Source organism: Stenotrophomonas sp. RIT-551, from assembly GCF_026241915.1.
In the GTDB taxonomy this organism is placed as follows: Bacteria; Pseudomonadota; Gammaproteobacteria; order Xanthomonadales; family Xanthomonadaceae; genus Stenotrophomonas; species Stenotrophomonas bentonitica_A.
Genome location: NZ_JAPJIU010000003.1, coordinates 1 through 114498, shown reverse-complemented (window position 1 = coordinate 114498; position 114498 = coordinate 1). Strand labels below are relative to the sequence as shown.

The window sequence follows — 114498 nt, the reverse complement described above, 5'->3', positions numbered from 1 at the left end:
GTGTACCGCAGCTATCTCACCCACGCGGCTCCGGGCGCCGAGGATCTGCGGCTGTGGCAGCAGGCCATCGAGGCGGCCATCGCCGGCAGCGCGCCGGACCAGGTGGCTGCGGTCGAGCAGATCGCCGCGTGGGTGCTGGCGCCGCCATCGCAGGAGGATGACCCGGTGCTGCATCGCCGCTGCCTGGCGCTGCGGCAGCGGGCCCAGCTGCTCAGCGCGCCGCTCAACGCCAAAGCAGTGGAGGACAGCAGCTTCTATCGGCATGCGCCGCTGTTGTCCCGCAACGAGGTGGGTAGCCATCCAACGGTACTGAGTGTGTCGGCACCGCGTTTCCATGGGTTCATGCGCGCCCGCCACGACCAGCACCCGCGCAGCCTGCTTGCCACGGCCACGCATGACCATAAACGCGGCGAAGACGCCCGGATGCGATTGGCGGTGGTGTCAGCGTGGCCCGAATGGTGGCTGCGCCAGGTGCGTCGCTTCGAACGGCTCGCAGCGTCCCTCGGTGCCGGTGCACTGCATGCGGCGGACCGCGAGATGCTGTGGCAGACACTGGTCTCGGTCTGGCCGGCCGAGGGTGGATCAGGCGCTGATCTCGCTGCGCGCGTGGTGCAGTGGCAGGCCAAGGCGCTGCGCGAGGGTGGCCAGCGCAGCAGTTGGGGCCATCCGGATGAGGCTTACGAGTCGTGCGCGGCGGCGGTGGTGGAAGCACTGATCGACAGCGATGCCGGGCAGGCGTTCCGCGCGGCCGTGCAGGACGTCGTGGCGCGCATCGCGCCGGCCGGGGCGCGTTTCAGCCTGAGCCAGACCGCGCTGCGGCTGAGCGTGCCGGGCGTGCCGGATCTGTACCAGGGCACAGAAGGCTGGGATCTGTCATTGGTGGACCCGGACAACCGGCGGCCGGTGGACTATGCGTTGCGTGCGCACTGGCGCCAGGATGGGCGTACGTGGCCAGTACTGCTGCAGGGGTGGCGTGATGGCGTGGCCAAGGCGCGCCTGGTGCAGACCCTGCTGCAGGCCCGGAGCAGCGCCCCGGAGCTGTTCGCGCTCGGCGGCTATGTGCCATTGCCGACCACGCTGCCCGATCGCGTGCTGGCCTTCGCGCGCGAACACGGCACGCAGCGGCTGATCGTGGTCGCCGCGATCGCCACCACCGTGCGTCCCGCGCAGGAAGTCACGGCGGCGTTGCCTGCCCGGTTCTGGGGCACGGGCCGCGTGACGATTCCGCAGGGGCGCTATCGCAATCTGCTCACCGGCACGTCGGTAGAAATCACCGACCCCGATATTTCCCTGCGGGCGCTGTCCGATGGCAGCCCCGTGACCCTGCTGATCAACGAGTGAAGCAAGCGCAATGGACGAAAACGAACGACGTGAACGCATCGGGGCCCTGGCCCGCCAGATCTGGGAAGCCGAAGGCCGTCCGGACGGACAGGACCAACGGCATTGGTTGATGGCCGAACGACTGTTCGATGCCGAGCTGCAGGCCGCGGGCCACACCGTCGAGACGCGCCGATGAGTGCCCGCCAGTTTGCCCAGTCCTCGCGCCTGCGGGGCGGACGCCCCTTCCCGTTGGGGGCCACCTGGGATGGCCTGGGCGTCAACTTCGCGCTGTACAGCCGGCATGCGACCAAGGTCGAGCTGTGCCTGTTCAACGAGCGTGGCCGTGAGGTCGAGCGCATCGTGCTGCCCGAGTACACCGATGAAATCTGGCACGGCTACCTGCCGGACGCACGGCCCGGCCAGCGCTACGGCTACCGGGTGCATGGTCCCTACGCACCGGAAGCCGGGCACCGGTTCAACCCCAACAAACTGCTGCTGGATCCGTATGCCAAGCAGATCGTCGGCCAGCTCAAGTGGGCGCCGGCGCTGTTCGGCTACACGATCGGGCACAAGGACAAGGACCTGAGCTTCGACAAACGCGACAGCGCGCCGTACATGCCGCGTTGCGCCGTGGTCGATCCGGCCTTCACCTGGGGCCGCGACACCGCACCGGCCACGCCGTGGGATGACACCGTCATCTACGAAGCCCACCTGCGCGGCCTGTCGATGCTGCACCCACAGGTGCCCGAGCAGGCACGTGGCTCCTTCTCCGCGCTGAAGCAGGACGCGCTGCTGGATCACCTCCGCCAGCTCGGCGTGACCGCGCTGGAACTGCTGCCGATCCATGCCCACGTGGACGACCAGCATCTGCTCGAGCGCGGCCTGCGCAACTACTGGGGCTACAACACGCTGGCCTTCTTCGCGCCCGAACCGCGCTTCATGTCCACCTCCACCATCGCCGAGTTCAAGCAGATGGTGGCCTGCGTGCATGACGCCGGGCTGGAAGTGATCCTGGATGTGGTCTACAACCACACCGCCGAAGGCAACGAGCTCGGCCCGACGCTGTCGTTCAAGGGCATCGACAATGCCAGCTACTACCGGCTTGCCGATGACCCGCGCTACTACATCAACGATACCGGCACCGGCAACACCTTCGACCTGACCAACGCCGGTGCGCTGCGGATGGTGATGGACTCGCTGCGCTACTGGGTGCAGGACATGCACGTGGATGGCTTCCGCTTCGACCTGGCCACCATCCTGGGCCGCGAACGCGCCGGCTTCGATCCGTCGGGCAGCTTCATGGATGCCGTGCGCCAGGACCCGGTGCTGAGCCAGGTCAAGCTGATCGCCGAGCCGTGGGACATCGGGCCGGGTGGCTACCAGCTGGGGCAGTTCGCACCGGGCTGGGCCGAATGGAACGACCGTTTCCGTGACAACGTGCGGGCACTGTGGCGCGGCGATGGCGGCCAGCTGGCCGAGTTCGCCACCCGCCTGATGGGCTCGGCCGATCTGTTCAACCACAAGGGACGGCGGCCGGCCGCGTCGGTGAATTTCGTCACCGCCCACGATGGCTTCACCCTTAATGACCTGGTCAGCTACAACGACAAGCACAACGAGGCCAACGGCGAAGACGGGCGCGACGGCAGCGACAACAACATCTCCTTCAACCACGGCGCCGAAGGCCCCACCGACGACGAGGGCATCAACACGATCCGGGCGCGGCAGATGCGCAACATGCTGGCCAGCCTGCTGCTCGCCCAGGGCACGCCGATGCTGCTGGCCGGCGACGAGTTCGCGCGCAGCCAGGGCGGCAACAACAATGCCTACTGCCAGGACAACCCGCTCACGTGGATCGATTGGCAGCAGGCCGCCAGCCCGGCAGGCCGCCAGCAGTCGCTGTTCGTACGCCGGCTGCTGTCGTTGCGCCGCCGCTACCCGCAGCTGCGCCGCGGCCGCTTCCTGGACGCCCGCGACGAACAGGGCGAAGGCTATGACGTGCGCTGGCTGCGCCCGGATGGCCAGCCCATGGAAGAGGGCGACTGGCACGATGGCGAGGCCCGCAGCCTGGCGCTGCACCTGGGGGCCGCCCGTCAGGAAGACACGCCGCGCGGCCCCGAGCATGCGCACCTGCTGTTGATGTTCAATGCCTCGCACGCGCCGCAGGCGTTCGTGCCGCCCTTGATCGACGATGAACACTGGCGCGTGTTGATCAGCACCATCGACGGTGCGCCGCTGCAGGCGGATGCGGAAGGCCACTGGCCACTGCCGGACCGCGCGATCGTGGTGCTCAGCAGTCGCCGCAACCGCCATTCCGATACGGAAGGCTGAGTTGTCCCAGTCCTCCCGGCACGACGCCGTGCCGGGAGGTCCCAGGTCAGCGCTCCTGGTCCAGCTCGCGCCGGACCACGCCGGCCACCCAGTCCATGAATGCCGCCACCCTTCGGGGTAGATGACGGCGTTGCGCGTAGAGCAGGGTCACCGGCATCGGCTCTGCTTTCACTTCCGCCAGGATCTCCACCAGGGTGCCCGCGGCCAGTGCCTGGCGCACGCCGAGCAGCGGGACCTGGATGATCCCCAGCCCGGCCAGGGCTGCGGCGGTATAGCCCTCGCCACTGTTGACCGTCACCGCACCGGCCATGGGCAGGCTCTGATAGGTCTGCCCGTCGTGATACTCGAATCCGGGCGAACGCTGACCGAGGGTGCTCACGTAATGCACCAGCGCGTGGCCGGCCAGGTCGGCCAGCGTGGTCGGCGTGCCCCGAGCCGCGAGATAGGCCGGGCTGGCGCAGTTGATGATCGGCAGCTGGCCCAGCGGGCGGGCCACCAGGGTGTTGTCGTCCAGTGGACCGACCCGGAGCACGCAGTCGAACCCTTCGCGGATCAGATCGACCCGGCGGTCGGTACCGCTCACTTCCATCTCCACGCCAGGGTGCTGGGCCAGGAAGGCAGGCAGCTGCGGTATCACCAGTTGCCGGGCCAGCCCGCTGGACATATCCACCCGCAGGCGCCCCTTCAGCTGCGCCGTATCGACCCGGAACATGCCCTGCAGGTCGTCCATGTCATGCAGCAGATCGTGTGCCCGCGCCTGGAATTGGGCACCGTCAGCGGTCAGCTGCACCCGGCGGGTGGTCCGATGCAGCAGTTGCACACCCACATCCGCTTCCAGCCGCTGCACGGCCAGCGACACACTTGCTTTGGGGAGACCGAGGCTGTCGGCGGCGCCGGTGAAGGAGCCGAGTTCGGCCACCCGGAGGAAGCAGCGCAGGTGATCGAGGCGATCCATGGATTGTTCGTGATTATTGGATAGTCAAATCAGCATCCGCCGATTTATCCGCGCACGCAACACCAATAGGCTGACAACCATTCCCACAACGCAGGTGTACTGACATGCGCAACGCAACCCGAGTCGTCCTGATCACCGGCGGCAGCCGCGGCCTGGGCCGCAATGCCGCCCTCGCACTGGCCGCCGACGGCGCCGATATCGTGCTCACCTATCGCAGCCAGGCCGGTGCCGCGCAGGAAGTGGTCGCGCAGATCGAAGCACTCGGCCGTCGCGCGGCCGCGCTTCCCTTGGACATGGCCGACAGCGCCGGTTTTGCCGCCTTCGCCAGCCAGGTCCGCAGCGTGCTCGACGGCTGGGGCGAGACCCAGCTGCAGGGCCTGCTCAACAACGCCGGCGAAGGCCTGCACGCGATGATCGCCGACACCACGGTCGATCAGTTCGACGCCCTGGTCGCGGTCCATCTGAAGGGACCGTACTTCCTGACCCAGGCGGTGCTGCCGCTGCTCGCCGATGGCGGCCGCATCCTCAACGTCTCCAGCGGGCTGGCACGCTTCTCGCTGCCGGGCAGCTCGGCCTACGCGATGATGAAGGGCGGCATCGAAGTGTTTACCCGTTACCTGGCCAAGGAACTGGGCGCCCGCGGGATCAGTGCCAACACGCTCGCCCCCGGCGCGATCGAAACCGACTTCGGTGGCGGCCGCGTGCGCGACGACGCGCAGGTCAATGCGATGGTGTCCTCGGTCACCGCGATGGGCCGCCCGGGCAAGCCCGACGACATCGGTCCGGTGGCGGTGGCGCTGCTGTCGCCGCAGACGGCGTGGATCAACGCGCAGCGGGTGGAAGCGTCGGGCGGCATGTTCGTCTGAGATCGCGGGCGGTCGAGGCCGCCATCGTGTGGCATGCGCGGTTGTCATTGCTGGCAGTGGATCGAGGGCCGGTCACAACCGTGGGTCGTGACGCGCTCGGTTGATCGAGTGAGAATGGTTCGCATCAAGCGCCGTCAATGGCTATGATGCGGGTCCTTCCGCCACGCTCGAGCCTGCCTTGAAGACTGCTTCGCCACTCAGCCCTATGGGCCGCGTCTTCGCCACGGTGGCCTTCGTAGAAGCCCTGACGTGGGCCGGCCTGTTGATCGGCATGTATTTCAAGTACCACGCAGCGGATCCAACGCCGGTCGGCGTCAAGGTGTTTGGACCGGTGCACGGCGTCGCCTTCATGGTCTACGTCGTGGTGTCGGTCCTGGCTGCAATCCGCTTGCGTTGGCCGTGGTGGGCCGCACTGCTGGCACTGGCCGCGGCGGTGCCGCCGCTGGTCACGCTGCCGCTGGAATGGTGGTTCAAGCGCCGGGGGCTGTTGTCCGCGCCGCTGCGTTGAAGCCCCCACGGTAAGCCCGCGCAATCGCGGGCCTACCGTCCAGGGCGTCACCCCGCGCCCAACACCGCCAGGATCTGCTTCGGCGTCTGGAACCCCGCCAGTCGGGCGGTTTCGTGACCGTCGCGCACCACCAGCAGCGTCGGTGTCTGGCGCAACCCCAGCTCGCGGAACAAGCCCTCACCCACGGTTTCCAGCTTCACCTTCAACACCGTCATCCCGGCGTCTGCGATGGCGCCGGAGACACTGGCCAACGACATCTCCAGCATCCGGCACCCGGGGCAATCGTCCTTGTGGAAGTCCACCAGCAGCGCAGGGTGTTCGCGCAGGGCGGCGTGGTAATCCTCAGCAGTCCGGGCGTGCAGGGTCAGCATGTCGTGGATGTCTCGGTAGTGGCCAACACGGCGTCGGTCCAGTGGTGGATGGCGTGGGTGTCGGCGGCGCCGTGCGGCATCTGCTCGATCTCCAGCACGGGGGACGGGGAGTGGAAGAAGCGCGCCAGGCGGTGCGCGGCGCCGCAGTAGTACTCGTCGCCCCATTGGGTCTCGCCGGTGCCGAACACCGCGGCCGGGAAGGGCAGTGGCAACCCGAAACGGTCCCGCAGCGCGGCCACGCAGTCCTTCATTTCCGCCGGGGTGCGCCCGGCGTTGTCGGTCCATGAGCCAAGCAGGCACAGGGCGGGGGGATCGGCGGGCAAGGCCCGGGCGATGTCGCCGGCATCGACGTCGAGCCAGTCCACGCGGTGGCCCAGCGCTTCGCATCGGGCCCGGACCAGTATGGCGACCTCGCGGGTATTGCCGCTCAGCGAGGCGAAGGCCAGCAGGATATGCATCGGCATGCGTCCTTACAGATCGTCGAAACCGTTGTCCGAATTGGTCTTCTTGTAGCTGGCGTTGCGCATCTCGAAGAAGTCGGTCTTGGTTTCGGTGAAGTTGTCGGCGTAGGCCTTGATCCACGGCATCACGTTGACGTTGGTCTCGCTGTACAGCTTCTCGATCCCGAGCATGCCGGCCATCTTGTTGGCGCGGTACTTCACGTAGCGGATCATCTCGTCCACGTCGATGCCGTCGATGCCGTCGAGCACTTCCCCGGTCCAACGCGTCTCCAGCTGGATGGCGTGCTCGAAGGCTTCGTGTACGTAGGCGGTCAGCTGCTCGCCCTGCAGGGCGGGGTTCTCACCGATGATGGCGCGGATCAGTTCGCTGATGAACTTGGTGTGGGCCAGCTCGTCGCGGTTGATGAAGCTGATGATCTTGCCCGTGCCGGTCATGCGGTTCTGGCGGACCAGGTTGTAGAAGAACGCGAAGCCCGAGTAGAAGTTGATGCCTTCCAGGATCGAGGACTGGATCAACGCGCGGATCAGCGTCTCGGCGGTTTTTTCGCGCATGAAGTCATCGTAGGACTGCATGATCGGCGCATTGCGGGCCAGGATGGTCGGGTGGGTACGCGCGATCTCGAACACCCGGTTCTGGTCGGCCAGGCCGGCGATCGAGGCCAGCACGTAGCTGTAGCTTTCGTTGTGGATCACTTCCTGCTGGCCGATGATCGCCGCGTTGGCGTGCGCGGCCGGGTCGGTGATGTACTCGGCGACGTTGTAGATGAAGCGCGTCTGCGGCGAGTCCAGCGTGGCCAGCAGGCCGATGATCGAGTCGTAGGCGTTCTTCTCGCGGGCATTGAGCTCACCGTACTGGCGCGCGTCACCCTTCATGTCGACTTCGTCGGGAATCCAGAAGTTGGTCGATAGCTCCTTGTACGCCCGGTAGAACGACGGGTAGGGGATGTCGTTCCAGTTGAGGATGCCACTGGTGCGGCCGTTGATGATGCCGGTGGAGCGGTTGGGGTGGCGCGGTTCGAGGATCTTGATGCGTTCGAGGGGGATGGCCATGAGGGTGTGTCCTGGAGCAGAGCCCCCTGAGTCAGGGGGCGACCGCGAAGCGGCGGGGGTCTGGGTGGTTGTAATGCGGGGCCCATGGTTTGCGCAGCGAACCATGGGAGCGTCAGCGCGAATGCGATGCGCCTACCCGCACCATTCGCACTCGCTTATGTCGATATCGTTGGAGCGCACGTAGTAGGTCGTCTTCAGCCCTTCGCGCCAGGCACTCATGTGCAGCGCGAGCAGAGTGCTGGCGCGGATGGTGCTGGGCACGTACAGGTTGAAGCTGATCGACTGGTCCACGTGGCGCTGGCGGCGGGCGTTCTGGCGGATGCTGGCGAACTGGTCGACCCGGTAGGCGCCTTTCTCGTAGTACGGATAGGTCTCCAGCGACAGGTCCGGCGCAGCCACCGGGCGGCGGAAGTCCTTCTTTTCCTCGTAGTAGAACGCGCCGTACACCGGGTCGATCGAGGCCGTGGAGCCGGCGATCTGGGCGGTGCTCATGTTCGGGGCCACCGCCATCAGCCAGCCATTGCGCAGGCCGTTGACGCCGACCTGCGCGGCCAGTTCGCGCCAGGCCGGGTTGTCATAGCCACGGGCGCGGAAGTACTCGCCGTTCTGCCACTCGCTGCCGACGAACGCGCTGTAGCGCCCCTTTTCCTTGGCCAGGGTCATGCTGGCCTGGATGGTGAGGTAGTTGATGCGCTCGTACAGGCTGTCCGCGTAGTCCTCGGCCTGGGGCGAGTTCCACTCGATCTGCTGCAGGGCCAGCAGGTGGTGCCAGCCGAAGGTGCCCAGCCCGATCGCGCGGTACTTGCGGTTGGTGATGGTCGCCTGCGGCACCGGCAGCTGGTTGAGGTCGATCACGTTGTCCAGCATCCGCACCTGGATCGGCACGAGGCGCTCGAGCACGTCGCTGGTCAGCAGGTCCGGTGCGGCCGTGACCGCACGGCCCAGGTTGATCGAGGACAGGTTGCACACCACGAAATCGCCGGCCTGTCTGGTCGTCACGATCTGGTCGCCGCTGATCATCTCCTGGATCATGCGGGTGGGGCTCATGTTCTGCAGGATCTCGGTGCACAGATTGCTGGAGTAGATGCTGCCGGCATGCTTGTTCGGGTTCTTCCGGTTCACTTCGTCCCGGTAGAACATGAAGGGATTGCCGGTCTCCAGCTGGCTCACCATGATCCGCTTGAACAGGTCGATGGCCTTGATCGTGCGCCGGCTGATCCGTTCGTCGGCCACGACCTCCTCGTACTTCTCGCGGAAGCTGCCCTGGCCGCGCTGCTCATCGTGGAAATCCTGCAGGTACCAGCCCTTGATCCGCTTCACCTCGTACGGATCGAACAGGTACCAGTCGCCACGGCGCTCCACCGCTTCCATGAACAGGTCGGGCAGGCACACCGAGGTGAACACGTCGTGCGCGCGCAGGCGCTGGTCGCCGTTGTTCAGGCGCAGATCGAGGAAGGCCTCGATATCGCGGTGCCAGATATCCAGGTACACCGCGATCGCGCCCTTGCGCTGGCCGAGCTGGTCCACGCTCACCGCAGTGTTGTTGAGCTGCTTGATCCACGGCACCACGCCGCCGGAGGAATTGGCCACGCCCCGGATCGATGAGCCCGCCGAGCGCACATAGCCCAGGTATGCACCCACCCCACCGCCGTGCTTGGAGACGCGCGCCACGTCGGTGTTGGAGTCGTAGATGCCCTGCAGGCTGTCGTCCACCGTGTCGATGAAGCACGAGGACAGCTGGCCGCCGACCTTGCCGGCATTGGCCAGGGTCGGCGTCGCCACCGTCATGTACAGGTTGGACAGCGCCCAATAGGCCTCGCGCACCAGCAGCATGCGCCGGCGGCGCGAGCGTTCGCCATGCTCGTGTTCGTGCTGCATCAGGTACAGCGCGATGGTCAGCCAGCGTTCCTGCGGAAGCTCGTACACGGCACGCGAGTGATCGGTGGCCAGGTAACGGGTCGCCAGCAGGTACAGCCCGTTGTAGGCGAACAGCGTGTCGCGCTCGGGCTCGATCATCTGCCCGGCTTCCTCCAGTTCATCCTTGGAATACGCCTTGAGGATGTCGATCGAGTAGACATTGCGGTCGGCCAGGCTTTCCTGCAGTCCCACGTACGAGCCGTACTTCAGCGTGGCATCGTAGAAGCGGTTCTTGCTGGCGCGCTTGTACAGCCGCCGCAGGTAGAGGCGGGCGGCGAAGTGCTCCCAGTCCGGCGCGGTCAGGTCGATGCGTGATTCGGCCTCGCGGATCAGCAGGTCCACCATCTCATCGGCGCTGAGCTGCTGCCGCCGGGCGATCTGCCCGAGCACGCTGCGTAGATAGTCGGCCACGTCCAGTTGCGGGAACTCGGCATGCACGCTGTGCACCGTGCGTTCCAGTCGCGCCTGGTCGAAGGGCATGCGTCGGTTGCCGCCCTCCTTGGTGATCCACAGTGTTTCACCGCCGGTGGCGGCATCCAGGGCGGTGTCGGTGGGTGGGGTGGCGGTCGAGGCGACGGTGTCGTCGGTGTTCATGCGTTCTCCATGCATGGCGCAGTGCCCAGCAGGCGGCGCGGCAGAGCCGTGCGGCAGCCGGACAGAAGGCGTGATTGGTGGGCAGGCCCTGCGTGTGCAGGAATACGTCGCCGCAGGCTCACATCGGTGGCAACGGGCCTTGCTTCCAGGCGCCGGTCAGGGGATACGACGGGGCGTTCTACTGCGACGCGGCGTCGTGACGGTGCACCGGGCCTGGCGGAAGCGGGGAGCCGATGGACACAACATAGTGGGGTCGTGGTGGATCGTCAACCGTAGATGTAGTGCTTTTTTGTCGCAGGGGGCGGCGGGCCCGGCGACATGAACATCCCGTACAGACTGCACTATCAAACGCAAATGCGAGCCGTTATCATTTGATGGATCACAGGGCGGTGATGCATTCGCAACCGGATGGCAGAACCGCGCGCGCCTCGGCGCACCGCGTGGTTCAACTTCTTATTGGCTGTGGTGTTCAATGTCTGCACGTCCTGTCGTATCCGGTTTGCCCGCCCTCGTTTCCGCCGCGCTGCTCGGCACCATGGCAATGATGGCGTTCGTGTCCGTGATCGGCCCGGTGGTGCGGGTGTTGGGCTTGGCCGAATGGCACGCCGGGCTGTCGGTCACCGCGGCCGGCGTGTTGTGGATGCTCGCCGCCCGCCGTTGGGGGGCGCTCAGCGATCGCATCGGCCGCAAGCGCGTGCTGTTGATCGCACTGGCCGCCTACGCAGTGATCTATCTGGGGCTGGCGGTCTTCGTGGATGTGGCGCTGACTTCACCGCCGGCCATCTGGGTGTCGGTGCTGGTGCTGGTCGGCACGCGTGCTCTGGTCGGCCTGTTCTACGCCGCCGTGCCACCGACCGCCGCAGCCATCGTTGCCGACCAGGCTGCGCCGGGGCAGCGCGGCAGCGTGATGGCCAAGCTCGGCACCGCCAATGCGCTGGGCATGGTGCTGGGTCCTGCCGCCGCCGGCTGGATCGCCTACAAGAACCTCTCCCTCACGCTGTATGTGGCCGCGCTGTTGCCGCTGCTGTCGTTGTTGATGATCTGGTGGCGCCTGCCGAACACCCCGCCGGTCGCGCCGACGCACAGCGGCCCCAAGCCAACGCTGGGGCTGGGCGATGCACGCCTGCGGCTGCCGTTGCTGGCCGTGTTCGCCGCGATGATCTCGGTGACCATCGCCCAGGTCACGGTCGGCTTCTTCGCCATCGACCGCCTTCAATTGTCGCCCGCAGATGGCGCACGCATGGCCGGGCTGGCGCTGACCGCGGTCGGCGTCGGCCTGATCTTCGCCCAGGGCCTGGTGATGAAGCTCAAGGACATCCGCCCCACGCGCTGGATCGTGGTCGGCGCGCTGATCTCCGGTCTCGGCTTTGCGTCGGTCGCGCTGGTCAGCGTGCCGTGGCAGCTGCTGGCCAGCTACGCGGTCGCAGCGTTCGGGATGGGCTTCGTGTTCCCCAATTTCCAGGCGCTGGCCGCCGATTCGGTGGAGGCGCACGAGCAGGGCGCCGCCGCCGGCACCGTGGCCTCGGTGCAGGGCATGGGCATGGTGGTCGGGCCGATGATCGGCACATTGCTGTACCGGTGGTCACCCAGCGCGCCGTATCTGCTGGTCGGCGCGGTGCTGCTGGTCCTGGCGGTCTCTGCCGCGATCCACCGCCAGCGGGGTGCCGCATGAACGAGATGCTGATCAACCAGGCAGCGGACGAGCTGACCCACGCGTCCGCCATCGACATGGCCGACACCCCGTACTTCCTGTTGCGCAGCCCGCAGCAGGCACTCGAAGCGCAGGGCGTGCGTGCGCGTTTGCCGTCGGGCCCCACCGCCTCGTTGGCCGAACGTGTAGACGCCTTCTTCGCCGCACCGCGCTCCGGCCCGCGGCTGCTGGTCGGCGCGGTGCCGTTCGATCCCGAGCAGGCCGATGCGCTGTACCAGCCGGATCACGTGTCCGGCCAACCCGCGGTGGTCCGCGTTGAGACCCCCACAGTGGTCGGTGACGTGCTGGCTGAACCGCCTGCGCAGGCCTATGCAGGCGCGGTCGCCACCGCCGTCACGGAACTGCAGCGCGCCGATAGTGCGCTGGAAAAGGTCGTGCTGGCCCGCAGCCTGCGGGTCACCACCGCGCAGCCACTGCACCCGCGGGTGCTGGCCGCGCGGCTGGGCAGGGATCCGAGCGTAGCCACTTACGTGGTGCCGGTGCCTTCAGAAGGCGGCCCCGGTCCTGCCTGGCTGGTCGGCGCCACTCCCGAGCTGCTGGTCTCCAAACGTGGCGAGCGCGTGCTGTCGCATCCGCTGGCGGGCTCGGCACGTCGTTCGGCCGATCCTGCCGAGGATGCCCGCGCCGCCGAGGCGCTGCTGGCCTCGGCCAAGGACCATGATGAGCACCGCCACGTGGTCGAGGCCATCGTTGAAGCGCTGACGCCGCTGTGCCATCGCGTCGAGGCGCAGCCCCAGCCCACGCTGCATGCCACCGCCACCATGTGGCACCTGGGCACGCGCATCCACGGCACCCTCAAGGACGCAACGGTTTCCTCGGCCGCGCTGGTGGCACTGCTGCATCCCACGCCGGCGGTGTGCGGGACACCACGCCACCCCGCACTGGCGCTGATCCGCCAGGCTGAACCGGTGGCGCGCGGTTTCTATGCCGGCGCTGTCGGCTGGACCGATGCCCAGGGCGATGGCGACTGGTACGTGGCGATCCGCTGCGCGCGCGTGCAGGGCACGCAGGTGCGCCTGTATGCCGGTGCCGGCATCGTCGCGGGCTCGCAACCCGATCTCGAAGTGGCCGAAACGGCTGCCAAGTTCATGGCCCTGCTGACCGCGCTCGGCGTCCATGACGTTCGTCCATTCTGATGTGCGGGAGTTGTCCATGAACGCATCCTTCTCTTCCTCCCGGGTGCCGTTGCGCCAGGTCTGGCCGCCGGCCCTGGTCGCGCGCTATCGTGCCGCCGGCCATTGGCGTGGCGAGACCTTCCCAGGCTTCCTGCGCGAGCGTGCCGAACGCTTTGCCGGGGATATCGCGGTGGTCGGGGGTGATGCCCGCCTGACATATGCCCAGCTGTGGCAGGAAGCCGGCCGCATCGGCGCCGGCCTGCTCGCGCAGGGCCTGGCCCCGGGCGACCGGGTCGTGGTCCAGCTTGGCAACGTGCCCGAGTTCATCACCGTGGTGTGCGGGTTGTTCCGTGCCGGGCTGATTCCGGTCTACGCATTGCCTGCGCACCGCATCACCGAAGTCGCGCATTTCGCCCGCAAGGCCGAGGCCAGTGCCTATGTCGCTGCAGCGAGCTACGACGGTTTCGACTACCGCACGCTGGCGCGCGATCTCCAGGCGCAGGTGCCGGCAGTGCAGCACGTCATCATCGTGGGCGAGGGCGGCGGGTTCACCGCGCTGGAGGCTCTGGCAGGCGATCTTGAGCAGCTGCCACCGGACCCGCATCCGCAGTCCGTGGCGTTCCTGCAGATCTCCGGCGGCAGCACCGGCCTGTCCAAGTTGATCCCGCGCACGCATGACGACTACCTGTATTCATTCCGCGCCAGCAATGCGATCTGCGGCATCACCCAGGACAGCGTCTATCTGGTCGCGCTGCCTGCCGCGCACAATTTCCCGATGAGCTCGCCCGGCTTCTTCGGCACGCTGTATGCCGGTGGCCGGGTGGTGCTCAGCCCGGGTGCCGGCCCGGAAACTGCGTTCGCCCTGATCGCACGCGAACGGGTCACCTGCGTCGGCCTGGTGCCGCCACTGGCCCTGCTGTGGGCGCAGGCGGCCGCGACGACCACACAGGACCTGTCCAGCCTGCAGGTAGTGCAGGTCGGTGGCGCCAAGCTGGTGCCGGAAGCGGCACGCCGCGTGATCGCCGGGCTGGGCTGCACGCTGCAGCAGGTGTTCGGCATGGCCGAGGGGCTGGTCAACTACACCCGCCTGCACGACAGCGAAGAGATCATCGTCTCCACGCAGGGCCGCCCGATCAGCGAGGACGATGAAGTGCTGGTGGTCGACGACCACGGGCATCCCGTCGCAGAAGGTGAGACCGGGCATCTGCTCACCCGCGGCCCGTACACCATCCGCTGCTACCACAACGACCCGGCGGCCAATGCCCGCGCCTTCACCGAGGACGGTTTCTACCGTACCGGCGACATGGTGCAGCGCCTGCCCGGCGGTTATCTGGTCGTGCAGGGCAGGGCCAGCGATCACATCAACCGGGCCGGCGAGAAGATTTCCGCCGAAGAAATCGAAGACCATCTGCTGGCGCACCCCAGCGTGTTCGATGCGGCCGTGGTCTCGATTCCCGACGCCTACCTGGGCGAGCGCAGCTGTGCCTTCATCATTGCCCAGGGTGAGCCGACCAAGGCCGCCAGCCTCAAAGCCTGGGTGCGCAGCCGCGGCCTGGCCGCGTTCAAGGTGCCGGACCAGATCGTGTTCGTCGATGCGTTCGGCACCACGGCGGTCGGCAAGATCAGCCGCCGCGAGCTGCGTGGCCAGCTGCGCGAACGTTTCATGCAACAGACGGGAGAAACGCGCTGATGGCGCTGCCGACGATCCAACCCTACCCCCTGCCGACCCAGGCCGAGCTGCCCACCCCGCGCGGCGCCTGGCAGCCGCAGAGCGAGCGCCTGGCGCTGCTGGTACATGACATGCAGCGGTACTTCCTGGCCGCGTTCGCGCCGGATGCCGCACCGCTGGCGCCGGCCGTGGCCAACATCGCGCGCCTGCTCGCGCATTGCCGTGCGCGTGGCATCCCGGTGTTCTATACCGCCCAGCGCGGCCGCCAGGACCGCCGCGATCGCGGCCTGCAGGCGGATCTGTGGGGCCCGGGCATGTCCGCAACCGACGAGCATGAAGCCATCATCGAAGCCGTGGCACCGCAGCCGGGCGACCATGTGCTGGTCAAGCACCGCTACAGCGCCTTCCAGCGCAGCAACCTGGAAACGATGATGCGCGCCCGTGGCCGCGACCAGTTGCTGGTCACCGGTGTCTATGCGCACATCGGCTGCACCGCCACCGTGGCCGAAGGCTTCCAGCGCGACATCGAGAGCTTCATCGCTGCCGATGCCGTCGCCGATTTCTCGCGCGCCGACCACGACCTGGCCCTGCATTGGATCGCCCGTACCTGCGGCATCCCGATGACCACCGATCACCTGCTGGAGACGCTCGCATGACCGCACTCACCCTGGAGCGCATGCGCGCCGATGTCGCCGAGATGATCGGCGAAGCGCCCGAGGACATCAGCAACGATGAGAACCTGATGGACCTGGGGCTCGATTCGATGCGGGTACTGGGGCTGGTACTGGCCTGGGGCAACACCGGTATCGCGCTGGAGTTCAGCCACCTGGCCGAGCACGCCACGCTGGGCGGCTGGTGGACGGTGGTGCAGCGCCTGCAGGCCCAGGCCGCGGCTGGCGCATGAACGCACGTGCGGTGCCGGGTCCGGACGCGCGCCTCGTTCGCGGGCTGAGCGAGGCCCAGGCCGGGTTGTGGTACGCCCAGCGCCTGGCGCCGGACAATCCCGCCTTCAATACCGCCCATGCGGTGTGGATCGAGGGCGGACTGGACGTGGCTGCATTCGTGCGCGCTGCGGATCAGGCCGCGCATGAATCCGACGCGCTGGCATTGCGTATCGTCGAAAACGCACAGGGCCTGCCCGAACAGTGGGTGGACCGGCAGCACACGCCCGCGCTGCAGGTGGTGGATCTGTCCGGCCATCCGGATCCGGCCGCCGCCGCCCGTGAGGCGATGCAGCGCGACCGGCTCAGCCCGGTCGATCCTGCCCGCGACCGGCTCAGCCAGCAGCGCCTGTTCCTGCTCGGCCCGGGCCGCAGCGTCTGGTACCTGCGCGTACATCACCTGGCGACCGATGGCTACGGCATGGGCCTGCTCTCCGAGCGGGTCTGCGCGCTGTACGCAGGCAACGCCGCACAGGGCGCGCTGGCGCCGCTGGCGCCGGTGCTCGATGAAGACGCGCAGTATCGTGACAGCGAGCGCCGCACGCGCGACGCCGCGTACTGGCGTGAGCTCATGGCCGATGCACCGGCGGCCGCGGGCCTTCAGGCTGGCCTCGGGGCCGCGGCGGCGGATGCACTGCGCCACGTGGCGCCCATCGATCCCACACTGCGGGCGCGCCTGCACACCGCAGCCGCCGCCATCGGCCAGCCCTGGCCGGATCTGCTCACCGCGCTTGGCGCCGAGTACTGCCGCCGCATCAGTGGTGAAACCGAAGCGGTGATCGGCGTCCCGTTCATGGGCCGCCTGGGCAGCGTCTCGGCCCGCGTCCCGGCGATGGTGATGAATGTGCTGCCCCTGCGGCTCAAGGCCAGCGAGGGCAGCGTGGACACCTTCGTACGCGACGTCGCCCTGCGGCTGATGCGCGGCCGTCGCCATGGACGTTACCGCGGTGAACAACTGCGTCGCGATCTCGGCTTGATCGGTGGCCAGCGTCGCCTGCATGGCCCGCTGGTCAATGTGCAGCCGTTCTATCGGCCGCTGCAGCTGGACGGCGTGCACGCGACGCTGGAGATTCTGTCCACCGGCCCGGTTGACGACGTGACGCTGGGCTTTCGTGGCGATGGCGCCGCCGTGCTCGATCTGGAGATCGAGGCCAACCCGGCGCTGTATACCCGCGCGCAGGTGCGGGCCCATGCCGCACGCCTGCTGCATTTCGTGTCGGCCGCACTGGACGTGCAGGCTGCCGGTGCCCCCATCGCCTCGGTGCCGTTGTGTACGCCGGAGGAGGCCCAGCGCTATCTCTACGAGGTCAACGCCACCGCACATCCGGTGCCCGAGGTCAGCCTCGCCGCGCTGATCACCGCTTGCATGGCGCGCACGCCCGACGCCGTGGCCGTGGTTTACGGGGCGCAGCAGCTGACCTTCGCCGAGCTGGAGCAACGCAGCCGGGCGCTGGCGCTGCACCTGCAGGCACAGGGCGCCGGCCGCGAGGCGAGGGTGGTCGTGGCACTGCCGCGCTCGCTTGAACTGGTCATCGCGCTGGTCGCCGTGCTGCGCGCGGGCGGGGCTTACCTGCCGGTGGACCTGGCCCACCCCGATGAGCGCCTGGCGCGGATCCTGCGCTCGGCCGGGCCGGTCTGCGTACTGGCGCTGGAGCAGGACTGCCACCGGTTCCCCGGGATGACGGTGCTCCCCCCGGCGCAGTGGCCGCACGCCAGCGACGGCCCGCTCGGCACCGTGCCGCAGCCGGACGATGCCGCCTACGTCATCTATACCTCCGGCTCCACGGGTGAGCCCAAGGGCGTACTGATCGAGCACCGCGCCATCGTCAATCGCCTGGAATGGATGCGCACGCATTACGGTGTCCAGCCGGACGATCGTATCCTGCAGAAAACCCCGGCCACCTTCGACGTCTCGGTCTGGGAGTTCTTCCTGCCCTTGATCAGCGGCGCCACCCTGGTGGTCGCACCGCCCGAGGCGCACCGCGATCCGCTCGCCCTGGCCGCGTTGATCCGCGAGCACTCGATCACCACGCTGCATTTCGTGCCGTCGATGCTGGCCGCGTTCCTGGCTGCGCCAGCGGCCCGTGGGCTGCAACTGCGCCGGGTCTTCACCAGTGGCGAAGCGCTGGATGCCGCCTTGCGCGATCGCTTCCATGCCACCGTCCAGGCCGAACTGCACAATCTGTATGGGCCGACCGAAGCCGCCGTGGATGTGAGCTGGTGGCCGGCCAACCGCAGCGACGCCTCCCAGCCCGTGCCGATCGGTTTCCCGGTCTGGAATACGCAGCTGTACGTGCTTGATGCGCGGATGCAGCCGCTGCCACCGGGTGTCGCAGGGGATCTGTACCTGGGCGGCGTGCAGCTGGCGCGCGGCTACCTCGGCCGCGACGACCTCACCGCCGAGCGCTTCCTGGCCGATCCCTTCGTGCCGGGCAACCGGCTGTATCGCACCGGCGATGTGGCACGCTGGCGTGAGGATGGGGCGGTGGAATACCTCGGTCGGAACGATCATCAGATCAAGCTGCGCGGCCTGCGCATCGAACTTGGCGAGATCGACGCCGCCCTGCGCACGGCACCCGGCGTCAGCCGGGCCGACGTCCTGCTGCGCGAAGATCGCCCCGGCGAGCCGCGGCTGGTGGCCTACCTCAATGCGGGCAGCCCGCAGGCGGATGAGCTGCGCGCCCACCTGGCCACCCGCCTGCCGGATTACATGGTGCCCAGCGCATTCGTTGCACTGGAGCACTGGCCGGTCACCGCCAATGGCAAGCTGGATCGTGCCGCGCTGCCGGCGCCGGCGCAGCGCGTGTCCGACGGTGTGGCGCCGCGCACCGGCACCGAACAGGCGCTGGCGCAGCTGTTCGCCGAGACCCTGGGGCTGCGCAGCACGGTTGGTGCCGACGCCGACTTTTTCGCCCTGAGCGGTGACTCGCTCAGCGCCGTGCACCTGCTGCTGGCGATCCAGCAGCGCTGGCGCTGCGATCTCGGCCTCGGCGCGGTGTTCGCCGCCCCCACGGTTGCGGCGCTGGCCGCCCGTATCGACGCACCGCCAGCGGCTACCGATCACGGGCTGGCGCCGATGATCCAGCTGGCCGCTGGTGACCCGGTGCTGGCGCCGCTGTTCGTGATCCACCCGGCCGGCGGTATCGCCTGGAATTATCGTGACCTGGCCCGGGCGCTCGCCCCGGCCCGCGAGGTGCAGGGCCTGCAGTCGCCCGTGCTTGATCCTGCCCAGCCACTGCCGGCCAGCATCGAGGCACTGGCGGCCAGCTATGCCGAGCGCATCCTCGCGCTGGGCCGGCCTGGCCCGGTGCATCTGCTTGGCTGGTCGGTCGGCGGCATCCTTGCCCAGGCGATGGCGGTGCACCTGCGCGCGCTCGGCCACGAGGTCGGCGTACTGGCGCTGCTGGATGCCTATCCCAGCGAGTGCTGGCGTGCCGAACCCGAGCCGGATCCGATCGCCGCGCTGCGCGCCCTGCTGGCCATCGCCGGCCATGACCCGGAGGCGCATCCCGAGCTGGACAGCCGTGAGCGGATCCTGGCGTTCCTGCGCCGGGGCGACAGCGCGCTGGGCAACCTCCCCGATGTGGTCCTCGATGGCGTGGTGCGTGCGGTCACCGGCACCAACCGGCTGATCCGCGCCCATCACCACACACGTTACGACGGTCCGCTGCTGCACGTCCGTGCCGGCCGCGACCACCTCGACCGCCCGCAGCTGCAATCGGCCCTGTGGCAGGCGCATTCCGCCAGCGTCGAAGCGGTCGAACTTCCTTTCCTGCACGCTGAACTCACCGGCCGCGATGCCGTGGCGCAGATCGCGCCGTGGCTCGATGCGCAGCTTCAGCGCTCTGAAACGATCAGGACACCCGCATGAAACTCACTGGATTCGACGGCACCATCGCCTTGGTCACCGGCGCGGGCGGCGGGATCGGCGCGGCACTGGCCGAGCACCTTCACGACAGCGGCTGCACCGTGATCGCCACGGATCTTGAGGCCCCCGTGTTCACCGCGCGGGCAGGGCAGCCGCGCATCCATGCCTGCGCGCTCGACGTGAGTGATCCGGTTGCGGTGGAGGCACTGGTTACCTGGATCGAGGCCAGGATCGGCGCGATCGGCTTTGCCATCAACGTGGCTGGTGTCCTGCAGACCGGCACGGTGGTGGAGACGGATGACGCGCAATGGCGCCGCGTCTTCGCGGTCAACACCGATGGCGTGTTCCACGTTTCGCGTGCCGTCGCACGGGTGATGTCGCCGCGGCGGAAAGGCGCCATCGTCACGGTCAGCTCCAATGCCGCGGGCGTACCCCGGCACGGCATGGCGGCCTATGCGGCATCCAAAGCGGCCGCGACCATGTTCACCCGTTGCCTCGGCCTGGAACTGGCGCCGCTCGGCATCCGCTGCAACATCGTGGCGCCCGGCTCAACGCTGACCCCGATGCAGACCGCGATGTGGGCCGGACCCGAGGGCGAGCAGCGCGTGATTGAAGGGAGTTTGGAGACATACAAGGTAGGCATTCCCCTACAGAAAATCGCCCGCCCGGATGACATTGTGTACGCGGTCATGTTTCTTCTCTCCGACCAGGCCGGCCATATCGCGATGAGCGATCTTTATGTCGACGGCGGCGCAACGCTGCGCGGTTGACGGGCGGCTGGAAAGGAACTACGCCGCAGATTCACGTTTATGCAACTTGATTCATAGTTTGGGGTGCAGCGCTTCGCCTAAGGTTCACCCGAAACAATCACAACGGCCTGCCGCGTTCCTGCCGGCAGGCCGTTGAGCGAGAGTTTCAGAACGCATTCGTCATCGCCCAGTGTGGCGAGGCCATGCGCCGTGCGCGTGTAACTTCACTTCACGGGCTCTTGCATGAAAAACATACTGATTGCGGACGATCATCCAGTGGTACGCGTGGGCCTCCAGTGCCTGCTCGCCCGGCACCCCGGGGTACGGGTCATCGGCGAAGCAGCGGATCCCGAGCAACTCGAAGCCCTGCTGGCGGAAAAGACGTGCGACCTGGTCATCACCGACCTGTCCATGCCGTGGGGTGGTCGCCCCGATGGCGTACGCATGCTGGAAAGCATCCGCCGTGATTACGGCCATGTGCGCTTGATCGTCGTCACCTCCTTCGCCAACCTGCAGGTGCTTCGAGCGGTGGTCCGGCTGGGCGTGGAGGGCATCCTGGAGAAAACCGGCGGCCTGTCCGACCTGCTGGCCGCAGTGGACTGCGTCCTCGGCGGCCGTACCTATTTCTCCGGTGATCTTGCCCAGCGCTTGCGCTCCGGCCGCAACCGCACCGGGCTCAGCTCGCGCGAGAGCGAAGTCATCCGGCTGCTCGCGCACGGCCTGAGTGTCAAGGAAATCGCCGATGTGCACCGGCGAACGATCAGCACCATCAGCCGCCAGAAAGGCGCGGCGATGCGTCGGCTGGGCCTGCGCTCGGACTATGAGCTGCTCGACTACGCAAAGTCCATTGGATTGTCTCCCGGCGGGCACTGAGCCGCCGTTGTGGGAGCAGCTGTGCATCCGGAATGCCGCTGATGAGAGCCGGCGACACCGTCGATCTGCGGGCGATCGGCGCGTGCGATTGCACCCATTTTTCCATTCGATCGTCAGATGCTGCACGCATTTCATTTTTGTCAAGTTGTTGCATGGTGCAACGCAGCTTGCATCTCTATCGTTGCGTCCTGTCCGCAGGCGCCGACATTCGGCTTCTCTTGCCTGCGGTCAGTCTCACTACTCATTACGCAAGGAAAGAACGCAATGACTCTGCTCAGGAAGCTGTCCCTGGCCGCCGCGCTGGCCACCGTCTCGTTGTCGGCCAACGCTGCCGAATCCCACATCAAGGTCTACACCAACGTCGACCTGTCGCTGGCCCTGCTGAAGGCTGATGGCAGCCCGATGCCGGACATGATGGTGATGACCCACATCCCGGGTGACGGCCTGCGCACCATCACCGAGCGCGTGCGCGTGTTCACCAACGATGAGAGCAAGGACATCGAAGTCAATGTGCTGCACGATCCCCTGTTGGTGCTCCGGGCCGGTACCGGTCCGTCCGTGCCGCTGACGGTCAGCCTCAACAAGACGCCGCTGACCGTGGCGCCGACGGACTTCCTGGCCTCGGAAATCTTCGACGGTGCAATGCCGGGTGCCTCGTTCATCATGGACCTGGACATCGCACAGACCACCAAGGCCCCGCTGACCGTCGCCGGTGAATACGACGGCATCGTCAGCATCGCCATGAAGCAGAAGACCGCTTCGCCGTAACACTCCGCGCCGGCCCGGCAACGGGCCGGCCGCCTCAGGCATGACACCCATGAAAGTTCCTGTACCGGCCGTCACTCGGCTGGCGGTCGCGCTCGCCTTGTCGTTGGCCATGCCCCTGGTCGCGGCACGCGGGGTTCCGCCCGGCTTCGAGGATCTGGTTGAAGGCCAGATCGAACAACTCGATGTGCGCCTGTTCGGTCGCTCGGCCGGGCTTTCGCCGGTGCGCGTGACCCTGGAACACGTGCAGCTGGAAGACCCCGCGCGCGTGCTGCATGCGCTGGATCTTTCCCCCGAGGCGCAGGCGGCGTTGCTGCCCGCGCTGTCGCAGCCGTTGCCGCGCAACAGCCATCTCGCCTGCCGCTATGGCGGGGGCAGTGCCGGCTGTGGCTATCTCGATCCCCCCGAGGACCCCAACACCGTGCGTGCCCTCTATGACGAAGGCGAGGGCGCGGTGCGCCTGTTCGTTGCCCGCCAGTGGATCGCGGCCGAGCCGGCCGCCGAGCGCTTCCATCAGGTCAGCAGCAACGCCGAGAACGCGTTCCTGCACCAGCAGACCCTCAATTTCAGCGGTGGCCGCGGCTACCAGGCACTGACCGCCCGAGGCGCAGGAGCGCTGGGCGTGCTGCAGCGTGGCCACCTCGCCGTGGACTGGAACTTCAACAGCCAGCAGTACAGGGGTGGCCGCCGGCACGATGAGTTCCAGTTCGACAACGCCTATTACCGCCATGACCTGGGCCAGCAGCATTATCTGCAGGCCGGGCGCATGGACCGCCGCAACCTGTCCAGCCCGCAGGGCGGCACCTTCAGTTTCAGTATGCTGCCGATGGATCGCTTCGCCGGCCTGCGCGTGGGCACCACCCAGGCCTACGTGGATGCCGATGCCGCCGTGCAGGCGCTGCCATTGACCGTGCTGCTGGCGCGCGATGCGCGGGTGGACGCCTTCGATGGCGAGCGCCTGCTGCAGACCTTCTACCTGCAGGCCGGCATCAACGAGCTCGACACCCGCCGGTTCCCGTTCGGCAACTACACTGTCACCCTGCGCATCTACGAAGACGGCCAGCTGGTACGCAGCGAGGACGCGCCGTTCGACAAGGGCGGCGACTGGACCAACAGCAGCGTGCAGTGGTTCCTGCAGGGCGGCCGCCGCAACGAGCGCCGCAGCGACCGCTTCGACGGCGAGATGGCCGCCATGGCCGGCCTGCGCGTGCCACTGGGCCGCACCACGGCGGTCACCGCCGGCGTCGCCGACCTCGGCGGCTTCAGCTATGGCGAGCTGCGTGTGGACCTGCGCCATGCCTTCGCCACCCAGGATATCCGCGCCACCTTCAGCGGCCTGCAGGGCAGCGACGGCAGCAGCGGCCAGCAGCACCAGCTCTCCTATCGCCGCCACGCCTCGTGGAATCTCTATCAGCAGCGGGTACGCGGCAAGGCCTGTGTGTTCGAGGATGATGCGCGCGACCGTCTCGGCTGCGCCGATTCGCTGAGCGCCTCTGTCGCGCTGCCGGTTGCCGGTGGCAGCGCCTACATGGCCTATACCCGCCGCCAGACCTGGAGCCGTGGCTCGCTGCTGCCGGGCGACATCGACGATCCGATGGCCGGGCTCGACCCGCTGCTGCCCCCGTGGCAGCAGCGCTACACGCGCGAGCCGCAGCTCAGCCGCACCTGGCAGGCCAGCTACAGCCGCGTGCAGCGCTGGCAGGAGTTCAGTGTCTCCACCCGTCTCGGCCTGTGGCAGCAGGACACGCGCAGCAGCCTGCGCGACGGCCGCGACCGCGGCATCTACCTCAACGTCAGCCTGACCCGCCTGCAACGCGGCGAGCGCGGCAGTTCGCAACGCCGCTATGGCATCGACTTCCGGCAGCCGCAGCACCTGCGGCCGGACGTCAACTACAGCGCCGGCCAGACCGTGCGCCAGGAAATGGATACGCAGTACCGCGAGGCCTCGCTGGACCTGCGCGGCAACAACAACGACCGCTACAGTGCCGCGCTCAGTGCCCAGCTGCAGAACAGCATCGGCCACACCGGCGTCACCCTGGCGCACTACCAGCAGCGCGGTGGCAATGAGATGGCCTACAGCGCCACGCACAGCTCCGGGCTGGCCCTGGGCCGCCGTGGCTTCTACTGGGGCGGCGGCCTGGGCGCCGACGCCGGCCTGGCCGTACAGGTGGATGACACCGACGACCTGGAACTGACCGGCGTGGCCGCCGAGCTGCAGGTGGGCGGGTTGCGCCGGCAGCGCCTGGCGCTGGGCGAACGCCGCCTGCTGCCGCTGCCGGCCTACCAGACCCACCGCGCCGAAGTGCAGGATGCCAGCGCGCTGACCAGCGATGCCGCCATCCGCGTGACCGGCGTCGGCGGCGCACGGCCGTTGTTCCTCTCTCCCGGCCGGCTGGTGCAGATGCCGGTACCGATCGAGGTGACCTACACCTTCATCGGCAGCGCCCGCGACATCGCCGGCGCGCCACTGCGCGGCGCCCGCATCCTCAACGCGCCGGTGCCCGGTACCGGCGCCAACGGTGGCTTCGTCGCCGATTTCCCGCGCCGCGAACGCACGCTGTACCTGCTGCAGGACGACACCCTGCTGCAGTGCCCGCTGGAGGTTCGCGAGCGCCGCAATGTCGTGATGCTGGTGGGCCAGGTGGAGTGCGCGCCGTTGAACGTCGCCCAGCTGCCCGCCGATATCCGCCAGCAGGCCCGGGTCACCCGCCTGCTTCAGGAACAGGCGCTGATCGCCGCCGTGCCGCAGACCGCCGCCACTGGAGGTACGCCATGAACCGGCGTGGCGTGTGGGCCGTGATGCTGGTGCTGGCGTCGCTGTTGGTGATGCCGAAGGCGTGGGGGCAGCGGCCGCCGGAAACCCACCCGGTGAGTGCCACGCAGAACATCGTAATGACGTGGGATCGCTCGGCGATGCCTGGGGACATGTCGATCTGGCTTCCGGAATTCGTTCTCGGTTACAGCGTGGATAGGTCACTGAAGTACGGACAACTTCATCTCACATGCGCGTCGTCCAGCGACTCCGCCACGGGTGCGTGCCCTACAAGCGGGATATCCGCCATTGGCGACGGCGCAGGGCTCATCTCCGTTCAAGCGCGGGAACGGCGCTCGGGCATGACCACGAACATAAGCGTGCGCGGGTGGATTAATCGCGCGATGGATACGCGTGTATGCGGAACGTACTGGCTTTCACCCATTCGTCCGCCTTGGATAGCAGTGGGAGATGCCTGCGGGGGCGACCCCACAGTTGGAACACGCGTTGGTTTGGTCTTGCCGGAGAACGAGCTTTCTCGGCTGGTGGCTGGTCACTGGGACGCCGTTTTAGTGATGACCTTGCATGACGAACCTGATGGGGGTTCAGTCGCGACCTATCGCTTTAACTTCGACTTCACCATCACTGATCGAAACGCCGTCTCGATCTACTTCCCCGCATTTCACAACGTTAGCCCGCTGGTACAGCTCAACGCTGCCTATGATCCCATCGGGCAGACCGTGGGTGGACGCACGGTGCTGGAGATGTGCCTGTACGACGGCCTCGGTTCACAGGCGCAGTATCTCGGCGTGACGGTCCGCGATCGTGGCGGGCATCCCCCCGGTCCCAGCGGCTACTCGCTCTGGCACACCGACGGCGGTACCGACGACACGCGGCGCCTGGACTACAGCGTCAGCCTCGCCCATAGCGGCGCGACGGTGCGGATGCCCAACGGCGTGGAGCAGCAGCTTCACGGCATCGACAGCGCCCAGCTGCGGCTGGTGATCCTGCCGGGCATGAGCCAGCCGGTGTTCTGCGTGCCCACGCCGATCACCTTCGATATTCCCCGCGTCCCCATTTCCACCCAGCAGGCCGGCACTTACTTCGGCGAGCTGCAGGTGGAGCTGCGTGTGCCCACCACCACCCCCTGATCCCACCAGGAAGCCGCATGAAACGACTCGCCGCCTGCCTCATCCCGTTGACGCTGCTGCTGGCATTGCCGGCCCAGGCCAATCTCACCGTGCACCCGATGCGCGCCTCGGTGGATGGCAAGCGCAGTACCCAGATGCGCATCTATTCACAGTCCACCCAACCGCAGTACATCCAGGCCTCGTTGCGGCGCATCGTAGATCCGGCCAGCGACCAGGAGCACGAGGTGGAGGTCGAGCCGGGTGAGGCGGCCATCGCCATTACACCCGGGAAATTCGCGCTGGCTGGCGGCGGCAACCGGTTGATCCGGCTGATTCCGCTGCAGCCGGTGGAGGCCGAGACAGCCTACCGCGTCTACTTCGAAGGGGTGCGTGGGCCCGAGGAAACCAGCATCGAGGGCGGTGACGGTGCGCAGGCCAGTATCGGTGTGAATCTGGTCTGGGGTGCGCTGGTCAATGTGCTGCCGGCCGAAGGCACCGTGCAGCCGCGGGTGCAGGGCGATGCGCTGTACAACGACGGCACCCTCCGCCTGGGTATCACCAGCATCGCCGATTGCGAGGGCAGCCGCTGCACCGCCCATGACGTATCGCACAGCCTGTATCCCGGCAGTTCCCTTGCGCTGCCCTTCACGGTGGTGCCCGGCCATACCGTGCAGCTGCGCTATCGGCTCACGCGCGATGGCTATCGCGAACACGTGACCACCCTCACACCCTGATTTTTCCACGCCCGCTACGGAGATTTCCGTGGCGGGTGCGTTGTTGACATCGCTGTAAAGGAGCGTTCGATGAACAAGATCTACCGTCGCCTATGGTCCACCGCACGGCAATGCTGGGTGGTGGCCAGTGAACTTACTTCGCCACGCGGTAAGCCGGCCTCATCGGTCGGAGCCGCCGTACTGATTGTGGCTGCCTCACTCGCACCCGGAGCGGGTGTTGGAACGGCTGAAGCGGCAATCTACGAGAGTTGCCAGTACCCGGAGCAGTTTATCCTCAATTGCGTCCCGTTCATGGCCCATGTGCCCGGCTCGACCGTCAATACGCTTGGTGCGAACACCAGTTCCTACATGATGCTGGGTGCTGGCAACCACATGCAGGGAAGGTACTCATCGTTGTTCGGGAACTGGTCAAGCTCGGTAGGTGACAACAATACCGTGTTCGGATTCGATGCCCACGCCGAGCGGGCGGGAAGCGCCGTATTTGGTGCGCGAGCGGTAGCCGACGGACCTGGCGCGGTGGCGGTCGGGACGTATGCGCATGCGTCTGGCGACTTCGGAATTGCCATGGGCTATGCGGCCAGAACGGAGGGTAATGGTGGCGGTATTTCCCGCATCGCCATCGGCAATGATTCCTACGCTGGTACACCGGGTTGGACGGGCGCCATCGCGTTCGGTGGTCGTGCTCGTGCGGAGTACGACAGTGTGGCGCTTGGCTACGAGGCGCAGGCGAAGGGCGTGGGCTCGGTGGCATTGGGGCGCGGTGCAGTAGCTACGGAGAGCTATGTGGTCTCCGTAGGCAACGCCGCTGCACCACGCAGGGTCGTCTATGTCGCCGACGGCAATGTCACGCAATACAGCATGGACGCCGTGAACGGGCGCCAGCTCCTGGGCGTGAAGGAGACGGCGGAGCGCGCGTTGGACAATAGCAAGCTGGTCACGCAGGCATCTGCCAGCGGGCAGATACGCGTTGGCGCTGAGAATTCCGGCACCGTCCTGGACGTGCGTAACCGGTCGAACGCCAACCGAAAGATCAGCGGCGTGGCCGACGCAGCGTTGAGCACCGCCAGCACCGAGGCTGTCACCGGCAAGCAGCTGCACGCCACCAACCAGAGCGTGAGCACCGCCACCAGCACCGCCAATGCCGCAAAAGCGTCGGCGGATGCAGCCGTAGGCCGTATCGGCGCTGCAGCTGTCGCCCTGGGTCAAGCGGCGGTGGCTGAAGGCAGTGGAAGCACGGCCAGCGCCGCACTGGGTTCGGCGGCCAAGGCGTACAACGGCAATGGTGTGGCGATGGGTGCAGACGCACGTGCCGGCGTGAATGACAAGGGCGAGAAAAGCACCGCCGCCACTGGCGCAGTCGCCATTGGCGCACTCAGCCGCAGTGGCAATGGCGCGGTCGCCACCGGCTTGCGTGCGAGCGCCATCGGCGATCGCGCAGTGGCGCTGGGCAACGATGCGAACGCAGCGGCCACCCACGCAACCGCAGCCGGCTACAAGGCTACCGCCAGCGCCAGCCAGGCGACCGCCATCGGCCGTGAAGCATCGGCATCCGGCACGTTCTCCACCGCGCTGGGCAATCTGGCCAGCGCCCGCGCGGAGAGCGCTGTGGCCCTGGGTGACCGCGCCGTAGCGGACCACACCGGCAGCGTGGCGCTGGGCAATGGCTCCCAGACCACCGCAGGGAACCAGATCTCGGTGGGCAACGGCACGCTGAAGCGGAAAATCGTCAACGTGGCCGATGGCGCGCTCAACACGAGCAGCGCCGAGGCCGTGACCGGCAAGCAGCTCAATGCGACCAATGTCGAGGTCGCCTCGGTCCGCACCACCGCCGCCAGCGCCCAGACGACAGCGGGCGCAGCAAAGACCGCTGCCGACGATGCGTTGGCCAAGGCCAATGCTCTGGGCGGGCTGGTCGGTCAGACCTCAGCGACCGGCAACGTACGCCTGGGCGGTGAAAACACCGGTACGGTGCTGGACGTGCGCAACAAGTCCAATGCCAGCCGCAAGCTGACGGGCGTGGCTGACGCAACGCTCAGCACCAGCAGCACCGAAGCGGTGAGCGGCAAGCAGCTCAATGCGACGAACGTGGAAGTGGCTTCGGTCCGCACCACGGCCACCAGCGCGCAGACGACGGCCAACACTGCCAAGACGACCGCCGATAATGCGCTGGCCAAAGCGGATGTGCTCGGTGGATTGGTCGGCCAGGTATCGGCCACGGGCAACGTACGCCTGGGCGGCGAAAACACCGGTACCGTGCTGGACGTGCGCAACAAGTCCAATGCCAGCCGCAAGCTGACGGGCGTGGCTGACGCAACGCTCAGCACCAGCAGCACCGAGGCGGTGAGCGGCAAGCAGCTAAATGCGACGAATGTAGAAGTGGCTTCGGTCCGCACCACGGCCACCAGCGCGCAGACGACGGCCAACGCTGCCAGGACGACCGCCGATAATGCGCTGGCGAAAGCGGATGTGCTCGGTGGATTGGTCGGCCAGGTATCGGCCACGGGCAACGTGCGCCTGGGTGGTGAAAACACCGGTACGATGCTGGACGTGCGCAACAAATCCAACGCCAATCGCAAGCTGATGGGCGTGGCTGACGCAACGCTCAGCGCCAGCAGCAACGAGGCGGTGAGCGGCAAGCAGCTGTTTGGCGTCGATCAGAAGGTCACTGCGAATCAGTCTCTTCTGGCCAGCCACGCCACCGAGCTGGCTGGACACGAGGCCCGTATCGCCGGCAACCGGCGGGATCTGGATGACCTGCGTACCGAGTTTGACAACTTCGATCCCGATCTGGACGGCGTGGTCCGTTACGCAGCCGACGGTTCGATCGATATGGACGGCGGCAAGGTGCGCGGCGTGGCAGCCGGCGATATCAGTTCGGCTGGGAGTACCGATGCTGTGAACGGTGGGCAGTTGTTCGCTACCAATCAGCGTCTGTCACAGGTTGAAGAGACGGCTAGGTACATAGCTATCGGGCACGATGACGAAAGTATTGACGCCAAGGCAGGAGAGTTCTCAGTAGCCATTGGTGATGGCGCTGAGGCTGGTGAAGGCACTGATGGAGCAACTGCTATAGGAGCTTTCTCTAGGGCTCGAGGAAAGGGATCGGTCGCCTTAGGGCGCGCGTCGTTCGTCGATAGCTCCGCGGAAAATGGGTTCGCTCTGGGTATCGGGTCATCGGTTCATAGCAATGAAGGCGTGGCGCTTGGCGGATTTGCAAGAATTGAGTCGGGTGCAGAGTATTCAGTTGCATTGGGCGCATCATCGACCGCGACCGAAGAGAATGTGGTTTCTGTTGGAAACCTGACTAGGAAACGACGAATCGTCAATCTGGCTCGAGGGCGGGGGCCTGAAGACGCCGTCACTGTGGGGCAGCTCGGTGATTCATTAACAGCACTGGGAGGGGGGGCGGCCATTGATCCGGGCGGAAACATTATCCTTCCAACCTACAGAATGCAGGGCGGAAGCCAGAACAACGTTGAAGACGCCCTTAATGTTCTCGATGGTGCGGTCGTAGCGGGAAAAAATCGCTCCGATCGGATTGAGAGCCAGCTCCGCGCTGCCTTCCAAGAAACCCCCGCGAGCCGCAGCGATGGCTTCAACCAGCTCAACCTCGCCGGCGCCAACGGCATGGTGCTCGGCAACGTGGCCAACGGCCTGATTGCACCGGGCAGCCGCGATGCGGTCAACGGTGGTCAGCTGCATGCCATGGAGCAGCGTCTGGACGGTCGCATCGATGGGATCGAGCAGCGCGTTGATGCCACGCCGGAGGGCAGGGCGCTGGCGTCGGCCAGTGCACCCACGCCGCCGGCCGCGCCGGAGGCCGAGGGCCCTGCCGGCGCACCGGGTGAACCGGCGGCGGCTTCCGCAGGCCGTGCCGGTGGCGGCATCGCCAGTGCTGATGGTGGTGGCTCGCCTGCGCCGGCCGACGCGCCGGCGCCGACTCCGCAGGTGAACACCGCCGATCTGGAGAAGATGCTGGCCCGCGCCAACGAGTACACCGATGGGGCGATCAGCAATTTCGAACGCCGCCTGGATAAGATGGACAAGCGCTTCAACCGCATGGCGGCGATGAGCAGTGCGCAGAGCGCGATGGCGATGAACACGGCGGGCCTGGCGACGTACAACCGCCTGGGCGCTGGCGTGGGCTACAGCGATGGCGAGTCGGCACTGGCGGTCGGCTATCAGCGGGTGCTCAACGAGCGTGGCTCGGCCACCTTCAGCCTCAACGGGGCGTTCACCAACAGCGGTGAGCAGAGCGTGGGCCTGGGTGTAGGCATCGGCTGGTAATCCTCCCGTCTCATTGCAGGGAAGCACCGGCGATCCCCGGTCCGTCATTGCGGACCGGGGAGTTTCTTTTTGTGTCGTGCCGTGCGGGCCCGGGCGGGCAGGTGCCACGCCGCCGTGGGCTCAGGTGCCTGGGTCCATCTGCGCCAGCAGGCGGTCGATCTCGTCCAGGTCTGCGGCGCCCGGGTCGCCGTTGATGGCATGGTGCTTCAAGCAGCCGTCGATCTGGTCCAACGTGACCAGCGTGGCCGCATCCCCGACCATCGAGGCCGCCCCGCGGATGCGGTGGCTCATCCCCAGCGCCCGCCGCCATTCGTGGGCCACGATGGCCTCGCGCAGTGCGGCAACATCCTGGGGGATCTGCGTGCGATACACCGCCAGCACATCCAACGGCGTCGCCGCCGCCGGCCGCAGGGCCCTGGCCGGATTCATGGCCGTGCAGTGCGTGGCCACATCGAACGCAGGCCAGTCGATGGGCTTGCACAACGTCGCCGCGATGCCCGCGGCCCGGTAGCGGGGGGGACGGGTGACGTCGGGTGACGCCGAGATCGAGACCACGCGGGCGCCCAGCCACGCGCGCGCCCGCTCCAGGGCGCGGATGGCCTCGATCGTTTCCAAGCCGCTGGCATCCGGCAGTGCGTCGTCCAGGGTGATCAGGTCGAAGGGGCCGGCCTGCGCCAGCTGCTGCAGTGCCTCATGGCGACTGGCGGCGCAGCGCACCTCGAACCCGCGCTCGCGCAGCCGGTGGCTGATGACGTCGGCGATCAGGGGCTGGTCTTCGATGACCAAGGCGCGCGCGGGCCGGTCGTTGTGGGCGGACAGGTGGCCGGGCAGGGCCGGCGCCGGCTCCGTGCGCAGCTGCGCGGGCAGGATGGCGGTGAAGGTAGACCCCACGCCTGGTTGGCTGCGCACGGTGATCTGCCCGCCCTGCGCCGTGGCGATGCGGCGGCATAGGGACAGCCCCAGCCCGGTCCCGCCGCGCTGCCGGCCGTCGCGGGTGGTGTTGAAGGCGCCGAAGATGTCGTTCAGATCTTCGGCGCTGATGCCTTCGCCGGTATCGCTCACACGCAGCACCATCCGGCCGCGCTCGCCCACGCCCGCCTCGAATCTCAGGCGCACCGACACGGTGCCGGCATCGCAGAACTTCACGGCGTTGGAAATCAGATTGCTGGCGATGTGGCGCAGGGCGCGGGTGTCGCAGCTCGCGTGCTCCAGCACCGGCTGGTCGAGATCGAACAACAGGGCGGTGCCCTTCGCCGCGGCCACCGGCCGGGAGGCGCTCAGGCAGCCGGCCAGTACGGTAGCCGCGCCGGGCTGCCACTCCACGGGTGCATGGCTGTGGCGATCCAGGAACATGAATTCCAGCGCATTGGCCAGGGTGTGGTGCAGCGAAGAGGTGGCCGCGCGGGCGGATGCGATCACGGGCGCGGCGGACGGGGTGGGGACGGTGGATTCAATCAGGTCGATGGCGGAAATGACCGAGGCCACGCCATTGCGCACTTCGTGATTGACCAGGGTCAACATGCGCGCCGTGCTGGCCTGCAGTGCCGCGGTCGCCCGCGCATTGCGGTAGGCCTGGATGATCACGAAGGCCGCACCAAGGATGGACAGCACCAGTACGATGATCGGCGTGCGATAGAAAGAGAGGACGGCATGGAGAGTGGGAGGCGAGCGATACAGGGCATCCATCCACCGGCCGACCAGATCCTGCTGGGTGTCCAGTGGCAACGCGCGGAACGCCTGATGGGCCCGTTCCATCTCGGCGGCACGCGCAGGATGGGAGGCGACCCGGATTCGCACGGAAGGGCCATCGCTGGCCGGATGCACCGCCAGCGTGGTGCTGTTGCCCCGGCGTGCCAGCGGAATCAGGATGGCGTCCATGCCCAGCGCCGCGTCCACGGTGCCGCTGTCCACCGCGGCCACCATGTCTGCCGCGGCAGGCAGAGGAAACACCTCGATCGCGGGGTGGTGAGCGGCCAGGTAGCCGTGGTACTCCCCGTTGCCGATCACGGTGACACGCTTGCCCTCCAGGGCGGACAGCGCCCGCACGGGAGAGCTGCTGCGGGTGAGCAGAACCGAATCGCCGGCATAGAAGACCGGTGAAATCACCGTGGCCGTGGGCAACAGTGCCGCGGTGCCCGGCAGCGCGAACGCCAGCCCGTCCACCTCCTGCTGCGCAAGCAGGCCGAGTGCGTCGCTGAAGGTGGTGGCGCCGGCCACCTGGATCTTGATGCCCGAGAGCGCCTCCACCGCCTCCACGTAGGCACGTGCACCGCCCAGCGAGGAAGGCCCGCCCAGCCCGTACGGGCCGCCCAACTGCGGGCCGGCGGCCAGCACGAAGGGCGGCTGCCGATCCGAATGGGCGGGGAACAGCGTAAGCAGCAGCGCCCCGGCAGCGAGGAGGATGGTCGCCAGCAGGCTGGCCTGCAACGCGACCCGACGTTTACCCGCGATGTTTTTCATGTAAGTACGCTCGCACCGATCCACGCACAAGAACGGCACCGGCAAGGCGCCGACGGTGCTGTGGAAGCTGGTGCGCGCAGCCACGAATCCAGCCTTGCACGACACCAGGAGGCGCTCAATGTGCGTTTCCGACGATGGGGTGTCGTATCCGGCACGAGGCGCTGGGTCTGCGCAGTGCGTCTCGCAGGCCTCCACGCGCCCTTCACGGCGATTGGCTCGATCGGCATGGCATTCGAAGGTCATCAACGTGCATCGCGCAGCGGGCGACGATGCGTCCGGTGAGCTGGCTGCATCACCTTGGACACTCGCACCGTCCTCACGATCGTTCCACGCGTTGCTGCGTGTGTGCCACCTAAGCTGGCATTCCCGTCGCGAAGTTTCTTTTCCCATGACCACAGCACTACATGATCTGGACGCCCTTGAACCCATCGATATCGATGCGCTCAAGGCACAGGGTGTGCCGCCGGTCGCCCAGTACCTGGTGGACCAGGAAAAATTCGTTCTGTTGGGCGGCAAGCGCGGCATCTACCGCTTGGCCGGCGCCGATACGGCGTGCTACTTCACCAGCCTGGACCAGATCCGGCTTCACCTGCTGGGGCAATCATTGACGCGGCTGACGGTGGAGCTGGCCTGAGCGCTCAGATCCCGCCCTGGCGAGGCAGCGGCGCAGGCACGTTCAGCTGGCCACCGGCGGCGACATAGGCCGCCAGTGCTTCGCCTTGACTGAGCAGATGGCGGTTCATCATCTGCTCGGCGGCTTCGGCATCGCGGTTGCGGATGCAGGCCATCAGGGCGCGATGCTCGGCCAGTGACTGGGCCATGCGGCCCGGTGTGAGCAACTGGCGGCCGCGATGCATCTTCAGGATGCGGTGCAGGTCGTGGGTGACGCGGATCAGCCACGGGTTGCCGGCATGGGTCTGCAGGCTTTCGTGGATCAGATAGTTGTTCCGGTAGTACTCGGCCAGATCGCCTGCGGCTGCAGCGGCTTCCATGGCATCGTGCAGCGCCTGCAGCTGGACCACGCCCGCTTCATCGATCCGCTTGACCGCTTCATGCACGCAGCGGCCTTCCAGCATGGCCATCACCGGGAACAGCTGGTTGAGGTCTTCCAGGGTCAGCCGGGTGACCCGGCTGCCGCGGCCCGCATCGAGCTGCACCAGGCCTTCAGCGGCCAGCAGTTTCAGGCTCTCGCGCAGCGGGGTGCGGCTGATGCCCAGTTCTTCGGCGAGCAGCGGCTCGTCGATCCATTCGCCCGGTGGCAGTTCGTAGTCGTAGATCTTCTGGCGCAGCCGCTCGGCCACTTCTTCATAAAGCGGCACGCGTTTCTTCGACAGGCGGGGACCAGGGGCCAGGGGCATGGCAGGGCTTCATGGACAGGTGTGCAGCATTCTACCGGGTCATGGCGGGCCTGCCGGTGCAGGCCCGCCGTGTGCTTACATCCAGCCCGGCACGACGAACAGCAGCCATGCCAGCAGCGGACCGAACGCCACCACCAGGCCGCTGTAGACCAGGAAGCGGCGGAACAGGGCTTCGCGCTCTTCCTTCGCCGCCGAGGCAACCACCAGCGCGCCATTGGTCGAGAACGGGCTGACGTCCACCACGGTGGAAGAGATCGCCAGCGCGCAGATCACACCGGCCGCGCTCAAATGCCCCTGCATCAGGAACGGCACCGCCAGCGGGATTGTTGCGCCCAGCACCGCCGCAGAAGAGGCGAACGCCGAGACGATGCCACCGACATAGCAGACCAGCAGCGCGCCCAGCAGCGGAATGCCGATCGCACCCACGCCATGGCCGATGTAGTCCACCGCGCCGGCCTGCTGCAGCACGGCCACGTAGGTCACCACGCCGCTGATCAGCAGCACGGTCGACCAGCTGATGCCATCCACCGCGCCCTTCTGCGAGTTCGGCGAGAGCAGGGCCAGCACCACCGCGACGGTGATCGAGACCAGGCCGACGTTGAGGTTGTAGACCAGGGCCGCGATGCCGAGCCCGAGCAGGCCGATCAGGGTGAACACGCGCTCGCGGTTGATGCGCACGTCATCCAGCGCATCGGGATCATTGGAGAGCGTGCCTCCGCCGGCCGAGACCAGGGCGCCGTGACCTTCGATCGCAAACTGGCGCGAGGAGGCCTGGCTGCCGGCGAGCAGCGGTTCGGTCGCCGTCGGCGCGCGACGCATCAGGGCCAACCCCCCAAAGGCGAAGAAGCAGATGATGCCCATCAGCAGGTTGAAGCCCAGGCTGGTCAGGAACACCGCCATTTCCGTGACTTCCAGGCCGGCCTTCTGCACCACCTGGTTGGTGATGCCGCCATACACGCTGATCGGCGAGAAGCCACCGGCCTGCGCGCCGTGGATCACCAGCAGGCCCATCATCAGCGGGTTGATCTTGTACTGCTTGGCAAAGCGCAGCGCGACCGGGCCTATGATGGCCACTGCGGCCGGGCCGAGCGCGCCGAAGGCGGTCAGCACGGCGGTGACCACGAACATCACCCACGGTATGGCGACGATGTGCCCACGCACCGCCTTGACCGCCCAGTGCACGAGCAGATCGATGGTGCCGTTCTTCTGCGCGATGGCGAACAGGTAGGTGATGCCGACCAGGGTCAGGAACAGGTCGCCCGGGAAGCCGGCCAACACTTCCTTGCCCTCCATCCCGACGAACAGGCCGCCGATGATGAAGGCCAGCGCGAATGCCACGGCACCCATGTTGATGGGCAGGGCCGTGGCCACGATGAACATGATCACCAAGCCGATGATCGTTGCGATTTGCGGACTCATGCGCCCTCCCGAGACACTTGATACGCGTGCAGCATGATGGCGACCCGCCACCCGGGGACTGCTGGTGTTACACCTTCGCGTGGCCCCTCATGCGCGTGCGCATGCGGCGTCCACCCATTCGCGCACGCCCTCCAGCGTGCGGAAATCCTCTACCGAGCGGGCCTGCAGCTGCGGATGCAGCTCGCGTACCCGCCGGCTCAGCGCCGAGCCGGGGCCCAGCTCCAGAAATACTTTTCCGCCGCGCTCCACCGCCTGCGCCAGCACCTGCTGCCACTGCACCGTCCGGGCGATCTGCGCGGCCAACGTGTGCACCACACGTGCGACATCGACGACGCTGCTCCCGTCGATGCCGGCCAGCAGGCGAAGCCGCGGCGGCTGCAGTGCGGTCTCACCCAGGGCCGCTTCGAATGCCTGCGCCGCGGGCGCGAGCAGCGGGGTATGTGCGGGAACATCCACCGGCAGTGACACCGTGCGTGCACCGTGCCCGACGGCCGCAGCGGCGGCGGCCTCCAGCGCGCTGCGCAGGCCGCCCAGCACCACGTGGTCCGGGCCGTTGACGATGGCGAGATGGACCGCGTGCTCGGCGCACAGCAGGGCGATCTCGTCGGCCGCCAGGCCGATCACCGCGATCAGGCCGGCATCGGCCGGCGAGGCGGCGTCCATCAGCGCGGCGCGGCGGGCAGCCAGGTGCAGGCATGCAGTGCTGTCGAAACTGCCGGCGATGGCATGGGCGGCCAACTCACCGGCGCTGTAGCCGGCCACCGCCGTTATGGTGGGCAATCGGTCGCGCAACGCGGCCCAGTGCGCCAGCGCCGCGGCGCAGACGAGCGGTTGGGCGAGGGCGTTGCGGAAGCGGTGTTCATCTGCGGCAAGTGCCTCCACCGGCGTGCCCAGCACCTCACTGGCCTGCGCGAGGATGGGCTGGGCACGGGCGTCGTCGCCAACGCGCGCGAACATCCCCGGGTGTTGGCCACCCTGGCCCGGGCAGAGTAGGACCAGGCTCATGCGTTCTCCTGCAGGTGCAGGAACCACGTGCAGGCCAGCAGATCGGCGCTGCCGCCGGGGCTGAGCCGCCGTTGCTCGAATGCGTCACCGATGGCGGCGATGCGTTCGCGCCAATCGGCCTGCTGGACACCGCCCGCCGCGAGGAAGCCGCGCGCCTGGTGCTGGGCGAAGGCCAGCCCGGCCTCACCCCCGCGGTGCAGGAGATTGAGATCGACCGTGTGGGCGATCAGCGTCATCAGGGTTTCCACCTGCGCCGCTTCGGCATCCTGGGTGGCATCCAGCGCGCGTTGCAGGGTTGGCAGGGCCAGCGCGTGCAGCAGCGGGTACCCTGCGGCCGCCTGTTCGCGGACACCGGGCACGGCGTGCCGCCGGCGGGCGCGTTGGCCGGGGCTGTGCGGATTCAACGGAGCCTCCAGCAGCGCCGACCGCCACTGCGCGACACCGCGACATACGGCCTCGCCCGACGGTGCGCCATCGCCGCTGGCGCGAAGGCGGGCGGACTGTGCGACCAGCAGCCCGAGGCTGAAGATCGCCCCGCGATGCGTATTGATACCGCCGGTGGCGCGCAGCATCGCGGCTTCGGCGGCGATGCCGAGCGTACGCAACGAGGCGAACGGCACTTCGCTGCGGCCCGCGTGCGCGATTGCGACGAAGTAACCGCGCAGCGCGAACAGGCTGCGCAGGAAGGTGCCCGCATCCATGTCGGTGTGACTGCCGCGACTGAACGGCGTGACCAGGCCGGGTTTGGGCGCGCAGGCAAGCTCGGCGTGCAGACTGCCGATGGCCAGGCGGCCGAGACGACGCGCATCGGCAGAGCGGGGCGCAGCGGTGGCCGGCAAGGGCAGCCGAACGGCGTTCATGCGGCGACCTGCCAAGCGGTGAGCGCCTCGCGCGGCACCAGCGAGCATGCATCGTTGCCTTTGACCATCAGGCGCGCGGCGCCGCTGGCGTACTCGCGCCAGTTGACCGCACGGTCACCCGGGAAGCGCAGTTCGCCGTCCAGCCGCGTGGGCGATCGCCGCTCGCAGTGCTGCAGCACGGCGACGATCGTCTCGGCCTGCCCGGTGCCGGTGACGTCCCAGAGCAGGTCAAGATCCGAGCCGTCATGCAGGTAGCCCAGGCCGGTCAGGTGCTGCCACGCCGCGCTGCCGAACACGCGCGGTGCTACCGGTAAGGTGGCCGTTTCGGTGGCAAGGCCGTGCAGCCGGTCGCGCCATCCCGCGCCGATATCCGTCGCGACCTCGGTCAGCAGCGGCGGTGGCGCGCTGCGCAGGACGGCGGACGGATCAACCCGCAGCGACAACCGCTGGCGGTGCTCGGCCAATGGCAGGGGAACGCCCAACCGCAGCTGGTGTTCGTCGCTGGTGGGGACGCGCCGCGCCACCACGAAGGGCAGTCGCGCCTGTGCCCATGCCCGCAGCCGCGTCTCGGCGCCCGCACTGAGAACCTGCCACGGTGCCTGCGGATCGAGCCAGACCAGGTCGTGACGGCGCATGGCTCAGGCCTCGCCTGCGGCCACGGCGGCAGCGACGTCGCGGGCGAGCAGGCGACCGCCACGCGCCGTTCCGCGTTCCCTGCGCTGATCGCCGGTGACCGGCGCCTGCAGCGCTTCGACCAGCGCCTGTGCAAGATCGCCCTCCCAGACGGCCTCCACCGCACCCATGCGCACGTAATTTTCCACGCCCGGCGCGAATACCGGCGAGCTCTGGCTCAGTGCCTGCAGTTTCTCAAGCGGCTGTTTGGTGACGCGCGCCATCGCGCGCAGATCCATCACGCGCACCTGCGCTTCGGGCAGGGCGTAGATGCGGTCGGCCATGAGCCCGAACGAGAGGAAGCCGCCGCTGACCGATTCGCCATAGACCAGACTCACCAGCGGCGCGCCACGGCGGCGGGCCAGATCCAGAGTGCCGGCCAGGTGTGCGAAGTAGCTGTTGATGCCGAGCATTTCATCGCGGCGTGCCAGGCGCTGGCCGGCGGTATCGACCAGCATCACGATCGGCCGCTGCGGATGCGCGCGGGTACTGGCGAGCACGGTGGCAGCCAACGCCAGTGCGTGATCGACCCCGACCTCCAGCTTGTTCGCGGTACCGATCACGGTGACCTCGCCCAGTGCCGTGGTCGCGGTGCCGCCCAGCACATCGTCGTTGCGGGTGACCGCGTGACCCCGCGGGAACAGTGCGTCGAGCAGGGGGGTCAGTTCCATGGCAGGCTCCGGTTCCTGGCCGCTTCCAGGAAGTCAGCGGTTTCCAGCAGCGGCAGTTGGTCGGCATCGACGATGCCCTGCAGGCGCCAGACCTCCAGGCCATCGCGGCAGCCCCCGTAGGCGTTGATGCGTGCATCTAGCCGCGTGTGTGCCTGCTCAAGGGCCTGCAACGGGTCGTCGGCCTCGGTGTGGGGGTCGATCAGTGACCGTGCCGCCTGGCCAAAGGCGTCGATGCGGTCCGGCACCAGCTGCACGGCATCACCGATCAGGTAGCGGTGCTTGCCGCCGGTGACGCGCCAGACCAGGGCGCGGTCGCGCGAGTCGAACTCCTCCACGCCACGCACGGTCTCGATCACTTCCGGGCCGGACAGCGAGAGCCGGCCTTCTTCGGACATCACCACCGCCGTGCAGCAGCGGGCAACGATGCCCATCCCACCGAAGGCGCCGTTGCCGCTGCCGATCAGTGCAAACACGGGAATCCCGGCGGCACGCGTGGCCAGCACCGCACGCATGATCTCGGAGATGGCGACCAGGCCGGCGTTGGCCTCATGCAGGCGCACGCCGCCACTGTCGAGCAGCAGCAGCACCGCGTCCGGACGTACCGCGACGGCACGTTCCAGCAGCCCGGTGAGCTTGGCGCCGTGTACTTCCCCGACGCCACCGCCCATGAACTGGCCCTGCTGCGCCGCGATCAGGACAGGACGACCGCTCAGGCTGCCCGCGCCGACCACGATGCCGTCATCGAATGCACCCGGCTGATCCAGCTGCGCCAGGTGCGGGCTGATGATGCGGCGGGCCGGGCCGACGAATTCGCTGAAGCTGCCTGCATCGAGCAGGCCGGCGACCCGCTCGCGGGCGTCTGCTTCGTAGAAACTGTGACTGCTCACGAAGCGTCTCCTTCCTGCAGGGTTTCCAGTGCCTGCTGCAGTCGCAGGCTGACCACCGCCGGCGTGGCACCGGCATCGTTGATCGACAGGCGCACGTTGCGCAGCGGATGCCGCGCGGCGAAATCGGCCAGCACCGCCTGCCAGATCGTGTCGAAGCCGGTGGCCGAGGTGATCACCTCGATCTCCATCGCGCCGTCCAGCGGGGTAGGTTCGATCAGCACTTCCAGATTGCCCGAGGCGACCACGCCGACCAGCGCGTGTTGGTCGCGCTCGGTGAGATCGTGCTGCCCGGTGAAGCGATAACGCAGGGTTTCCATGGCGTGCCCCTTACCAGTTGCGGAAGCGTTTGGGCGGGTTGTACAACCCGCCGGACCAACGCACGAGATCCTTGACCGAGCGCGCGGCGAGCAGGTCGCGGCTGGCATCGCGGGTGCGGATGCCCAGGTCTTCGGGGCGGCGGATGATGCCGCGGTCGCGCAGGTTCTCGACCATCACGCGGTCACGGCCCAGGCCGACCGCGGTGTAGCCGGCCACGCCGCGGATCGCCTGCTCGCGTTCCTCGGGGCTGCGGCACAGCAGCAGGTTGGCGATGCCTTCTTCGGTCAGTACGTGGGTGACGTCGTCGCCGTAGATCATCACCGGCGGCAGCGGCATCTTCGCGCGCTCGGCCAGCTCCCAGGCGTCCAGGCGCTCGACGAAGGCCGGCGCCATGTGTTCGCGGAAGGTTTCCACCATCTGCACGACCAGCTTGCGCCCGCGCGGCATCTGCCCCGGCAGGGCCGCTTCCTGGCCGGCCTTGAGCCAGGCCGGGCTGGCATGGCGGCGACCGCGTGCATCCGAGCCCATGTTGGGCGCGCCGCCGAAACCGGCGATGCGGTCGCGGGTGGCGGTGGAACTGTTGCCCTGCAGGTCGATCTGCAGCGTTGAGCCGATGAACATGTCGCAGGCATACAGGCCGGCGGTCTGCGAGAACGCGCGGTTGGAGCGCATGCTGCCGTCGCTGCCGGTGAAGAACACATCCGAACGCGCCTGGATATAGCGTTCCATGCCCAGCTCGGAGCCGAACGAATGCACGGACTGCACGAAACCGGACTCGATCGCCGGGATCAGTGCCGGATGCGGATTGAGCGCCCAGTGCGTGCCGATCATGCCCTTCAGGCCCAGTGACTCGGCGTAGGTGGGCAGCAGCAGTTCGATCGCGGCGGTATCAAAGCCGATGCCGTGGTTGAGTCGCTGCACGCCGTATTCGGCGTAGATGCCCTTGATGGCCATCATCGCCATCAGTACCTGGATTTCGGAGATCTGCGCCGGATCACGGGTGAACAGCGGCTCGATGTAGTTCGGGCGCGGCGCCTCGGTAACGAAGTTGACCCAATCGGCCGGGATGTCGACGCGGGGGAGGGTATCGACGATTTCGTTCACCTGGGCGATCACGATGCCGCCACGGAACGCGGTGGCCTCCACGATCACGGGGGTGTCTTCCGTGTTGGGGCCGGTATAGAGATTGCCGTGGCGGTCGGCGGCCTGCGCGGCGACCAGGGCGACCTGTGGGGTGAGATCGATGAAGTAGCGGCCGAACAGTTCCAGATAGGTGTGGATCGCCCCGATCTCGATCCGTCCCTCGGCAACCAGATTGGCCAGCCGGCCGCTCTGCGGGCCGGAGAAGGAGAAGTCCAGGCGCTGGGCGATGCCCCGCTCGAAGACATCCAGATGCGAGGGCAGGGACAGCACGGACTGGACCATGTGCAGGCCGTGCACCTGCGCCGGATCGAGCTGGGCCAGGCACTCGGCCAGGAAATCGGCCTGTTTCTGGTTGTTGCCCTCCAGGCAGACCCGGTCGCCCGGTTCGAGCACGGTGTGCAGCAGGCGGGGAACCTCGGCATGGGGCAGCAAGCGCCCGAGCCCGGCATCGGCGGCCCGCTGCAGCCTTGCCTGGCGGCGATCCGCTAGCGTGTTCCAGTCTCGAGCCATCTGCCGCCTCTTCATAATTACGCTGTAATTACAAAGCTATCACCCGAGTTTGGCCGGGGCAAGAGGCCTGAGGAGGCCAGTTCCGGGCCTGTCGTATTCAGTTAGAGCCGGCTCTCCTGGCCATCTTCAGCGTCCAATGCGCCGAGCATCGCGTTGTCGGTGCCGAGCGCGATGGCTGGCGAACGCGCAGGCATGTTTGTTCAAAGCGGGCAATACCTTGCTGGAGCGACCTCCGCTCAGCGTTGATCGGGGCAATGTCGTGCAGCCATCAAGGCGCGCAGATGGAACGCCTGGTCAGCCCGCTGCCTTTCCCGCACGCGGCCGCCGCGGCTTCGCCCCCCGCGGCGCCACTTTCGGCGTTGCCACGAGTACGCCCCACTGATGCAGATGCTCCATCCCGGATAGCGCATCCAGGTACGCCATGAAATGCGTCAGGTACCCGGGCGAGGTTTCTTTCATCAGCGTCAGGGCCCGATGGACCAGGACGCCGGAATTCAGAGGGCCGCCGTTGGTGGGCACCTGCGCCAGCGATTCCTTCAGCTGGCTGGCATTTCGAAGCGTGGCCCAGCCTGCACGAACGTCGGCCAGCACCGGCAGCTCGGGGTAGGCGGGGTTGTGCTGGCCGGTCAATTCCGTGACCAGCGCCTGCAGGCCGATGCGCCCGGGCGACGGGCCCTGCCCAGGCTGCGCCGCGGCGGGCGCCTCGGCAATCAGCTCGGCGTAGTTGGTCACCAAGGCATCCAGCTTCGCCTGCAGCAGTGCCCGCACCTCACCGTCGTGCGCCTGCGTGCGGGCATGCAACGCCTCGATCAGGGCATAGCGCGTGCGGTCGAGCTGGTCGAGCTTGTCCGCTCGCCAACGCTGGAGCATCTCAGCGGTTGCGACGGCGTTACGGGGCATCCGCGGCCTTGCTCGCCTTGGGTTTGGGGATCGGGGCAATTTCCACGCGACGGTTCTTGGCGCGGCCGTCTTCGTCGGCGTTGGAACTCACCGGCTGCTCGGAACCGAACGCCGCGGCAAACACCGCGTCCGACGGCACACCCTCGGCGATCAAGGTGCGGGTCACGGTCAACGCACGCTCGGCGGAGAGCTCCCAGTTGTCGGCGAAGCGCCAGTTGCCATCGCGCACCTGCTGGTCGTCGGTGAAGCCGCTGACCATCAGGATCTCCTCGCGCGCGGCCAGGTAGCCTTTCAGCGGACCGGCCAGGCTCTTGAGCACTTCCAGGCCCTCCGGCTGCAGCTGGTCGGAGTTCAACGCGAACAGTACGTTGCCGCGGATGCCGATGCGGCCGTCCACCAGCGTGACGCGCCCTGCGGCGAGCGGGCCGGCCAGTGCCTGCTCCAGCGTCTGGCGGCGCTGCACTTCGGCCTGGCGCTGCTTGACCTCTTCATCCAGGCGGTTGGTCAGCTCCAGCTGCAGCGCGACCACGCCGACCAGGATCAGCACGAACGCGCCGAGCAGCACCGACATCAGGTCGCCGAAGGCGGCCCAGATCGGGGCGCCTCCGTCGGCCTCGACTTCGATCTCATCGCTCATGCCGAGGCAGCCCCGGCCTTGCTGCCGCGGCGGCCGGCCAGCTGCTGCAGCTCATCGATGATCTGCTTCTGGGACAGCACGCTGAGGTCGATCACCTCACGCGCCTGGGCGACGTAGTAGGCCAGCTGCTCGTCACTGCGGGCCAGCGAACCATCCAGCGAAGCGGCGATCTGGGCCAGGCGCTCGTTGAGGCCGTCGCTGGCGGTGCCGAAGGACTGCACGGCGCTGCCGAGCGCGTCGGCCAGGCTCGCCACTTCCACGGCGCTGCCGGTGACCTGCGCAGCCACGTTGCCGAGCTTGCCGGTCTCCGCCTCGATGTGGTCGGTGAAACGGGTGCCAACGCGCTCGAGCAGTTCGGCCGAGGTGGAGACCAGTGCATCGACGGCGACGCGCTGTTCGTTGGCCGCGTGGTTGACCGCATCCAGCAGGGTCTCCACGGTGGCCAGCAGGCGGCTGCGTTCTTCCAGCGTGGCGGTGTCGCGGACCAGGCTGTCGGAGAGTTTGCCGCGCAGTTCGGCGACGACATCGGCCGCGGCCTTGGGCGCTTCCGAGGCGGCCTGGACCAGCCGCGAGATTTCGCTGATCGTCTCGCTGGCGTGCGCCTGGGCCTGCTGGGTGATGTCGTTGGCGGTGCGTGCCAGGGTGTCGCAGATCTCCTGCTGGCGGCTGGCCACGCTGGCGCCGGTCTGTTCCCAGCGCTCGCCGAGGCTGGCGCTCATGCCGGTGAAGGCATCGGTCCAGGCGCGCAGGCGCTGCTGATCGCGTGCCTCCAGGGCGTCCTGCAGCTGGGCATGCGAGTGCTGCATCGCCTCGCCAAGCGAGACCGCCTGCGTCTGCAGTGTGGCGGAAGCGGCATCCAGGGCCTGTTGATGCCGCTCGCTCAGCGCGGTCGCGGCGGCATCCTGGCGGGCCAGCGCCTGCTGCCAGGCCTCGGCGATCTGCGCGGTGGTGGCCTCCATGCGGCTGCCGACCGAATCGATCAGACCGGTGGCGCGGGCCTGGTGCGTTTCGGTGAAGCTGCCAAGCGCGCTGCGCAGGTCATCCGCAAGGGCGGCATGGGTCTGCTGCTGCGCGGCCTGTGCATCCTGCCAACGGGTGGCCGTCGCGTTGAGTTCGGCCGAGACCGCCTCAAGCAAGGCGCTGGAGCGCTCGCCATGCTGCTCGGCGAAGTGGGCCAGTGCACTGCGCAGCTCGGTCGCCATGGCGGTATTGATCTGCTGCTGCTCGGACTGGGCCGCCTGCCAACCGTCAGCCGTGCTGACCAGCTTCGTGGAGACCGCCTCGAGCAGGCCAAGCGCGCGTTGATCGTGCTGCGCGGCGAATCCGTCCAGCGCGGCGCGCAGGTCGGCGGTCAATGCAGCATTGGTCTGCTGCTGGCTGTCCAGCGCGGCCTGCCAGGACGCGGCGGTGGCGACACGGCTGGCGTCGAAGCCGTCGGTCAGGCCGGTCAGCTGGCGCTGCACCGCATCGGTCACCGTTTCGTGCATGGCAGCGTTGGCGCGGGCGATGCCGGCCAGGGTGGTGTCCATCACCGGCTGCAGGGCGGCACCGACGGCACGTGCGCTCTCGGCGACACTGTCCTTGAGTGACTCCTTGATCGCGGCGGTCAGGCGGGCGTACTCCTCGTCGGCCTTGGCATGGAAACGCTGCTGGTTGGCCAGCAGTTGCTCGCCCGAGGCGATGCTCTGCTGTTCGATCGCCGTGGTCATGGCCTGCAGCCGATCCACCAGCGCCGGCATCAGTTCGGCCTGCTGCTGCAGCAGCCGGAAGGCCTCATTGCGCTGCCAGGACTGCGAGTGCGTGTGCAGGGTGGTGGCGATCTCCACGTCCAGGCGCTGCACCGCTTCCAGCCGCTCACGCCGGCACAGCGCCGAGAGCAGGCCCAGCATCGCGGAGGTGGCGACACCGGCAATCGAGGTGCCGAAGGCGACCGCCAGGCCTTCCACCGGCGCGCCCAGCGAGCCGCGGATGGCCTGCAGATCGGTCGCGCTTTCCAGGGCCAGGCCGGTGCCACGCAGGGTGGCCATCATGCCGAGCAGGGTGCCGAGCATGCCCAGCAGCACCAGCAGCCCGACCAGATAGGGGGTCAGGACCGGGCCGGGCAGGGCGACGCGTTCGCCTTCCACGCGCAGGCGTACCGCATTGCGCAGGCTGGGGTGCAGCTGGCCGAGCCAGGTGGTCAGGCCGGAGCTGGCCGCGCCGGCACTGGCACTGGCCGCGGCGAGCGAGGCGGTCGCCTGCCGGTAGCGATACAGCTCGAGGCCACCGGCGAGGTAGCACACGGCGATCAGCGCGGCGACAGCGAAACCGACCGGATTGGTGCTGGCATAACCGGCCCCGATCCAGCACACCGCGACAAGGCCAAGCAGGAAAACAACGTAGTGAAGACTGGTTCTGAACATGACGTCCCGGTTAGTGGGTGCGAAGCGCTGCAAGCAGGCCTTCGATCGGTTGAAAACGAATATCCAGCTCGGCCAGCAGCAGGCTCTGCATGTCGCGGCGGAACACCTCCAGCCAGGCCGCGTCGCTGCCGGCGTCGCGCAGGCGCTCGAAATGCACCCCGAGCAGCACCGGCACCTTGGCCAACAGGGCGTGTTCGCGGGCGCTGAGGGTCTGCTCCATCAGCGCGTCCACCTCGGCCAGCCGCGCCAGCTCGGGTGAGCGGCGGGTCAGCATGTCGCGCAGCCGCCCGCGCAGGCGGCTGGTGGCGCCGAGCATGGAACGCTGCACGGTAACGTAGCGCTCGCGGTACACGGCGAATTCGATGGGCGCTTCGGGCGCTTCGGCCTCGACCGCGCGCCGAACCGGCCTGGAAGGCTCAGGTTCCTGAACAATGGTGGCTTCCAGCGCCGCGCGGATCCGTCGGCATTCCGCATCCTCGTCGGCATCGAAATCCGGCCCCTCCACCGCAGGCGGCAGCCGGCCATCGAGCGCCTTGGACAAGGTCACCGCCCGCGTCCAGTCCACCCATTCGCTGAGCCGCTCCGACAGGGCAGGGCCCGTCGAGGACAGGTTGCTTTCAGCCAGACGGGCCAGCAGCCGGATGAAGGCCGGGCCCGGGACAGGCGTCCGTTGCGCGGTTTTGGCCATTGTTCCGGTTAAAACGGCGAATTTTACACCGTAATGGCCGCGGGCCGCCGGCGCGCAGGGTTCAGCCACGGCGCCGAGCGCTCCCGGCGCTGCCAGCACTGCCAGCACTGCCAGCACTGCCAGCGCTGGCATGATCTTCGTCAGCGGCGGCTGTGCGCCAACTCAGTCGAACGGCAACGGCGCGTGCGGCGAGACCAGGCCCTGTTCGCGCAACGCGCTCCAGAACGCCGGCGGAATCGCGACCTTGGCCAACGCGAGATTCTCTGCAATGCGGCCGGGCTGGCTGGCACCGGGAATCACGCCCGCCACGGCCGGGTGCGCCAGCGGGAACTGCAGCGCCGCCGCACGGATGTCCACGCCGAACTGTGCGCCTACCTGCTGCAGGCGCCCGACCCGATGCAGCACGTCTGTACCGGCCTTCTGGTACTCGTAATGCGCGCCGCCAGCGAGAACGCCGGAGTTGTATGGACCACCGACCACGATGCGGGCGCCACGCGCTTCGGCGGCCGGCATCAGGCTGGCCAGTGCCTCATCATGATCCAGCAGGGTGTAGCGCCCGGCGAGCACGAAGCCATCCGGGTCGGCCTGCTGCAGCGCCATCACGCAGGGCTCGACCCGGTTGACGCCCAGGCCCCAACCCTTGATGACCCCCTCCTCACGCAGGCGGGTCAGCGCCGTCGCGGCGCCGGACATGGCCTGGTGGAACACGGCGCGCCAGTTCTCGCCATGGAAATCCTTGGCCGGGTCGTGGATCCAGACGATGTCCAGGCGGTCCGTCTTCAGGCGTTTCAAACTTTCTTCGATGGCGCGCAACGTGCCGTCGGCGCTGTAGTCATAGACGATCTTGTTGGGCAGGCCATGCTCGAACAGGCCGCCTTTCTCGCCGAGGTCGCGGCTGGCGGCGTCTTCGGTTTCATCCAGCAGACGGCGGCCGACCTTGGTGCTCAGCACATAAGCATCGCGCGGGTAGTGCTGCAGCGCTTCGCCGAGCCGCCGTTCGGCCAGGCCGGCGCCATACAGCGGGGCGGCGTCGAAGTAGCGGATGCCCTGGTCCCACGCGGCGTGAACGGTCGCCAGTGCCTCCTGTTCGGGAATGGCGCGGTACATGTTGCCGAGGGGCGCGGTGCCGAAGCCGATACGGCCGGGAAGGTGAATGCTCATGTGGGGGTGGGTATGAAGCGGAAGGCCGCCCAGTCTGCGCGGAGCGCTCTGGCTCAAACAGCCGTCGATGGGCGAAAGAGTGTTGCGCGGCGGGCAAGGATCAGCCTGGCTTGCGCATTGTGGCCTCGCCCGGATGCGCGCGTCGACAATGCGCTTGGCCTGCAGGAACGGGCGATACAGGAACAGGCGGCGTGGCAGATCCCGTGCGCTGCGTGTCGCTGTAGTTGGGCGCCATTGCGTGAGCGCGCCACATGGGCGGGAAGATCGGACTGCATAGTCCTGCAGCACGGGGGGGGGCAGGCGGCGCGAACGAATGCGGGTGCCGGCAGTGCAGTCAGGCGCGTCATGGAGGGTGAACCATCTGCGCTTGGGCAGATATCGGCTACGATTCCGCTCAATCAGGCGCGTTCAAGGATGGCGGGTGGATAAGTATTTGGATTCAGGCTGGATCGCTGTGTACATCGCGCTTACGTTGGGCTTGGTGCAGGTATATCAGTTTCTCAATCGCCGCAGGCCGGCGATTCGTTACGAGGTCAGTCCCGTAAATCACTTGGTTTCAATCAACGAGAACGCCTCCGCCGCGGTCGAGGTGTTCTTTCACGGCAAGAGAGTGCCCGATGTGGCCATGCTGTGGTTGACCGTCAAAAATGTTGGCAACTCGGCCATCCGGGCGGCTGAAATCACCACGCCGCTAGGGATCCGTTTTCCTGATGCCCAGGAAATCATCAGCTGTCATCTTGAGAAGGTCAGCCCTGAGTCGCTGCGCAACGAGGTCGCTGTCAGCGTAGTGGACGACCGCGTCCACATCTCACCGTGCATGCTCAATCCGGACGACATGATCTCTGTCGGTGTCGTCGTGGCGGGTTACAAGGGCCACCACGTGCATGGGCGTATTGAAGGAATCCGTGAACTGAAAGAGGTCGCGCCGCATGGAGACAGGGTTGGTCAGCGGGACATCGCGCTCGGGGTCGGATCGCTGTGTGTCGGCGGGTTTGGCATGATGATGATCGCTGAGCAGTCTCCAGAGCAGCTGCTGGCGCTCTCGGAAACGTCTTGGAATCCATTGGCTGTGCTGGTGCTGCTCGTGCTTACTGCTGTGCTGGCATGGCGATGGCTGCAGACGCGGGGAGAGCGTAAGTGAGCACTGCGCTCTGATGCATTCAGCCAACTGGTAGCGGGGCAAGCAGGGAAGCCCCCAGCTCGCGGAGCGCGCTTAAGAATCCCGCCGAAATTGGGCGGGATAACGGCTATCCTGTTACCAGATTCAGCATGGAAATTCAGCAGATGGTGGGGACCAGGGTATTCGCGCCGATGGCGCTGTTGCTGGCTGTCAGTGGGACTGGCATTGCGCAAGCGGCCGTACCTCCTGCAGCGGAAGGCGTACGCAGCGTGTCGGCATTCGCGCTGCCGCTGTCCCCGTATCTGAGTCCGGAAGCACAGGCAGCCATGCGCAGCGCCGTCGTCAACGGTGATCCGGTCGCGAAGATGGATAACGCCACCGTGCTCAAAGAGCTGGCGAACATCCGCAAGGGCGCCGATGACTGGGCCTACGGCGAGATCAAGGCGCTGCGCGAGCGCTATCCGGTCGAGTTGCACCAGGAAACCTGGAACGGGGTGCCGGTGGTGCGGGTCGAGCCGCGCAGCGCACCGGCCGACCCGGCGCAGCGTCGCCTGCTGATCGAGCTGCACGGTGGTGCATTCGTGTTCGGCCGCGCCGACAGCATCGGTCTGCTTGAGGCGATCCCGGTCGCGGCGATGACCGGTGCCACGGTTGTCGCCGTGGAGTATCGGCAGGGACCGGAGCATCGGTTCCCCGCCGCCAGTGAGGACGTGGCGGCGGTCTACCGCGCGGCACTGGAAACGCGGCCCGCAGCGCATATCGGCGTGTTCGGCTGCTCGGCTGGCGGCGTGCTGACCGGCGAAGCGCTGGCGTGGTTCGCCAAGGAAAAGCTGCCGATGCCAGCAGCGGCCGGGCTGTTCTGCGCCGGTGGCGATGCGCGTTACGGCGGCGATTCGCGCTACGTGGCCGCTGCCGTCACCGATGCACTGCTGCCGCACGCCGATGGCAGCCTGCCGATCATGGAAGACCTCTACTACGGCCCGGTGGACTTCCGTGACCCGCTGGTGTCGCCGGTCTTCTCCGATGCGCTGCTCGCGCAGTTTCCGCCGACGCTGTTCATCACTGCAACGCGGGCAGCCGAGCTGAGCAACGTTTCCTATACCCATTCGCGGCTGGTGGACCTGGGGCGCGAGTCGGACCTGCACGTCTGGGACGGGCTGGGCCACGCCTTCCACCTCGACGCCCGGCTGCCGGAAAGCCAGCAGGCGTACCGGGTGATGGCGCGCTTCTTCGCCCGGCACCTGGGCATGGCCCTGCCCGGACCGCCCGCGGAGTAGGGCGCGACGGGGCTGCATACACCATGCATACATCCGTATGCACTGCGCATACATTCGGTTGCCTACGGTGGAACCCGAGTGCACCCGCGCTCGGTTTTCCCCATAAGGAGTAGATGATGAGTCAGCAGATTCCCGAAGGTACCCTGGTCGTTGTAGCCGATGGCGGCTCGGCCCGCGTGTTCACCAACGTCGGCACCGCGCACAAGCTGCAGCTCAAGCAGGAGGGGGAACTGCAGCTGCAGGCCGTGAGCGATACGGGCGCGTCCGGGCAGGGCCCGTCCGGCTCGGTGCCGCAGGAGATGACCATCTCCCAGCTCAACGAGGCCACGTTTGCCAAGCAGGTGGCGGCACAGTTGAATGAAGACGCGTTGAAGAACCGCTACGCGCACCTGATCCTGATCGCCGATCCGCAGACGCTGGGCCGTATCCGTCCGCTGCTGCACAAGGAAACGCAGGAACGCCTGCTCAAGGATCTCGCCAAGGACTTCACCAATGCGCCGCTGGAGGATATCCAGCGCGCCCTGTCCTGAGACACCGCCCATGGCCTTCGCCCGCGAGTACAGCCCCTCCGACATCACCCGTGCCGACATCGATGCGGGCAGCGGATGGATGCTGCTGGAGTTCGGCACCGGTTGGTGCGGCCATTGCAGCGCCGCCCAGCCACTGCTGCAGAAGTTTCTCGGTGGCTATGACGCGACGCACCTGAAGGTCGAGGACGGGAAGGGGCGGCCACTGGGCCGCTCCTTTGCCGTGAAACTCTGGCCGACCGTGATCCTGCTGCGCGATGGCCAGGAGATCGCCCGCGCGGTACGTCCACATGAGCGCGAGGATCTGGCGCCGCTGATCGATGAGCTCGAACGCGGCCCGTAACGGAAGGATGCGGGTCGCGCAGGCCAACAGGATGCGTCCTCCGATACGTGCATTGGCGCGCAGTACGCCGCGATTTGGACCTGCTGCGCCTGCGTGCGTTCATCACGTGAAAGACCGCTGAAAACGCCTGAAACAGGCTGTTCCACGCGCTCCGGACGAGCGGCGAGGGGAACGTCGGCGGCATTTGTAGTATCATGGCCCGCTTGATCACCCCCGGGCCATTGCCCGCTTCCTGGTCATCCATCCCGCAGCGTCGCTGAGTCCACGCGGCCGTCCGGGATCGTCTGTTGCAACCCCTCTTCGCGCGTCGCGCTGTGTCATCAGAGGCGGTATTTCCTGTGCCGTGCGCGGGACCTCGGGCGCCGTGATGGCCTGCTTCCAGGAGAAAGCAGATGCAGGACCTGCATGCCGCACATGCCCATTTCGGCTGGTTCAAACGCCGCCGCCAGATGCACGTCGACGAAGTCACCGTCGTTGATCGCCCGATGCTCAAGAAGGCCGTGGGTGCGGCCGCACTCGGCAACGCGATGGAGTGGTTTGATTTCGGTGTCTATGGCTATCTTGCCGTCACGCTGGGTCACGTGTTCTTCCCCGACAGCAGCCCGACCGCGCAGCTGATCGCTACCTTCGCCACCTTCACCGTGGCCTTCCTGGTGCGTCCGCTGGGCGGGCTGGTGTTCGGGCCACTCGGCGACAAGTACGGCCGCCAGAAAGTGCTGGCCTTCACCATGATCCTGATGGCGCTGGGCACCTTCAGCATCGGCTTGATTCCCTCCTATGACCGCATCGGCATCTGGGCCCCGGCACTGCTGCTGCTCGCCCGGATCGTGCAGGGCTTCTCCACCGGTGGTGAATACGGGGGTGCGGCGACCTTCATCGCCGAGTATTCGACCGACCGCAACCGCGGCCTGATGGGCAGCTGGCTGGAGTTCGGCACGCTGGGCGGCTACATTGCCGGCGCGGGTACGGTCACCGCGCTGCACATGGCGCTGAGCAGCGCGCAGATGCTGGACTGGGGCTGGCGCATCCCGTTCCTGGTGGCCGGTCCGCTGGGCCTGCTGGGCCTGTACATGCGCATGAAGCTGGAAGAGACGCCGGCGTTCCGTGCGTACGCCGAAGAGGCCGAGAAGCGCGATCACGAACGCCCCGGCCTGGGTGCGCTGTTCCGCGTGCATTGGGCGCAGCTGCTGATCTGCGTTGGCCTGGTGCTGGTGTTCAACGTCACCGATTACATGCTGCTGACCTACATGCCCAGCTACCTCAGCGTGACGATGGGCTATGCCGAGAGCAAGGGGCTGCTGCTGATCATCATCGTGATGCTGGTGATGATGCCGCTCAATGTGCTGGGCGGGTTGTTCAGTGATCGCCTGGGCCGCCGCCCGATGATCATCGGTGCCTGCATCGCCTTGTTCCTGCTGGCGATCCCCTGCCTGAAGCTGGTTGGCAGCGGCAATGACTGGTTGATCTTCCTGGGCCTGATGCTGCTGGGCGTGGCGCTGGTGTGCTTCACCAGCTCGATGCCGTCCACGCTGCCGGCACTGTTCTATACCCCGGTGCGCTACAGCGCGCTGTCGATCGCCTTCAATGTGTCAGTCTCGCTGTTTGGTGGCACCACGCCGCTGGTCACTGCGTGGCTGGTGGAGCGCACCGGTGATCCGCTCGTGCCGGCGTATTACCTGATGGGGGCGGCGGTGATCGGTGTGATCACCATGCTGTTCGTGCGCGAGACCGCCGGCATGCCGCTGCGGGGTTCGCCGCCGGCGGTGGCCAGCGAAGCCGAAGCCCGTGCCCTGATGCGCAGCGATGAGCCGGTCACGGTGGATGCGACCCAGCCGACGCTGCCGGTGGCAGCGGTGTCGGAAGATGCGCGCCCGGCGTAACGCCGGTCCGGTCCGGTCACCCACTGCGCCGCCATGGCGCCGGCCAGGAGGGCCGGCGCCGGTAACACCCGCACCGCAACATGTCAGCCCGATCGGCCAGTGCTAGGATCAACCTCACCTGAATCGATCTAAATTCAACGCCATGACAAAAACGGGGACGGTACGGTGGTTGGGGCTCGCGGTAGGGGCGATGTTGGTGGCCGGCACCGCCACGGCGGCACCGGCGAAGGTCGGCGAGCGCGCGTACGCGGCGGTGGATCCGTTCATCGGCACGGCGGGCGAGGGCCATACCTATCCCGGCGCCACGGTGCCGTTCGGCATGGTCCAGCTGAGCCCGGATACCCGCATCCAGCCGCGCGAGAAGGCCTATGGCTGGGCCGCAGGGTATCGGCATGACGACACCAGCATCGTCGGCTTCTCGCATACGCACTTCTCCGGCAGCGGCCATTCCGATCTTGGCGATGTGCTGCTGATGCCGGTGCGCACCGATGCCAGCCTGGAGCGGGGCGACCCCGACAAGCCCGGCAGCGGCTACACCTCGCGCTTCCGCCACGACGACGAGCGCGCCGAGCCGGGCTACTACGCGGTCACCCTGGATGATCCGAAGGTGCGCGCGGAGCTGACCACCAGCACCCGCGTCGGCGTGCACCGCTATACCTACCCGGCCAACCAGCCGGCGCGTGTGCTGCTGGACCTGCGCACCAGCCTCTACGATTATTCCGGCAAGATCCTGTGGTCGCGCCTGCGCGCCCGCGAGGACGGCACCATCACCGGCTTCCGCGAGACCCGCGGCTGGGCGCCGGGCCGGCAGCTGTATTTCGCGATGCGTTTCTCCCGGCCGCTGACCGGTCACGAGTTCCACAATACCGAGACCGACATCGCCTACAAGGGCTTCCCGCCGCCGGGGCACCAGAGCCCCGCGCAGCGTGCGCAGATTGAAGGGCGCCAGCTGGTCGGCACCTTCGATTTCGGCAAGCTGGACACACCGCTGGTGGTGACGGTGGCGATTTCCTCGGTCAGCGAGGCCGGTGCGATCGCCAACCTGGAAAGCGAAGTGCCCGGTTTCGATTTCGACCGTGTCCGCGCCGAGGCAAAAACGCAGTGGACGCAGGCGCTGTCGGTGCTGGATATCGACGGCCCCGAGCATGACCGCCGCAGTGTTTACACCGCGCTGTACCACAGCCTGCTCGGGCCGACCGTGTTCATGGACAGCGATGGCCACTACCGCGGTTCGGACAATGCCGTGCATCGCGCCGAGGGCTACACCAACTATTCGACCTTCTCGCTGTGGGATACCTACCGCGCCCTGCATCCGCTGCTGACCCTGGTGCAGCCGGAAAAGCGCAACAGCGATTTCATCAATTCGCTGCTCGAACACCAGCACAACAGCGCCTACGGGATGCTGCCGGTGTGGGCATTCCACGGCCAGGAAACGTGGTGCATGATCGGCTACCACGCGGTGCCGGTGATCGCCGATGCCTACCTCAAGGGCATCCGTGGTTTCGATGAGAACAAGGCACTGGCCGCCATGGTGGCGACCGCCAACTACGGTCCGTACGACGGCATCGCGCAGTATCGCGAACTGGGCTGGGTGCCGATCGATGAAGAAGGCGAGGCCGCCAGCAAGACGCTGGAATACGCCTTCGACGATTGGACCATCGCGCGCATGGCCAAGGCCATGGGCAACACCAAGGTCGCCGGCGAGTTCGAGAAGCGCGCCACGAACTGGCGCAATGCGTTCGACAAGGACACCGGCTTCATGCGCGCGCGCAAGCGCGATGGCAGCTTCCGCACGCCGTTCGACCCGAGCGCCAGCGGCTACGGCACCGATTACACCGAAGGCAATGCCTGGCAGTACTCCTGGTACGTGCCACACGACGTGGCCGGTCTGGCCGCCGCGCACGGGGGCAGCGATAAACTGCTGGCCAGGCTGGACGAGGTGTTCGAGGCCAAGGTCGACCCGTCGATCTTCGAGCACATGGAAGACATCACCGGGCTGATCGGCTGGTATGCGCACGGCAATGAGCCCAGCCACCACGTGGCGTACCTGTATGCCCATGCCGGCCAGCCATGGCGCACCCAGGCGCGGCTGAAGCAGATCATGGACACCCAGTACGCCGACCGCCCCGATGGCCTGGCGGGCAATGACGATCTCGGCCAGATGTCGGCCTGGTATGTGTTCACTGCACTGGGCTTCTACCCGGTGGCCCCGGGCAGCGGCGAGTACATCATCGGCCGTCCGTTCCTGCCCAGGGCGACGCTGCACCTGCCCAACGGCAAGACCTTCACCATCGTCACCGAAGGGCTGGGCAAGGGCCACGACTACGTCGGCTCGGTCACCCTCAACGGCCAACCGCTGCAGCGCACCTTCCTGCGCCACGACGAGATACTGGCCGGCGGCGAACTGCGCTTCACCCTGCAGGCCGAGCCGAACAAGGCCTGGCCGGGGCAGGGCGCCGAGCAGCCGTACTCGATGTCCCGCTGACGGGTGGCCGCGGCCTCCTTCTGGCCAAAATGGGATTTATGTCCAATTTGGCCATAAGGGGTATAGTGGGCCCATCCCGTCCTGGAGCGTGCCATGACCCTGCCACTGGATCTGCCCGGCCTTGAGAAGGCCACTGCCTCCTCGGTCAAAACCCGCGGCTGGCCCAGCCTGATGCGGACCGTCCGCGAGAAGCAGGCACTGGTGATCACCAACCACAATCATCCCGAAGCGGTGATCGTGGACATCAAGACCTACCAGGAACTGCTGGCCAAGGCGGCCGGCGGCGACCTTGATGAGCGCATGGGCGAGCTGGAACGCCTGCGCGCCGCGTTCGATACCACCCTGGCCAGCCTCGGCCGCGATGGCGGGCTGGGCAAGGTGCTGGGCCAGCCGATCCGCCGCGGCCGCAAGGTCGCCCTCGGCAGTCCGCTCTGACCGATGGGGCGGATTCTGGTCCTGGCCGGCGTCAATGGCGCCGGCAAAAGTTCGCTGCTGGGCATGTGGCTGGAAGAAGAAGGCCTGACCTGGTTCAACCCGGATACGTTCACCCGCCGCCTGGTGGAGGCCGGCTGGGCGCTGGGGGATGCCAATGCCGCCGCGTGGAACGAGGGCGCGCGCCGCTTGCGGCAGGCCATCGACGAGGGCAGCGACTTCGCCTTCGAAACCACCCTGGGCGGCAACACCATCCCGCGCCTGCTGCGCGAGGCCTGCGACCGTCACCACGTGGCAGTCTGGTTCTGTGGCCTGCAGAGCGTGGAGCTGCACATGCAACGCGTCGCCGCCCGGGTCAGCCGGGGCGGGCATGACATCCCCGCCGACAAGATCCGCGCCCGTTACGATTCCTCGCGCGAGAATCTGCTGGCCCTGCTGCCGCACCTGGCCGAGCTGCATGTCTACGACAACAGCGCCCCGGCCGATGCCGACGGCGCCGAACCGCTGCCGGTGCTGCAGCTGGATCGCAACGGGCTGCACTATCCGGCCTCGGCGATCGAGTTGCTGCAGACGCCTGACTGGGCCAAGCCCATCGTGATGCGCGCGATGGAGCTGCATACTCTGGCGTGAGCGTTACTGCAATGGCCTGAGCAGCAACAACAGGCTCAGTGTCATCCCACCGGTTCGTGGATCGGACACCCATTGAACCGCGAACGGAACTGACGCGAAGCGGCCATCACCACGCGACGCGCACGGTTCAAGCCACCGAGCGGGCGATGCTCGGCCAGCGCGTGCCACGGGGCAAATGCCAGTGCATCCTCGATGCCCGGCGAGCTGGCAGGCTGCCACGCTTCCTGCTGCGCAACGCTCAGGCGTGCAACCGGCAGGAACGGACTGTCCGCTTCCGGCCACGCGACCGACGCATCCTCGATCGGCATGCGTTCGACGTCGCGGCACAGCTGCACCCGCAGCTCCCATTCGACCGGATTGGGCAGGTCGGTGAAGAAGGACACCACTGCCTCGCGCTGCGCATCTTCGTCCGAGCCAATCTTGTCGCCGGTCAGCGCAAGCAGCGCCGGTGAGATCGGGGCCAGCGAAAACTTGGCCATGTAGGGGCCATAGAGGAAGGGCACCTGGCTGAAGAAGGTTTCGCCCAGCGGATGGTGTTGCGGCTCGCCGCCCATGCCTTTCAGCGTGGCACTTTCCCCGCCGACGGCTTCCAGCGCCGCCTCCGCGCCGCGCAGCGTGGCTGAGATCATGCGTTTGGTACGCGGCATCCGCTCGGTAGTGGCGGCCAGCAGCTTGGCCGAACGCAGGAAGCCGGCGACGCCGGGCGTGTTGAACGCCGGACCGTTGACCATCAGGAAATCCTGGGTGTGCTGCTCCTCCGCACCCTCGGCACGCGGGCCTTCCACGCCGATCACCTTGAGCGCCATCGCGCGCGGGGTGGAGACCGAGTCCGGCAACTGCTCGGCTGGTGGCGAAGACAGCCGGACCAGTGCGTCGTAGCTGCCCGGCCGCGCAAACAGGCCGTGTCGCAACTCGGCCGGCAACTCGTCCAGCACACGTAGCCGGCCCTTCAACAACCCTTGGCCCTTGGCGTGCACCGCACGGTGGGCGTGGCCTTCCTGCTCGGCGACGGTCAGCGCCATGCGCGCGAACACCTCGGTCAGTTCGCGGATATGCGTGGCCTCATCTTCGTCGGCATGCTCGAGCGAGGCGTGGTAAAGAACGGGTGGGGGCAGTGACATGCAAGGCTCCTCTGTGGTCGAACTCAGGCCGCGGCGGCCTTGGCATTGCCGCCGCCGGCCAGGGCCAGCAGGGTCAGCTTCTCGTCCGTGTCTTTTTCTTCCTTGAGCGTTTCCAGCAGCAGCGGCACGGCTGCCTTGTAGCCCAGCTGTTTGGCCAGCGCGGCAATCGTGCCGTAGGAGGCAATTTCGTAATGCTCCACCTTCTGCGCGCCACCAATCAGTGCGGCATCGCGGACCGGGCCCTCCTCGATACTGTCGATCGCCTCTTTGCCTTCCTCGACCAGCCCCTCCATCGCGGCGCATTTGATGCGCTTGAGCCGGATCCCCAGCAGTTCCACCACCTGGTCGATGCGCTCGATCTGGCCCTGCGTCTCTTCCAGGTGCGTCGTGAAAGCGGCGGCCAGATCGGGATTGGAGGCGGCGCGCGCCAATCGCGGCAGCGCCTTGGTCAGCTGCTTCTCTGCACTGTAGATATCCGAGAGCTCATGGATGAACAGGTCTTCTGCGGTCTTGATCGCCATGGAGGTACTGCCGTTGGGTTTGAGCATCCGACGCTAGGCGCGTGGGTGTTAGTACAGCGCGCTTTGTTGTGAAGGCCCTCTGCACGCACCTTCAGGGCGCGTCCGGCCAGGCCTTGAGCAGCGGCAGCGGATCGTAGGCACCCTCGGCTCCGTAGATGCCCCAGTGCAGATGCGGCGGAGTGCCTTTGGCATTGCCGGTATCACCGACGTAGCCCAGGACGGTGCCCTGTTCGATGACATCGCCACGTGCCAGGCCCTCGCGCCAATCATCCAGATGCGCGTAGTAATAGCGCTCGCGCGCAGGGCCCATCACCCAGACCTGGCGACCGCCCAGGCCGCTTTCACGGATGTCGGCGACGATCCCCGGGGTGGCGCTGCGCACCTCGGTGCCGCGCTTGGCGAAAATGTCCACGCCGGCATGCGTGCGGTCGCGTCCACGCGGTGCGCCGAACGTGTCGGCGACCTGGCGTGCGGCCACGCCTGCCACGGGGACGGGCAGCGCGGTCGGTGCAGGCATCTGTGACAGGCGCCAGAGCGCCCGCGGTGATTCCGCGATGGGGCTGTTCCAGAGCACGCCGGCCACCACGATGCAGACGACAAGCACGAACAGCCGCAGCAACCCGCGCCGCAGGCGGCGTGCAGGGGAGGCGGCGGGCGGCGAAGCGCTCATGACACCGTCCTCCCGGTCTTGCGTGTACCCGTGCGCCCGGAGACATGCAGGTGCTCGGGCACATGCCAGCGCCATGGAAACTCGATCGCCTTGCTGATCCCGATCCGCGGCCCGGCCACCGGTGCGACGGGGGGCGCCATCCCATCGGACACGATGCGGATGCCGCGGTCGTTACGGACCAGATCCGCGCCATCCAAGGCCTTGGTGATGCCCATCGCCTGCGACAGGCGGCCCGGGCCACTGGCCAGGTCGCGCTCGCGCTTGATCGCCGGACGCGCCTCGCGGATCAGCTCCAGCCCCGCCACCGGTTCCAGTGCGCGCAGCAGCACGCCCCAGCCTTGGCCGACGTCCCCACACACCGCGTTCGAGCCCCAGTGCATGCCGTAGCTGAAATAGACGTAGAGATGGCCGGCTTGGCCGAACATCGTGGCGGTGCGCGCGGTCATCCCGCGATAGGAGTGCGCTGCCGGATCCTGGTCACCCGCGTACGCCTCCACCTCCACGATCCGACCGGCGCGGCCGTCATCGCGCACCAGCAGCTTGTTCAGCAGTTCCGGCGCTACCTCGGCCGGGTGCCGCTGATAGAAACGCCGCGGCAGAACCTTCCACGTCTTCATGACCTTCCGCGCAATGGATGCACCTTGCCAGTGTGGAACCAGCGCTTACTGTGACGCGCCGCGGGTCAATGCGCGATCAACGCGCCGCCATCGTCACGCCACGCTCGCCCCGCATTCGCGGCAGGTTGATCGAAACAGGGCAATCCTCGATGGCAGACACCGCCACCGCCAGCCACGCGCCATGCCCGCCAGAAAGCGCCTGAAAATCGCCACCTTCAACGTCAATGGTGTGCTGACACGGCTGCCGCATCTGCTGACGTGGCTGGCGCGCGAACAGCCCGATATCGTGGCACTGCAGGAACTCAAGGCCACCCAGGAGGCGTTTCCGGAGGCGGCGATCCGCGAGGCGGGGTACGGCTGCATCTGGCAGGGACAACGATCCTGGAACGGGGTCGCGCTGCTTGCGCGCGGCCAGGACCCGATCGAAAGCCGCCGCGGGCTGCCCGGCGACCCGAAAGACGACCAGAGCCGCTATCTGGAAGCGGCCGCGCATGGCGTGATCGTGGCGGGTCTGTATCTGCCCAATGGCAATCCGCAGCCGGGCCCGAAGTTCGATTACAAGCTGAAGTGGATGCAGCGGCTCCACAGGCACGCCAAAACGCTGGTCGCATTGCCGCATCCGGTCGCGCTGATCGGCGACTTCAACGTCGTGCCCACGGATGCGGATATCTACGATCCCAAATCGTGGCGCAAGGACGCGCTGCTGCAGCCCGAGGTCCGCCAGGCCTACCAGGCGCTGCTCGACCAAGGCTGGACCGACAGCCTGCGCGCGGTGCATGGCGATGCACAGATCTTCACGTTCTGGGACTACTTCCGTGAGCACTTCGCGCGCGACCGCGGGCTGCGCATCGACCATCTGCTGCTCAATCCCGTGCTCGCGCCCCGCCTGAAAGATGCGGGGGTGGACCGCTGGGTGCGGGCGCTGGAAAAACCCAGCGACCATGCGCCCACCTGGGTCGAGGTCGTGGCGCCACCCAAGCCCCGATAGCCGCAGCGGGATGTCGAAAACACCGCCGACGCGGTAGAGTCCTCGGGCAGGCCGTTTGCGAGGGTATTGCCATGCCATATCGGAGAAAGGACATCGCCCCGGGCGTCGGCGAGGGCAAGCGGCTGCCGGCCGGCCCGGAGACCCCGGTGTTCTGCCGGGCGCGTGAGTATCCCGCCGGCACGATCATCGCATTGCATCACCATCCGGACCGGCACCAGCTGGTCTACGCCGAATCCGGCGTGCTGGTGGTGCAGGCCGGGGCAGGGCGCTGGGTGGTGCCCAGCACACGCGCGATCTGGATTCCCGCCGGCATGGGCCACAAGGTCAGCTGCATCGGCGCGGTCGGCATGCGCAGCCTGTACATCCTGCCGCAGGCGATCGCCCAGCCACCAGCCAGCGCCTCGACGGTCTCGGTCACGCCCTTGCTGGCCGCCCTGATCCATGCGGCGATGGACGTCCCGCCGCCGTATCAAGCCGATTCCCGCGACGGGCGGCTGATGCAGTTGATCCTGGATGAGCTGCAGCTGTTGCCGGTGCTGCCGCTGCATCTGCCGCAGCCGACCGACCCGCGGCTGCGCGCCATTGGGCAGCAGCTGGAATCCATGCCGGACGATCCCTCCACCCTGCAGGACTGGGCGCGCCGGCTGGGCGTGGACGTCAAGACCATCCAGCGCCTGTGCGCACGCGAGCTGGGCATGACCTTCGGGCAATGGCGCCAGCAGGCGCGTCTGCTGCGTGCGCTGGAGCAGCTGGCGCACGGCGAGAAGGTGATCGACGTGGCGCTCTCGCTGGGCTACGCCAGTCCGAGCGCCTTCACTGCCATGTTCAAGAAACGCTTCGGCCAGCTGCCGAGCCAGTTCTTCCATTGAGGCGCGTGGCTCAGCGCATCGTGGTCTTCGGCAGGAACGCTGTCGCCAGCCCCAGCAGCGGCAGATACGAGGTGAAGTGGTAGACCCACACGATGCCGTGCACGTCGGCCAGCTTGCCGAGCCCGGCCGCGCCGATGCCGCCGATGCCGAACATCAAACCGAACATCAGGCCCGACACCATGCCGACACGGCCCGGTACCGCTTCCTGCGCGTACACCACCAACGCCGCGAAGGCCGAGGACATGACCAGCCCGACCGCCACCGCCAACACGGCGGTGCCCATCAGGTTGGCGTAGGGCAGGGCGAGCGCGAACGGCGCAACACCGAGGAAGGAGATCCAGATCACCGCCTTGCGCCCGATCCGGTCTCCGACCGGACCACCGATGAAGGTACCCAGCGCGACCGAGGCCAGGAAGATGAAGAGGTACATCTGGCTCTGCTGCACGCTCAGGCCAAAGCGCTCGATCAGGTAGAAGGTGAAGTAGTTGGTGAACGAGGCGATGTAGACGAACTTGGCGAACATCAACACCGCGATCACTGCGATGGCCTGGATCACCTTGCCGCGGCTCAACCCGACGCCGTGGCTCTTGGCCAGGCTCTTCATCTTTGCCTGGCCGTGCTGCACGGTCCAGCCGGTGAGACGGAACAGCACGGTGATGGCCAACGCAGCCGCCAGCATGAACCATGCAATGGCACGCTGCCCGTGCGGGATCACGATCAAGGCCGCCAGCAGCGGCCCGATCGCCGAGCCGGTATTGCCACCGACCTGAAAGGTGGACTGCGCGGTGCCGAAGCGGCCGCCCGAGGCCATGCGCGTCACGCGCGAGGCTTCGGGATGGAAGGTGGCCGAACCGATGCCGACGATCGCCGCAGCAACCAGCAGCATTTCGTAGCGGGTCGCCACTGCCATCAGGGCGATGCCGACGAAGGTGGCGATCATGCCCGACGGCAGCAGGTACGGCAGCGGCCGTTTGTCGGTGTACATGCCCACCCACGGCTGCAACAGCGAGGCGGTGACCTGGTACACCAGGGCGATGATGCCGATCTGGCCGAAGGTGAGCGAAAACTCGCTCTTGAACATCGGATACACCGCCGGCAGCACGGCCTGGATCATGTCGTTGAGCAGGTGCGCGAAGGCGGCAGCGCCGACGATGCGGATCGCGAAACCCTGTTGGGGGGCCGGGGTGATCGGTTCGGTGGGGATGACGGGCGGGGCAGCGGTTTCAGTGGTCATGGGCCGGGATCAGGAGCGGGAGGGTGCCGATGCCTGGGTATCAGCGGCGTTGGCACCCGGAAGCGGACAGGCGACAAGCGTAGACCGCGACTCGGGCCCCGTCTCTCGCGATATGGGCGGTGGTCGTCGCAATCAGGGCAGACCCTCTGAAAAGCAGGCGGTACGGCCCAGGTGGTCCCGCGACGCGGCATACTCCCTCCGACTGCCGGACGGCAGCCCAGCGGAAAGGAGGACAGGATGTTGCCGATCAGAACACTCATGGTGGTGCTGCTGCTCTTCAGCACCTCGAGCTGGGCCAGGGTGCCCACCGACCCTGCACAGGCCGAGCAGATCTTCACTCGCTGGCTGGCGGCCTAAGTGGGCATCCTGCAGCTGGCCGAGGCTGGCAGGCTTTCGCTGGACGATACGGTTGCCAGCCACCTGGAGGACTACCCCAACCAAGCGGTAGCCACGGCAGTCACGATCCGCCAGCTGCTCAACCACACCAGCGGCCTGGGCGAGATTTTCGACGACGCGTTCGAGACCCGCAAAGCCTCCCTCAAGACACTGCGGACCCTGCCGCTGCGAGGCACGTCGGCGGGCGGCGGCTACAGCACCGCCCGGGATCTGCTCCGCTTCGCCGAAGCGCTGCGCGCTGGCAGGCTGATCCCGGCCGCGGCGGTGCAGGCAGCCACCTCGCCGCAGAACACCAAGGGCTGGTACGGCTACGGCTTCATGGTGAGTGGCGAGGACGAGCAGCGCCAGTATGGCCACGAGGGCGGGGCGCCCGGCGCGAATGCCGCGCTCATCGTGCTGCCCAGCCAGGGCTATGTGGTGATCGGGCTGAGCAATGTCGATCCCGATGCGATGGAGAACGTGGTCAACTTCGTCGGCAATCGCCTGCCGCTGTAACCGGCTCGCCTCAGCGCCAGCCCAGCAGTGCCGGCAGCGAAGACGCCAGCAACGCGATCCCGGAAACGGTGAGCAGGCTCAGCACGATCTGGCGGAAGCGCAGATCACTGATACCGATGTACACGCGGGTGCCGAGCAGGGTCGGGATCAACATGGCCGGCGCAACGATGGCGAACATCGGCAGCATGTCACGGGTGACGATGCCCGTCCCCACGTAGGTGCCCATGGTGACCAGCAGCATCGACAGGTTGAAGTTCTGCACGACGGAGCGCTGCACATCGCGCTCGTAGCCGCGCAGCGTGCACCACAGCGTCGGCAGCGTGCCGGTGAAGCCACCCAAACCACCCATGATGCCGCCGGCAAACCCCACCACGCCGTCCGCCGCGCGCCCGCCGGCGGTGACCCGCGGCAGCTGGCGTGACAGCAGCATGGCCGGGCACCACAGCACCAGCAGGGTGCCCAGGATCGCCTTGAGCCAGTTCATGTCGAGCAGGGGCAGCAGGTAGACGCCCAGCGGGATGCCGGCCAACCCACCCAGAACGAAAGGCAGCAGGGTCTTCAGGTTGAAGCCGCGGCGCACGGTGAAGGCCGCCAGCAGCTGGCCGGTGAGGGCACCGAACACCGAGAGCGACGCCGCGAGCCTGGGGTCCAGCACCCAGGCCCAGAAGGACAGCGCCACCAGCCCGAAGGCGAAGCCGGAAAGACCCTGCACAAAGCCGGCGACGATGGCGCCCAGCGCGACAACCAGGTAAATCGAATCCACTGCCGCTCCTTACTGCCTGCCGGCGAAGGCATCCGTCGCGCGCACCAGCGCATCTGCCGTCGCAGGTTCCGTTGCACTGTGGCCCGACACGACCATCTGCAGCGATGCTTCAGGCCAGGCGCAGGCCAGATCCCACGCGCTGCGCGCCGGACAGATGATGTCGTAGCGGCCCTGCACGATCACGCCCGGCAGGTGCCGGATGCGGTCGATATCCCGCAGCAGCTGCCCAGGTTCGAGGAAGGCGTGGTTGCGGAAGTAGTGCGCCTCGATGCGCGCCTTGGCCAGCGTATGCAGCGGATCATCAGCGGACACCGCATCCACATCGTGCTCCAGCGTGGCGGCGTGATCCTCCCACCCCAGCCAGGCCTGTGCCGCCGCGATGCGGGTCGCTTCGTCCGGGCTGTCCAGGCGCCGCCAGTAGGCGGCGATCATGTCGCCGCGCTCTTCTTCAGGGATGTATGCCTCGTAGCGCGCCCAGCGCTCCGGGAAGACCCAGCGCGCACCGCCGTCGGCTTCGGCGAACCAGCGGTTCTCCTCGGCGCGGCCGAGGTACACGCCGCGCACGATGACACCGGTCGCGCGTTCCGGGTGTGCCTGGGCGTAGGCGAGTGCCAGCGTGGAGCCCCACGATCCCCCGAACACCAGCCAGCGGTCGATACCCAGCAGCTCGCGGATGAGCTCCACGTCCGCGACCAGGTGCTGCGTCGTGTTGTCGCGCAGCTCGCCGAATGGCGTGGAGCGCCCGCTGCCACGCTGGTCGATCAATACGATGCGATAGCGCGCCGGGTCGAAGAAACGACGGTGCACCGGGGAGACGCCGGCACCCGGTCCGCCATGCAGGAACACCACGGGGATGCCGTCCGGAGTGCCGCACTCCTCCACGAACAGGGTGTGCAGGTCATCGACTGCCACCTGATGGGTAAGGAAGGGCGTGATCGATGGATATAGCGTGCGCATGGTGGCGTCCTGCAGATAACTGACGCCACATGATACCGCCGCAGCGTTCAACTGCTGTCGCGCTGCACCCGCGTTCGGTACGCCGCCACATTGTCACCGCGGATGCGCCGTTCCTGCGTGCCGGTCACCGTATCGACCTTGCGGTCTGAACCGGTGACGGGCTTGGCGTCGATCGCGGTGTCGCGCTCGAACGCGTGGGATTTGTCGGTGTTGCGGTAGTACCGGTACAGCGCCCAGTACAACGCCGTTGCACCGGCGGGGCCGGCGGCAAGCAGCCAGAGACCACTGTCATCGCTCATGAGGCAGCTACCAGGAAGAAAAGCACGAGGGCTTCGATGATGGTGCCGGTGGTGAGCGCGGCCAGCAGCAGCTTCCACTGCTGCACCGGCACGCTGCCCATGGTTTCGCCGGTGCGGCCGTTCACCGCGATGTAGTGCAGCATGCCGCCGTTGCGGCTGGGCTGGTGATACGAGTACAGCCACACCGGCAGGTACATCGACACCCAGCGGGTGCCATGCACATCCACGCGCTCACGCTCCCAGCGCACGCCACGATCGTAGCGGCGCACCGAACCTTCCACCTGGGCGCGGGCGATCGACAGCAGCTGATCCTCCAGCCGCGGGCGCAGTTTCTCCACATCGAGATTGCGCTTTTCCGAAGTGAAGCCGGCCAGATAGGAGGCGTTCCACTTCAGCGCGTTCTTGGTATCGAACGGCAGGATCGCGTTGATGATGTTGTTGGTATTGCTCTGGATGTCCAGATTGCCGCGTTCGGCGGAGGACTCCAGGGTCAGGTCGTCCACGGTGAAATCGACCTGGCGGTCCACCTGGTACACGTCGGCGTCGTAGTAGGTCTGCTTGTTCTTTTCGGTGCCGCGCGTGTACTGCCGCGTCTGGATTTCACCCTTGCCCGAGACGCTGGCACTGACGTTGCTGTCCACGATCATGTAGGGCAGGTAGACGCCGGTGACGTTTTCCGGCGTGAACTGGTCCTTGAAGGCTTTCAGCGCGAACAGGCGCCGCTTGTCCACGAACTGCCGGATCCGTGCGACCGCGTCGTCCTTGCTGATGCGGAACGGCAGCACCGCATCGGGCACCGCGCCGTTGGCGATCTGCTCGTTGACCCCGAACACGTGGCGGCACCAGTGGCAGCGTGCGGTCATGGTGCTTTCGGTGTTGATGGTGACTTCCGCCCCGCAGCCGGTGCACTTGAAGCTCATCAGGCTGGCGGTGCCAGTGTCGATGTCGCGCGCACCGGACGCGACCACGGTACCGCGAAGCTCGCCGATCCCTTCGCCGAACCCGAACGCTTCCTCGACCCGGTCGCCGTGCCATTCGTGACGGCAGAACTGGCAGACCAGTACATCGGTGCCGAGCTTGAGCCGCACATCGCTGGAGCCGCAGTTCGGGCAGCGGTTGACGCCGTCCTTGAGCTCGGCCGCAGAGGTGTCCAGCGCGGCCGGATCGGGCGCCAGCACTTCATCGCGGATGGGCTGGGGCAGGGTGGCCGGGTCGATCGGGAAACTGCCCGGCACCGGCGGCACCTCCCGGGGCGAGCCTGGGCCGGTGACCGGCGCCGCGGGCGAGGGCGAGGGCGGCAACGGTGGCGGACCCGCCGGGATCGGCGGTGGCATCTTGGGGTCGGACATGGTGTCGGTGCGCTCGGTGCCTTACAGCCCCAGCGCCTTGGCCTTGAGCTTGTCGTAGTCGTCCTGGGTGATCAGGCCGAGATCCAGCATCTCCTTGGCCTTCTTCAGCTTGGCGACCGGGTCGTCCGCGGCCGGGGCGACCGGCTGCTGCATCCCGCCAACCCCGAGCATGCCCGAGGCCATGCCGACGCCGACCAGGCCGGCGGCACCGCCGTTCTCGCCCGCCGACTGGATGCCCTGGGCCACGCTGGCCTGCAGGTTGGAGTTGCCGCGCGAGCCGGCCAGCGCATCGGCGCGCTGCACGGTCTTGAGCAGTTCACGCGTGTTGGCGTCGTACTCGATCGAGACGATGGCGGTCTTGACGATGGCCAGGCCGCGATCGGACTTCCACTGGTAGCCCTGCTCGACGGCGGCGGACAGGCTCTGCGCGAAGCCCAGCGAGTCCTGCTGCAGCTTGGTGATCCGGTTGCCCTTGCCCGGGTCGTTCGTATACAGGCTGAAGGCCGGGGCCAGCGAGCCCACCACTTCGTTGAACAGCTGGCTGGCGGCGGCGTTGTCCAGATCGGTGAAATCGAACACCTGGCCCGGCTGCAGGTAGCTGGCCGGCACGAAGTTCTTCACGAACAGGATCGGATCGACGATTTTCAGCGTGTACGAGCCGCGCGTGACCGCGCCGACCTGCGTGCCGAGGAAGCCATCGTCCCAGTAGATTTCGGACTGCGTGCCGAAGCGGTTGTCCGGCAGCTCTTTCAGCGAGACGAAGAATGCCGCCTGCTGCGACCCGGGCTGGCCGCCGAACTTGAAACGCTCCCAGCTCTGCTTGATCAGCGGGCTGACGAAGCCGTCGCCGGCGAAGATCGACTGCGAGTTGGTATCGTCCGAGCGCCATTCATAGCCACCCGGCTCGGCGACGAAGCCGGTGATCGCGCCGTCCTGGAACAGCAGCAGGCCGTACCCTTCGGGCACGACGATCCTGGAGCCGTTGGTGATGATGTTGGAGGAGGCGCTGGTGTTGGAGCCGCGCCCGGCATTGGTGCCGCGCGGGACCGCCGCGAACAGCGCTGCCGTGGAGGGCAGGCCCGTCGGCACGGTGTAGAAGTCCTTCCATTGGTCGGCCAGAACACCACCCACTGCACCTGCCACCGCCTGACGAAGACCCATGACCAACTCCCTGTGATTCGTGGCCGGGCACCGTGCCCGCCATGCTCGGCCGACTATATCAGCAGCCAACGCACCTGCATCCAGAACGCCGCTCTGCTCGTACAAGCGCCATGAACCCGAAGTCGCCGATCCCCCGGAAGTGGCCTACCATGGAGGCTGACCCGCCTGTTGCCAGGATGACGCCCTTCGAGGCCGCCCGGATGATTGCCGCTCCCGCTCAATCCACGACGGAGATCAAGACCTGGGCGGCGGAAATGGCGGCGGTGGCCGGCTCGCGCGACCGCGAGTGCTTCCTGCGCATCTACGACCACTTCATGCCGCGTCTGTGCCGCTACCTGGGTGGGTTGGGGGCGGCCGATGGCGTGGCCGAGGATCTTGCCCAGGAAGTGCTGCTCAAACTGTGGAACCGTGCCGACCTGTACGATCCGGCGCGCAGCAGCCTGGGCACGTGGCTGTACCGGGTCGCGCGCAACATGCATATCGACCGCGTGCGCCGGGAACATATCTGGGTGCATGCCCACGAGGTGGTCGAGCAGGCCGCCGAAGAGGCCGACGGGGGCGGCTCGCCGGCCGAGCGCCATACCGAGCACGTCAGGCTCAAACAGCGGCTGGACGAACTCTCCGCAACGCAGGCCCGTTTGATCCGGATGTCCTACTTCGAAGCCAAGACCCACGGCGAGATCGCCACCGAGCTGCATATGCCACTGGGCACCGTGAAATCCCATATCCGACGTGCGTTTCTGCAGTTGCAGTCGCTGATGGGAGAGTCGCGATGAATCCTCGTCATCACCTGGACCCGACCACCGTCCTGGGCTTTGCCACCGGAACCCTGGCGCCGGAAATGTCGGTGGTCGCCGCGGCGCACCTGGAAGCCTGCGCCTACTGCCGGGAACAACTGCGCGCGGCCGAACGGGTCGGGGGACTGCTGCTGGAGCAGCAATTGCCGCCGCCCGGCGCGGAGGATCGCCAGGCCGCGCTTCGGCAGACCATGCTGACACGCCTGGATGCCGCGCCAGTGGAGGATGGCATGCGTGGCCAGGCAGCGGTGCGCGTCGCGCCTGGGCACGACCCGGATCAACTGCCGGCGGCGCTGGCACCGCATTTCGGAACGTCCTACCGCTCGCTGAAATGGCGGTGGATGGCGCCGGGTGTCCACTGCATCCGCGCAGCGGCGCACCCGTCGTTGATCATGCTGAAGATCGCCCCGGGCAAATGCCTGCCCATGCACAGCCACGGCAGCAGCGAGCTGACCCAGATCCTTCGCGGTGCCTACGATGATTCACTGGGGCATTTCGCCCCCGGCGATGTGGCCGATCTCGACAGCCAGGTCGAGCATCAGCCGGTGACCACCCCCGGGGTGGCGTGCATCTGCGTTTCAGCGCTGGATGCGCCCCTGGTCTTCAGCGGATGGTTCGCGCGGAAGCTGCAGCAGGTGTTCAAACTCTGACCGGGCAGGCCGTGATCGCGGCCGCTTCGAACACCTGCATCACCAAGGCCGGGGACATCGGCCGGGCAAGCAGGTAGCCCTGGACTTCATCGACCCCCATCGCAGCCAGCACCTCCACCTGCGCCTGATGCTCGACTCCCTCGGCCACGGTGAGGTAGCCCAGCTCATGCGCCAGATGATGGATGGCCGAGACCTTGGCGCGCGCCCGGGGATTGATGGCGATGCCATCGATCAACGATTTGTCCAGCTTCACGGTGTGGATGGGAAGGTCGGACAGATAGCTGAAATTGCTGTAGCCGCTGCCGAAGTCGTCGATCGCCACAGTGATGCCGGCCTGCGCCATCGCTGCGATATGGCCGATGGCCGGGGAGCCCGGGCGCAGCCATTCGCCCTCGGTGATCTCCAGTTCGATCATCGAGAACGGCAGCGCCCTGTGCTCGAGTTTGCTGCGGATGTCGTGCCATGCCGAGGCGTTGGACAGATAACTGCTGGAGAGGTTGATCGAGACCGGAATATCCAGCCCTTGGGCGCGCCACGCCTGGACCTGATCGAGCGCGGTGTCGAGCACCCAGTTGGTCACCTCATCCATCAGGGCGGTCCGCTCGAAGACCGGAATGAACTCGCCCGGGCTGATCGACCCCAGGGTAGGGTGGGTCCAGCGGATCAGGGCTTCGGCCGAGACCGGGCGCCGGCCGTCCAGGGTGAAGCGGGGCTGGTAATCCAGGTGGAAATCGCCGGCCTGCAGCCCGCGTTCGGCATCGGAGGCCAGGCGGTAGGCGCGGTGCATCTTTTCGTCGCGCTGTTCGGAGTACCAGCAGAACGGCCGACGTGCGTCGAACGCACCGTGCATGCTGACCAGCAGCCGCCGCAGCAGGTCGTGGCTGTCTTCTTCGCCCGGTTCGACGGCGCAGATGCCGGCATGGAAGCGTGGCGACATCGGCACTGCCGCGGCCATCAGCGGGCGCAGCATGCGCGTTCTCAATTCCAGGATCAGTGCCTCCACCTGGGCTGCGGCCGGCATCTCGACCACGAAGGCAAACCGCGTCACCCCCACGTGGTACACCGTGGCCACGCCCTCCAGCGCGGCACGCAGGCGGACGCCGGCGCGCCGGATCAAGGCCTCCAGCGGACGCAGGCCCAGCACCTGGCCCACCTGGTTGGCGCGTGGAATGTCGAGGATGTCCACCGCGACGGCGTAGGCCGTTCCTTCAGTGCAACGCGCCAGGATGCCGGGCAGATCCGCATGCAGCTGGTGCCGGCTCGGCAGGCCGCTGACCGGGTCCAGCCGACCGGACATCGCACGCAGCTCCAGCTGCGCGACGACCAGCTCGGCCAGGGTGGCCAGCTGATCCTGATCACCCTCGTCGAACATGCGCGGGCGTGTGTCCATGACGCACAGGGCACCGATGGCGACCCCGTTCTTTGCCACCAGCGGTGCGCCCGCGTAGAAGCGCAGATGCGGGCTGTCGGTGACCAGCGGGTTGTCGCGGAAGCGGGGGTCCTGGCGGAGATCCGGAACCACCAGCACGCCATCGGCGGTGACGGCGTGGGCGCAGATCGAGGCGCGGATGTCGGTCTGCGCCATGGGCAGGCCGATCCGGGAAAGGAAGCGCTGCTTCACATCCCCGAGGATCGAGACGAATGCCACCGGGGCATCGAAGGTGTAACCGGCCAGCGCGGTGAGCCTATCCAGTGCAGGCAGGGACGCCAGACCGTCGACCTGCATGGCACTGAGGACCGCGCTGCGTTCGTCGCGTTGTGAGGTGGGGGGGCTCATCGTGATTCGACTGGGAGTGGAGGCCACGGCCGAAGCCGGAAAAGTGGGCCTCCTGTCCCTTGCCGCTCGAACCGGCGGCGTTCCTTCCAGGCTATACGTACGACACACGCAGCTGGATGCAGTTACCAGTCGGTGGGCGCGTAGTCCTTCAGGAACTGACCCCAGACGTGATCGCCGGTGTTGATGCCGTGGATGATCGGGTCGACGATGCGGGCGGCGCCGTCGACGATATCCAGCGGCGGATGGAAGCGCTCTTCCTTCACTTTCTTGGCCGCGATATCCGCCGGATCCTCGTCGGTCACCCAGCCGGTGTCGACGCTGTTCATGTGGATGCCGTCGTTCTGGTAATCCGCCGCCGAGGTGCGCGTCATCATGTTCAGCGCAGCCTTGGCCATGTTGGTGTGCGGGTGGCGGGTGGTCTTGAAGTTGCGGTAGAACTGCCCCTCCATCGCCGAAACGTTGACGATGTGCTTGTCACGCTCGGGCGTGCGCAGCATCAGCGGCTTCAGGCGCGCATTGATGATGAACGGTGCGATGGCGTTGACCAGCTGGGTTTCCAGCAGCTCCACCGAGGGCACTTCGGCCATCAGCATGCGCCAGGAGTTGCGCCCGCGCAGATCCACCTGCTGCAGGTCCTGGTCCAGGCGACCTTCCGGGAACAGATGCTGCTGCGCCACGAGCTCATCGTCCAGCAGCGGCACCTGCGACAGCTCGGCAGCACGGGTCAGGCCGTTGGCGGCATTGAAGTCGCGGCCCTGGACCACCGGCAGCGCGGCCGAGGCGGTGGTGCCGAGGAGTTCGGCGCTGCGCAGGCCTTCGTAATCGCCGATCAGCTTGCGCAGCGTGTCTGGCACCTCGTGCAGCGGCGCGGTTTCACCGGCCATCATGTGCGCATAGAACTGCGGCGGGCGGCGCACGGTCTGGCAGGCGTTGTTGATGATGAAGTCCAGGCGCGGGCGGGTGGCCAGCAATTCGCTGCAGAAGGCCTCCACGCTGGGGGTGTGGCGCAGGTCCAGGCCGTACACCTGCAGGCGGTGGCCCCATTCGGCGAAGTCGGGCTCTTCGGCGTAGCGCGCGGCCGAGTCACGCGGGAAGCGCGTGGTCACGATCAGCTCGGCGCCGGCGCGCAGCAGCTTGAGTCCGGCCTGGTAGCCGATCTTGACCCGGCCACCGGTCAGCAGCGCGACGCGCCCGCTCAGGTCGGCGGTTTCGGTGCGCTTGAAGAAGTTCAGCTCGGCACAGGCCGGGCACATCTGGTCATAGAAATGGTGCAGCTGGGTGAACTTCTGCTTGCACACATAGCAGTGGCGCAGCTCCGGGGAATGCACCGGCTCCGGCGCGGCGGCGGCATGCTCGCCATTGGAGGCGTCATGCAGGCCGGCGGCATGGGGCGGGAAGTAATTCGGGGTGCTGAACACGGGCTTGCGGCGCAGGGCGCGGATGCCGGTCTGCTCCAGCAGGGCCTCGGCCTTGGCCACCTTTTCCTGGTGGCGCTGCTTGGCCTGCTGTTTCAGCTTCGCCCGCCGCGCCTTGGGCTCGGGGTGGTAGACCTTCGCCACCACCTGGTGCAGGCGGGTGCGGTCGGCGTCGGGCAGCGTATCGAGCACGCTGCGGTCGGCTTCGATGGCCTCCAGCAGGTCCAGCGCGGCGCGCAGCCGGTCGGTCAGGGGCAGGTCGTCGTCGGCAAGGGGCAGGGCGGTGGTATTCAATTCGGGTCCGGGAAAAGCAGCAGGAAGACAGGCAGGCGGGCGCCGCGCGGTGGCCCCCGACGGGGCATGCGCCGGCAGGCCGGGGCAAACGATGGGCGGCTATTGTCCCTGATCCTGGGATTTGGTGCTGAGCGGCGGCCGTCCCTGGCTCCACATCCGCTCCACACCGCGCCCCATAGAGTGGTCTCCACCCAATCGATGGCCCTTCCCCGTGAGCCTGCAGACCTCCGTGTCCCTTCCGCTTCCCCGGCGCCCGTTGCCGGACAGTTGCCACTTCGAGCTGCTGGATGTGAGCGCCCTGCAGGACCCGGGCAGCGGCCGTATCGTGCATCTGTACTCGATGGTGGCGCGGTGCCTGTCCTGTGAGGTGGTGTTCAACGCCCGGGAAGGGGAAGGATTCGTGAGCACCTCGGCGGCGCGCCTGCTGCGCTGCCCCACCGGCTGCGGCGAGCAGTCCCTGAAGGGGGCCGCATTGCGCCAGTGGCGTGCTGCGGGCGTGTGCGGCACCTGATCCGATCCGGGCAGCCGCATGAGCATGCGGACACGCCGTCGCAGGGTGCAGATCTGCCGGCCGATGAGCACGCCAGATAAGAACAACGTCCAGCCCTGATCGGGCACGAACGCCGCGCTCGCTCAGCCTGACGCGAGCGAGGCCTGCAACGCAGTGGCCAGTGCGGCGTCACCATTCACCAGTTCGGTCCACTTCAGGGTGAGGCCATTCCGTTTTCCTTTCGGCACCAGCTTCAGGCCGTCGGGATCGATGGTCAGCGTGTATGCCTGGTCGCCGATCTGGACCTCCCGGCGCACCGGTTTATCGAGTGGGGTCATGGGGGATCACGGCTTCGGCGGGGATTCGCGCTTCGGTTCCGCGCTGGTCCCGGTGTCGTGCCCGGAGTCCTGCGCCTCGGAGGCGGCCGTTCCACTACCGCCACCGGGCACGTTGCGCGACGTATCGCCCGCGGCCGGAGCGGTGGCAGGCTGCTCGATCGTATCGGCGTGCTTGCCTTGATCAGTGTGCTCGGCCTGGCTGCAGGCAGACAGCGCCATCGTGGCAAGGGCGGTGAGCAACAAGGTGCGCATGACGATTCTCCGGGAGTGATACCACTCCGGTTTGTAACGCTGAGGCTGTTGCTGATCCGTGATCACCTCGTTGATCACTCTGTGACGACAGCGGCATGGAGTACCCTTGCCGCCGTCGATGCTTAGCCGTTCCGTGGTCTGCGGGCGGGGAGCCGGCGTGTTACGGAGCAGAGTAGACATCATGAGTATTCCCGAGGGAGTGGACGAGAACCGGCGCGGGCACGGCCTCACACGACGAGGCTTCCTTCTTGCGGTTGGTTCGGTTTCGCTGCTCGCGGCCTGTCGTGATAAAGCGCCTGCGGTGGCAGCGCCCGCCGCAGCAGCGCCGGCGGCCAGGACCGATACCCCCTTTCTCTCGCTGTCCCGCGCCCTGACCGACAAGAACGACCTCGACCCGGCCACGGCCGAACGGATCGAAAAGGCGTTCGCCACCCTGCAGCCCGACCTGCATGCGCAGTTTCCTGCCCTGGTCACGCTGGCCGGGCAGGTGAGCGGTGCCACGGCGCTGGTCGCCGCCGCCGGCGAGGCCCAGCCCGCGGCCCTTGCCATCATCACTGCCTGGTATACCGGCACGGTGGGCAAAGGCGCCCACGCCGTGACCGTGTCCTATCGCGATGCGCTGATGCAGCGCTGCGTGGACGACGGCCTCTCGCCACCGACCTATGTCCAGGGCGGACCCGCCTGGTGGACCGCTGAGCCGCCGGCCCCGATTCGAGCCCACGCATAAGCCTGCGCGGTTCTCTTTTCCCTGTTACTGATCTGGAATCCCTCTCATGAAAGCTCCGGTTTTCCGTGATGGCGACGTCGATGCCGACGTCGTGATCGTCGGCTCGGGCGTCGTCGGTGCATTGATCGCCCACCAGCTGGTGCGCGCCGGCAAATCGGTCCTGGTCCTCGAGGCCGGGCCCCGCTTGAACCGCTCCGATGTGGTCGAGAACTGGCGCAACGTCAGTTTCGAGCGCCGTATCGGGAGCGACTTCCAGGGGCCATTCCCGCAATCGAAATTCGCGACGGCGCCGCTGTATTTCCCCGCCAACGACTACGTCGGGCTGACCGGGCCCGATGCCAGCAGCTTCCATCAGGGCTTCATCAAGGCCGTCGGCGGCACCACCTGGCACTGGGCGGCGTCGTGCTGGCGCCATCTCCCGGTCGACTTCAAGATGCAATCGGCCTATGGCGTCGGTCGCGATTGGCCGATCAGTTACGAGGACATCGAGCCGTACTACTGCCGTGCCGAGGAGGCCATGGGCGTGTCCGGGCCGAACGACCCGGCGCAGCAGAGCCCCTCGGAGCGCTCGAAGCCCTACCTGGCCGACATGATTCCCTGGGGCAACGGCGACAAGGTGTTCGCCGAGGTGGTCAATCCGCACGGCTACAACCTGGTGCCGATTCCGCAGGGGCGCATGATCAAGCCGTGGAATGACCGGCCTGCCTGCTGCGGCAACAACAACTGCCAGCCGATCTGCCCGATCGGGGCGATGTACAACGGCGTGCACACCGTCCAGGCCGCCGAGGCGCTGGGCGCCAAGGTATTGGCCGAATCGGTGGCGTACAGGATCGATACCGACGACCAGAACCGGGTCACCGCGATCCACTGGTATGACAGCGACAAGGTGAGCCACAAGGCGACCGGCCGCAGTTTCGTGATCGCCTGCAACGCGCTGGAAACACCGCGCCTGTTGCTGCTGGCCGCCAACGAACAGAACCCCAACGGCATTGCCAATTCGTCCGACCAGGTCGGCCGCAACATGCTGGACCACTCCGGCTTCCACTGCTCCTTCATTGCCGACCGGCCGATCTGGCTGGGACGTGGTCCGGCGCAGTCCAGCTGCATGGTCGGGCCTCGCGACGGGGCGTTCCGCTCGGAGTACTCGGCGACCAAGATCATCCTCAACAACATCAGCCGCGTGGCGATCGCCACCGACCAGGCCTTGAAGATGGGGCTGGCCGGTGAGGCCCTGGATGCGGAAATCCGCCGCCGTTCGATCTACGGGGTGGACCTGTCGATCAGCCTGGAGCCGCTGCCGGATCCGAGCAACCGCCTGACGCTCTCCAAAACCCGCGTCGATGGTCATGGCCTGGCCTGCCCGGACATCCATTACTCGCTGGGCGATTACGCGCGCAAGGGCTACGACAAGTCCTGCGAGCAGCTGCGGCACATCGGCAAGCTCTTCAATGCCGAAGAGTTCGTCATCACCACGGCGCTCAACGCCAACAACCACATCATGGGCTCGACCATCATGGGTGCCGACCCCCGGGATTCCGTGGTCGACGGCGACTGCCGCGCGCATGACCACCCGAACCTGTGGCTGCCGGGTGGCAGCGCGATGGTCTCGGCCAGCGTCGTCAACAGCACCCTGACCATGGCTGCGCTGGCGCTGCGCGCGGCCGATGCGATCGAGCGTGCCGCATGAAGACCTTACTCCTCATCGCGTTCGGCCTGCTGGCCGGTGGCAGCCAGGTTGCACGCGCCGACGAGACGGTCGAGCGCGGTCGCTACCTGTCCGTGGCCGCCGATTGTGTGGCCTGCCATACCAGCCCGAAGCAGGGCAAGCCGTACGCGGGCGGTTATGCGATCGCCTCGCCATTGGGCGAGATCTGGGCCAGCAATATCACCCCGTCCAAGAGCCATGGCATCGGCAACTACACGGAAGGCGATTTCGCCAAGGCGGTGCGCGAGGGCGTGCGCAAGGACGGCGCGCATCTGTATCCGGCGATGCCCTACACCTCGTACGCGAAACTGACCGACGAGGACATCCACGCGCTGTACGTCTATTTCATGCAGGCCGTCGCGCCGGTCGATGAAGAGGCGCAGACCACCGAGCTGCCGTTCCCCTTCAGCGTCCGCTCGTCCATGGCGGTGTGGAATCTGCTGTTCCTGGACAACACGCCCTTCAAACCTGATCCGGCGCAGAGCGCGCAGTGGAATCGCGGCGCCTATCTGGTGGAAGGGCTGGCGCACTGCTCCAGCTGCCACAGCCCGCGCGGGTTGATGATGCAGGAGGTGGGTGGCAAAGCCTTCGCCGGCGGTTCGTTGGGTGACTGGTATGCCCCCAACATCACCTCCCATCCGATCAGCGGCATCGGCGGCTGGAGCGATGACGAACTGGCCCGATACCTCAAGACCGGCCGGGTGGAGGGCAAGGGACAGGCCGGCGGCGGCATGGCCGAGGCGGTGACCAACAGCCTCTCCAAGCTGCGCGATGAAGACATCAGCGCCATCGTGACCTACCTGCGGACCGTGCCTGCGGTGGCCGACAAGGACGCCACCCGTGCCGCCTTCGCCTGGGGCGATGCCGCCAAGGCGCCCGGTGAGCAGCCGGTGCGCGGCACGGACGCGCCGATCACCTCCGGTGCGGTGCTGTATTCCGGCCTGTGCGCCAGCTGCCACGGGCCACAGGGCGAGGGCAGCAAGGACGGTTATTACCCGTCGCTGGTGCACAACAGCACCGTCGGCATGACCCGGCCCCAGAACCTGGTGGCCACCATCATCGGCGGCATCGACCGCGAGGTGGATGGCCAGCATGTGGTGATGCCGCATTTCTCCGAGGGCTCTTACGTCCAGGCGTTGAGCGATGCCGATATCGCCGCCGTTGCGACGTATGTACGGACCAACTTCGGCCCCGGTGATCAGGTGACGGAAGCGCAGGTCGCGCTGATCCGCGACGGCGGTGAGAAGCCCTTGCTGGCGAAGATCGCACGCCTGTGGCTGCCGCTGCTCATCCTCGGGCTTGCGGCGTTCGTGGTGGTGATCGCGATGGTGCGACGCGCCTGGAAGAAACGCAGGCTGCGGAGGGCCTCAGCATGAAATACACCCCCTGTCTGATCACCCTTGGTCTGTTGGCGGCCGCGACCAGCATGCCGGCCTGGGCGGCCGACGCCGAGGCGCCCAAGCCGAAACCGGTGGATACCATCGCCCAGACGCCGCTGAGCGCGGCGTGGGCGGCCCGGATATGGCTGCAGGACCGCGGTGTGACCCCGAGCGCCCGGATCGTGGTCGCCACCGGCGTCAACAGCGACGGTTACAAGGGCACTGGCTGGTCCACCGCCGAGCACGTCGACATCGGCGCGATGATCGACACCGGCAAGGCCTTCGGTGTTGACGGCACGATGCGCGTGGTCTTTTCCGACCGCTTCGGCAACGCGGTCAACGACCGCTCCACCGGCTCCTACGTGCAGAACCAGGCCTTCTACGGGCAGGGCCAGAACCTGCGTTTCAATGAACTCTCCTACGAGCGCTGGCTGCTGGACAAGCGCTTGAGCCTGAAGGGCGGCTTCTACTCGATGGGCAACGACTTCGGTGGTCTGCCCTATACCTGCAATTTCAACAACAACGGCCAGTGCGGCCACCCGCTGGGGCCGATCTATAGTTCCGGCTGGCTCGACAACCCGACCGGCCAGTGGGGCCTTCGGGTGAAATGGGCCGACCCTTCCGGCTGGTACGCGCAGACCGGCATCTATGACGTCGTGCCGATGCGCAAGCAGGCCGGCAGCGGCTTCCGGGTGTCCGACCGTGGCAAGACCGGTCTGTTCCTGCCTGTCGAAGTGGGCTACAGCCACGGCAACACCGGCGCGCATTACGGCGGCACCTACAAGGTGGGCTACTACCTGGACACCTCCAACGCCGACGATATCGGCAATCCGGCGGCGCCACGTGCCTCCCATCGCAGCGGCTCCTACATCCAGCTGGCGCAGCGCGTGCTCAAACCCGAAGGCGACACGGTGCGCGGGGTGTCGGTGTTCGGCGTGGCCACGCGCGCGGATGCAAAGACCGGCCTGATGCGTTACTCGTGGGAGGCCGGCCTGAGTTGGCGCGGTGTCGTGGCCTCGCGCGAAGACGACGTGCTCAGTCTCGCCTGGACCCGGCTGGACATCTCCGACCGCCTCGCCCAGTACCAGCGCATTACCGGCAAGGACGTGCAGAGCAACGAACAGTTCGTCGAGCTGAACTACGGCGTGCAGGTCACCACGTGGCTGATCCTGCGGCCCGCGGTGCAGTACGTCGCGCGGCCGGGTGCGTATGACAGCCGCCCGGACAGCTGGGTGTTCACGCTGCAGGCGCAGGCGACGCTGTGAGGGGGGGGCACAGGGCGCCCGTAATGCAGGCGCTCTGTCCCGGGACCATGCGACCGCGCGGTCGGTGCGGTCGCGACGCTGCGTCGTCGCTGGGGCTCTAGGCCTGCTGTGCGTTGCCCGTTTTCCCCGGTCCTGTGGCCAGCGCTTCTGCCACCCGTTGCTGCAACACGCGGATGTCAAAGGGCTTGGACACGAACGGCACCCGTTGATGGGCGCGTGGCACTATCTGGTGATAGACCGCGGAGGCGAACAGGAAGGGGGTGCCGGTGGCGGCCAGTCGGTCGGCCACGGGGAAGACCGATCCGTCGCGAAGCTCCACGTCGAGGATGGCCGCATCGAATCGTTGGCCGGTGAGGGCGCTGAGCGCATCCGTCACGGAATCAGCGGTGACCGCCGTATGACCTGCCTCCTGCAGCACTTCGATGAACAACCGGGAGAGCTCGGCTTCGTCTTCAACAACCAGTACGGTACGGCCTGTAGGTACAACAGTGGAACGGTTCATGGGGGTGGGACAAAAGAAGAGGCCTCCATGGTGTGCCTGCACGCGTCAAGGACGAGGGAAGGGCCGTTGCCTGTCCGTTGACACGCGCCGGCCGGCAGCCGCCGCCGCGGCCGCCGGAGGCGTAAAATGGCCAGCCGCTGACGCTGACGAGTGCCCTCCCCATGCCCTATGCGACCCGTGACGCGATCCAGCGGCTGCGCGAGCAGATTCCTTCGTTCCGCTGCGTGGTGGGGTGCCACGACTGCTGTGGGCCGGTCACCGCCTCCAGCGAGGAAGTGGCCCGCCTGCCGCTCAAGAGCGATGCCGAGCATGCCGCCGCCCTGGAAGCGCTGAGTTGCCCGTACCTGGGCGCCAATGGCTGCGAGGTCTACGAAGAGCGGCCGTTGATCTGCCGCATGTTCGGGACCACGCCTACGCTGCGCTGCCCGAACGGCCAGCGACCGGTCTACATGCTGGATGAAAGCGTGGAAGCCGAGATCCACCAGTTTCTGCGCAGCACCCGCCAGGTCCTCATCTGACGGGCACTGTGGCTGTGCGGGACGCCATGCCCTCAGCTCGACCTGCGGGCGCGGGCGCCCAGACGCCAGACGGCGAGGCCGCCGTACAGCGCCAGCAGCGCCGCCAGCGTCCATATTTCGTGGCTGACTTCGCTGAGGCTGGCATCCATCTGGTTCAAGCGCACCATCAGGTTGATGCCGGGCGTGGTGGGCAGCAGGTGCGCCAGCGCGACCAGTGCCGGCGGTGAGGTGACCGCTGGCCAGGACAGGTTGGCCAGGAAAAACAACGGGATCGAGCAGGCGATGACGACCTGGAACGCACGCTCGCGGGTGGCGAAAAAGCTGCCCACGAACAGGCCGAACGCCACCGTGGCCGCAATGAACAGGGTGCCGCCCAGCAGCTGCCCGAGCGGATTGCCACCGCGCGGATAGTCCTGCACCCACGCGGTGAACCCGGCGTAGTAGAGCAGGCCGAGCAGGCCGATCGCACCGAAGCCGACGGCCATCCCGGCCAGCGTCGGCAGGTCGAAACGCAGCCGCCGGCCCAGCGCCAGCCGCCGCGCGCCGAGCAGCACGCCGATGCCCATGAGCAGCGTCTGGTGCACGATCAGTTCGGCCACGCCTGGGACGATCGCGCTGCCGTAGCCCTCCTGGGTGTTGAACAGCGGGCGTTGCACCAGGGTGATCGGCGGTGCTTGCGGCGCGCCCATGAAGGCCGCCTGGGACACCGCCGCTTCCCGGGCGAACGCGGTCAGGGCATCGGCCACGCCGCCAAGCACCCAGCTGGCGCGGCCCAGGTAGGCGCCGTTGCCCATCAGCACCAGATACCCGTTGCCCCCACGCAGGATGTCGCGCTCGAGGTTGGCGGGGATCAGCAGGATGCCTTCGGCCCGGCCGGCTTCCATTTCATCCCGGGCCTGGTCGACGCTGGCCGGCTGGTCGACGATGCGCACCGTGCGCAGCGCATCCACGCGACGCAGCAGTTCCCGGCTGGTCGCGCTCTGGTCGTGGTCGACCACCACGATGGGCAGGTTGGTCGCCACCTGGTGGCGGTAGGCGGCCGGGTAGAAGAACGAGTACAGCACCACCGCGCCCACCATCAGCACGACTGCGTAGCGGTCGGTGAGGACCGTGCGCAGGGTCAGGCGCAGGCTGCTGCCGAAGCGGCTCATGCGCTGGCTCCGGAGGCCGCGGCGGGCGTACCCGGATCGGCAGCCCTCGCGGCGGCGATCAAGCGCCACCCCCCGATGCCGCCCGCCACCAGCACCATCAGCAGCAGGGTACCCAGCGGCCACAGGGAAACACTCCACGGGGCGCCGACGAACTGCTGCTGGGTCTGTAGTTTGACGTAGGCGGTCAGGGGCAGCAGCGCGTTCCAGATACGGGTGAACAATGGCGCATCCACCACCGGGAACGTCGCCCCGGAAAATGCCAAGGCAGTCCCGATGCTCAGGCCGATCGCGGAGAGCGCGCTGCCCATGTCGCGGGTGAGCCCCACGAACAGCAGCGCCACCGCCGCGCAGGCCAGATAGAACAGCGGCTGGCCCAGCATCAGCAACAACGTGCTGCCGGCGATGCCGTCGCCACGGACCCGCGCGAGGTAGAGCACACCGAGCGCCCCATACGCCGAAAACAGCACGACATAGGGCGCGATCTTGCCGACGATGGCCGACCACGGGGCGTCGCCGAGCCACGCGCGCAGGTGCCCGTCGCGCACTTCGCGGCCCAGGCTGGCCGCAACCGCCAACGCCAACCCCAGCGACAGGACAGCCGGGAACAGCAGCGGCAGCAGGAACAGCTCATAGCTGCGTGCCGGGTTGTGCAGGATGTCCGACTGCACCGCGATCGGCGGCGCGCGCAGCTTGGCCGGGCCCACCTGCTTGGCGATGCGCCCGCCCAGCAGGCGCGCATTCCAGGCGCTGACGGCTTCAACGACGTCGCGCACGGCGGACTGGCCAGTGGTGAGGTAGGTGGCGTTGTAGTACGCGAACACCGTGCCCTGTTCGCCACGCAGGGCGTTGCGGGTCGCATCGCGCGGCACCAGTACGACGGCGAACACGTCCAGCCGCCGCAGCTGCGACTGCGCATCGGCCAGACTGATCGGCTGGCTGGCCACGCGCACCCCGGGGCTTGCATCGAGCATCCGGGCCAGCTGCCGGCTCTCGGCGCTGCGGTCCAGATCGACGACGGCGATCGGGATATCGCGCATCACCGAGGCCGCGAACAGCCAGGCCATCACGGCCAGCATCAGGGCTGGAAGCAGGGTGACCAGCAGCAGATCGGCACGATCCTGACGCAGGTGCTGCAGCTCGCGCTGCAGCGAGGCGGTGATGCCCGCCCACGCCCGGCGGTTCATCCCTGCGGCCACGCGAACAGCACGCTCATCCCCGGCCGGAAACCTTCGATGGGGGCGACCGGGCGCAGCCGAATCTCGAAGCTGCGCACGTCATAGCCGGACGACTGCCGGGTGGCGCGCCAGGTGGCGTAGTCGCCCGCCGGATTGATGAAATACACCTCGAAGTCGGCGTTGCGGTCCAGCGCGGGAACGCTGCCGTGCAGGCGGCTGCCCACCTTCAGGCCGCGCATCTGCGACTCGCGCAGGTTCACCGAAACCCACATGTGGTCGATGTCGACCAGGGTGAAGACCGGGTAGCCGGCCGGCACCAGCTCGCCGATATCGGACATGCGCTTGTTGATCTCGCCGGCCACCGGCGCGCGGCCGTTGACCTCATCGCGGGCAGCGTTGACCTCGGCCACCGCGCCCTGCGCCTGGCGGACCTGGCCCTGCGCGGCGCGCTTGTCCTGGTCACGGGCGCCGGCCAGCGCCTGGTCGTACTGCGCCCGTGCGGCATTGGAGAGCTCGCGCGAACTGCGCGCCTGCGCCAACGCTTCATCGCGCTTCTGCCGGGTCATGACCCCTTCGTTGAACAGGTTCTGCACGCGCTGATAGGTCGCCTCGGCCAGGGTGGCACCGGCTTCGGCACGCTTCCAGTTGGCCTGCGCAGCGCGGATATCCTCGCTGCGTGCACCTTCGTCGGCCTTGTCGGCCACGGCACGCGCCGCTTCCAGTGCACCATGCGCCTGCTCTTCCTTGGCCGCCACTTCCGGACTGTCGAGCACGAACAGCACCTGGCCGGCCTTGACCCGGTCGCCTTCGCGCACCTTCAGCTCGGCAAGACGCGCGGTGATCTTCGCGGCTACGTTGATGGTGTCGGCGTCGGCCATGCCCTGTAGCTGCTCGGCCGGGGTGCGCCAGGCCAGCCAGAGGCCGACCACCACGACGACCACCAGGGCCAGGCCGATGAGGATGCCCGCCTTGCGCTTCTTCGGCGGCGGCGCGTCGGCCGCGGCCTGCAATGTGTCATTCATGCGCGATCACCTCGTCGCCCCGGCGGCGGAATTCTTCGTATCGGTCCATCTGTCCACTGATCTCCAGCAGCTGTGCCAGCGCTATGTCGTATTGATAGGCGGCCTGCGCGCGTTCCACCTGCGCGCCCCCCAACCCCAGCCGTGCATCGATCACGTCCAGCGAGGTCGCCTGGCCTTCGCGGAACGCCAGCTCCTGAAGGCGCAGGTTCTCACGGTTCTGTTCGATGCTGCTGTCCAGCAACAGGAACTGCTGGCGGGCGGTGTCCAGTTCGTACCAGGCCTTGCGAACGCCCAGCGTCACCTGGTTCTCGGCCTCGCGAAGGCCGGCTTCAGCCTGCTCCTGCTGCGCGCGGGCGGCGCTGATCTGGGCCGGGCGCGAGCTGGGCGAGAGGAAGGTGTACTTCAGGCCGATGCCGAACGCCCAGTCCGGATCGGTCAGCATCTCGTCGCGACGGCGGAAATCGTACTGGCCGAACAGGAACACGGTGGGTTTGAGCTTGGCCTGCTGCACGCGCACGCCTTGTTCGGCCTGCGCCACCAGGGCGCGCAGCCGGGCGATCTGCGGCTGCCGGGCCTGGGCCTCGCGTTCGAAAGTGGGCAGTGCACCGATCGGCGCGCGATGCACGAACAGCGGCGACACCGGGCGGACCTCGCCGCCACTGCGGAGCAGGGTGGCCAGCGCTGCCTTCAGGGTCTGCAGATCGTTGAGCGACTTCTGGTAATCGCGCTCGGCCTTGTCGCGGGCCACGTTGGCCTGCAGGCGCTGGGCGCGGGTGGCAAAGCCCTCGCGCTCAAGCTTCAAGGCGTCGTCGAGGTGGCGCTGCAGACCATCGCGGACATCCCGCCGCACATCGACGGCCTGCTCGGCAAGGCGCTGACCAAAATAGGCCTGGGCCAGCTGCACGCTCAGCGATTGCCGCTGCGACTCGCGCTCGGCACTGGCCTGGTCGGTCGCGCCGGCCGCCGCCTGCTGCGCCGCCGGGATCAGCCCGCCGGTATACAGCGGCAGCACCGCGGTCACCACCGGGCGGGTACGCCAGTCGCGCTCGGTGAACTGCAGCGGCGAATCGATACCGAAGGCTTCGGCAACCGGGGCCAGCGAACCCAAGGGAAGGGTGAGGGTCTTCTGGAACTGCAGGCGGCGCACTTCACCGGTGATTTCCGGCAACCGCAACAGGCGGGTGGCATCCTGCAGGTCCTGTTTGTTGCGCACCGACGCATCGGCGGCGGCCAGCGCATCGGAGACCTGCTCCAGCCGCTGCTGGGACTGCTGCCAGTCCAGCGCGGGGATAGCGGCGGCGCCCGGGGCGGGCTGGGCGATGGCCTGAGCACTGAAAAACAGCAGGGAGAGACTGGAAAGTCCTTTTAACGCGCGCGTTGGCGGCCAATGCCGGCTCACGAGGGGGCAGCTCCGTGGGGTGTGACGGCAAGAGGGTAGTGTGCGTCGCGTGAAGTGCGGGTCTTCACAACGGTGACCGTGGGAACCCGGACAGTGGCGCACTGCACATTGACAATTCTCCTATCAGGACGTTTATATCCCATTCGGGATGATTGTCTGCCGCATGGGGTGGTCCTCCCTTGAACGCCGCGCGAGCCGGAACCGCGGGGCGATACGCGCTTCAGTACGCCCTTCAAGAGAGCACGACATGACAGCAGTAAAGGGTTGGCGGCGGTTTTGGCGATGGGTGAAGTGGATCCTGCTGGGTCTGTTGGCGCTCGTGATTCTCCTCACCCTGGTGGGCCTCGTGTACGAGGCGCTGGCGCGCCGGAACGCGGCAGACGCGCACCCGCTGCGCGGCGAGATGGTCGACATCGGCGGGCGGCAGATGCATATCGAGTGCCGGGGCAGCGGCTCGCCGACGGTGATCTTCGAATCCGGCCTGGGCACGGGCGGCACGCTCGACTGGACCCGCGTGCACGACCGGATCGCCCGCTTTACCCGTGCCTGCGCCTACGACCGTGCCGGCATCATGCGCAGCGACGCAAAGGATTCCCCGCAGCGTGCATCGGCCGTGGCTGATGATCTGCATGCGTTGTTGAAGGGCGCCGGCATCACCGATCCGCTGGTGCTGGTCGGCCATTCGATCGGCGGCCCGTACACCCGGACCTATGTGGGTCGCTACGGCGATCAGGTCGCCGGGCTGGTGATGGTCGACCCCTCACATCCAGATCAGATCGCCCGCCTTGGCAGCGTGGTCAGCATCAACGTCCACCCGAAGAAGGTGTCGCTGTTGATGCATACCGCCACGGCACTGTCGCGGACCGGCCTGGTGCGCTTCCTGTTCTCGCGCGCCGATCATGGTCCCCGCCCCGAGGATGAGGCGGCGGAGATCACCGCCTTCTCCAGTGCCTCGGTCAAGGGCGCGACCGCTGAAGTGGATGGTTTCGACAGCACCATGGACGATGCCCGCGCGGTCACCTCGTTTGGCGATCGCCCGGTGATCGTGCTGACCGCGCTGAAGCCGTTCAAGCCCGAGGAGCTGGAAAAGATGGGCCTGACCGCGGAGGAGGGCGCCCGGTTCAAGCAGGAATGGCGCACCTTGCATGCCGAGCAGGCCGCCATGTCCAGCCGCGGGCAGCAACAGATCGTGAGCGACGCCGGCCATTACATCCAGATCGATCAGCCGGATCGGGTGGTGGACGCGGTTCGTGAGGTCGTGGATGACGTGCGTGCAGACGCGCGTACCGACAAGGAGATGAAATGATGAAGCGCACTCTGCTCTGGGCCGGTGTGTCGATGCTGTTCGCCGCCCATGCGGCCGCCGCCGACTATGACCTGGTGATCCGTGGTGGCCGCGTACTGGACGGTGCCGGCAACCCCTGGGTCCGTGCCGATGTGGCGGTCAAGGACGGGCGGGTGGCACGGGTCGGCCAGGTGCCGGGGACCGGCACCCGCGAGATCGACGCGCGCGGGCGTTATGTGTCGCCGGGCTTCATCGACATGATGGACCAGTCCGGCGCGGCGCTGCTCAAGGATGGCGCCGCGGAGAACAAGCTCCGCATGGGCGTGACCACGCTGATCGGCGGCGAGGGCGGACCGCCGGTGCCTGCGGCGGGGATGCCGGGATACTTCAAGCAGCTGGAGACGCAGGGCATCGCGGTCAACTTCGGCACCTACTACTCCTCTACCCAGGCCCGCGTGCATGTCATGGGCGATGCCGCCGGTGCCCCGACCCGCAAGCAGCTGGATGCCATGGGCGAGCAGGTCAGGATCGCGATGGAGGCCGGTGCGTTCGGTATCTCCAGCGCGTTGATCTATGCGCCCAGCAGCTTCCAGAGCACCTCGGATCTCATTTCGCTGGCCAAGGTGGCCGCGCAATGCGATGGCTTCTACGCCACCCATATGCGTGACGAAAGCGAGGGCGTGGTCAAGGCGATCGAAGAAGCGATCGAGATCGGTGAAAAGGGCGGCGTGAAGGTGGAGATCTTCCACTTGAAGGCGGCCTATGCACCGGAGTGGGGCAAGCTGATGCCGCAGGCGCTGGCCACGATCAATGCGGCGCGCGACCGCGGTGTCGATGTCGCCGCGGATCTGTACCCATATACCGCCGGCGGCACCGGGCTGGAGATCATCGCGCCGAGCTGGGTCTGGGCCGATGGGCTCGAGAAGGGCATCGAGCGCGTGCGCGATCCGAAGGTACGCGAACGCATGAAGAAGGAAGTCGCCGCTGGATCGATGCCCGGCTGGTCGAACCTGGTGCACGCCTCGGGCGGTTTCCAGAACGTGCGCCTGGCCAACAGCTTCAGCGACAAGTACCGGCGCTTCCACGGCAGGACGCTGGCCGAGATCGGTGCCGAACTGAATCTGGACCCGGCCGATGCGGCCTGGGATATCGCGCTCGAAGGGCTGCCCAACCGAGCGGTCGCGCTGTATTTCATGATCAGCGAGCAGGATGTGCAGCTCGCCCTGCGCCAGCCCTGGGTCAGCATCGGCAGTGATGCCGCGGCGGCGGTGAACTACGGCAGCGAAGGCGCCATCGGCCTGCCGCACCCGCGTGCCTACGGCACCTTCCCGCGGATCATCGCCGAGTATGTGAAGCGGAACCAGGTGCTGACGCTGGAGGATGCCGTCCGCAAAATGACCGGCTGGCCCGCGCAGCGGATGGGCTTGAGCGACCGCGGGCTGATCCGTGAGGGCATGCGCGCGGACATCGTGCTGTTCGATCTGGACACGCTGGACGATGTGGCGAGCTGGGATGCACCGGCCGGCGCGCCGACCGGCATCGAGACCGTCATCGTCAACGGCGTGGTGAGTTTCGAGGGTGGCAGGCACACCGGCGCCCGGGCGGGCTCGGCGCTGCGCCACGCCTGCCACACGCGCTGATCCACGTGCGCGCCACACCAACTTCAGGACCCACCTCATGATTCGATACTCCTCCCGCTGCAGCGTTCTGGCCCTGGCGCTCGCCGCCTCCGCGCCGGTGCTGGCGGCCGCACCGCCGATCACCAGCGCGGACGATCTGGGTACCGCGGTCTCGGCGCAGCTTGCGTGCGCCGGCATTTTCGTGGCCAACCGCACCGAAGCCGACGTCCTGCGCGATGACGTGCATGCGCTGGCGCCTTTCACCAGAACGGTCGCGCTGTCGGTGGATCGCAAGGCCGGGACGGTCACCGCCTCCGCGCCCGGCACGCCGACCCGTACCGCGCTGTATCGCCCGGTGGTCGGCTGCACCCTGACCACCGGGGATGTTCCGTTGAAGGCCCTCAAGACGCAGGCGGGGCGACTCAAACCGCTTGCTGCCTTGTCGGCGCGCCCCTGGCCCCAGGGCGACACGCCCGTGCCTGCGCTGCAGGCGGCGGCTGAAGCGAAACTTGACCGGGCCGCACTCGATGCCGCGGTCAGCGCTGCCTTCGATGAGCAGAACGTCGGCGGCTATCCCGACACGCGGGCGATCGTGGTGGTGCAGGGCGGGGCGATCGTCGCCGAGCGCTATGCGCCCGGCTTCAACCAGGGCACGCGCATGCTGGGCTGGTCGGCGACCAAGAGCATCATGGGTACGCTGGTCGGCCTGTTGGTCGATGACGGCGTGCTCAAGCTGGACGAGCCGGCACCGGTGCCCGAGTGGAAGGGCGCCGGCGACCCGCGCGGCGCGATCACGTTGCGGCAGCTGCTGACGATGTCCAGCGGGCTCACCTTCGTGGAGAGTTACAAGCCGGGCAACGACTCGATCAAGATGTTGTTCGAGGCTGGCGACATGGGGGCGCTTGCCGCTGCGTTGCCGCTGGAGCACGCGCCGGGAACCTTCTGGAGCTATTCGTCCGGCACGACCAATATCCTGTCGCGGATCGTCTTCGAGGCGACCGGTGGGACGCTGGAAGGCATGACCCGGTTTGCACAGACGCGGCTGTTCGAGCCCGCAGGGATGCGCAGTGCACTGATCGAGCCGGATGAATCGGGTGTGCTGGTCGGCAGCTCGTACGGGTACGCGACGGCACGCGATTGGGCGCGGTACGGGCTGCTGCATCTCAACCACGGCGAGGCGGGCGGCAAGCGGCTGCTGTCGCAGCAATGGCTCGACTTCGCGGTGACACCGACCCCGGCCTCACCGCGGCCCTCGTACGGCGCGCAGCTGTGGTTGAACCGGGCCGAAGCCGGCGGAGAAGGACGCAAGGTGCTGCAGGATGTCGCGCCCGATGCCTTCATGGCGATGGGCCATAACCACCAGATCGTGGCCGTGATTCCCTCGCAGAATGCGGTGATCGTGCGCCTGGGTTGGACGCCCGAAGGCCAGAAGTTCGACTGGAACAAGTACCTCTCGCAGATCGCGGCCGCGCTTGCGCCCGCCGCCACCGCCGCTACCGCCGCTACCGCCGGTCCCGCCGCCCAGTAACCAGAAGAGTAGGGCAAGAGGAGGGCGCCGAACCCGGCACCCGTTGACAGTTCTCTTATGAGAGAACTAATGTCTCAATGTGAGAATTACTCACCATGAGGCAGGGAAACCAGATGTGCTTGATCCAGCTGTTGGGAATGCCCGCGTTGACGCGTGACCGCGCCGCAACCGGGGCGGACGTCTGATGCCCCGCCTGAAACTCGGTATCGCCGTCGACGCCCTGCGCCTTGCGGCACCCTTCCGCATCTCCAGCCACGTGTTCGACAGTCGCCTGGCCGTCCTCGTCACCCTGGATGACGGCACGCACATCGGGCGTGGCGAGGCGACCGGGGTGTACTACCTGGGCGAAGACGTGGAGACCATGCGCATCCAGCTGGAAGCGGCGCGCGATGCGATCCAGGCGCATCCCACGCGCGAGGAACTGCGTGCGATCCTGCCGGCCGGCGGCGCGCGCAACGCGGTGGATGCCGCCCTGTGGGAACTGGAATCCAGGCAGACGCGAACGCCCGTGTGGGCGCTTGCAGGGCTGGAGGCACCGCGGCCACTGCCGACAACCTTCACGGTCGGCGCCGATGAGCCGGCCGCGATGGCGGCGGCCGCTGTGGCCTACCGTCAGGCGCGCTCGATCAAGGTGAAATTGACGGGCGATCTCGACCTGGACATCGCCCGCGTCGCGGCCATCCGCGCGGTACGGCCGGATGTGTGGCTGGGCGTCGACGCAAACCAGGGGTATCAGATCGGTGATCTCGACCGGCTGGCCACCGCCATGGTGGACGCCGGTGTGGCGCTGATCGAACAGCCGCTGGCCCGCGGGCGCGAGGCCGACCTCGATGGATTCGTCTCGCCCATTCCGCTGGCCGCGGACGAAAGCGCGCTCACCCTGGCCGACGTGGACGGCCTGAAGGGTCGCTTCAACGTCTTCAACATCAAGCTCGACAAGTGCGGCGGCCTCACCGAGGCGCTGCTCATCGCGCAAGCCGCGCGCGACGCGGATCTGGGCGTCATGGTCGGCTGCATGGTCTGCAGCAGCCTGGGCGCTGCGCCGGGCTTCGTGGTCGGGCAGTTGTGCGATCTCGTCGACCTGGATGGCCCCACCTTCCTCAAGCAGGACCGCACGCCTGGCGTCGTGTATCGCGACGGCACGATCTGGTGCGACGAGGCGGTCTGGGGCGCCGCACGCTGAGGCGCGGGGCGCGCCTGGCTCACGGTTTGATGTCAATGCTGCGTCGCAGGATTGACAGTTCTCTGAACAGGACTATTGTGTCCTATATGGGCTTGTAAGCAGCCATTCGTCCCCAGGAGCGTCATTGCCAGGCCGGCCCCCACCCCAGAACGCCGGGGTGCCCTGACTGCCGCATTCCGTGCCCATTGCCGTGGGCTCCCAGCTTCGCTACCGAGGTCTCATCACCATGAGTCACTGTTCGCTCCGAATGAACGCGTTGTCGCTGGCCTGCGCTGCAGGCATCCTGGCCCTGGGGTGCAGCGCCACGGCACTGGCACAGGTCGCCGCCGAGAATCCCGAGCGCGATGACGTGCATACGCTGGGCACGGTCACCGCCACTGCGCAGAAACGCGTGGAAGTGGTGACCGACATCCCGATGTCGATCAGTGTCATCAGTGAAGAGCAGCTCGATCGCCTGCAGGTCAACAACATGAATGATCTGGCAGGCCTGGTCCCCGGCCTGCAGATCACCAGCCTCGGCGCGCCGGGCCGCTCTACGATCTCGATCCGCGGCATCACCCCGATGGGCAACACCGCCTCGACCTCGATCTACGTGGACGATGTGCCACTGACCGCCAATGGCTCGCTGTCCGGCGCCACCTCGGGCATGTTCGACCTGCTTCCCTACGATGTGCAGAACGTGGAAGTGCTGCGCGGTCCGCAGGGCACGCTGTACGGTGCCAGCGCGCTGGGTGGCGTGGTCAAGTACGTCACCAAGCGGCCGGACCTGGAGTACTTCGCGGGCCGCGCCGGGGCGACGATGCGCGTCGTCGACGATGGTGGACGGGTGGGTCATTCCGAACGCGCTGCGGTCAACGTGCCGCTGGTGAAGGGTCAGCTGGCCCTGCGCGCCAGCTATGCCGAGCAGACCAGCCCGGGCTGGATCGACAACAGTGTCCTGCATCGCCGCGACACCAACGACGTGTACCAGAACGCCGGCCGCCTCTCGCTGCTGTGGAAAGCCTCGGACACGGTGGACGTGCTGCTCACCGCGATGCGCCAGGAAAACAAGGGCGACAATTTCGCGACGGTCGCACTGGACCCGGTCACGTTCAAGCCGAAGCTGCCGGGCTACTCGAACGAGTACCTGTTCCTGCAGCCGAGCACGATCAAGTACGACGTCTATGGGCTGACAGTGGACTGGGACGTGGGCTGGGCCGACTTCACCTCGGCCAGCAGCTGGATGAAATCCAACTCCTGGCGCCTGCAGGACCAATCGGTCGAGTACATTCCGCTGCTCGGCCAGAAACCCGGCGTGGGCCCGGTCATGGCATACGCCGGCCTGGACACGGATATCGAGTTGAAGAAGTGGACCCAGGAGTTCCGCCTGACCTCCAAGGGCGACAGCCGCCTGCAATGGCAGCTCGGCGCGTTCTACACCGATGAAGACGCGGCCTACATCGAGCGCGGCAGCGCCTTGAGCCCGGCCTTCAACCCGGTGCTCGATCTGTTCACCGCCTCGGTGCTGACCACCTACAAAGAGAAGGCGCTGTTCGGCAACGCCACCTGGAAATTCACCGACCGCTTCGATCTGGCCCTGGGGGTGCGCCACGCGCGCAATGACCAGGAGTTCCGCCAGACCCTCGGCGGCCCGCTGGGCGGTGACGGGGTGCAGCGGATCACCGAATCCTCCGAGAGCGTGACCACCTGGAGCGCCAGCCCGCGCTTGTTCCTGGGCGAGGACACCATGGCCTACGTGCGCGTAGCCACCGGCTACCGCGCCGGCAGCCCGAACCCCATCCTGCCGGCCGCGCCGGAAGTCCCCGCGCAGGTCAAGTCGGACACGTTGATCAACTACGAAGCCGGTTTGAAGAGCCACTTCTGGGATCGTCGTGCGCTGGTGGAAGTGGCCGCCTTCCGCATCGACTGGGATGATATCCGCCTGAATCTGCTCACGGCCCAGGGCATCTCCTATGGCGTCAATGGCGGCGAAGCACGCAGCCAGGGCGTTGAGTTCACCGGCGCACTGATGCCCATCGATGGGTTGCGCCTGAGCAGCAGCCTGACCTACACCGATGCCAAGCTGACCGCGCCGATTCCGCCGGCGCGCCCGGGCGGGCCCAACCAGGCCGAATCCGGTGCCCAGCTGCCACAGGTGCCCGAGTGGGCCGGCAGCCTGCAGGCCGATTACCAGTTCCCGACGAGCGGCGAATGGGGCTGGAGCGTCGGCGGCGCGCTGCGCTACTACGGCGAGCGTGCGGCATCGGTGGCGTCGACACAGTCCTTTGACCTGCCCAGCTACACCACGGTGGACCTGACCGCCGAAGTCAGCAGCCAGAACACGACCGTGCGCTTCTTCGTCACCAATCTCACCAACAAGGACATCTACGTGGCGGCTGGCAGGACGATTCCTGCGGCCGGTGCGCAGCAGTACCGGCGCTGGAATGCGGTGATGATGCAGCCGCGCACGGTGGGTGTGTCGTTGGATTACAGCTTCTGATCGAGCGGGGCAGGGCGGTGCGGCACCCACGGGTGCCGTACTGGCCGATACGCGGCGCTGGAGCGGCTATGCTTGGACGGGTCAGATTCTCCCACCCGCAGGCCGCAGCGTGATGAACGTCAGAAGCTTTTCCGTCCTGCCTTGCGTGGTGCTGCTGTGTGCAGCGCTGCTTGTCGGCGGATGTGCACGAACGACGCGGGAAACCGTGTTCTCCTCGGGCACGCTGAAGGTGGTGGCTGTTACGGAAAGCCGGCTGGATATCAACGTCAGCAAGTATCAGCATTACACGACGTACGAGCTTTACGTGGACGGCAAAAAGCTGTCGGACAAGGCTTTTTCGACGCTCCTTCAGGACCCTGACGCCACAGACGACCAGTTCGTGCATGCCGATGCGGTGGTGCTGGACGAAGGCGCGATCCTGATGGCATCGCACAACCGCGACAGCTCCCGCTGCTGGACCACGCGGCTCTCCGCCAGCGGGGGCAGGGCGACGCTGGAGACGATCCTGCAGGGCACCGTCGACTGCGGCATTCGCCCGGCACCTGCAGGGTGGCGCGCGCTCTACGACGACCGCAGCGATCTCATCCTGATCCGTGAACACCCTTTCCAGGTCCATCCCATGGCGGGGTATTGGTACGTCCTGTGGATCGATGGCGACATCGCCGCGCTGTACCAGAAAGATCGCGACCATGAGCGTCTGGTCGTCAAGCTGGCGCGGATTTCCTCCGATACCACGCTTGCCGAGCAGGCACTGCCGATGCACACCTACGCCGAGCCTGACCTTCTGCATGCCTCCCCTGAACTGCGCCGGCAATGGCTGTTGGACAGCTTTACGGTGTCCAAGGGGGATGACCCCTCGATCCAGCTGCGGCCTGATCATCAACTGGAGACGATCACGCCGGAGGTGTGGGCCGAGTACCAGGAGAACGACCGGCAGAACAAGGCGCTCGATGCGGACGCACGGGCTGCCGGAGATGCCTGGATCGAGGCGCAGCGCCGCGAGCTGATGGACGCGGACGCCACGCAGGATGTGCCGAAAAAGCCGTGATTTGCTATGTTGGGCCGGCTCAATCCCGGCATTCACGAGGTCTGGCGTTTCAGTGATCGAGACCCGCCTGCTCCAACAGTTCATCGCGGTCGCCGAGGAACTGCATTTCAATCGCGCTGCCGAGCGGCTGCACATGGCGCAGCCGCCGCTGAGCCAGGCCATCCGCAGGCTCGAAAGCGCCTTGGGCACGCCGCTGTTCGTGCGGACGCACCGCAGCGTCGCGTTGACGCCGGCCGGAACCGCATTTCTCGATACCGCCCGCCGCACCCTGCAGTCGCTGGAAACGGGCGTGGCGCAAACGCAGCGGGTGGCCCAGGGCATCGAGGGCCATCTGACCCTGACCTTCATCAACATCGCCCCGTATGCCGCGTTGCTGCAGGCGCTGCGCCACTTTCGAGCGCTCAACCCGGGCATCGCGTTCACGATGCTGGAGGCCACCACCCAGGAGCAGGTAAACGCGCTGGAACAGGGCAGGGCGGATATCGGCTTCATGCGCACGCCGGGCACCACGACGCCGCACCTGCGCATGGAGCGCCTGTTGAGCGAACCGATCTGCGTGGCGCTGCCGGCCGGCCACCGCCTTGCCGCGGAACCGGGCATCCACCTTGCGTCGCTGAAGGAGGAGGCGTTCGTCGCCTCGCCACGGTCACTCGGCAAAGGATTTCATGACCAGCTGATCAGCCTGTGCCAGGCCGCCGGGTTCGTGCCCGATATCGTGCAGCAGGGCCGGCAGATGCAGACCCTGATCGCGCTGGTGTCCGCCGGCTTCGGTATCGCGTTGCTCCCCGCTTCGCTGGCGATGGAGGCCCGCGAGGATGTGGTGTTCCGGCCGCTTCAGGTGGATGCGCCGGAGGAAGCGTCACGGCTGGACCTGTTGATGGCGTGGAACGAAACCCGGCCGTCAGCGATCCGCGACCGCTTGCTACAGGCAGTCCTGCAGACGCGTTCTCCGCCCTGAGGTGACGAGACGCGCGGCGTCTTGCTGCGGTATGAAACCCGTCCTTCACCCGCGCATGGCCAGGCACTAGGCTTCTGCGGCCCTGCTGTGAAGGACCCGCCATGCCTGCTGCCATCTACGTGTTCTCGCTGTGCGCCTTTGCGTTCGGTCTGTCCGAATTCGTCGTCGCCGGCATATTGACCGCCATTGCCGACGACCTGGGCGCGCAGATTTCTCTCGTCGGGACGGCCATCGCCGCCTATGCCCTGGGCGCTGCCATCGGTGCGCCGTTCATCACCGCACTGGTCGCCCATTGGCGGGACCGGCAGATCCTGCTGCTGGCCACTGCGTTGCTGGCGTTGGGCAGCCTGCTGATGAGCGCCTCGCCGAACCTGGTCACCCTGCTGGTCATTCGGTTTGTGGTCGGCCTCGGCCACGGGGTGTTCATGGCGGTAGCCTCGGACGCGGCGACCCGGCTGGTGGACCCGCAGCGGTCCGGCCGAGCGTTGTCAGTGGTGTGGATCGGGTTGACGCTCGCGCTGGCCTTCGGCGTGCCGATCGGGACCTGGCTGGGCAGCGCGTGGTCGTGGCGCGTAGTCTTCATGGCGATTGGCGTGCTCAGTGTGGCCGGCATGCTCGGGCTGGCACTGTGCATGCCCAGCGGCCATGCCGGCTCCACCCGATCCCGGGGCGGTGCGTGGAAGGGCGTGAAGGCCATCACCCATCCGCAGCTGCTGACGACGGCCGGCATCGGCGCGCTGGTCAGTGTCGCCACGTTCTCGTTCTTCACCTTCGTCTCGCCCTATCTGCAGCAGATCACCGCTGTGGATGTGCAGTGGCTGAGCCTGGGGATGCTGCTGTTCGGCACCTGCGCGATCGCAGGCAATCTGCTCGGGGGATGGCTGGGCGATGCGATGGACGGGGATCGCAGCCTCCGGCTGGCGTTGATCGCGCTGGCGTTGAACCTGATCGGGCTCTACGGCTTCGCACGTATCCCAGCCTTGATGATGCTCCTGATCGGCACGCTGGGCATCTGCTTCTTCTCGATCGTGACGCTGCTGACCCTGCGTCTGCTCAGGCAGGCCCAACGGCTCATCCCCGCTTACAGCTCTGTGGCCGCGGGGTTGAACATCGCCTCGTTCAACCTTGGAACCGCGCTGGGCGGTGCCTTGGGCAGCCTCACGATCAGCTACGCGACGCTGGCCTCGGTACCCCTGACAGGCGCCGTGGCCGCGGCGCTGGCGGCAGTCGTGTTGTATCTGCAGAAGCGAGGGATGCGCGCGCCGGCAGCCTCAACCGGCTGAGTAGCGACCGAGCGCCCCCATCCACATACCTCCGTGAACAGCCGGGCGTAGTTGCTCCCGAGGATCTTTTCGATCCGCGCGTCACGGTGCCCGCGCTGGCGGCCACACGGCAGCGACATCCGCCCCGGTATAGTGACCCTGACTTCACCGCAAGGATCGAAGCTATGCAGAAGGGCTCGGATCTACTGGTCAAGGCGCTGGAAAACGAGGGCGTCGACCGCATCTTTGGTGTGCCGGGCGAGGAGAATCTGGACTTCCTGGAGTCGCTCCGGACCTCGCGCATCGAGTTGGTGCTCACCCGCCACGAGCAGGCGGCCGCGTTCATGGCAGCCACCCACGGCCGGCTGACGGGCCGGCCCGGCGTATGCCTGGCCACGCTCGGCCCCGGCGCACTGAATTTCTCGACCGGCGCGGCATATGCCCACCTGGGCGCGTGGCCGATGATTCTCATCACCGGCCAGAAGCCGGTCATGAGCGCCAAGCAGGCACGGTTCCAGATCGTGGATATCGTGGCGTCGATGAAGCCGCTCACGAAAATGACGCGCCAGATCGTCAGCCCGGCCGCCATTCCGGCCACCGTACGCGATGCGTTCCGGGTGGCCATGGAAGAGCGCCCCGGGCCGGTGCACCTGGAACTGCCGGAGGATGTCGCAGGTGAGGAGGTGGAGGATGTGCCCGTCATCCCCATCCACCCGCTGGAACGTCCCATCGCACCCTCTGCCGCGCTCGACCGGGCGGAAGCGGCGATCCTGGCCGCCAAACGCCCATTGGTGATGATCGGCGCGGCGGGCAGCCGGCCATGGCTTGCCGAATCACTCTCCGCATTCGTCGCGCGCACGCGCCTGCCGTTCTTCAATACACAGATGGGCAAGGGCGCGGTCACCGGCGGCTCCAACCTCTACATGGGCACGGCCGCGCTCTCCGAGGGCGACTACGTGCACGAGGCGGTCGCCCGCGCCGACCTGATCATCGCCATCGGCCATGACACCATCGAAAAGCCACCGTTCCTGATGAAGAGTGGCGGCGGACCCAAGGTCGTGCACATCAGCTTCCAGTCCGCGACCGTGGAGCAGGTCTACCAGCCGGATATCGAAGTGCTGGGCGACATCGGGGCTTCGGTGGATGCCCTGGCCGAACGGCTGGAAGGGCGGTTGCCTGCGGACGAGGGCATGATCGCCCTGCGCCAAAGAATCCTGGCCCGCATCAACGACCGCGCCGAAGAGGACCGTTTCCCGGTCACGCCGCAGCGGCTGGTGCACGACGTGCGCCAGTCCATGCCGGACGACGGCATCGTCTGTCTCGACAACGGCATGTACAAGATCTGGTTCGCCCGCAACTACCGCACGCACGTGGCCAACACGCTGCTGCTGGACAACGCGCTCGCCACCATGGGCGCTGGCCTGCCGTCGGCGATGATGGCAGCCATGCTGTACCCGCAGCGCCGCGTCATGGCCGTATGCGGTGACGGTGGTTTCATGATGAACTCCCAGGAGATGGAAACCGCGGTACGCCTGGGGCTCAACCTGGTGGTGGTGATCCTCAACGACAGCGCCTACGGCATGATCCGCTGGAAACAGGCCGTGGATGGCTTCGACGATTTCGGCATGCGCTTCGGCAATCCGGATTTCGTGAAGTATGCCGAAGCCTACGGTGCGAAGGGGAGCCGGGTGACCGCGGTCGAAGCGCTGGTGCCGATGATCGAGGCCGCTTTCGCCGGCGGCGGCGTCCACGTGCTGGATGTACCGATCGACTATGCCGAGAACACCCGCGTGCTGGTCGATGAACTGCGCAACCGCACGCCGGACGTGGGCTGTGATTGATCGTCATCCCTGATGCTGAGCAAGGAACCCAACATGCTGACTGTCGTCCAGGCGTTCGACCGTGCCCCCATCGCCGAGATCGGGTTGGATACCGCCGCTGCCCTGGAGCGCAAGCTCAGTGCCGCCGAGCGGGTATTCAAGGACCGCGACGGCTGGCTCGCGCCGCACCAGCGCATCGCGATCCTGCGCCGGCTCGCCGCGCTGATGGACGCCAGGCGTGATCATCTCGCGCTGCAGATTGCCCGGGAGGGCGGCAAGCCGCTGCCGGACGCCATCGTCGAAACCACGCGCGCCATCGACGGTGTCCACAACGCCGCCGACGAGCTGCGCAACTTCGCCGGTCGCGAAATCCCGATGGGGCTGTCGGCCGCGGCGGAGGGTCGCTGGGCGTTCACCACGCGGGAGCCGATCGGCGTGGTTGCCGCGATCTCTGCGTTCAACCACCCCCTGAACCTGATCGTCCACCAGGTGGCGCCGGCCATCGCCGTCGGGTGCCCGGTGATCATCAAACCTGCCTCCGCGACGCCATTGTCGTGCCTGGAATTCGTCGCGATGGTGCACGAGGCCGGGCTGCCCGAGCCGTGGTGCCAGAGCTTTCTGCCGGAGGGCAACGACCTGGCCGAGGCGCTGGCCACCGACAAGCGGGTGGCCTTCCTGAGCTTCATCGGCTCGGCCAGGGTAGGGTGGTCGCTGCACGCCAAGCTCGCACACGGTGCGCGTTCGGCGCTGGAACACGGCGGGGTCGCCCCGGCCATCGTCGATCGCAGCGCCGACCTCGGCAGGATCATCGAACCGGTCGTCAAAGGCGGCTACTACCATGCAGGCCAGGTGTGCGTCTCCACCCAGCGCGTCTTCGTCCACCAGGATGTTGCCGATGACTTTACCCAGGCGCTCATCGCACGGGTCGAGCGCCTGCGCACCGGCGACCCCACACTGAAGGACACGGATGTCGGCCCGCTGATCCAGCCACGCGAGGCCGACCGCGTCGCCGAATGGATTGACGAAGCGGTAAGTGGCGGTGCGCAACTGGCCACCGGCGGCAAGCGACTTTCCGAGACCATGCTGCAGCCCACGGTGCTGCTGGATCCGGCCAGCGACGCAAGGATCACCACGCAGGAAGTGTTCGGGCCGGTGGTGGCGGTGTATCGCTATACCGACCTGGACGAGGCGATCGCGCGTGCCAACGCGCTGCCCACCGCGTTCCAGGCGAGCGTATTCGCGCAGGATATCGATATCGCCATGCGCGCCGCCAACCGGCTGGATGCCTCGGCCGTCATGATCAATGATGCCACCGCGTTCCGGACCGACTGGATGCCCTTCGCCGGGCGCCGCGAGTCGGGGTATGGCACAGGCGGCATCCCGTACACGATGCGGGACATGTCACAGGAGAAGATGATCCTGATGCGCAGGAGCTGATCGGGCAGGCGACGTCTACGGCGCTGGCTGCGTAATGTACGTCCGGATGCCTGACACCTGTCACTTGTGACGGGTCGGTGCAAAGCGAGAATGGACCCATTCCCGCACGGCGCTGCATCGCCGGCACCCACCCAGCTCAAGGACGCCCCGTGAACATGCTGCATCCCCTTCTCTCGAACACCCCGGTGTGGGTCTGGGCGCTTCTGGTCTTTCTGGTCGCACGGGGCGTCGCCGCCATGAAACCTGGAGAAACCTCGCTCACGAAACTGGCCATCGTGCCGACCCTTTTCGTGGCGTGGGGCATCGTGTCGATGAACCACCGGTTCGGCAATGCCTGGGACGCGTGGGGTCAGTGGTCGGTGGGCATCGGCGCAGGCGTGGGCCTTGGATGGCTGCTGCTGCGGCGGGCAACGCTCACCCTGAATCCGTCCACGGGAAAGCTGTGGCGCAGTGCGGACTACAGTCTCCTGCCGCTGCTCCTGGTGACGTTTGCGGTGAAGTACGGCTTCGAGTGCGCGCTATCCGTATCCCCCTCACTGAGCGCGGACGGCAGTTTCCGCGCCGCGTATCTGCTGCTATCTGGGGGGTTCACAGGCATCTTCCTAGGCAAGTATCTGCGGTACCTGCGCGCGTCTCGGCTTGCTGCACCGGACAGGACCGTGGATGCGGTGGGCTGAGTTGGGGCCGGCGCACATCGGCGGTCATGTTGATTCGCTTGACCACCATGCAGCTTACGGCGATGCCGGCTTCACGACGTAGCGCTCCCAGTAGCCGGCAAGCTGAGCCGCCTTTCGGTTGCTCAGCTCGCTGCCGAGGGTCTGCTGTATCCCTGCTGCTTCCTCACCACGTTCGGCACGGTACAACTCGCGGGCCGTCTCGAGCAGCGCCCGCTGGCGTACGTTGAGGTTACCGAAGGGGTCGAAGTAGGAGTCAAGGCGTGACGCGTCAGCTACGCCAGTCCACGTGAAGCGTGTTTCGCCCGCCTCCGTGGCAATGGATCGGTACCGGTCCACAGCCATCGCCGGCCCGATCCTGCCTTCAAGCACATCCAGTCGCGTCTGCAGCAACGCGACTTCAGGCGAGTCGCGCTCTGCCTTGAGGGCTTGCATCGACTCCCGAACAAATGCGCGGTCCATGTTGCCGGTGCCGGACTGGACGCCCAGCAGGTTGAAGCTGGCGACAGCGGCGTGGTACTCACGACGCTCCTCCCGCTGAACCTGCGCCTCACCGGGTTCGCCGAGGCTGGAGGGCTGTACGATCCGCAGGTCCGGGGAAGCGGCCAGGATCGCTTCGATGTCCCGCTTGTGGAACTCGCCAACCACCACGACAACCGTGCCGCCGGGGCGCGCTTTCGCCGCGGCGGCTACCCGCTGCGCCTGCAGGTAGGTGCGATAGAGATACAGCCTGCGCGGCAGGTCATCCGCGGCCCGCTTGGCCGGCGTTGCCGCCCACTGCGCGATCCGCTCCACGTTCTTTGCCTCGTCGGCGTGGAAGAGATCCCGCGTGAGCTGGCTCGGGGAGGGGAATGAAAGGAACTGCTGGAACCCGCTGGCAGGGCGCAGTTCCGGCGGCGCCCCCAGGTCCAGGCCGAATCCAAGCTTGGCATCTTCGACGGGTGGCTCCCAGTCAATGGGACACAGATCGATCCCGTTGCGCCGGGCGAAAGGAACCACGACGTCCTGAACTTCGTAGGTGAACTCGTAATAGTCGTTGCGTGCGAAGGCCTCCGGCGACCGCTCGATGCAGATGGCATCGGGCCTGGCATGTGCCAGGAAGGCCGCAAGGCGGGCAGGGCGGTCATTTCTGGCCACAAGCTGGGCAGCGTGGTCCACGCCAAGGACGATCACGGTTGTCGTCCCGTCGGCGGCCTTGGAACCTGCTCCGGCCGTCGCACACATCAGCAGCAGCGCTGCCGAGAAGAATAGACGCCTCACTCGTACTCCCTCCATTCCATTGGAACCAACATAGCGTGCACAGCCCCCTGGCTCGTGTGCCATTGGTTGTAGTCACGCCGCAGCTGCGATGCTGCAACTGGATCGTTACAGGGGCCAGCCTGCCTCTGGCGCCAGACGTCAATGACGCGGTAAGTTTCCATGACGCGCCGCTGGACGGCGTCCAACAGGGACGTACCTCAATGCACCCCGATCACCGCAGCTACTTCAGGTTCACCTCGAAAGCCCGACTGAACAAATCCGTCAACGCCCTGATCGGCATCGTCGAAGGGATCGTGATCGACGGCCAGATCAATCCCCTTGAGCTCGACTACCTCAACCTGTGGTTGGTCGAGCACGAGGCAGTGCGAGAGCAGCACCCATTCAACGAGCTGGTGCCGGTTGTCACTACCGCCGTGGCCGACGGCGTCCTGACCGAGGAAGAGCGCGCAGACATCCTGTGGCTGTGCGAACGGCTGCGCTCCACCGAGTTCTACGCCGATGTGACTGCCGACCTGCAGCGATTGCACGGAATCCTGGGGGGCATCGTTGCGGATACGCACATCTCCGTGGAAGAGCTCCGCGCCCTGTCAGATTGGATGGCAGATCACGAGCACCTGAGGACATGCTGGCCATTCGATGAGGTGGGGAGCCTCATCACAGGCGTACTCGCGGACGGACAGATAGACCCGAAGGAACACGCGTTGCTCCTCGCATTCTTTGCGGAGTTCACGCCACTGCTCGACGACCGTACGATTACCAATCCGCTCGTACTGAAAGAACAGAGGATCGTCGGCTTGTGCGCCGTGGATCCCGAGATCAACTTTCTGGATAGGGGCTTTTGCTTTACCGGCGCATCGTCACGCTTCACCCGCACCGAGTTCCAACAGATCGTCGAGAGGCTCGGGGGATCGGCCCACTCAGCCCCATCGAAGAAGGTCCACTACCTGGTCATCGGCGCGGAAGGCAATCCTTGTTGGGCCTTTGCCTGCTACGGGCGCAAGGTCGAAAAGGCCATTGCGCTTCGTAAGTCAGGGTCACGTGTCGTAATCGTTCACGAGCTCGACTTTCACGATGCATTGGCTGATCACGGCGGCTGATTCGCCTGGGCCGCCAGCAGCTTCAGGGCCAGCGATACCCCCAGCGCCGGTGGCACCGTGCTTGCCTTCGGCGCGCGCCTGCTGGCGAGCGTGAGCGTGCGGAGTCAATCCTCCGCACACGACTTCACCTGAGCGGCATGCTCACAGGGTTTCTTCCGGTATCAGTCTCAGTAGCTTGCCGTCCACCCCATCGGTGAGCGCATAGACGGATCCATCTGCAGCGACCATGACGTCACGAATCCGTTCACCCAATTCGACGAGCAGCCGCTCCTGGCGCACCACGCGATCACCGTCACGAACGAGCCGGCGGATGCTCCGCTCACGCAATGCAGGCACCAGTAGATCTCCCTGCCATCCCTTGAAGAGGGCGCCTTGATACACGGCAAGACCGGAGGGTGCGATGGACGGCGACCAGATCACCTCAGGGTCCTCGAACGCCTTGTGCCGGGTAAACGGGCTCACCCGTGCAAATGGGTAGTCGATCCCGTGACTGACCATCGGCCAGCCGTAGTTTGCGCCCGGTCGAAGTCGGTTGAGCTCGTCACCGCCGCGCGGCCCGTGTTCGCTGACATAGATGGAGTCTGTGACAGGGTCATGCACGATGCCCTGCGGGTTGCGATGCCCGGAGGTGTACAGGGTCGCCACGCTCGCGCCAGGCGCGAGATGTATGCGCATCACCTTGCCCAGTGAGTTGCGCACATTCTGCGCTTCCTCCCGGCGGGCACTACCGTCGCCCACGGTCATCAGCAGGGTGTGCGCGTCGAGAAAGGCCACGCGGCCGCCGTTGTTGCCGTCGCTGGCTTTTGGCGTGGATTCGAAAAGAATCTCCACCTGTTCCATGGACCACGCATCGCCAACGCGTTCCAGCGCGCCACGGATCAAGCGAACACCCACGCCGCGTTGATCACGATAGCCCTGCGTCAGATAGATGCGGCGATCGGTCTCGAAATCCGTCGACAGCGCAATGTCCATCAGGCCGATCACGCGTTCACGCTGATAGCCCGCGGGCATTTTGGAGAGATTGACGTCCACACGTGCACCGGCCCGGTCAATCAGCTTCAGGCGGCCAGCCATTTCGGTGACGAGCAGCGTTCCGTCGGGCAGTTCCGCCAGCGACCACGGCCACTGAAGGCCGCTGGCGACGGTCGCGACCTGGTAGCCTCCTGCCGCAGGCGGCTGTGCACGTTGCGCCGTTGGCGGCATCAACATGAATGAGGCAAGCGGCAGCAGCACCAGGCCAGCCGGCAACAGCCAGGCCACCCCGCCGTGGGGGTGCGTTTCGCGCACGGTACGCGCCCTCAGCGTGTAGCTCACATGGCCTCCCACCAGCCCACACAGACTGAGCAGGGCGAAGCCGGGAATCTCCCGGATGGCGGCCACTGCCGGCATCGGAATCACACTGCGTAGCAGCGTCAACACGACCGCCAGCCCGGCTACACCGGCGAGCAGTGCGCAGGGCAGGGCATGGAGGCCAAGCCGGCGCAGAATTGGCTGCAGACATGACGCAAGCACGCCGCCGGCCAGCGAAAAGCTGAACATTACAGGTCCGAACCGAGCCAGATCCTCCACGGTGACTGCGGCCCGTGCCGGCCAGCTGACGTCCAGGCCCAGCTGGGTAAGGGCATGCAGATTGATCTGGGTCTGGAGCAGGCTGGCAACAGCGGCCGTGGCCAATGCAGCAGTGAGGGTGATCGAGACTGTTCGCAAACAGGAGCGCATGCAGGGAGTTCTTCAAAACAGGCCGAATCCACACTCTAGCAATGAGATCCGGTGAACCTCCAGTGATGCATTCCGTTGAAGAATTCACAGCGGAGGAACTGCACGGCGGCGACCCTCTACGGACCTCCCCTCTACGTAAAGCCTCTCTTCCCATGCCAAACAAGCAACTCACGACCATCAATCCGTTGACCGAAGAAGTGCTCGCCACCTATTCCTACATGTCGGACGACGAAGCCGCCGCCACCGTGAAGGCAAGCCATGACGCGTTTCTTCAGTGGCGTCTGCGCAGTCTGGATGAGCGAGCGAAAGTCATCGCAGACATCGCCAAGGCGCTTCGTGCGCGCAAGGAAGAGTTTGCGCAGCTGATGACCGACGAGGTCGGCAAGCTCATTGAAGACAGCCGTACCGAAGTCGAGCTGTGCGCCAGCATCTGTGACTACACCGCCAAGCAAGGGCCCGTCGCCCTGGCCGATGAAGAGCGCGACGTGGAGGGCGCCACCGGCATTGTGACTCACGCCCCGATCGGCGTGGTCTACGGCATTCAGCCGTGGAACTTCCCGGCCTACCAGGCCATCCGCTATTCCATCGCCAGCCTGATGGCGGGCAACGGGGTGTTGCTCAAGCATGCCGAGAGCTGCACCGGGAGTGGGCTGCTGCTGCGCGACATCTACGAAAGTGCCGGGCTGCCCAAGGGCCTGTTCGGGGTGCTGCTGATCACCCACGACCAGTCCAATGACATTGTGGAGAACGACCTGGTGCGCGCGGTGACACTGACCGGCAGCGAGGCCGCGGGGCGCACCGTGGCGGCCAAGGCCGGCGCGGCACTCAAGAAGACGGTGCTTGAGCTGGGCTCGAATGACGCCTATCTGGTGCTGGACGACGCCGACCTGGAGCTGGCGGTGGCGACCTGCGTCAAAGGCCGCCTGTTCAACAACGGGCAGACCTGCGTCAACGCCAAGCGCTTCATCGTGACAAAGAAGAATTACGAGGCCTTCGTGAGCGCCTATGCAGAGGCCTTCGAAGCGATCCGGATGGGCGACCCGAATGCGGACGGCACCCAGCTCGGCCCGATGGTCTCCAAGGCGCAGCGCGACAAGCTCCACGAACAGGTGACCAAGAGCGTCTCCCAGGGGTCACGCCTGGTGGTTGGCGGCGAAGTGCCGGACCGCACGGGCTGGTTCTATCCGGCCACGGTGCTGGCCGATGTGGCGCCGGGGCAGGTGGCCTACGAGGATGAGCTGTTCGGCCCTGCAGCGGCCATCATTCGCGCAGAGGACGATGAGGATGCGATGCGCATCGCCAACGACAGCCGCTACGGCCTGGGCGGCGGCATCTTCAGCCGCGACGTGCAGCGTGCCCGGGAGCTGGCCACCAAGTACTTCGACACCGGCATGATCTTCATCAACACCTTCGACGTGGCATCGCCAACCCTTCCGTTCGGCGGCGTGAAGGCATCCGGCTATGGTCGCGAGCATGGTCCGGAAGGTCTGAAGGAGTTCGTGAACGTCAAGTCGATCAAGATTGCGGCTACAGCGTCGGCTTGATTTCGGCACCGGCACCGGGCTGCCGGACTCTGCGCCTGCGTGCGGTGGCCGAGCCGGGTAGGGCGTCGGGCGTAGCGGCTCCGACGCTCCTCGGGCGCAGGCTTGAAGCGGTAAGCTTCCCCCAGCTACAGGGGGAAGCTCATGCTCAAAAGGATTTCAGCAGGATTGCTGCTTTTTTCGCTTGCCTGCTCTTCGCTGGCGCAAGTGCACTCTGCAACGGGTCCCCGACCCAAGCCGTTGCCTCCGGCGCCCAAGGCTGCCTACAACTCGATGTCGAAGGGCACCACGCCGTTCAATTGCGAAGAATTGGCGTGGCCGAATCACCCACATCCCGGCATGAAGGCTTACTGCGAACGCGTTGAGGCCCGTACTCTGTCAGCTGAGGCCCAACGCGCCGGGCGCCCGGGACCGTCGGACAGCGTGATGAACCTGCCACCCTTGGGATCAGAGGACTCCAAGCGTTCGGGAACAGCATGTATCGGCGGTCAGGCGTTCCGGAAACTCCCGAATGGATGGGAGCAGGTCCATGCTGCTGCAGGCGGCTGGCAGCGATGTCGGGAGCGGTAGCCAGGGGTGCGAATGGGGTTTTGTGTCGGCTACTCAGCGTGCGAACTCCTCCGCACCACGTTGCTGCGTAGGCCTATGCAGCGGACAAGGATGTCCATCAACCGCATTGCTTAGATTCCGGGCCTGACCGGTCCGCTGCGATCCTTGCTTCAGATAAATTGGCTGAGCGCTTTTTGCATCATGGACGACGGCGAAGGGTAGTCAGAAGAAGTCCTGCACCAGCAAGCAGACACGCAGCTAGGGCCGCGATCGAAAGCGGCAGATGGAACTTCTCGTGCCCGGCCGCAGCGAACAGGACATGGATTCCTGCTGTCGCCATCCCGGTAGCCCCGCAGACGACGGCGTAGGCTCTGGCGGAAGGCTTGGCCAGGACTACCTGCCGATAGCCGTGAAGCAGTACACCAACGGCGACCAGGTTGAATACCAGGAATCCCTGAACCCCGCCTGGCACCCGGAACATGTCCCATTCGTGCCAGAAAGCCGCATCGATCTGATGAAGGATCAACGATAACAGTGTTGCCAGATACCAACGCTCCATGAAGACTCCGTCCTTCTTCTCGGGCGCGAGTCTATCAGTGTCCGATCACTGCCCGACCGGGCACGACGGAGCCCACCTACCGCGATGGGCCCCGCCGGCAAGTGTCACTTCGGCATCAGCACGCTGTCCACCACGTGCACCACGCCGTTGGACTGCATGACATCAGCGTCCGCGCGCGTTCGCATGGGGCTCATCCCCCTGGAAATGCAGGAAAAGTGCTTCCTCTATTACGCAGGGGAAACGCTCCACCTGCACCGCAGCTGGACCGGCTCCCGCATCGCCCGGGTGCACTTCGCGCCCGACGGCGACGGGTTGCGCGCGACCAGCGCCGAGGTCAACCGCGAGCCTCAGCAGTACACGGCTACCGATGATGCAGCGGACATCGATCTCATCGAGCGGTTGGTACGCGAGCTGGGGGCTTCCCAACAGTATCTCGCCGAGCGGCGTACTGCGATCTGCGGTCGTTGATCCTCTGCTCGGGCAGACATGCATGACGTGCGCAGCAGAAAGTACTCAATGTTCCTGTGTTCGGGCCGATAAGTAGCCATGGACTTGGGCGGTTGCGCCTGCGTCGCCTCTTTGAACGCAAAGGACTGTGTTTCATGAAGACAGTATTGGAGCTTGTTGCCGATCGCGCCGCGTCGGACATTGCTCGCATCTTCCCAGAGAACTGGAGCTCGCCCAAGGCCGGCCGGAACATCAGAGATCTGGTGGCCTACGCACTGGCGGGGGTGAACTATCGGGCCGCTGTTCGGCAGGTGCGCGCTGAGGGCGAGCCTCGCTACCCCAACCCGCTGCCATTCATGGACGCGGTTCCAGATCACGATGGGGAGTTCAGCCTGGGCGTCGCCATCAGGGACGCCTTCGACTGGCTCCAATTCGAACTCGTCGCTTGCGGAGGTGTGTTGACCAGCGTGTCCAAGTCGAGGCACGGGCCAACTGCCATGCTTGTTCGTACGCGCTTGGACGTGGTCCGCAGTCAGACGATCGAGGATCCAAACAAGAGGGCGTTCACGGCAATCGTTCTCGCGACCGATCACGGACAACTGCTCGATGAACTGGAGCTTCTTGCCGACCTCAAAGGATCATGGGAGCTTTCGAACTTTGAGTATGCGCTTGCTGGTGATGGCGATGCCATTGGTGTTCACGTCACGGTCGATCCTGAGGATCGATTCCGCACCAGGAAGCGCCGCAGGTGGGCTGCCCCCTCTGTTGATGTATCCAGGAAGCGATCCGCCCTGAGCGATTCGATGGCCGGCGTCTACAACCCCTCCTATGAAAGTCGCGTGTGGGTTCCCTTGCTACGCGATGAGCAGGACTGGTGGCTGGAGCAGTGGCCACCCAAGCAGTAGCGGCCTTGCCGCATGACCCACACCGCGAATGGAATCAACGTTTTTCAAGGAGAGCAAGATGGCTGAAGAAAAGAAGGCAGTGACGCTGAGCAGTGCGGATCAGAAGAAGGTAAATCGACTTGCGCGGGAAGGGATGAAGCTGGTCGACATCCGTCGGGAGCATTTCCCGGAGGTCAAGTACGCCGCGCTCCGCGCCGTGGTTCTCGATACGGGTTCGCAGTCAGCGATTGGTCGCTTCAAGGCGATCAACAAGGAACTGGCTCTCATGGCAAAGGCGACTACGGGGGCGCAGCGCAAAGAACTTGCTGCTTCACTGAGTGCGCGCATCAAAAGCCTTCATGAGGACTACATCAGGAGCGCAAAGAAGCTGGACCAGGTGCGCGACGTCCTCCAGAAGTAGCCCGGTGCAGGAAGCCCACCAAGGGTTCAAGGCAGCTGCCCGGCGCTGATCAGCCGGGCAGCTGCTCTACTCATGAAAGCGAGGCCGGACTTCCCAGCGCCGCGTTGAGAGCGATCAGTTCAGGGCGAAGTCGCTGTTACCGGAGGATGTCTCCACCGACACATCGGTGGGATAACCCTGCGCATCGACATCGACCCTCACCCGGACAACGCCCTCGATGCCAGCGCGGAAAGCTGTCGGAGGTGGCGCGGGGCAGGGGAGGAACGAATGGTGATGTCGGTGGAACCGGGTGATTGCTCGGGTGCCGCATTGTCTTCCCGGGGAGTCACATCATGATCCTGCGCGGGCTTGTCCTGTTCTGCAGGCCGGTCTTCAGCTACCGGCTGGGAGCGGGGGGGGGGATCCGCCGCTCGCGGAGCGGCCCTGGTTGTCGCGCAGCTCTCCATGATGCGATTGGTGATCCAACCCTGGATGTCACGGCAGGCATTGAAGTTTCCACCCTGACACTGCTGTTGTCCGTCAGCGCTTTCCCTGTGGTGTCGTCCACGAGAAGCAAGGATTTCGGCTTATCAAAGAATGCAGGCCCAATCGATGCGATGTAGCCCTTTGAGTCCAGCGCGTAGTCCTAGTTCTCGGCACCTTGGCCCGTAGGAAGGTGCCGGTAGGCAAATCACGCAACGCCAGCGAGGGCAGCGCCAACCAGCAGTAGCGCTGGCCAATGGCTCCGCCGGGCATTCCGCTCGGCCTTGCTTTGCCTGAACTGCAGCGGCGCTGTATCGCCAGCTGAAGCTGTCGCGGCCTGTTGGGGCCCAAGGCGTGTCGCCATTGACGGGCATGCCAGAGGCCGGCTGCCAGGCATCGAGGGCCGCTGTCATCACGTACGATAAAGACCAGAGGGCATCGGGTCACTGCTGGCGAGATCTAATGGGTGCGGGAACTGGCCACTCTCGTGTACCCGCTCCATACCGCCTACATGACGTCGTTGCGGCGCTCGCGGCAACCGTTAGAATCTCACCAACCTATTGAATTCTGCCACGCAAGATGATCGATGACATTGAGCTTGCCATGGTGCTCGACCCTGAGCTTGGCAGGCTGTACGAGAGCGGCAAGAACCTGAGTGGAGAGGCCCCGGCACTCAGCCTTTCCCATCTTCGCGGCTTCGCCCATAGATTCTGTACGCTCGTAGATGAGCCCAATGCTCAGAGTAGTGAGCCCCTTGCACAGAAGATTCGAAACCTCGGCACTCGCGGAATAGCGAACCGGCCTGTGTTGAGTGCTCTGGGTGTACTGCATTCCAACGGCAACATAGCGGCTCATCCCGAGCACCACGGCTACACTTCACACGACTTCGGTGGCATGTCCAGGCTGTCACTCGACGCCGCTCTGCGGCTTCTGAAGGAGCTGTACTGGCGAACGCATCAAGTCGAAGTTGACTGCATCGTAGCCCCCGTGAAGTCCAACGCTCTATGGCAGATGTGTGGGAAAGCCATGCTGGACGGTGATCCGGAGGCAATGTTCCAGGCCGGATCGTACTTCATGGAGTGCTCGAGTCCCGCTGGCCGCCAGCCTTACGAACTTTCTGCCCGAGAGTGCGTCGCTGCTGAGGAAAGCCTGGAACAGGCACTCTTCTGGATGCGCAGGGCCGCAGTCAAGGAGCACGTCGGCGCAAGCTACTCATTTGGACATCACCTTGTCAGCGAGTCAACGCCAACCGATCCGCAGCACACCCGTGGACAGAACTTCATCGCCCATGCCGCCAGGGCGGATCTTCCTGATGCGCTTGTGTATGTAGGCAATGCCTACCTGCACGGAAATGGAATCTTCCAGAAGGATCCCGCGCTGGCCAGGGAAATGTATGAAAAGGCCGTACGGTCAGGTCATCCGGAAGCGCTCGCGCAACTGGGAGCAATGCTATCTCTTGGGATTGGCGGCATCGCGGACAAGGCGGCCGCAGCCAGGTACACAACCGAGGCTGCCAATGCCGGTGACCCCCAGGCCCAATACAACCTTTCCGTGATGTATCTACACGGGGACGGCGTCCAGAAGGACATGGCAACGGGGCTTACCTATCTTCAGGAGGCAGCGTCCCAAGGATATCCAGACGCCATCTATAACCTTGCGGCGTCGATTGAGGGTGGGCTCATCCCCGGACAATCCGAACTCGACGCTGAGGAGCAGTACATTCGTGCGCTCCAGTTTCCCGACTACAGGGCGCGCTCTGCCTTGTACGCTGCCGGAATGATCGAACGCCGGGCCACGCACTTGGAAGACTGGGTGAAGGCAGCCGATTACCTGCAGGTCTGTTTCGAAATGGTTGCCACGGAGGATCCTCATCAGCTGCGGGATGACTGCCTGGATGCCTGCAAGCGGATCGTTTGTCGAGCTCGAGACCTGATCAGGCAGGCCGACCCGGGCGCCCTGGAAACTTGGCATTTGCACACGCTCTGCCTCTTCGACAGACACTGCGTCCCCGTCACAGATCGATCTGCGCGATTTGACCAGATCCAGTCACAGGTCGTGCGGTCGACGGAACGTAGTGCTGTAATCACCAACACCCTCATGATGTGTCGGGAGGCTTGCATTGATCCGCCTGCACGAACCGCGGCACCGCAGGTAGCGGTGACCCGCCCCTTGAGGGCGGTGGAGACACCCGGCCGCAACGACGCGTGCGGGTGCGGATCGGGTAACAAGTACAAGAAGTGCCATGGGGCTGCCAACCCGCCATCCGCGCAGTAACAGAACCGGCGTGGTCTTCCCGGCCATCACTCGGCCCTTGCCGTCCCGACTTCATCTGGGCGACGATCCACTCGCCAAGGGGGCGCCCATGATCAGCCGAGTTCGCCGTGCACAACGCGAGGCAGCGAGGCTGCCGAAAAAGCAACGCCATTACCCCATTGAATGGCGTTCGGTTCTGGGCAGGGCATGGTCCAGATCGGGCAGGGGGGGGGCGGCGGTGTTCGCGCTCCTGTACCAGGCCTGCCTGCTGTTGGATCTGCTGGACAGCGGGGATTTCTTCTATCTGGTCGTGATGGTGACGCTACCGCTCTCTCTGGTGGCCTTCGCAGCCGCCGACGCCCTGCAGGCTCCGCTTGGGCTCTCGTTCGAGACGCTCAACTTGGTAGCCTGGGCGTTTCTGGGCGTCTTCGGGCTTGTTGAGTTCTATGTGATCGCGACCTGTCTGATCAAGGCATTCTGGCATTGCTGCACCGGCACGGTGCAACGGCGCAGGAAGCTCTCAAAGGCCCGGCGCTTCGCCACTTCGTGCTGACGATCATGCGTAGCGACCTGCAACGGCTGGAGCAGCTTGAGCGATGTCCCCGGCATCGACTGCGATGCGGAGCCCACCTGGTCGGTAGTGATCGCGTTGTCGATGTCAACGACACGCTTGGCGGATGGCGCCCGCTGTTCAGCGCCTGCGCTGCCCCCTCGCTCCCCACTTCGTTCCGTGGTTGGAATCGCGCGCACTTGCACTGACAGATTTCGCCACCTCGTACACACAAGGAAGCACCCACAGTGACTGAATTCTCAACGACCGTCGTGCAGTACTGGCACGGTCTGCTGCACAGCGGGCAGCAGCTACCCAGTGCGCCGGGGCTTACCGCCTTCGTCAATCCCGGGCTGGATGTGCAGCGGCGCGCGATGATCCTGGAGACCGGCGACGGCAGCGTACATGCGGCGCTCACCCCGGAAGTTGCCGCGGCTGCGAAGCTCACGGCGCATCCCGCCACCCGCGTTTCGCCAGAAACCCTGCGCGAGGCCCTGCACAGTGGCGGCATCCGCCTGCATGCGCCCGATCTGGTGTGCTACGCCAGCCCCGGCGCCGTGGCAAAGATGATGCTGAAGCCCGGCATGGAGGTGCGTCAGCTGGGTCCCGACGACGCGAAGGCGTTCGAGCACTTCACACGCCAGGCCTCCGAGCAGGACCAGGAAGATGCCTACGTGGAGCTCGATCACTGGTCTGTATTCGGAGCCTTCGGTGGGGGAGAACTGCTGGCAGCTGCCAGCATGTATCCGTGGGGCGGCGCGGCGATTGCGGACATGGGGGTGCTGACCTTGCCACGCGCACGCGGCACGGGCTTGGGGCGCGCATTGGTGGGTGCGCTGCGCGCCAACGCGGAGGAGCGTGGTCACCAGCTGCAGTATCGCTGCCAGCATGACAATCACGCCTCCATCGCGCTGGCCCGCTCGAGCGGCTTGGTGCGCTATGGCACCTGGGAAGTCGCCCACGAATCGTGAGCACGTTGTTGGCCGCGCCCATCCGCGGCCAGTTCATGTGAATGCGTTAGCTGCCTGTTGGGTAATGGAAGACTTCATGACTGTATTGAACGTAGCGGTGATTGGCGGTGGCAATATCGGTGCGAGCCTGGCGTATGACTGCGCGCTCCGTGACTGCCTTGGGAAGGAAAGCGGAACTACATCGAGAGGCAGACCAGCAAAAGACGGCGCATCATCGATTTCGCATAATGTATATTATGTAAAACAGCTGGCGGCTGCGGCGAGGTACCACGCGGGCCTCCTCAATCTACCGCTGGCCGTGCTCTAAATTGATGTCCTCTTGTTCCCACATAGGTCCCCTATTTGAATTCAAAGGCTTTTGCTCGCCACAACGTTACCAGTTCCAACGCACACCCACCTTGCCGTCCCAAGCATCAAACGCACGGTCAAAGCTGCGCTGATAGCCGATGTTCGCTTAGAGGCTGGTCGAAGCGCCCAACTGCCAGGTCGCCCCGGCGTTGAGCTGCCACCACGTGCCTTTCAGATTGGCTTCGAATGGCACGTAGCCCTCCGCCGAGGAGAACTCGGTCACCGGTTGGCCACGGAACTCATGCCAGCCATTGAGCCGCAGCCATCCGGTGAACAACCGCCGGATGCCGTCATGCGTGGGCTCCAGGGTCCAGGTGTTGGCCCATCGCAGGCCCAGACGGGCAGCGAGCGAGTCCATGTTGCTGAACCGGATCAGCGCGGCGGGGTCGCGGTTGTGGTCCCGGTCGATCCGCTGATAAATCACCTGCAGCTGCGGCTCGAGGATTTTATCCTCATCCTCCTCATCGATCTGGAACGGATAGCCTCCTTCCAGCGATGCCCCCCAGCCGAAACTGTCGCGCTCCAGCAGAATGCCGTTTCTCGACCTGGATTTGCCTTTGCCCCACGTCCCCTGCCAGACCGCATCCAGATACTGGCCTTCGTCCCAGTAGCGCGTCCAATAGAGGCCAAGTGAGGTGCCCTTGACCTGGTTGCGGCCGGCCAGCGTGCCATCGAAATGCGTCACATCACTGCGCATCCTGCCCTGCCCCAGATACAGGCCCGCGTGGTCGCGCTTTCCGTCGTCATGCTCCACCGCATAGACATCCGCGCCGGCCTGGATGGCCAGAATGTCGTAGTCGTAGCGCGGGCTGCCACCGTAGATGCCGCGTCGGCTGCCTTCCACGTCACCGTTCTCGCCGATCACGCGCACCCAGGCACCGTTGAAGTACGTATCCCCGCGCAGGTCGGCGCGTTGGCGCAGCTGCTCCTGCTCCCCTACCCGCTCGTGCAGGTTGCCGAGCGTGGCCCAGCCGTAACGCAATCCCATGGCCGGCAACGCGGTGTAGAGCGACACCTCGCTGCGGTACTCCGGCACGGGCACCGGCTGGGGTGCATACGGGTCCGGCTCTGGCGGCGCCGGTGACGGCGGCGGCAGCGG

General features: G+C 66.6%; 100 protein-coding genes and 2 pseudogenes (1 of these 102 only partly in view). 57 read left to right on the top strand and 45 right to left on the bottom strand.

Going from position 1 to position 114498, the window contains the following annotated elements:
- From treY to glgX, 3 genes and pseudogenes are all read left to right on the top strand, one after another.
- A protein-coding gene (gene treY / locus ORK51_RS05015) for a malto-oligosyltrehalose synthase (protein WP_266084381.1) crosses the window boundary here: on the top strand, nt 1–1341 show its 3' portion. Its footprint begins 1206 nt before the window's first position; only the last 1341 of its 2547 coding nucleotides appear in the window; its start codon lies beyond the left edge, outside the window; it ends in the stop codon at nt 1339–1341.
- Between the two features lie 10 nt (nt 1342–1351).
- Nucleotides 1352–1516 (top strand): DUF2934 domain-containing protein, encoded by a 165-nt coding sequence (locus tag ORK51_RS05010; RefSeq protein ID WP_019184616.1) that lies wholly within the window; start codon nt 1352–1354, stop codon nt 1514–1516.
- Nucleotides 1513–3567 (top strand): annotated as a pseudogene (gene glgX, locus ORK51_RS05005) (glycogen debranching protein GlgX); the annotation flags it as partial. The gene ORK51_RS05010 and the pseudogene glgX, both read left to right, overlap by 4 nt.
- Before the next feature lie 127 nt (nt 3568–3694).
- On the opposite strand, the gene ORK51_RS05000 reads toward glgX, so the two are convergent.
- Nucleotides 3695–4603, bottom strand: coding sequence for a LysR family transcriptional regulator (locus ORK51_RS05000; RefSeq protein ID WP_266084379.1), 909 nt, complete (start codon nt 4601–4603; stop codon nt 3695–3697).
- Between the two features lie 104 nt (nt 4604–4707).
- On the opposite strand from ORK51_RS05000, the gene ORK51_RS04995 reads away from it, so the two are divergent.
- Both ORK51_RS04995 and ORK51_RS04990 read left to right on the top strand, forming a co-directional pair.
- The gene (locus ORK51_RS04995) at nt 4708–5469 is read left to right on the top strand and encodes an SDR family NAD(P)-dependent oxidoreductase (RefSeq protein WP_266084378.1); all 762 of its coding nucleotides are present in this window, start codon (nt 4708–4710) and stop codon (nt 5467–5469) included.
- 178 nt (nt 5470–5647) lie between these two features.
- On the top strand, nt 5648–5977 hold the full coding sequence (locus tag ORK51_RS04990) for a DUF3817 domain-containing protein (protein ID WP_019184612.1): 330 nt from the start codon (nt 5648–5650) through the stop codon (nt 5975–5977).
- Between the two features lie 47 nt (nt 5978–6024).
- On the opposite strand, the gene ORK51_RS04985 is transcribed toward ORK51_RS04990, so the two are convergent.
- From ORK51_RS04985 to ORK51_RS04970, 4 genes are all read right to left on the bottom strand, one after another.
- Entirely contained in the window at nt 6025–6348 is a 324-nt protein-coding gene (locus ORK51_RS04985) for a thioredoxin family protein (protein ID WP_019184611.1), read from the bottom strand.
- On the bottom strand, nt 6342–6806 hold the full coding sequence (locus tag ORK51_RS04980; protein WP_266084377.1) for a flavodoxin: 465 nt from the start codon (nt 6804–6806) through the stop codon (nt 6342–6344). Before ORK51_RS04980 ends, ORK51_RS04985 begins: the two co-directional genes overlap by 7 nt.
- A gap of 12 nt (nt 6807–6818) precedes the next feature.
- On the bottom strand, nt 6819–7859 hold the full coding sequence (locus ORK51_RS04975) for a ribonucleotide-diphosphate reductase subunit beta (RefSeq protein WP_070425230.1): 1041 nt from the start codon (nt 7857–7859) through the stop codon (nt 6819–6821).
- Nucleotides 7860–7991: 132 nt separating this feature from the next.
- Entirely contained in the window at nt 7992–10370 is a 2379-nt protein-coding gene (locus ORK51_RS04970) for a ribonucleoside-diphosphate reductase subunit alpha (protein WP_266084376.1), read from the bottom strand.
- A 472-nt stretch (nt 10371–10842) separates the two neighbouring features.
- Between ORK51_RS04970 and ORK51_RS04965 the strand changes: the two genes are divergently transcribed.
- The 13 genes from ORK51_RS04965 (at nt 10843) to ORK51_RS04905 (ending at nt 30964) form a co-directional block, all read left to right on the top strand.
- Complete coding sequence (locus ORK51_RS04965) at nt 10843–12042, top strand: MFS transporter (RefSeq protein ID WP_266084375.1); 1200 nt, start codon at nt 10843–10845, stop codon at nt 12040–12042.
- Nucleotides 12039–13217, top strand: a complete 1179-nt coding sequence (locus ORK51_RS04960; RefSeq protein ID WP_266084374.1) for an isochorismate synthase — start codon at nt 12039–12041, stop codon at nt 13215–13217. The genes ORK51_RS04965 and ORK51_RS04960 overlap by 4 nt, the downstream gene beginning before the upstream one ends.
- 16 nt (nt 13218–13233) lie before the next feature.
- Entirely contained in the window at nt 13234–14886 is a 1653-nt protein-coding gene (locus tag ORK51_RS04955; protein WP_266084373.1) for a (2,3-dihydroxybenzoyl)adenylate synthase, read from the top strand.
- A complete protein-coding gene (locus tag ORK51_RS04950) occupies nt 14886–15521 on the top strand; it encodes an isochorismatase family protein (protein ID WP_266084372.1) in 636 nt (211 codons plus the stop codon). The genes ORK51_RS04955 and ORK51_RS04950 overlap by 1 nt, the downstream gene beginning before the upstream one ends.
- A complete protein-coding gene (locus tag ORK51_RS04945; protein ID WP_266084371.1) occupies nt 15518–15769 on the top strand; it encodes a phosphopantetheine-binding protein in 252 nt (83 codons plus the stop codon). Before ORK51_RS04950 ends, ORK51_RS04945 begins: the two co-directional genes overlap by 4 nt.
- Nucleotides 15766–19677: an amino acid adenylation domain-containing protein gene (locus tag ORK51_RS04940; protein ID WP_266084370.1), complete on the top strand. Its 3912-nt coding sequence runs from the start codon at nt 15766–15768 to the stop codon at nt 19675–19677. The genes ORK51_RS04945 and ORK51_RS04940 overlap by 4 nt, the downstream gene beginning before the upstream one ends.
- The gene (locus ORK51_RS04935; protein ID WP_261996723.1) at nt 19674–20444 is read left to right on the top strand and encodes a 2,3-dihydro-2,3-dihydroxybenzoate dehydrogenase; all 771 of its coding nucleotides are present in this window, start codon (nt 19674–19676) and stop codon (nt 20442–20444) included. The genes ORK51_RS04940 and ORK51_RS04935 overlap by 4 nt, the downstream gene beginning before the upstream one ends.
- A 222-nt stretch (nt 20445–20666) precedes the next feature.
- Entirely contained in the window at nt 20667–21296 is a 630-nt protein-coding gene (locus tag ORK51_RS04930; protein WP_261996722.1) for a response regulator, read from the top strand.
- Nucleotides 21297–21560: 264 nt separating this feature from the next.
- Nucleotides 21561–22064 carry a CS1 type fimbrial major subunit gene (locus tag ORK51_RS04925; RefSeq protein WP_266084369.1) on the top strand — a complete coding sequence of 168 codons (504 nt, stop codon included), beginning with the start codon at nt 21561–21563 and terminating at the stop codon, nt 22062–22064.
- A gap of 49 nt (nt 22065–22113) precedes the next feature.
- Nucleotides 22114–24837, top strand: a complete 2724-nt coding sequence (locus ORK51_RS04920) for a TcfC E-set like domain-containing protein (RefSeq protein WP_266084368.1) — start codon at nt 22114–22116, stop codon at nt 24835–24837.
- Nucleotides 24834–25964, top strand: a complete 1131-nt coding sequence (locus tag ORK51_RS04915) for a CblD like pilus biogenesis initiator family protein (protein WP_266084367.1) — start codon at nt 24834–24836, stop codon at nt 25962–25964. Before ORK51_RS04920 ends, ORK51_RS04915 begins: the two co-directional genes overlap by 4 nt.
- 17 nt (nt 25965–25981) lie before the next feature.
- Nucleotides 25982–26677 carry a giant cable pilus chaperone protein gene (locus tag ORK51_RS04910; RefSeq protein ID WP_019184595.1) on the top strand — a complete coding sequence of 232 codons (696 nt, stop codon included), beginning with the start codon at nt 25982–25984 and terminating at the stop codon, nt 26675–26677.
- A 69-nt stretch (nt 26678–26746) separates the two neighbouring features.
- Nucleotides 26747–30964 carry an ESPR-type extended signal peptide-containing protein gene (locus tag ORK51_RS04905; protein WP_266084366.1) on the top strand — a complete coding sequence of 1406 codons (4218 nt, stop codon included), beginning with the start codon at nt 26747–26749 and terminating at the stop codon, nt 30962–30964.
- Nucleotides 30965–31084: 120 nt separating this feature from the next.
- Here ORK51_RS04905 and ORK51_RS04900 read toward each other — a convergent pair whose 3' ends face one another.
- Nucleotides 31085–33424, bottom strand: coding sequence for an ATP-binding protein (locus ORK51_RS04900; RefSeq protein WP_266084365.1), 2340 nt, complete (start codon nt 33422–33424; stop codon nt 31085–31087).
- Nucleotides 33425–33812: 388 nt separating this feature from the next.
- Here ORK51_RS04900 and ORK51_RS04895 point away from each other — a divergent pair, with 388 nt between their 5' ends.
- Nucleotides 33813–34058 carry a hypothetical protein gene (locus ORK51_RS04895; RefSeq protein ID WP_019184591.1) on the top strand — a complete coding sequence of 82 codons (246 nt, stop codon included), beginning with the start codon at nt 33813–33815 and terminating at the stop codon, nt 34056–34058.
- A 4-nt stretch (nt 34059–34062) separates the two neighbouring features.
- On the opposite strand, the gene ORK51_RS04890 is transcribed toward ORK51_RS04895, so the two are convergent.
- From ORK51_RS04890 to ORK51_RS04825, 14 genes are all read right to left on the bottom strand, one after another.
- The gene (locus tag ORK51_RS04890; protein WP_266084364.1) at nt 34063–34782 is read right to left on the bottom strand and encodes a GntR family transcriptional regulator; all 720 of its coding nucleotides are present in this window, start codon (nt 34780–34782) and stop codon (nt 34063–34065) included.
- 75 nt (nt 34783–34857) lie between these two features.
- Nucleotides 34858–36201: an SLC13 family permease gene (locus ORK51_RS04885; RefSeq protein WP_266084363.1), complete on the bottom strand. Its 1344-nt coding sequence runs from the start codon at nt 36199–36201 to the stop codon at nt 34858–34860.
- 87 nt (nt 36202–36288) lie between these two features.
- The gene (mdcH, locus tag ORK51_RS04880; protein WP_266084362.1) at nt 36289–37206 is read right to left on the bottom strand and encodes a malonate decarboxylase subunit epsilon; all 918 of its coding nucleotides are present in this window, start codon (nt 37204–37206) and stop codon (nt 36289–36291) included.
- A complete protein-coding gene (gene mdcB / locus ORK51_RS04875) occupies nt 37203–38066 on the bottom strand; it encodes a triphosphoribosyl-dephospho-CoA synthase MdcB (protein ID WP_266084361.1) in 864 nt (287 codons plus the stop codon). Before mdcB ends, mdcH begins: the two co-directional genes overlap by 4 nt.
- Nucleotides 38063–38701 carry a malonate decarboxylase holo-[acyl-carrier-protein] synthase gene (gene mdcG / locus ORK51_RS04870; RefSeq protein ID WP_266084360.1) on the bottom strand — a complete coding sequence of 213 codons (639 nt, stop codon included), beginning with the start codon at nt 38699–38701 and terminating at the stop codon, nt 38063–38065. Before mdcG ends, mdcB begins: the two co-directional genes overlap by 4 nt.
- A 3-nt stretch (nt 38702–38704) precedes the next feature.
- Nucleotides 38705–39409: a biotin-independent malonate decarboxylase subunit gamma gene (gene mdcE / locus ORK51_RS04865; protein WP_266084359.1), complete on the bottom strand. Its 705-nt coding sequence runs from the start codon at nt 39407–39409 to the stop codon at nt 38705–38707.
- Nucleotides 39400–40296 carry a biotin-independent malonate decarboxylase subunit beta gene (locus ORK51_RS04860; RefSeq protein WP_266084358.1) on the bottom strand — a complete coding sequence of 299 codons (897 nt, stop codon included), beginning with the start codon at nt 40294–40296 and terminating at the stop codon, nt 39400–39402. Before ORK51_RS04860 ends, mdcE begins: the two co-directional genes overlap by 10 nt.
- Nucleotides 40293–40613, bottom strand: coding sequence for a malonate decarboxylase acyl carrier protein (gene mdcC / locus ORK51_RS04855; RefSeq protein WP_266084357.1), 321 nt, complete (start codon nt 40611–40613; stop codon nt 40293–40295). Before mdcC ends, ORK51_RS04860 begins: the two co-directional genes overlap by 4 nt.
- A gap of 10 nt (nt 40614–40623) precedes the next feature.
- Nucleotides 40624–42267 carry a malonate decarboxylase subunit alpha gene (gene mdcA / locus ORK51_RS04850; RefSeq protein ID WP_266084356.1) on the bottom strand — a complete coding sequence of 548 codons (1644 nt, stop codon included), beginning with the start codon at nt 42265–42267 and terminating at the stop codon, nt 40624–40626.
- A gap of 294 nt (nt 42268–42561) precedes the next feature.
- Entirely contained in the window at nt 42562–43137 is a 576-nt protein-coding gene (locus ORK51_RS04845; protein WP_266084355.1) for a DUF2894 domain-containing protein, read from the bottom strand.
- A gap of 19 nt (nt 43138–43156) precedes the next feature.
- Nucleotides 43157–43804 (bottom strand): OmpA family protein, encoded by a 648-nt coding sequence (locus ORK51_RS04840; RefSeq protein WP_266084354.1) that lies wholly within the window; start codon nt 43802–43804, stop codon nt 43157–43159.
- Complete coding sequence (locus tag ORK51_RS04835; RefSeq protein ID WP_266084353.1) at nt 43801–46206, bottom strand: DUF802 domain-containing protein; 2406 nt, start codon at nt 46204–46206, stop codon at nt 43801–43803. The genes ORK51_RS04840 and ORK51_RS04835 overlap by 4 nt, the downstream gene beginning before the upstream one ends.
- Nucleotides 46207–46216: 10 nt before the next feature.
- Nucleotides 46217–46894: a DUF3348 domain-containing protein gene (locus tag ORK51_RS04830; RefSeq protein WP_070425204.1), complete on the bottom strand. Its 678-nt coding sequence runs from the start codon at nt 46892–46894 to the stop codon at nt 46217–46219.
- A gap of 162 nt (nt 46895–47056) precedes the next feature.
- On the bottom strand, nt 47057–48055 hold the full coding sequence (locus tag ORK51_RS04825; protein ID WP_266084352.1) for an aldo/keto reductase: 999 nt from the start codon (nt 48053–48055) through the stop codon (nt 47057–47059).
- Between the two features lie 421 nt (nt 48056–48476).
- Here ORK51_RS04825 and ORK51_RS04820 point away from each other — a divergent pair, with 421 nt between their 5' ends.
- The 8 genes from ORK51_RS04820 to ORK51_RS04785 all read left to right on the top strand — a co-directional run bounded on the left by ORK51_RS04820 (nt 48477) and on the right by ORK51_RS04785 (nt 56749).
- The gene (locus tag ORK51_RS04820; protein WP_070425202.1) at nt 48477–49196 is read left to right on the top strand and encodes a hypothetical protein; all 720 of its coding nucleotides are present in this window, start codon (nt 48477–48479) and stop codon (nt 49194–49196) included.
- A gap of 170 nt (nt 49197–49366) precedes the next feature.
- On the top strand, nt 49367–50452 hold the full coding sequence (locus ORK51_RS04815) for an alpha/beta hydrolase fold domain-containing protein (RefSeq protein WP_266084552.1): 1086 nt from the start codon (nt 49367–49369) through the stop codon (nt 50450–50452).
- A 116-nt stretch (nt 50453–50568) separates the two neighbouring features.
- A complete protein-coding gene (locus ORK51_RS04810) occupies nt 50569–50982 on the top strand; it encodes a host attachment family protein (protein WP_019184575.1) in 414 nt (137 codons plus the stop codon).
- Between the two features lie 10 nt (nt 50983–50992).
- The gene (locus ORK51_RS04805) at nt 50993–51322 is read left to right on the top strand and encodes a thioredoxin family protein (RefSeq protein ID WP_266084351.1); all 330 of its coding nucleotides are present in this window, start codon (nt 50993–50995) and stop codon (nt 51320–51322) included.
- Nucleotides 51323–51714: 392 nt separating this feature from the next.
- Entirely contained in the window at nt 51715–53202 is a 1488-nt protein-coding gene (gene proP / locus ORK51_RS04800; protein ID WP_266084350.1) for a glycine betaine/L-proline transporter ProP, read from the top strand.
- Nucleotides 53203–53344: 142 nt separating this feature from the next.
- Entirely contained in the window at nt 53345–55687 is a 2343-nt protein-coding gene (locus ORK51_RS04795) for a GH92 family glycosyl hydrolase (protein WP_429000614.1), read from the top strand.
- A 93-nt stretch (nt 55688–55780) separates the two neighbouring features.
- The gene (locus ORK51_RS04790) at nt 55781–56122 is read left to right on the top strand and encodes a type II toxin-antitoxin system prevent-host-death family antitoxin (protein WP_261996700.1); all 342 of its coding nucleotides are present in this window, start codon (nt 55781–55783) and stop codon (nt 56120–56122) included.
- A gap of 3 nt (nt 56123–56125) precedes the next feature.
- Entirely contained in the window at nt 56126–56749 is a 624-nt protein-coding gene (locus ORK51_RS04785) for an ATPase (protein ID WP_261996699.1), read from the top strand.
- 41 nt (nt 56750–56790) lie between these two features.
- Here the strand turns inward: ORK51_RS04785 and ORK51_RS04780 are convergent, their stop codons facing one another.
- The 4 genes from ORK51_RS04780 to ORK51_RS04765 all read right to left on the bottom strand — a co-directional run bounded on the left by ORK51_RS04780 (nt 56791) and on the right by ORK51_RS04765 (nt 59678).
- Nucleotides 56791–57870 carry a catalase family protein gene (locus ORK51_RS04780; protein ID WP_070425194.1) on the bottom strand — a complete coding sequence of 360 codons (1080 nt, stop codon included), beginning with the start codon at nt 57868–57870 and terminating at the stop codon, nt 56791–56793.
- 23 nt (nt 57871–57893) lie between these two features.
- Nucleotides 57894–58391 (bottom strand): YciE/YciF ferroxidase family protein, encoded by a 498-nt coding sequence (locus ORK51_RS04775; RefSeq protein ID WP_070427396.1) that lies wholly within the window; start codon nt 58389–58391, stop codon nt 57894–57896.
- 91 nt (nt 58392–58482) lie between these two features.
- The gene (locus tag ORK51_RS04770; protein WP_070425193.1) at nt 58483–59061 is read right to left on the bottom strand and encodes a M23 family metallopeptidase; all 579 of its coding nucleotides are present in this window, start codon (nt 59059–59061) and stop codon (nt 58483–58485) included.
- Nucleotides 59058–59678 carry a DNA-3-methyladenine glycosylase gene (locus ORK51_RS04765; protein ID WP_070425192.1) on the bottom strand — a complete coding sequence of 207 codons (621 nt, stop codon included), beginning with the start codon at nt 59676–59678 and terminating at the stop codon, nt 59058–59060. Before ORK51_RS04765 ends, ORK51_RS04770 begins: the two co-directional genes overlap by 4 nt.
- A 181-nt stretch (nt 59679–59859) precedes the next feature.
- On the opposite strand from ORK51_RS04765, the pseudogene xth reads away from it, so the two are divergent.
- Nucleotides 59860–60660 (top strand): annotated as a pseudogene (gene xth, locus ORK51_RS04760) (exodeoxyribonuclease III); the annotation flags it as partial.
- A gap of 77 nt (nt 60661–60737) precedes the next feature.
- The gene (locus tag ORK51_RS04755) at nt 60738–61535 is read left to right on the top strand and encodes an AraC family transcriptional regulator (RefSeq protein WP_266084347.1); all 798 of its coding nucleotides are present in this window, start codon (nt 60738–60740) and stop codon (nt 61533–61535) included.
- 10 nt (nt 61536–61545) lie between these two features.
- On the opposite strand, the gene ORK51_RS04750 is transcribed toward ORK51_RS04755, so the two are convergent.
- Nucleotides 61546–62769, bottom strand: coding sequence for an MFS transporter (locus ORK51_RS04750; protein WP_266084346.1), 1224 nt, complete (start codon nt 62767–62769; stop codon nt 61546–61548).
- Nucleotides 62770–63126: 357 nt separating this feature from the next.
- Here ORK51_RS04750 and ORK51_RS04745 point away from each other — a divergent pair, with 357 nt between their 5' ends.
- On the top strand, nt 63127–63660 hold the full coding sequence (locus tag ORK51_RS04745; protein WP_261996692.1) for a serine hydrolase domain-containing protein: 534 nt from the start codon (nt 63127–63129) through the stop codon (nt 63658–63660).
- 10 nt (nt 63661–63670) lie between these two features.
- Here ORK51_RS04745 and ORK51_RS04740 read toward each other — a convergent pair whose 3' ends face one another.
- The 5 genes from ORK51_RS04740 to ORK51_RS04720 are packed head-to-tail and all read right to left on the bottom strand — an operon-like array spanning nt 63671 to nt 68189.
- A complete protein-coding gene (locus tag ORK51_RS04740; RefSeq protein ID WP_070425189.1) occupies nt 63671–64423 on the bottom strand; it encodes a sulfite exporter TauE/SafE family protein in 753 nt (250 codons plus the stop codon).
- A gap of 9 nt (nt 64424–64432) precedes the next feature.
- Nucleotides 64433–65380: a prolyl aminopeptidase gene (gene pip / locus ORK51_RS04735; protein ID WP_266084345.1), complete on the bottom strand. Its 948-nt coding sequence runs from the start codon at nt 65378–65380 to the stop codon at nt 64433–64435.
- Nucleotides 65381–65427: 47 nt separating this feature from the next.
- Nucleotides 65428–65679 (bottom strand): hypothetical protein, encoded by a 252-nt coding sequence (locus ORK51_RS04730; RefSeq protein ID WP_266084344.1) that lies wholly within the window; start codon nt 65677–65679, stop codon nt 65428–65430.
- A complete protein-coding gene (locus ORK51_RS04725) occupies nt 65676–67028 on the bottom strand; it encodes a TFIIB-type zinc ribbon-containing protein (protein WP_266084343.1) in 1353 nt (450 codons plus the stop codon). The genes ORK51_RS04730 and ORK51_RS04725 overlap by 4 nt, the downstream gene beginning before the upstream one ends.
- Nucleotides 67029–67049: 21 nt before the next feature.
- Nucleotides 67050–68189: an SPFH domain-containing protein gene (locus ORK51_RS04720; RefSeq protein WP_046272823.1), complete on the bottom strand. Its 1140-nt coding sequence runs from the start codon at nt 68187–68189 to the stop codon at nt 67050–67052.
- 176 nt (nt 68190–68365) lie between these two features.
- Here ORK51_RS04720 and ORK51_RS04715 point away from each other — a divergent pair, with 176 nt between their 5' ends.
- Complete coding sequence (locus ORK51_RS04715; RefSeq protein WP_266084342.1) at nt 68366–68965, top strand: sigma-70 family RNA polymerase sigma factor; 600 nt, start codon at nt 68366–68368, stop codon at nt 68963–68965.
- Nucleotides 68962–69636: a ChrR family anti-sigma-E factor gene (locus ORK51_RS04710; RefSeq protein WP_070425182.1), complete on the top strand. Its 675-nt coding sequence runs from the start codon at nt 68962–68964 to the stop codon at nt 69634–69636. The genes ORK51_RS04715 and ORK51_RS04710 overlap by 4 nt, the downstream gene beginning before the upstream one ends.
- On the opposite strand, the gene ORK51_RS04705 is transcribed toward ORK51_RS04710, so the two are convergent.
- Nucleotides 69626–71413 carry a bifunctional diguanylate cyclase/phosphodiesterase gene (locus ORK51_RS04705; RefSeq protein WP_266084341.1) on the bottom strand — a complete coding sequence of 596 codons (1788 nt, stop codon included), beginning with the start codon at nt 71411–71413 and terminating at the stop codon, nt 69626–69628. The two genes, ORK51_RS04710 and ORK51_RS04705, sit on opposite strands and share 11 nt — an antisense overlap.
- 122 nt (nt 71414–71535) lie before the next feature.
- Nucleotides 71536–73122, bottom strand: coding sequence for an SDR family NAD(P)-dependent oxidoreductase (locus ORK51_RS04700; protein ID WP_070425180.1), 1587 nt, complete (start codon nt 73120–73122; stop codon nt 71536–71538).
- 211 nt (nt 73123–73333) lie between these two features.
- Here ORK51_RS04700 and ORK51_RS04695 point away from each other — a divergent pair, with 211 nt between their 5' ends.
- Entirely contained in the window at nt 73334–73633 is a 300-nt protein-coding gene (locus ORK51_RS04695; protein WP_070425179.1) for a hypothetical protein, read from the top strand.
- Between the two features lie 122 nt (nt 73634–73755).
- On the opposite strand, the gene ORK51_RS04690 is transcribed toward ORK51_RS04695, so the two are convergent.
- Both ORK51_RS04690 and ORK51_RS04685 read right to left on the bottom strand, forming a co-directional pair.
- Complete coding sequence (locus tag ORK51_RS04690; RefSeq protein ID WP_070474059.1) at nt 73756–73950, bottom strand: hypothetical protein; 195 nt, start codon at nt 73948–73950, stop codon at nt 73756–73758.
- A gap of 6 nt (nt 73951–73956) precedes the next feature.
- Entirely contained in the window at nt 73957–74202 is a 246-nt protein-coding gene (locus tag ORK51_RS04685) for a hypothetical protein (RefSeq protein ID WP_070474060.1), read from the bottom strand.
- Nucleotides 74203–74383: 181 nt separating this feature from the next.
- Between ORK51_RS04685 and ORK51_RS04680 the strand changes: the two genes are divergently transcribed.
- Genes ORK51_RS04680 through ORK51_RS04665 form a run of 4 tightly spaced genes read left to right on the top strand, consistent with a single transcriptional unit; the run spans nt 74384 to nt 79278 of the window.
- Nucleotides 74384–74929 (top strand): sugar dehydrogenase complex small subunit, encoded by a 546-nt coding sequence (locus tag ORK51_RS04680; protein WP_266084340.1) that lies wholly within the window; start codon nt 74384–74386, stop codon nt 74927–74929.
- A gap of 46 nt (nt 74930–74975) precedes the next feature.
- Nucleotides 74976–76616, top strand: coding sequence for a GMC family oxidoreductase (locus ORK51_RS04675; RefSeq protein WP_019183692.1), 1641 nt, complete (start codon nt 74976–74978; stop codon nt 76614–76616).
- Nucleotides 76613–78010: a c-type cytochrome gene (locus tag ORK51_RS04670; protein WP_266084339.1), complete on the top strand. Its 1398-nt coding sequence runs from the start codon at nt 76613–76615 to the stop codon at nt 78008–78010. The genes ORK51_RS04675 and ORK51_RS04670 overlap by 4 nt, the downstream gene beginning before the upstream one ends.
- Nucleotides 78007–79278 (top strand): carbohydrate porin, encoded by a 1272-nt coding sequence (locus tag ORK51_RS04665; RefSeq protein WP_266084338.1) that lies wholly within the window; start codon nt 78007–78009, stop codon nt 79276–79278. The genes ORK51_RS04670 and ORK51_RS04665 overlap by 4 nt, the downstream gene beginning before the upstream one ends.
- 97 nt (nt 79279–79375) lie before the next feature.
- Here ORK51_RS04665 and ORK51_RS04660 read toward each other — a convergent pair whose 3' ends face one another.
- Nucleotides 79376–79780 (bottom strand): response regulator, encoded by a 405-nt coding sequence (locus ORK51_RS04660; RefSeq protein ID WP_019183695.1) that lies wholly within the window; start codon nt 79778–79780, stop codon nt 79376–79378.
- Nucleotides 79781–79941: 161 nt separating this feature from the next.
- Here ORK51_RS04660 and ORK51_RS04655 point away from each other — a divergent pair, with 161 nt between their 5' ends.
- Nucleotides 79942–80298, top strand: coding sequence for a YkgJ family cysteine cluster protein (locus ORK51_RS04655; RefSeq protein WP_019183696.1), 357 nt, complete (start codon nt 79942–79944; stop codon nt 80296–80298).
- 32 nt (nt 80299–80330) lie between these two features.
- Here the strand turns inward: ORK51_RS04655 and ORK51_RS04650 are convergent, their stop codons facing one another.
- Genes ORK51_RS04650 through ORK51_RS04635 form a run of 4 tightly spaced genes read right to left on the bottom strand, consistent with a single transcriptional unit; the run spans nt 80331 to nt 84991 of the window.
- Nucleotides 80331–81449 carry an ABC transporter permease gene (locus ORK51_RS04650; RefSeq protein ID WP_266084337.1) on the bottom strand — a complete coding sequence of 373 codons (1119 nt, stop codon included), beginning with the start codon at nt 81447–81449 and terminating at the stop codon, nt 80331–80333.
- Entirely contained in the window at nt 81446–82633 is a 1188-nt protein-coding gene (locus ORK51_RS04645; RefSeq protein ID WP_266084336.1) for an ABC transporter permease, read from the bottom strand. The genes ORK51_RS04650 and ORK51_RS04645 overlap by 4 nt, the downstream gene beginning before the upstream one ends.
- Entirely contained in the window at nt 82630–83646 is a 1017-nt protein-coding gene (locus ORK51_RS04640) for an HlyD family secretion protein (RefSeq protein WP_266084335.1), read from the bottom strand. Before ORK51_RS04640 ends, ORK51_RS04645 begins: the two co-directional genes overlap by 4 nt.
- A complete protein-coding gene (locus tag ORK51_RS04635; RefSeq protein ID WP_266084551.1) occupies nt 83639–84991 on the bottom strand; it encodes a TolC family protein in 1353 nt (450 codons plus the stop codon). The genes ORK51_RS04640 and ORK51_RS04635 overlap by 8 nt, the downstream gene beginning before the upstream one ends.
- Before the next feature lie 217 nt (nt 84992–85208).
- Here ORK51_RS04635 and ORK51_RS04630 point away from each other — a divergent pair, with 217 nt between their 5' ends.
- The 11 genes from ORK51_RS04630 (at nt 85209) to ORK51_RS04580 (ending at nt 100341) form a co-directional block, all read left to right on the top strand.
- On the top strand, nt 85209–86351 hold the full coding sequence (locus ORK51_RS04630) for an alpha/beta fold hydrolase (RefSeq protein ID WP_266084334.1): 1143 nt from the start codon (nt 85209–85211) through the stop codon (nt 86349–86351).
- Entirely contained in the window at nt 86351–87970 is a 1620-nt protein-coding gene (locus ORK51_RS04625) for an N-acyl-D-amino-acid deacylase family protein (protein WP_266084333.1), read from the top strand. Before ORK51_RS04630 ends, ORK51_RS04625 begins: the two co-directional genes overlap by 1 nt.
- Nucleotides 87971–88007: 37 nt before the next feature.
- Complete coding sequence (locus tag ORK51_RS04620; RefSeq protein WP_266084332.1) at nt 88008–89477, top strand: serine hydrolase domain-containing protein; 1470 nt, start codon at nt 88008–88010, stop codon at nt 89475–89477.
- Between the two features lie 184 nt (nt 89478–89661).
- A complete protein-coding gene (locus ORK51_RS04615) occupies nt 89662–90660 on the top strand; it encodes a dipeptide epimerase (protein WP_266084331.1) in 999 nt (332 codons plus the stop codon).
- A gap of 247 nt (nt 90661–90907) precedes the next feature.
- Nucleotides 90908–93139, top strand: a complete 2232-nt coding sequence (locus ORK51_RS04610) for a TonB-dependent receptor (protein ID WP_266084330.1) — start codon at nt 90908–90910, stop codon at nt 93137–93139.
- 112 nt (nt 93140–93251) lie between these two features.
- The gene (locus tag ORK51_RS04605) at nt 93252–94187 is read left to right on the top strand and encodes a hypothetical protein (protein ID WP_266084329.1); all 936 of its coding nucleotides are present in this window, start codon (nt 93252–93254) and stop codon (nt 94185–94187) included.
- 52 nt (nt 94188–94239) lie between these two features.
- Entirely contained in the window at nt 94240–95145 is a 906-nt protein-coding gene (locus ORK51_RS04600; RefSeq protein ID WP_261998216.1) for a LysR substrate-binding domain-containing protein, read from the top strand.
- A gap of 101 nt (nt 95146–95246) precedes the next feature.
- Nucleotides 95247–96428 (top strand): MFS transporter, encoded by a 1182-nt coding sequence (locus ORK51_RS04595; protein WP_070425161.1) that lies wholly within the window; start codon nt 95247–95249, stop codon nt 96426–96428.
- Nucleotides 96429–96592: 164 nt separating this feature from the next.
- Nucleotides 96593–98248, top strand: coding sequence for an acetolactate synthase large subunit (locus ORK51_RS04590; protein ID WP_070425160.1), 1656 nt, complete (start codon nt 96593–96595; stop codon nt 98246–98248).
- Nucleotides 98249–98281: 33 nt separating this feature from the next.
- Nucleotides 98282–99664, top strand: coding sequence for an aldehyde dehydrogenase family protein (locus ORK51_RS04585; RefSeq protein ID WP_266084328.1), 1383 nt, complete (start codon nt 98282–98284; stop codon nt 99662–99664).
- A 155-nt stretch (nt 99665–99819) separates the two neighbouring features.
- Nucleotides 99820–100341 (top strand): DUF6622 family protein, encoded by a 522-nt coding sequence (locus ORK51_RS04580; RefSeq protein ID WP_070425159.1) that lies wholly within the window; start codon nt 99820–99822, stop codon nt 100339–100341.
- 54 nt (nt 100342–100395) lie between these two features.
- Here the strand turns inward: ORK51_RS04580 and ORK51_RS04575 are convergent, their stop codons facing one another.
- Entirely contained in the window at nt 100396–101598 is a 1203-nt protein-coding gene (locus ORK51_RS04575; protein WP_266084327.1) for a hypothetical protein, read from the bottom strand.
- A 35-nt stretch (nt 101599–101633) separates the two neighbouring features.
- Between ORK51_RS04575 and ORK51_RS04570 the strand changes: the two genes are divergently transcribed.
- Nucleotides 101634–102695, top strand: a complete 1062-nt coding sequence (locus tag ORK51_RS04570; RefSeq protein ID WP_266084326.1) for a BRCT domain-containing protein — start codon at nt 101634–101636, stop codon at nt 102693–102695.
- A gap of 141 nt (nt 102696–102836) precedes the next feature.
- Here ORK51_RS04570 and ORK51_RS04565 read toward each other — a convergent pair whose 3' ends face one another.
- Nucleotides 102837–104414, bottom strand: a complete 1578-nt coding sequence (locus tag ORK51_RS04565; RefSeq protein ID WP_266084325.1) for a PQQ-dependent sugar dehydrogenase — start codon at nt 104412–104414, stop codon at nt 102837–102839.
- A 65-nt stretch (nt 104415–104479) separates the two neighbouring features.
- On the opposite strand from ORK51_RS04565, the gene ORK51_RS04560 reads away from it, so the two are divergent.
- The gene (locus ORK51_RS04560) at nt 104480–105958 is read left to right on the top strand and encodes an NAD-dependent succinate-semialdehyde dehydrogenase (protein WP_266084324.1); all 1479 of its coding nucleotides are present in this window, start codon (nt 104480–104482) and stop codon (nt 105956–105958) included.
- A gap of 745 nt (nt 105959–106703) precedes the next feature.
- Here ORK51_RS04560 and ORK51_RS04555 read toward each other — a convergent pair.
- Nucleotides 106704–107063: a DUF6713 family protein gene (locus ORK51_RS04555; protein ID WP_261998210.1), complete on the bottom strand. Its 360-nt coding sequence runs from the start codon at nt 107061–107063 to the stop codon at nt 106704–106706.
- Nucleotides 107064–107167: 104 nt separating this feature from the next.
- Nucleotides 107168–107257 (bottom strand): fasciclin domain-containing protein, encoded by a 90-nt coding sequence (locus ORK51_RS04550; RefSeq protein ID WP_156785655.1) that lies wholly within the window; start codon nt 107255–107257, stop codon nt 107168–107170.
- Here ORK51_RS04550 and ORK51_RS04545 point away from each other — a divergent pair.
- The 3 genes from ORK51_RS04545 (at nt 107247) to ORK51_RS04535 (ending at nt 108815) form a co-directional block, all read left to right on the top strand.
- The gene (locus tag ORK51_RS04545) at nt 107247–107531 is read left to right on the top strand and encodes a hypothetical protein (protein ID WP_070425153.1); all 285 of its coding nucleotides are present in this window, start codon (nt 107247–107249) and stop codon (nt 107529–107531) included. The two genes, ORK51_RS04550 and ORK51_RS04545, sit on opposite strands and share 11 nt — an antisense overlap.
- 134 nt (nt 107532–107665) lie before the next feature.
- Complete coding sequence (locus ORK51_RS04540) at nt 107666–108415, top strand: hypothetical protein (protein ID WP_261998208.1); 750 nt, start codon at nt 107666–107668, stop codon at nt 108413–108415.
- Nucleotides 108416–108473: 58 nt separating this feature from the next.
- On the top strand, nt 108474–108815 hold the full coding sequence (locus ORK51_RS04535; protein WP_156785654.1) for a hypothetical protein: 342 nt from the start codon (nt 108474–108476) through the stop codon (nt 108813–108815).
- Between the two features lie 114 nt (nt 108816–108929).
- On the opposite strand, the gene ORK51_RS17905 is transcribed toward ORK51_RS04535, so the two are convergent.
- Nucleotides 108930–109109, bottom strand: coding sequence for a TonB family protein (locus ORK51_RS17905; protein WP_429000621.1), 180 nt, complete (start codon nt 109107–109109; stop codon nt 108930–108932).
- Between the two features lie 747 nt (nt 109110–109856).
- On the opposite strand from ORK51_RS17905, the gene ORK51_RS17860 reads away from it, so the two are divergent.
- The 3 genes from ORK51_RS17860 (at nt 109857) to ORK51_RS04515 (ending at nt 113051) form a co-directional block, all read left to right on the top strand.
- Nucleotides 109857–111551: a tetratricopeptide repeat protein gene (locus ORK51_RS17860; RefSeq protein ID WP_323053980.1), complete on the top strand. Its 1695-nt coding sequence runs from the start codon at nt 109857–109859 to the stop codon at nt 111549–111551.
- Nucleotides 111520–112083 (top strand): hypothetical protein, encoded by a 564-nt coding sequence (locus tag ORK51_RS04520; protein WP_266084323.1) that lies wholly within the window; start codon nt 111520–111522, stop codon nt 112081–112083. Before ORK51_RS17860 ends, ORK51_RS04520 begins: the two co-directional genes overlap by 32 nt.
- A gap of 269 nt (nt 112084–112352) precedes the next feature.
- On the top strand, nt 112353–113051 hold the full coding sequence (locus ORK51_RS04515; RefSeq protein WP_266084322.1) for a GNAT family N-acetyltransferase: 699 nt from the start codon (nt 112353–112355) through the stop codon (nt 113049–113051).
- A gap of 454 nt (nt 113052–113505) precedes the next feature.
- Here ORK51_RS04515 and ORK51_RS04510 read toward each other — a convergent pair.
- A partial coding sequence (locus ORK51_RS04510) for an autotransporter family protein (RefSeq protein WP_266084321.1) occupies nt 113506–114498 on the bottom strand: 993 nt, incomplete at its 5' end.

Bases quoted from the DNA above. Each gene is read 5' to 3' on its own strand.
- ORK51_RS05010 (WP_019184616.1), top strand. From the start codon at position 1,352: ATGGACGAAAACGAACGACGTGAACGCATCGGGGCCCTGGCCCGCCAG.
- ORK51_RS05000 (WP_266084379.1), bottom strand. From the start codon at position 4,603: ATGGATCGCCTCGATCACCTGCGCTGCTTCCTCCGGGTGGCCGAACTC.
- ORK51_RS04995 (WP_266084378.1), top strand. From the start codon at position 4,708: ATGCGCAACGCAACCCGAGTCGTCCTGATCACCGGCGGCAGCCGCGGC.
- ORK51_RS04985 (WP_019184611.1), bottom strand. From the start codon at position 6,348: ATGCTGACCCTGCACGCCCGGACTGCTGAGGATTACCACGCCGCCCTG.
- ORK51_RS04980 (WP_266084377.1), bottom strand. From the start codon at position 6,806: ATGCATATCCTGCTGGCCTTCGCCTCGCTGAGCGGCAATACCCGCGAG.
- ORK51_RS04975 (WP_070425230.1), bottom strand. From the start codon at position 7,859: ATGGCCATCCCCCTCGAACGCATCAAGATCCTCGAACCGCGCCACCCC.
- ORK51_RS04970 (WP_266084376.1), bottom strand. From the start codon at position 10,370: ATGAACACCGACGACACCGTCGCCTCGACCGCCACCCCACCCACCGAC.
- ORK51_RS04965 (WP_266084375.1), top strand. From the start codon at position 10,843: ATGTCTGCACGTCCTGTCGTATCCGGTTTGCCCGCCCTCGTTTCCGCC.
- ORK51_RS04960 (WP_266084374.1), top strand. From the start codon at position 12,039: ATGAACGAGATGCTGATCAACCAGGCAGCGGACGAGCTGACCCACGCG.
- ORK51_RS04955 (WP_266084373.1), top strand. From the start codon at position 13,234: ATGAACGCATCCTTCTCTTCCTCCCGGGTGCCGTTGCGCCAGGTCTGG.
- ORK51_RS04950 (WP_266084372.1), top strand. From the start codon at position 14,886: ATGGCGCTGCCGACGATCCAACCCTACCCCCTGCCGACCCAGGCCGAG.
- ORK51_RS04945 (WP_266084371.1), top strand. From the start codon at position 15,518: ATGACCGCACTCACCCTGGAGCGCATGCGCGCCGATGTCGCCGAGATG.
- ORK51_RS04940 (WP_266084370.1), top strand. From the start codon at position 15,766: ATGAACGCACGTGCGGTGCCGGGTCCGGACGCGCGCCTCGTTCGCGGG.
- ORK51_RS04935 (WP_261996723.1), top strand. From the start codon at position 19,674: ATGAAACTCACTGGATTCGACGGCACCATCGCCTTGGTCACCGGCGCG.
- ORK51_RS04930 (WP_261996722.1), top strand. From the start codon at position 20,667: ATGAAAAACATACTGATTGCGGACGATCATCCAGTGGTACGCGTGGGC.
- ORK51_RS04925 (WP_266084369.1), top strand. From the start codon at position 21,561: ATGACTCTGCTCAGGAAGCTGTCCCTGGCCGCCGCGCTGGCCACCGTC.
- ORK51_RS04920 (WP_266084368.1), top strand. From the start codon at position 22,114: ATGAAAGTTCCTGTACCGGCCGTCACTCGGCTGGCGGTCGCGCTCGCC.
- ORK51_RS04915 (WP_266084367.1), top strand. From the start codon at position 24,834: ATGAACCGGCGTGGCGTGTGGGCCGTGATGCTGGTGCTGGCGTCGCTG.
- ORK51_RS04910 (WP_019184595.1), top strand. From the start codon at position 25,982: ATGAAACGACTCGCCGCCTGCCTCATCCCGTTGACGCTGCTGCTGGCA.
- ORK51_RS04905 (WP_266084366.1), top strand. From the start codon at position 26,747: ATGAACAAGATCTACCGTCGCCTATGGTCCACCGCACGGCAATGCTGG.
- ORK51_RS04900 (WP_266084365.1), bottom strand. From the start codon at position 33,424: ATGAAAAACATCGCGGGTAAACGTCGGGTCGCGTTGCAGGCCAGCCTG.
- ORK51_RS04895 (WP_019184591.1), top strand. From the start codon at position 33,813: ATGACCACAGCACTACATGATCTGGACGCCCTTGAACCCATCGATATC.
- ORK51_RS04890 (WP_266084364.1), bottom strand. From the start codon at position 34,782: ATGCCCCTGGCCCCTGGTCCCCGCCTGTCGAAGAAACGCGTGCCGCTT.
- ORK51_RS04885 (WP_266084363.1), bottom strand. From the start codon at position 36,201: ATGAGTCCGCAAATCGCAACGATCATCGGCTTGGTGATCATGTTCATC.
- mdcH (WP_266084362.1), bottom strand. From the start codon at position 37,206: ATGAGCCTGGTCCTACTCTGCCCGGGCCAGGGTGGCCAACACCCGGGG.
- mdcB (WP_266084361.1), bottom strand. From the start codon at position 38,066: ATGAACGCCGTTCGGCTGCCCTTGCCGGCCACCGCTGCGCCCCGCTCT.
- mdcG (WP_266084360.1), bottom strand. From the start codon at position 38,701: ATGCGCCGTCACGACCTGGTCTGGCTCGATCCGCAGGCACCGTGGCAG.
- mdcE (WP_266084359.1), bottom strand. From the start codon at position 39,409: ATGGAACTGACCCCCCTGCTCGACGCACTGTTCCCGCGGGGTCACGCG.
- mdcC (WP_266084357.1), bottom strand. From the start codon at position 40,613: ATGGAAACCCTGCGTTATCGCTTCACCGGGCAGCACGATCTCACCGAG.
- mdcA (WP_266084356.1), bottom strand. From the start codon at position 42,267: ATGGCTCGAGACTGGAACACGCTAGCGGATCGCCGCCAGGCAAGGCTG.
- ORK51_RS04845 (WP_266084355.1), bottom strand. From the start codon at position 43,137: ATGCTCCAGCGTTGGCGAGCGGACAAGCTCGACCAGCTCGACCGCACG.
- ORK51_RS04840 (WP_266084354.1), bottom strand. From the start codon at position 43,804: ATGAGCGATGAGATCGAAGTCGAGGCCGACGGAGGCGCCCCGATCTGG.
- ORK51_RS04835 (WP_266084353.1), bottom strand. From the start codon at position 46,206: ATGTTCAGAACCAGTCTTCACTACGTTGTTTTCCTGCTTGGCCTTGTC.
- ORK51_RS04830 (WP_070425204.1), bottom strand. From the start codon at position 46,894: ATGGCCAAAACCGCGCAACGGACGCCTGTCCCGGGCCCGGCCTTCATC.
- ORK51_RS04825 (WP_266084352.1), bottom strand. From the start codon at position 48,055: ATGAGCATTCACCTTCCCGGCCGTATCGGCTTCGGCACCGCGCCCCTC.
- ORK51_RS04815 (WP_266084552.1), top strand. From the start codon at position 49,367: ATGGCGCTGTTGCTGGCTGTCAGTGGGACTGGCATTGCGCAAGCGGCC.
- ORK51_RS04810 (WP_019184575.1), top strand. From the start codon at position 50,569: ATGAGTCAGCAGATTCCCGAAGGTACCCTGGTCGTTGTAGCCGATGGC.
- ORK51_RS04805 (WP_266084351.1), top strand. From the start codon at position 50,993: ATGGCCTTCGCCCGCGAGTACAGCCCCTCCGACATCACCCGTGCCGAC.
- proP (WP_266084350.1), top strand. From the start codon at position 51,715: ATGCAGGACCTGCATGCCGCACATGCCCATTTCGGCTGGTTCAAACGC.
- ORK51_RS04795 (WP_429000614.1), top strand. From the start codon at position 53,345: ATGACAAAAACGGGGACGGTACGGTGGTTGGGGCTCGCGGTAGGGGCG.
- ORK51_RS04790 (WP_261996700.1), top strand. From the start codon at position 55,781: ATGACCCTGCCACTGGATCTGCCCGGCCTTGAGAAGGCCACTGCCTCC.
- ORK51_RS04785 (WP_261996699.1), top strand. From the start codon at position 56,126: ATGGGGCGGATTCTGGTCCTGGCCGGCGTCAATGGCGCCGGCAAAAGT.
- ORK51_RS04780 (WP_070425194.1), bottom strand. From the start codon at position 57,870: ATGTCACTGCCCCCACCCGTTCTTTACCACGCCTCGCTCGAGCATGCC.
- ORK51_RS04775 (WP_070427396.1), bottom strand. From the start codon at position 58,391: ATGGCGATCAAGACCGCAGAAGACCTGTTCATCCATGAGCTCTCGGAT.
- ORK51_RS04770 (WP_070425193.1), bottom strand. From the start codon at position 59,061: ATGAGCGCTTCGCCGCCCGCCGCCTCCCCTGCACGCCGCCTGCGGCGC.
- ORK51_RS04765 (WP_070425192.1), bottom strand. From the start codon at position 59,678: ATGAAGACGTGGAAGGTTCTGCCGCGGCGTTTCTATCAGCGGCACCCG.
- ORK51_RS04755 (WP_266084347.1), top strand. From the start codon at position 60,738: ATGCCATATCGGAGAAAGGACATCGCCCCGGGCGTCGGCGAGGGCAAG.
- ORK51_RS04750 (WP_266084346.1), bottom strand. From the start codon at position 62,769: ATGACCACTGAAACCGCTGCCCCGCCCGTCATCCCCACCGAACCGATC.
- pip (WP_266084345.1), bottom strand. From the start codon at position 65,380: ATGCGCACGCTATATCCATCGATCACGCCCTTCCTTACCCATCAGGTG.
- ORK51_RS04730 (WP_266084344.1), bottom strand. From the start codon at position 65,679: ATGAGCGATGACAGTGGTCTCTGGCTGCTTGCCGCCGGCCCCGCCGGT.
- ORK51_RS04725 (WP_266084343.1), bottom strand. From the start codon at position 67,028: ATGTCCGACCCCAAGATGCCACCGCCGATCCCGGCGGGTCCGCCACCG.
- ORK51_RS04720 (WP_046272823.1), bottom strand. From the start codon at position 68,189: ATGGGTCTTCGTCAGGCGGTGGCAGGTGCAGTGGGTGGTGTTCTGGCC.
- ORK51_RS04715 (WP_266084342.1), top strand. From the start codon at position 68,366: ATGACGCCCTTCGAGGCCGCCCGGATGATTGCCGCTCCCGCTCAATCC.
- ORK51_RS04710 (WP_070425182.1), top strand. From the start codon at position 68,962: ATGAATCCTCGTCATCACCTGGACCCGACCACCGTCCTGGGCTTTGCC.
- ORK51_RS04705 (WP_266084341.1), bottom strand. From the start codon at position 71,413: ATGAGCCCCCCCACCTCACAACGCGACGAACGCAGCGCGGTCCTCAGT.
- ORK51_RS04690 (WP_070474059.1), bottom strand. From the start codon at position 73,950: ATGACCCCACTCGATAAACCGGTGCGCCGGGAGGTCCAGATCGGCGAC.
- ORK51_RS04685 (WP_070474060.1), bottom strand. From the start codon at position 74,202: ATGCGCACCTTGTTGCTCACCGCCCTTGCCACGATGGCGCTGTCTGCC.
- ORK51_RS04680 (WP_266084340.1), top strand. From the start codon at position 74,384: ATGAGTATTCCCGAGGGAGTGGACGAGAACCGGCGCGGGCACGGCCTC.
- ORK51_RS04675 (WP_019183692.1), top strand. From the start codon at position 74,976: ATGAAAGCTCCGGTTTTCCGTGATGGCGACGTCGATGCCGACGTCGTG.
- ORK51_RS04670 (WP_266084339.1), top strand. From the start codon at position 76,613: ATGAAGACCTTACTCCTCATCGCGTTCGGCCTGCTGGCCGGTGGCAGC.
- ORK51_RS04665 (WP_266084338.1), top strand. From the start codon at position 78,007: ATGAAATACACCCCCTGTCTGATCACCCTTGGTCTGTTGGCGGCCGCG.
- ORK51_RS04660 (WP_019183695.1), bottom strand. From the start codon at position 79,780: ATGAACCGTTCCACTGTTGTACCTACAGGCCGTACCGTACTGGTTGTT.
- ORK51_RS04655 (WP_019183696.1), top strand. From the start codon at position 79,942: ATGCCCTATGCGACCCGTGACGCGATCCAGCGGCTGCGCGAGCAGATT.
- ORK51_RS04650 (WP_266084337.1), bottom strand. From the start codon at position 81,449: ATGAGCCGCTTCGGCAGCAGCCTGCGCCTGACCCTGCGCACGGTCCTC.
- ORK51_RS04645 (WP_266084336.1), bottom strand. From the start codon at position 82,633: ATGAACCGCCGGGCGTGGGCGGGCATCACCGCCTCGCTGCAGCGCGAG.
- ORK51_RS04640 (WP_266084335.1), bottom strand. From the start codon at position 83,646: ATGAATGACACATTGCAGGCCGCGGCCGACGCGCCGCCGCCGAAGAAG.
- ORK51_RS04630 (WP_266084334.1), top strand. From the start codon at position 85,209: ATGGGGTGGTCCTCCCTTGAACGCCGCGCGAGCCGGAACCGCGGGGCG.
- ORK51_RS04625 (WP_266084333.1), top strand. From the start codon at position 86,351: ATGAAGCGCACTCTGCTCTGGGCCGGTGTGTCGATGCTGTTCGCCGCC.
- ORK51_RS04620 (WP_266084332.1), top strand. From the start codon at position 88,008: ATGATTCGATACTCCTCCCGCTGCAGCGTTCTGGCCCTGGCGCTCGCC.
- ORK51_RS04615 (WP_266084331.1), top strand. From the start codon at position 89,662: ATGCCCCGCCTGAAACTCGGTATCGCCGTCGACGCCCTGCGCCTTGCG.
- ORK51_RS04610 (WP_266084330.1), top strand. From the start codon at position 90,908: ATGAACGCGTTGTCGCTGGCCTGCGCTGCAGGCATCCTGGCCCTGGGG.
- ORK51_RS04605 (WP_266084329.1), top strand. From the start codon at position 93,252: ATGAACGTCAGAAGCTTTTCCGTCCTGCCTTGCGTGGTGCTGCTGTGT.
- ORK51_RS04595 (WP_070425161.1), top strand. From the start codon at position 95,247: ATGCCTGCTGCCATCTACGTGTTCTCGCTGTGCGCCTTTGCGTTCGGT.
- ORK51_RS04590 (WP_070425160.1), top strand. From the start codon at position 96,593: ATGCAGAAGGGCTCGGATCTACTGGTCAAGGCGCTGGAAAACGAGGGC.
- ORK51_RS04585 (WP_266084328.1), top strand. From the start codon at position 98,282: ATGCTGACTGTCGTCCAGGCGTTCGACCGTGCCCCCATCGCCGAGATC.
- ORK51_RS04580 (WP_070425159.1), top strand. From the start codon at position 99,820: ATGCTGCATCCCCTTCTCTCGAACACCCCGGTGTGGGTCTGGGCGCTT.
- ORK51_RS04565 (WP_266084325.1), bottom strand. From the start codon at position 104,414: ATGCGCTCCTGTTTGCGAACAGTCTCGATCACCCTCACTGCTGCATTG.
- ORK51_RS04560 (WP_266084324.1), top strand. From the start codon at position 104,480: ATGCATTCCGTTGAAGAATTCACAGCGGAGGAACTGCACGGCGGCGAC.
- ORK51_RS04555 (WP_261998210.1), bottom strand. From the start codon at position 107,063: ATGGAGCGTTGGTATCTGGCAACACTGTTATCGTTGATCCTTCATCAG.
- ORK51_RS04545 (WP_070425153.1), top strand. From the start codon at position 107,247: ATGGGGCTCATCCCCCTGGAAATGCAGGAAAAGTGCTTCCTCTATTAC.
- ORK51_RS04550 (WP_156785655.1), bottom strand. From the start codon at position 107,257: ATGAGCCCCATGCGAACGCGCGCGGACGCTGATGTCATGCAGTCCAAC.
- ORK51_RS04540 (WP_261998208.1), top strand. From the start codon at position 107,666: ATGAAGACAGTATTGGAGCTTGTTGCCGATCGCGCCGCGTCGGACATT.
- ORK51_RS04535 (WP_156785654.1), top strand. From the start codon at position 108,474: ATGGCTGAAGAAAAGAAGGCAGTGACGCTGAGCAGTGCGGATCAGAAG.
- ORK51_RS17860 (WP_323053980.1), top strand. From the start codon at position 109,857: ATGATCGATGACATTGAGCTTGCCATGGTGCTCGACCCTGAGCTTGGC.
- ORK51_RS04520 (WP_266084323.1), top strand. From the start codon at position 111,520: ATGGGGCTGCCAACCCGCCATCCGCGCAGTAACAGAACCGGCGTGGTC.